This window comes from Sphingobacterium daejeonense (assembly GCF_901472535.1).
GTDB lineage: Bacteria > Bacteroidota > Bacteroidia > Sphingobacteriales > Sphingobacteriaceae > Sphingobacterium > Sphingobacterium daejeonense.
On record NZ_LR590470.1, the window covers coordinates 4,434,740 to 4,550,082 of the forward strand.

A 115,343-nucleotide genomic window follows, 5' to 3' on the forward strand; every position below is an offset into this window, starting at 1 on the left:
ATTCCATTAAACTCTCTCCTTCTTTCCCTGTCTAATGTCTTATGTCTATTGTCTTATGTCTTTTTCACCCTCACATCTGATATCTACTCTCATAATACCTCTGATACTCTCCCGAACTCACCTGTTCCAGCCATTCTTGATTTTGCAAGAACCAATCAATGGTTTTCGACAGACCTTCCTCAAAAGTAACACTTGGCTCCCACCCTAGTTCATTCTTTATTTTTGTAGCATCGATTGCATATCTCAGGTCATGTCCTGGGCGGTCCATTACAAATTGTATCAATTTTTCAGATGTTCCGGCCTGGCGACCTAGTTTATCATCCATTTGCTTGCACAGTTCCTTTACCAAATCAATGTTTTTCCATTCATTGAACCCACCAATATTGTAGGAATCACCGTTTTTCCCTTGATGGAAAACTGTGTCTATAGCTCTCGCATGGTCAATTACAAATAACCAGTCACGTGTATATTTCCCGTCGCCATAAATTGGCAAGGGTCTATTGTTGATTATATTGAGTATACAGAGAGGAATAAGTTTTTCAGGAAAATGATTGGGGCCGTAGTTATTCGAACAGTTTGTAATCACAACGGGCAGACCATAGGTATCATGGTAGGCACGCACAAAATGATCTGAAGCAGCTTTTGAAGCGGAATAAGGCGAATGAGGATCATAACTGGTATCTTCCGTAAAAAACCCACTGTCGCCCAATGCTCCGAATACTTCATCTGTGGAAATATGGTGAAATCTCTTCCCTCCGAAATCGCTGTTCCAAAGTTTCTTTGCAGTATTCAATAGATTGACAGTTCCAATTACATTTGTGTTTACAAATGCCATAGGGTCGGTAATGGATCTGTCCACATGCGATTCTGCAGCAAGATGAATTACGGAGTCGGGTTGAAACTGTGTAAAAACATCTTCCAATGCGCCTTCATCGCGAATATCAGCTTTTACAAATGCATAATTGAGATGTCCTTCAATATCTACAAGATTCTCAAGGTTACCAGCATAGGTCAGTGCATCCAAATTAATAATCTTATAATCCGGATATTTTAGCACAAAATGCCTTACAACATGAGATCCAATAAATCCTGCTCCTCCTGTAATTAGAATTGTCTTATTCATTCCACAAAATAAACAAATAAAACTAGTTACTTAATAAGGTCTTTATTTCTTTAGCTAAAAATGTAGTTTTTACTTTATAGCTTCCCGCAATTCTGGAATATTTAATTTGGAAAAACATTTTGATAGAGCAGTTTTTAGAAATTCACCATGGACAACTTTTTTCTTGATGATTTGGACATTGGATTTTATATCTGCATATACTTGAGCAGTGATTTTTTCGAAAATCTCATCAATTTCAGATAAGCTTTGTATGGTAAAACCAATATTATTCTCTTCCACGAAATTTGCCATTGCCGATTCTTTCCAAACAATAACTGGTAAGCCTTGGGACAGATACATTGACAATTTATGGGGAGTTGAAAATTTTAAATATTGTTCAGCCAATCCGGTACATGTTTCTATACTACTCCCTTCCCAAACCAAACCAAACCAAACGAAAAACCACTGACGTCCATGGCAGGACTGCTTGGATTGAAAAAGCCCAAATATTCCATATTTTCTGGTAATTGCGTTTTGTTTCAAATTGATTCCATAAAGTTTTGCTTTGAAATTAGGCTTCCATTTATAGAGGAATTCTGCTTTTTCCGGGGTTAGGTTTCCTTCGAAAATAATATTCTTTTCAAAAACTTCATTACTAGCCGTGATCACTTGATAATTTGTATCGAGCCGGAAATCGAAAAGGTCTAAATTAACGACCTTAGCAGGATTTATTCGGTTACTTATGAGCCATTTTGACATTTCCGCATTCTGAGAAATCACGATATCTGCAAAGTCCAGATATTTAATTTCATATTCAGGATCGATTTGCCCAATCCTTCGGATCGAATCTAAATCAATGATCATCATGATGATGCGAATCCCTCTTTTGATTTTCGCACTATAAAGACTGTTGTATACAGCTTTAGCTACGTTAAACAAACTTTCAAAGGAATAAAAACCAAAACCACATCATTAGCGTCTAGTTCTGCAATATATTTTTTGAAGGTTAGGTAATTGTAATAATTTGCATATCGCCTGGAAAGGATTCTCCTGATTCTATATTTCGAATCCATTAAATTGACCTTGTAAAAATTATAGGTATTGGAAGTTGGAATATCTGATTTTATGATTTCGTAAACATCATATTTTGCTTTAAAGCCGGCATGGAAATCTTTATAATATAGATCGTTGATAACGTGGAATCTCAAGTTTTATGTGAACTCGCTAATAAAAGGTTACATGTATTTTAATTATGCAAATGTATTTAAAATAAGCTCATAGAACTGCATAATACCTTATTATTCAAAATTTTACACAACAATAAAATTCATTATTTACGAGATAAAATTATAGAAATTTTCGGAAAGCTAGTGGATTCTAAAATTAAAATTTATCTATTTTAGGTATTTTAGGGTCGATAGCCGTTGGTTGCGTTGGTTAACCTGAGTCGAAAGCAGGAACCGAAGAGTTGTCCCTATCCTTCGACTACTCGGGGACCGGGAATCAAAGGTGGTATCTGCCCTTCGAATGCTTAGGGCCCCCCTTCGGTGGTTTCGGCTCCAATAAGCCGCCGAAGGGCAGCAACAGGCGCTAGCCCGACTTATGCTGCGCTTTCTTATATATTATGCCGTTTTTTTTTCGCTTTTTGATTCTATCAATTTGGAGTTTTTGATAGGGCATCCTTTCAATAATTCTTGGACATCATATTTTGAAACCACGGCTTTTAGGGCTTCTAGGTGTCTTGTATGGTGCATATCAGTGCCTACAAAATCGTACATTCCAGCACGGATCAATGTCAAAGCGCATGTTTTAACATTCTCGCCATAGTACTTGCTGATGGACAACAGGTTCAACTGCAGGTAACAGCCGGCACTTTTTATTTCTTCGAAAATCTTGAAGTTGTTATGGTAGTAATTGTATCGTTCTGGGTGGGCTAGGATGGGTTGGTACCCGCGGTCTTGGATGTCTTTAATAATATTGAAAAGAGCTTTCGACTCCGAAAGGTATGACATCTCGATCAACATATATTTATCGTCGATCAAGCATAACTTGTCGGTTTCTATCCATTGGTCGATCTGGTCATCGATCATATACTCAGCACTGTAGTTGAGCTTGAAGTCGATGGCATTTGACTTGAGGTAATCGTTCAGTTTGCCATGAGCCACCTTGATAGTTTCAGGCGTATTGTTGTGTACACCGGCCATAACATGGGGCGTAGAAACACTGTTGTGAATGCCCAGTTCCTTAAGGCCATTGATCAATTTAATGGATTCCTCCACGTCAGGGCTACCGTCATCGATTCCTGGAAGGATATGATTGTGTATATCCCATCCGACCCAATTCAGTCGATTTTTGTACGAAGGTTCTGCCTTCTTGTTGCCCCCAAATAAATTACTCCAAAATCCCATTTTCTCAATTATTTAGTTGTTTGGTAATAGGTAATATCTGTTTTATTAGATGTTCTGTTTGTCAATAAGGTTTAATTAATACGTCAAAAATGAACCTTATGCTACAAAAATTTTAAATCAGCCCCGAATTATCTTTCTCAAGTTGTTCGTAAACGGCCTTAACATCCTGTGCTCTGTTCCTATCCAAAACCAATACCGCATCATCCGTACTCACTAACATACAGTTAGTTAAGCCTACAAATACAGTATGCTTGTTAGTACCTACAACAATATTGCCATTTTCATCTACAGGATGTCCCTTGCCCTTAAAATATTCGAACAACGAGTCAAATGCCCCCATATCTGACCATTCGAATCTCGCCTGAACCACTTTTATCAAGTCACTTCTTTCCATGACCGCATAGTCAATGCTCTTGGAAGGGATCAGCTTAGAATGTTCTTCATCCAATACCAGGTCCTCAGCGTATTCAAATGCTACTTCCGCTGCATTGTACAGCTTGGGTTCGAACCGCATCAATTCTTCCAGGTAAACACCTGCCTTGAAGCAGAAGATCCCGGAATTCCACAGAAAGTTTCCTTTCTTCAGGAAGTCCCGTGCGGTGTCCTCATTGGGTTTCTCACGAAATGAAAGTACGGTATTTCCTTCGTGCTCGATATATCCGTAACCCGTCTCCGGCCTGGTCGGTACGATACCGAAAGTCGCAATGAATCCCTCTTGCGCGTACATGATGCCCTGGTTGATGGCTTCCCTGTAGTTTTTCATGCCTTCGATCAGGTGATCTGAAGGAGTTACGATCAGAATATCGTCCGGATCGGCATGAAATGCCGCAAATGCAATTGCTGCTGCCGTGTTGCGCGGTGCAGCCTCAGCGATAATATCATAGCTCACGGGCTTTAAATATGGCTCTGCGATAGTCTTGTTCTGGGTCGAGCCCACTAGGATCACTTTGGATGCTATCTCTTGGTTTCTGGCAATGGTTAGCTCAAAAAGAGTTTTTCCCTCGAAGATTGGAAGGTATTGCTTTGGCTTGGATTTGCGTGAAAGGGGCCATAAGCGAGAACCCACCCCCCCAGAAAGTATTACATTAATTATTTTTCCCATAATTATCCTAGTTTTTTCATTTCAATGGCATCATCAACTCTTAGGTACAGCTCTGCTGTCGCCCTAGCGTCTGAAAGTGCATCGTGGTGCTTCAGCTCAACGCCCATCAGCTCACAGCAGATACTCAATTTAGTACGCTCAAACCCCAGTGACCTGTAAATCCTGCTCGTACAGTCCCAAATTGTGTCAAGGCCAAGATCCTCGTAGCAAAGGTCGTAGAATTCCATGGTTTCCTTCAGGACCGAACGGTCCAGAAGTTCATCGTGGGCCACCATATGCTTGCAAACCAAAATGTCCCTGATGCTTGGAAACAACTCAATAAATGTCGGTGCCGAAACCGTATGTTTCGGCTTGATGCCATGGACACGTGAAGTTTGCCACATGTATCTGTTCTGGGGCGGTTGCACCAGACTGTAAAATTCATTGACAATGTCCCCATCAACAACCTCGACAATCCCGACAGCGCAAACGCTGCTGTATTTCGCAGTAGCTAATTCAAAGTCTATAGCGGTAAATGTTTTCGACATCTTTATGTTAAAAAAAATTAGACTCAATAACCATACTTACCTTTCCACCTTTCTCGCAGGGAAATCCTAAGCTTGTCTTCCGCCGGGTTCTTGCCCGGCTCATATAACTTCTCAGAGGCCAGTTCTGAGGGCATATACTCCTGTTCAACGAAGTTCCCTGCATAAACATGGGCATACATATATTCCGTGCCATAGTCCAGTTCCTTCATTAATTTTGTCGGCGCATTCCGCAAATGTAACGGAACCGAAAGGTTGCCGGTCCTCTTCACCATGGCCTGAGCTTTGTTGATCGCCTCGTATGAGGCGTTGCTCTTAGCTGAACAAGCCAGATAGACAACTGTTTGCGACAAAATTATGCGCGACTCCGGCCAACCTATGACATTGACTGCCTGAAAGCAATTGTTCGCCAACAGAAGTGCGTTGGGATTTGCATTCCCAACATCCTCCGAAGCGAGGATCAACAGCCTCCGAGCAATAAATTTTGGATCCTCTCCTCCCTCGATCATCCTTGCCAGCCAATAGACCGCAGCATTAGGGTCAGAACCACGAATGGACTTGATAAATGCTGAGATGATATCATAATGATGCTCGCCTGATTTGTCATATCGAATGCGGTTCTGCTGCACATGTTTGGCTACAAACTCATTAGTGATCTCGTGTTTGCCGTGTGAGGCGGCCTGAGTTACCAGTTCCAAGATGTTAAGCAGCTTCCGGGCATCTCCTCCCGAGAGCTGAAGCAGGGCTTCATATTCCTTGACCTGAACGTTCTCTTCCTTCAAGTATTCATCCTGCGTCAAGGCCTGGTCCACAATCTCTACCAGCTCATCCTTGCTCAGTTCTTTCAGAACATACACCTGACAGCGGGAGAGCAGAGCGGATATAACCTCAAAGGAAGGGTTTTCCGTAGTAGCACCGATCAAAGTCACGGTCCCTCTTTCAACCGCACCCAAACAATGAATCCTGTTGGGATTTAGAAAACCTATGGATCTCATCGATAAACAAGATCGGCTGTTTCCTGATTGAACTGCCGCATCTGTTCTGCTTTTTCGATCACCTCACGGACCTCCTTGACCCCGGATTGTATGGCGCTCAAGCTATAATAGGGGCGGTCCAGGGATTTCGCGATCAAGAGCGCCAGTGTAGTCTTACCTACTCCTGGGGGGTCCCCAGAAGATCATGGACGGAACGGACTTCCGTTCTATGGCATTCCACAGCACGGCACCCTCACCGACAATATGCTGTTGACCAAATATATTCTGTAAGATTATTGGGACGCATCCGCTCAGCCAAAGGTATTTGTGTTGCCATAATTCACAAAGCTATCGAATTTTCATAGTAAAGGCAACGTAAAAAGTATATAGTAATATGAATGTGGCAATATGTCTATGAGCCTTAATAGTTGTTTCTTGTTTCCCCTTACTTATAACTTCCTGCCTATGGCTAACTGTGAAAAAAATCTTTCCTTAGCCACTCCACTAACAGTACGTTAGTACCTTCCACCACCTTTTCAGCATCCTGCAGGATATAAGCAAAAGTGGCGCCAGAAGCCGATCCCAGAGCTCTCCTGGGTTGTCTCAAAGGGTGCCAGAAAAGTATTTCTACTAACAGCGACGGCACTTTTTAACAATGTAGAAAAAAGAAGACCCGGTACTTTCCCTGCACCGGGTCTGAAATAAACTAAATAAATAAAACACTTTCCCGTGCGAGACAATTCCCACCAGATCACCCACCTCATAAATAACAAATATATTCAATGGTATTTCGGTCCCACGGGCAACAATATAGCAATTTTTTGAAGATCCTAAAAAAATGTGGAGATCTCCATGAGATCGGCATCAAAACCAACTCAACTAATTCCTTACCAAACATTACTCCACGGGCAAAAATTTTAAAAGCAACATCTGTATCTAGTGATTCCCTGGCCTGAGGATGTCCCGAATGCACCGAACAATAGGATAAAATCACCCCTACACTCCCTACAGCGAAAGGAAGGTGAACGACCAATCTGGGCAAAGTCTGTCAGGATGACTCCATGCCTGCGCCAAATCTACCAATCAATTGGCTGAAAATCCATTTGAGGAACCGCTCGCCTTTTTGCACACATAAAGTTTGCTTGGTGATTGACACAATAATAACTGCTTAAACCAACAAAAGGAAACATTCAGCCACAAATTATACAGTAGCCATTCACCGCAAAGAGCCAAAGCGAGAACAGGACAGGGCAAGAGCGGCGGGGTTTCGCAGGCCGCAAATGAGCGGAGGGATTGCAGGATTTACATTAATGTCACTTGTGTCTCTCATGTTTCAATTCCTTTAAAACAACAAGAATTTTAATTCTCTTTGGTTGCGAAATAGGAACTGCTTTTCTTGGTCTGTAAATATGTGTTTTACTATTGAAACTGTAACGTGGATTATAAAAAATCGAGGTTATGTTAGCCTATAAACAACTATAGTATTCTATTACTTTATTTGCATTAGGCACTCAAAATATCACAAACAGGGCTTTAATAACAAGTATGCCGTTAATTCACTGGTAATTGATGGGTTGAAATAATCTAAAAGAGACAGCCTGATTTCATTACGCACTATTTTGAAATTAAATACGCCACTTTCGTAATTGCCATTATCCTTGTTGATGTGATTGTGATATAATAGTTTGCTATTGTCATGAAATGCTCCGAACATTTCACCATCCTTAACGTATTTATTTGAATATTAGCAAAAAATCAGGTTTTCTTGTTGGTCTAACACAAACTTTGTTCCAATGGGGAATAACGGATTTTTTTCCGAAGGTGCATCTATAACAAAACATTTGCCGTCGATTCCGAGTTGTGAACTAGTCCCATTACCCATCAGAAATTTGGCCATTCTATAATATGTAAGCAGTTGACCGTTCTATACAGGAATGCTATCAATCTTAAAGGTAAGATAACTTAGGCCCTCGTAAAAACGTTTTGCAAAAAGTGAGGAATGTAGTTCAATGAAAGAGTGTTTATTTCGAACGGCGATACCTTCCAGTTTTTCCATGAGCAATCTGACGTATCCCTTGACCTGGCAGGACGGTTCTACAAACAATCGCTTGACATGCCGCAATTAAAGTTGCCGTCCCAACTATCTTCCCTTCTTCCCTGAGTACTATAATTGGGTGGTCCTTGCTTTCTTGGAGAATATCCTTTTTGCCGAGATAAGAAAGGAAAAAGTCGATGGCCTCCCGTGCATATATACCTTTTATAGCTATGTTCTACAGTGGCACCAATAAATAAATGAAGCTCATTCAGGTCAAGTTCTGAAAAGAACGATAGTTCAATATTTGCATTCGTCATATCTATTTCAATTTATTGTTATTAAGAGATGCTACTTAAATAAACTCCCTTGGAATTGCTTTTTTGCGTTATGCAACGCTTTAAAGAAAATGAATCCATAAACTTTGATGTTCATTCCTACCGCATATCTACATTGGATCTGTTTCGCCCGCTCTTACAAAACCGAACCTTTTTTGTAATAGTCTAATGCTTTTCCATCTGAATTATCGTTCGTTTTTCTAAAATTTCCGGGGTGGAGGGAATAGAAGTCGGCAAACTCATCTTCATCGATCCGGTACAGGGTATTGAGGAAATGGCCATCCGAGGGTCCCTTCCGCCAGAACAGCGGCCTGCCGATATCACATCGGTGCACTTTGCCAGAACTTGGACTGGTACTGAAACAGGACACCTCTTTCATTTTCTTGTCTATTGGTAAACATACAAATATACCCATTTGGGCTTGGCGAAACGAAAAGTATAGACGCACAAGGTATTGAAGAATTTCGGCCAAATAGCGGCCATTTTAATATTTCGAACCAAATCATATTTGCTTCCCATGCCTTTAGTCCAAGATTGTTGGATTAACTCTTTATCTACCAAATCGCTAAGTTCTCAGGTCGCCAGGGTCTTGCCGATATTATTGATATACTGATAAGATGCGTTGGATATTTTTCCATGTTCCTTTATGTGTATATAGCCTTTACCTGTCTTTCATTGATTTCCAACTTATGCAGATATTCTTCCGTATAGATATCTTTAAGGAAAACGACACTAAGTCCCCCTTGATTTTCCTCGATTGCGGGTTCAGGTAGCCCCGCTTCTTTACACCTTTGATAATATCATTGGTACCACGTCCCCAGGCCTCTACATACCCGGCCTTGAAAACACTCAGGCAATATTCCTGTTCAATGATAAAAGGAGTGTTTCTGCTTCAATTCTTCCACGGTCAGTTCTTCCGGAAAGGTCACCGGGTTCCACAAGTGCAGGCGGTCATCATAGACACACAGAAATATCCATGTACTTGAATAATCCTTATGGACAATGGCGTTCACAACTGCCTCACATAGTGCTGGTTCGGGATATCCCAACGGTTCCATACGTTCGAGACCTTTCATACGAGATCGGACGGATAAGATAGCGGTCTTTGAGTTTATCCATCATTTTCGACCATCGTCAATAGGTTGGTCTCGATAATATCCTGAAAAAGAAGGTGGCTCGAGCTCTTGCCAAACCGCCCTACCTTCAAGCTAGTTGTCGGTGAAAGTGCATAGGACTGTTTACCAAAAAGCAATAGGCCGGCATTAGCTCAGTTCGCCGTCTTTGGTAAGCAGGTTCAGTCGTTTCATCAGCAACAGGGTGACTCCTCCTTGGCGGCAGGTGCCGGGATACGGTCCTTTACTGATAGCCTTTTTTAAAAACGACCGTACTGTTTCTGCATCCAGATCATTAGCCGCGGCACCGGGAACGGAGATAGCTTCCCAACTCTTGCCTCTCCTATATTTATTTGTATAATATAATCTAAGTGAAGAAGAGCGAGAGCAGATTTTGCTTTAAATAGCCTTATGGTATATTCAAGAAAAGAGACTGCCTCCTCTTCTTTAAACTTTTTAGAATCTGAACAGAATGCAAGGAATTTGCTCCATTATTATGAGTCTTATAGCCAGTATATCCAATCTGGAAAAAAGATGAAGAAAGGTTTTTCACTTACCTAAACCATATAAGATGAAGGTATTAGTAAGCAGACAGTAGGAATTGATGTTGCACAAAATGAATTAGTTGTATCGCTTGGTAGAATGGATGAACAGATCAGCATAGAAGTCTATGCCTACAAAGTATTTCCCAATACTAAAAAAGGGTTTTCAAGTCTTGTCGCGTGGGTAAATAAACAGACATCAAGTAGACAGAAGTACGGTATGTAATGGAAGCAACAAGGAGTTTACCATGAATCCTTAGCCTACTATCTTTACAGTATTCGAAAACATGTCAGCATCGTTTTGCCAAACAAGATCAGTAATTATGCAAAAACACTTGACATAAAAACCATTACTGATAAGAGCGCTTCACAAGCGATTGCTAGATTTGGTTTGGAAAGGCATTGGAAGTGTGGCAACCTCCTTTAAAATATTTAATGATTTGAGACAGCTTTGTCGGGAACGTGAGCAGCTTGTACATGAGCGTACAATGTTGAAAAATCAACTGCACGCAGAAGGTACTTCTGCAACTTCAAGTGAAAACTCAGTTAATCGAACTAAAAAAGAATAGCTCTTATTGATTTGCAGGAAAAGGAGATTAGATACGAAATTGCTATCCTCATCAAAGGAGATAAAACTCTAGTAGAAAAGATGAAAATAGTATCTTCAATTCCGGGAATAGGAAATCTGACTTCTGTAACAATTATCGCCGAAACTAACGGATTCGAGTTAATAAAGAATAAAAAGACAGTTGGTTAGTTATGCAGGATTAGATGTAAGAGAAAAGACTTCTGGAACTTCAGTGAAATCCAAACCCCGAATATCCAAGCGTGGTAATCGGAATTTAAGGAAAGTAATGCACTTTCCTTCACTGGCTGCAATAAGAACCGATGAAAGGTTTAGAGATATTTTCTTAAGAATAGTTTCAAGGCATGGAATTAAAATGAAAGCTATAGTTGCCATCCAAAGAAAACTGCTGGAACTGACTTTTATCTTATGGAAAAATAATTCCTATTATTAATTCAGAGCACGAGTTTCAAATTATTCCATTTCAGGAAGTATCATTTATAAAAAAGGGGAAGTTTATAAGTCACTCCCCCTGTAATCTGTTTTAAGAGGTTTAGCTTTTAGCTCAAGCCCTGAACTCTTTTTACATTTTATTTATTTGTAATATTTCTTTTTAAGCCACAAGCTTATCTTTACTAATAATATCAGAACGGGAACTTCTACCAATGGTCCAATTACGCCTACAAATGCCTGAGGTGAATGGATTCCGAATACAGCTATGGACACTGGCAATAGCTAGTTCAAAATTGTTTCCTGTGGCGGTGAATGCAATTGCTGCATTTTTGTCGTACGGAACATTCAAAGATTTATTGATAAAGAAGCTTACGAAAAACATTAGTACAAAATAGATGACTAACGGTATAGCGATCGTAATGACATCCATTGGCAACTCTATTATTTTATCACCTTTAAGACTGAACATTAATACTATGGTAAACAATAATGCGTATAATGTAATCGGCGATATTTTGGGTACAAATTTACGGTTATACCATTCTATGCCTTTGGATTTAACAAGTAAGTAACGGCTAAGAAAACAGTCAAGAAAGGGATCCCTAAATAAATCATTACACTTTCAGTCACGTCTTTTATAGATACGCTTACATTGAAACTTGCCAAGCCTAATCTGTTTGGCAGTACATTGATAAACAGCCAAACTAACAAACTATAAGAAAATACCTGAAAGATGCTGTTTAATGCAATTAATAAGGCTGCATATTCTCTGTTACCTTTTGCAAGGTCATTCCATACTATGACCATTGCAATACATCTTGCCAAGCCTATCAATATCAAGCCAATCATATAATCAGGCTCATTTCTTAGAAAAAGAATGGCTAATCCGAACATTAAAATAGGCCCGACAATCCAGTTCAATAATAAAGAAATACTAACAACTTTTTTATCCTTCAATACTATAGGCAGCAATGAATAATCCACCTTTGCCAGTGGCGGGTACATCATCAATATCAAACCTATTGCCAACGGAATATTTGTAGTGCCGACAGATAGTGTATTTGTAACATTTGAAATACCCGGAAAGAAATATCCTAAGCCTAGGCCAAGAGCCATAGCTAGAAATATCCATAAAGTTAGATATCTGTCTAAGAATTTTAGTTTTGGTTGCATCGGCTATTTAGTAATTTTTGAAAAAACATAAAACATTTCCGATGCTATCTGTAAGCTTCTTTCTGAATATATCTTTGTCTGTTCGGAAGTGTTGTCTGAAATTTTAGGATCTCCAAATGTGATGGGAATTCTTTTTTCCGCACCAGCAATAAATGGACATCCACCATCAGCTTGTGAACATGTCATTATAGCTACAAAAGCAGATACTGGATTAAAAGGATTGTCATATTTTTTAGAAAACCCAATTATAGGTTGGGAATTATCACTATATTTTATCGCATAAACAGGATTAGAGCCATCATTTATTTTGAAAATATTAAGTCCCTGATCGGCTAATGTTTCTGCTACTTTTGGAAATAATGCGGTTTCTTCAGTACCTCCTGAATAGCAAATCACATTCTCAATACCGAAATAAGAGGCTGCTACTTGTGCCCAAACCTGTGATAAATGGCTCCTGCGCGAATTATGGGTACAAATGAAATTTATATTTATTTGCTGCTTGCTATTTATTTTCAATTGAATAAAATCAATCAACGGCTGTAAGGTACTTTTACGCTCATCGATATTGATTTTCTCCCATTCTAACTGTTGAATTGTCTCTGATAATATTGGATACATGGATGTTCGATTTAGGGTTTAGCAGCATCCTGAATTTGGAGTGCATGAATTGGATTGATTTGCTGTTAATTTGTAAAGGCTTTTGTTTTGTTTTTCAGAAGGAATTCCACAAACATCCTGAGCCAAGCAAGCAGTCGCTTTATTTTTCAGTACAAATGTATTTCATTGAATCCAAATCGTATTTACCAATAGTATCACTTTGATATTCCACTTCTATCTCCGCATCTTCAATTCCTAATTTATTTTCTGAAAGTTTAATTATACTTAATAGTTTTCCTGGGTTTCAACCTGTGCTCATAATCATTGGCATTCCACAATTGAAAGTTGACTACTTTTTCCTTACGGATTACTCCGCCACAATCAATAAAATTTTTGATTATTTGCCCCACTTCAGTAACGTGAAAGTGTTCAGGAACAAATGTTCCATTTTCTAATTGAAATTCAACATTTTCTAATGCTGATAAAATTTCTTTGATTTCAGATAACTTCATAATACTAACTTTTAAAATGATAAAATAAATAATTAAATAACGCTATATAGCAATATAACGATGTTAAAATGTAAAAAAATTGCCTTAACAGCAATGCTTTACGTTTACATCCTGATTGAAAAAGCCATTAAATTCCTCTTGAAATTGCTTCCATACCTTTTCGTCAATACAATAGCAAACTGATTTTCCTTCAATTGAGCCTTGAATAATTCCTATGGTTTTTAATTCTTTTAAATGTTGTGAAATAGTTGCCTGTGCTAAACCTAATTCCTCAACCAGATCATTACAAATACATGCTTTTTGGTTGATAATATATTGCAGGATTGCTATCCTGGCTGGATGTGCTAAAACTTTAAGAAGCGATGCAAGTTTATTTTGCTCGTCTTTATATATTTCCGTTTTTGTAACTCCCATTTCTAAATTTATTTACATCGCAATATTACGATATTAAATTTAGATACAAAAGATTTTTATTTTTTATTTTGAAAGCTCACTTTTAGACCCTTCAAAATCAACTAAAAAAAGAATACAAAAACTTGGATCATAACACAGAATCTTTTCTTTAGCAACCAGTTATGAAGGGCTGTTCCCTTTAGCTCTTGCTTGGTGCTGCCGTTCGGGTAATGGCATATCCCATGATAGGAAATAGGCACGGTAATCTGGGGTAACGGGATCTCTATATAGTACCTGTTCTCTTTTTCATGCAGGTCGATAACCACCACTAGTCCCAGCAGCTGGAAAATCAACCTGATGTCAGCTTCTCGGTCCATTTCTCGGCACGCCCGGCCAGCAGATCCGGATTGACGATTAGCTTTTACGGACAATTTATTTTGAAACGAAGGTACTGAAAAAACAATTGGGAAACTTATCTGTCTTATGCTCAACGATACTGAACTCTGGTGCTTGGTTCCAAGGACCCACGGGCATCCTTCTTCAGTATTTCAAACATATAACATATCGTATATGGAAACGGAATTTCCCCTAAAGGACCTTATTTTGTACAGGATATCGCAGAACAGGTCCCTGCTTGAGCTCGAGATATTCGGGAATTTCGAAGAGGAGCTACAAAAACTACTCCGCTCCGGAATGATCCAACAAAAACAGCAATGCAAAGATCCCGCCCTTTATCCCTATGAATTCGTTTTGACCGTACGGGGGTCACAGCACCTGTACCGTTAACCGCAAACTATCGACTGAAAAACTTTTGGAGTGGATTTTCATCTAATGCATAGCAACAGTTTATAAGCTGAATTTAACTCAAAAGCGGCTAACTCACGCAGGAACAGGAATCGGAGGGCGATCGGAATATTTACCTTCCGGGCACTCTCCGGGAAAGATAGTCATACAATCCGAAGAAAAGCGATCGTTGGTCTTGGGATTCAACGACAAATATACTTTGATCTTTTCTGAGAATTCCCGGCCTGCGGCATGGCGCCCAAAACCCCTAGATGGCATATCGGTAGGGAATACATGCTCACCAAGTTAAGGTTCCAGGGAGGCCGAAGAAAAAAACAATCTTCACATTATCTTATCAACACTTCGTCCTGTCAGACTGTGCCGATGGGAGCCCTACATCTATCTTGCATAACAGGAGCCAAATTATCCGTCCGCAACATGCTCGGGTTCCCGGGAACACATCCCTAAAGAGGACACTTTCGAGAAGCAATCGAGAAGATTTCCCCAAAATTTTTCCTTTATATTAAATAGAACAAACTGGGGATGCTCCCATTCTTATCCGTAACCAAATCCCGGATTGGGTCATTCCTTGAATGTAATCAATGAAACACTTGCGCATCTCGAACCAAACAAACACCCATACAGTTCTCCCTAATAATTCTCCGGAGACAATAAAATGGACACAGACCAGTTTTCTTTGGGAGCCTCGCTTCGTTTCCTCAACTAATTGGTGTAAAGGACACAATTAATGAAAATTATTTCTTCTGACCGACTACAATTCAAACTAAATAGAGTTTTTTACTGGCTACATATCCATCCAATTATGTAGACAAATAATTTCCATCTTCCACCATTTAAATCATTCTGGAATAACAGAAAAAAACAATGTACACCGTGATTTCCAGCCGTCAAGGCACACGCTAGATAAACAGCCCCGTTCCCCTGGATGGTTTTGACAGAGATCTCTGTAATCCAAGCACCTCCCAAGTGCAAACACTCCCCCATTGAGGCTTCCTATTGTCCCCAAGCGGAACAAGACCGATGACCTGTGGAACTGGTTCAAATAATCCTTGGAAAACCGATTGAATTACCCGACCGCACTTCCATTTCTATTTCATATGCGTCTTGGCGGTTGCTTTTGCATTAAAAACCCTTAATTATCCACTGGGAGTTGATCCTTTAAAATTCTAACTTATTGTCCATTAAAATTTTACGCTACCCATTTGTGCTGTATTTTTTTGCTGGAAAATACCCCCGACAATATATAGCGCGAGATCAACCCTGCGGATTTTACAATCCCCACCTAAGGATTTCCCTACAATATCTGTTAGGTAACTAGGATCGGAAAGAATAACGCTTGCCTGCAGGGTATCTTGATCGCTTTACCAGGGGCTGTTGTAAGAAACCGGGCTCGCTCCCACCACTTTTGGCTTCAATCGGGATATAAATGTCCATACCGTAAGTAATTCCTGTTATGGAGGCCAAGATGGCAAACCTAGCGGGACCGACCACATAACCTTGCCATATTGGCCTCGATGTTCATTAAAGGGAAAATATATTTTTCGGCATTTTCTTAAGAACCTATGCAGTTCTCAAGGCGGTTGAGTTCTATGACCTCTATAAGCTCTGTCGGGCTGCTCCAGGTTGAAAAGGGGCAAAGCCATGACTGCGCTACATGATAAAAATCTCGGCAAGGTTCCATAATGAGCATAGTCCACCATCTTCTGAGCATCTTCTAGCAAATAGGTCAGATTGCCCGAACAGAACCAGAAAACTTGCTGCAGCAAGTAATGTAAACCTGAGTTCCTTAGGATCAGGTATGCAGAATTGCTAACCATAGCATGCCACCGCTAGAGCTCCATCTCCAGAGCTTGTAGCGATCAGCAAACTGGTGTACACATTTCCTGCCATCTGCGAAGCTGCAGGGGTTTATGGTGACCTGAATTTATTGACGGAAGATATCATTTACGAGTTCTTCTAACCTATCCAGATCAAAAGGCTTGCTAAGGTACCCATCAGCAGCAGCCTTTTTTGCCAGTTCTTCTACCTCGCTGTTTGCCGAAACAAGAATGACTGGGATAGACCGAAATCCAGCGTGTCCTTTCAAGAGCTGAGTAGCGGCCACACCACCTATTTCAGGGATCCAATTATCCATTAGTATCAGGTCAGGCTGGTACCTGCCAACTTTTTCCAAAACATCGTGCGAGGTAGTTGAGCGGTTTATTGTATACCCCAAATCCTCCAGGACAATAGAAAAAATTTCCATTACGTGTGGATCGTCGTCAAAGATTAGTATCGTTTTATTTTTCATTCTATTTTTTAAAATTATTAAATCTAAGCTTGCTGAAACATCATTTGCACTTTTGCCAAAGTTTTTCCGGACCTATTCGCTGAAATTGATCGGCAATAGTTGAAAGCACCAAAGTTTCTCTTGGCCCCAGTCCCAGAAAACCGGCATTTTCCAAACTCTCACAGAAGAGTTCCAGTACACGATTCTGCAGGTCCCTATTAAAATATATTAGAACATTCCTGCATAGGATAAGCTGGAAACTGTTGAAGGAGCTGTCAGAAACAAGGTTATGGGTTGAAAAGACCATGCGCGACCGGAGATCGCTGTTGAACTGCACAATGCCGTGGTTGGCAGTATAATGTGCGGACAGACCGACCGTTCCTCCAGATTGAACATAGTTCTGCACAAAATCCCGGACGACTTCCATGGAGAAGACAGCTTTCGAGGCTCGCTCGACCGCGTGGGGATTGAGGTCCGTTGCGTAAATGAGGGAACGTTCCAGAAGACCGCACTCTTTCAGAAGTATCGCCATAGAATAGGCTTCCTCACCCGTAGAACATCCCGCTATCCATACTCTGATGGTGGGGAATGTGGCCAAATAAGGCAGGATCGCCCTCCTCAACTCCAGAAAGTACCCCGGGTCTCGGAACATCGTGGTAAAGGGTACGGTAACCTGCTGTAAGAACGCAGTTACCAAGGAGGGGTCATGTCGAACCCGATCGAATAGATCCCTCAGATCTTGTGCCCTCCAGATCGACAAAATACGCTGTAACCTCCGTTCAAGGGAACCCCTGCTGTAATCCATAAAGTCAAAACCGAATTCCTCGCGGAAACGATGCACAAACCATTCCAATTGACTCACAGGTTCCATATCACTTTCTTGAGATTACGCTCCTGATCTCTTCCAACAGCTCGTCGATGTCAACTGGTTTGGCAACATACCCACTGGCACCGCCCAGAAGGCATCTTTCCCTATCGCCCTTCATAGCTCTTGCAGTAACCGAGATGACCGGAGGATAGACTCTCCCAGAAGGACGATGAAGGCGATCCAAGAACTGGAATCCGTCAAATTCTGGCATCATCATGTCCAGAAGCACCACATCGATTTCCATTTCGGTGTTCAAGAGTTCCAGACCTTCGATTGCACTTTGGCAACCACTTGCTTCTATGCCCCGGCTTTTCAGTGCAGTTCTCAGGGCGAAAATATTTCGGTGGTCGTCGTCAATGATTAGGATTTTCATTTATTAAGTTTGATTAACGTCCAAATAGCCAGACCCTCAACAGGGACACCAATTGGTCTATATCGACAGGTTTAGAAATATAATCGGAAGCTCCTGCTCTCATGCAGCGCTCACGGTCGCCTATCATTGCCTTTGCAGTAACGGCAATAACTGGCAAATCTCGGAATTTTGCCTGGGATCGTATTCTTTCAATTGCCTGGAACCCGTCCATATTGGGCATCATGATATCCATAAGCACAATATCGATACCCGGGGTCTTCTCCAGAATATGACATGCCTCTTGCCCATCCATAGCAGAAACCACCTCAACATTGTATTTTTCCAGAGCTCTGGATATTGAGAAGATGTTCCTGATATCGTCGTCCGCGATCAGAACCTTGCGGTCATGAAGTATTTCGGTGAGTTTTTGGTTGCCTTGAAGGTAAGCTGTTGGAGCATTTTCAGGTTTGCGTTCCACCAAATGCAGGAACAGCTTAACCTCATCAAGGATTCGCTGATAAGAATGCACCGTTTTCACCACGATCGAGTCCGCATATTCTTTTATCCTCATTTCCTCGTGCCCCGAAAGGCTCTTCCCTGTGAACACGATGATGGGAAGTTCCTCCAGCCCACTGTTTCTCTTTATGGTCTCAAGGGTCTCATAGGCTACCTGATCGGGAATTCCCATGTCCAGGATCACGCATTCCACCTTGTCTTCGCTAAGTGCCTTTACGCTCTGTTCCAGAGACCCCTTGATCTCTGTTGAGATATCAAAGCTTTCCAAGAAGTAGGAGAGAGCCTCAGCGTGCTTGGCATTCTCCTCAACAATGAGCACTTTCTTGGGGCCATTCCCCAGTGCCGAATCGATTTTGGAGAAAATGCCCTGAAATCCCTGTTTCTGGAATGGTTTGCGGATGAAATCAATCGCTCCCCGCCTGATGCTCTCATTTTTCTTAGCCTCACCTGCCGACATCATATGCACCGGTATATGTTTTGTGTCGGCATTGGACTTGAGCCCGTCCAAGACTTGCCATCCGTCCATGATCGGCAGTACGATATCCAAAAGAATGGCTTTTGGACCATATTTCCGGGCAGCCCTCAGCACGAGGTCTCCTCTGCCCACAACAATGGCTTTATATCCTGCCTCTCGCGCAAACCCCATCAGGGCAGTGGCAAAGACAGCATCGTCCTCCACGATCAACAGAACCTTGTCCTGAGGTCCAAGATCGCGGCGGTCGTCAGGAACTTCTTCGGGAATGGGGCCTTCAGAGGGCAGTGCGGCATTCCACTCTTCGGGCAACTGGTCTGAATTACTTTCGGCCAGGACCTCCTGGTGATCCCTTTCAAATTCAGGGCCGCCTCCCACGGGCAGCGAGAGTGAAAAGCAGCTGCCCTTTCCCGGTTCGCTCTGTACAGTGATCTCTCCATTTAACAGGCGTGCAATTTCCCGGCTAATGGATAGACCGAGGCCCGTTCCCCCAAAACGGCGACGTGTGGAACCGTCGGCCTGTTGGAACGCCTCGAAAATAAGCTGCAGCTTTTCGTTCGAAATCCCGATCCCGGTATCCCTAACGCTGATCAGGACATTATCTTTCGATCCAACCTGTTTCTCCACTCTCATGGTCACGCTTCCGTTTTCAGTGAATTTAATGGCATTGGAGAGCAAGTTCCTCAGGATCTGCTCCACCCGTAGCCTATCGGTGTTTATGCGAAAGCCGCTGGCCAACAAGTTCTCCACCTGGAAATCGAGCATTTTGTCCTTGGTAATCGGCTTGAACATCTGCCGGAGGTCCTCCAACAGGTCTTCCATGGGAAACTCCTCCCATTCCAGGGTCATCTTTCCTGCCTCTATCTTGGAAAGGTCCAAGATCTCGTCTATCAAATTGAGCAGACCCGTCCCCGAGGACCAGATCACTTGGGCGGATTCTATTTGCTCATCATTGAGATTCCTTTCGTTGTTTTCTGTAAGGACCTTGGAGAGCAAAAGTATAGAATTCAGTGGGGTCCTCAATTCATGCGACATATTAGCCATGAATTCCGATTTATATTTCGTGCTCAGGGCAAGAGCTTCAGCTTTCTCCTGTATTTCCCTGTTTCTGAGGGCGATCATCTTATTTCTTTCTTCCAGGGCCTGCGATCTGTTCTCCAGCTCGCGGTTTGAGATAAGCAGTTCCTCCTGCTGGGACCTGAGCTCCTCTTCGGAAACCCGGAGTTTGTTGGCCTGTGCCTCTAGTTCAGAATTCAGGTTTTCCAGCTCCGCATGCTGCACCTGGAGCTCTTCGGTCTGCGTCTGTGTTTCTTCTAGAAGTTGCTGAACCCTTCCACGGCTTTGGGCAGCGGCAAGCGCTATTCCGATGATCTCACCGAATTCCATCATTACCTGGATCATGTTGTCACTCAGGGCCACTCGAGAGCCGATCTCTATGACACCTAAGCACTGCTTTTGATACAGTACGGGTATAAGGGCAACTTGCTTAATCCGTATCTCTCCTTGTGCAAATGACAAATTGAATTCCTCGGGTAAGATATCGCTCACCACCCTGGGACGCTGGCTCGTGTATACTTCCCCTAGCACCCCCCCGCTTATCGGAAATTCTGAATATGGAAGTTCCTTCAGACCCATGCTGTGGGCAAGCCTGAAAGAATTTCTTTCCACGATATACAAGGCCCCGTTTTCGACCCGCATGTAGTCCACGATGAAATTCAGGCTGAACCGCGAGATATCATCCTGCCCTGGGTTGCCGCTGACTCCAAAATTGAGTTGGGAGAGGCCATTTTTGCGCCAGTCGTTCCACTGGAGAAGTTCGAAGTTTTTCTGGAGCGATTCGGTCATGATCCGCAAGCTTTGGGCGATCGTACCCAGGTCGTCCTTCTGGGAATCGTCGATGGAAACATCATAGTTCCCTTGTGTTACCTGCTGGGCAATACCCCTAATCACGTTCAGGCGTCGTCTCATCTCGTTATCCTTTTCCAGGAGATCGGCCTGCAGCTGCGCCCGACTGTTGTAGTCTGTCCGGAGCTTCCAGAAAAGAACGGAAGTTATAATCAAGGACACAACAGATGCAAATGCTATCAGGACCGTTGTCGTCAATGAGGAGCTCTCAAGCTCTTGGGAGCGCCTTTCGGCCCTGAGTTCCTCTTGCTGCCTTATTGTTCCGATCAGGCTGCGGCAGGAATCCATGATCGACTTTCCCTTTTCCAGAAGATCTGGGCTCAGCGCCGTTGAGCTCCGCTTCTGTTCGATGAGCTCGTCCAATATGTCTAGCCTTTCCGTGGCCAACACTTTAAGTTTTTCCGCGCGTGCATATTGTTCGGCAGTCAGCTCTCCCTTCAGCAGTGCGTCAATTCGCTGAGGGAGCAAGTTGCGGCTCACAGTGTAAGGGGAGAGGAACTTCTCCCTTCCCGTCAGAAGGAATCCTCGCTGCCCTGTCTCAGCATCCTGCAGGTCCATGAGTATCAGCTGGGAATTAATAATATTACCCTGTGCCCTATCCATAAGGGCTTTACTTTCCCGCTGGTCCTTTATGGAAAGGAACATGACCAGGGATGATGCGAACAGGACTGCCATTGAAAAACCGAAACCCAATTGTAGGTTTCTTAGTACTTTTTGTGCCATTATCTATGAATTGGGAGCGTAAAGTAAAAAGTGGACCCCTCTCCTACCTGACTTTTCACACCACATGTCCCACCGTGCTGAACAATAATCTCCTTGCATATGTGCAGCCCGAGGCCCAAGCCCTGGAACCTTGCAGATGCTTCCTGGACGCGATAGAACTTGTCAAAGACGTAGGGGATCTTGTGCTCAGGGATCCCGATCCCATAATCTCGCACTTCTACGGTCAGGAAGTTCTCGCCAAAGCTGGTGTTTATACCGACTAGCTCTGAGTCTGGGGAATATTTAACGGCATTTGAGAGGTAATTGCTCAGCACCTGCTCTATCCTCAGGGGATCCGCCAACACAGGATTGGCTATAGGATCTCCCGTCCTTTCAATTTGCAATCTTCGGTGCGGGTTTGCCATCAGCGTTGACTCCGTGACTTGGTGGATGACATCATCGAGGTCTACTTGCTGCAGGTTTACCTTCAATCCTCCGGTCTCCATTCTGGAAATGTCCAGGAGATCTTGGACCAGAGAGTTTAGTTTTTCGGATTGGTCCTGCACTTTGCGCACATAGCCATATGCCCTGTGGTCGGCAAGGTCTTTCATGGCCCGCAATGCGATCTTCGAGAACGCCATGATGCTCGTCAGGGGAGTCTTGAGCTCATGGCTCGCAACGCTCAGGAATTCATCCTTTTTCTTTTCTAGCTGCTTGCGCTCATCGATATCTGTCATGATTCCCACCCATCTTGTTCCATCGCCTTGCTGGCTTACAGGAACTATCTTTAGGAGATGGTAGCGGTAGCTCTGCGAATTGATCTCCAGGATCCGAACTTCTTTTTCCAAAGGCTGCAGACTTTCCAGGTTTAGTTTCCAGTCCTCGAACACAGCCTGGTCTTTGGGATGGAGGGATGGCCACCTAGATTTATCGGGAGAAAAGCGGAACCACTGTTCGTTGACAAAATCTATATTTCCCTGCGAGTCTGTAGTAAATGCCAACTGAGGCAATGCCTCCAAGGTGACCTTCAATTCCCCAAGTCTGTCAGAGAGCTCATTTTGGGTCCGTTTCCGATATTGGATCTCCTTTCGAAGATCGTCCTGCATTCTTTTAAGTTCCGACGTCTGTTCATATAGTCGATAAAAGGTCTTAACCTTGAGCAGAAGGATGTCCGGGTCAACGGGCTTGGTGATGTAATCTATCCCACCAGACTCATATCCTTTGGTGATGTACTGTTTTTCGCGGTTCACCGCAGAGAGGAAAATAATGGGAATGTCCTTGGTCTTTTTTATCCCCGAAAGGGTTTCTGCAACCTCATACCCATCCATGTCCGGCATCTGTACGTCTAGAATAATCAGCGCATAGTCCATCTTAATGCACTTTTTCAAGGCTTCTTCCCCAGAGAGGGCAGAATCGGTCTGGAAGCCCTTAATTTGCAACGTCCTTTCAAGAGAAAAGATATTCTCCTGCTTGTCGTCAACGATTAGAATCATTTATCAGAAAATTTAATGGGAAGTGGCGGGCACGATAACCCGTTCACCCCCGTAGGTAGATCAATTGGCTAAATTATTAAAAAAAGTTAGAAAAAAAATGCTTTTGGAAGGTTTAAAATAGCAGCAATATAGATTTTGCATCGATGCGAATCTTGCGACCCAATTAATTGGCTTCATTCATTTGGGTGCCCATAAGGTAAGCTCCAGTGGACATTGGAAGTGATTTACGTTTCTTAAGGGCCGGGACAAGACACAAACCCGAACAACTAAATGGGCTGGAACATACCAACTGTTCCTTTTTATACAGGTAAATGAGCCATGAATAGAAGCTGAGGTTTTTGCAAGAAAAAGGGGATAGTTATCTGTGTAAGTGATGGGCCGAAAAGTGGAGGCAATCCATCAAAGGTCAAATATTCCCCGTTGTTTCCTAACTTGGCCGGGGAATATCTAATCAGCCTTCACGGCTTTAAGTCACGGTAGGTTGATAGTTTCTTCTGCAACAATTTCCTTGCCGTATGTATGCGGGTCTTCACTGTGCCCTCTGGAACATTAAAGTGCTCCGCGATTTCATAATACTTATAGCCTTCGAAATGCATGATAAATGCACTTAAGTATTTTTCAGGTATTGTTTTCATCGCAGCATCGAGGTCTTCCATGGCAAACCTGTTTTCCCCCTTGTTCTTTGCTGAGCTCAGGTTTGGGTCGTTTATCGAAAGGGAACTATTCTTATGATTTTCGGCAAGTTTCTTTTTGCGGCAGTCGTTCAAAAAACAGCTTCTCATTATGGTGTATATCCATCCCAAAATATTGGAGCCTTTTGAATAGCTATCCTGATAGCGCAAAACTTTTAACAGCGTGTTCTGCAGAAGATCCTCGGCCTCATTTTCGTCCTTGGTAAACCTGTTGGCATACTTCAATAGAGTATCCGAATGAACCCACACTTCTTTATTTATAAAATCTTTGTCCATTGTTAAACTATTATGTGAAAAACTACGTTTGTGTCCTGCGCAAAGACGGTCCTGATTTAATTAGACTGGTTTAAACCTCGCGTTTCAGAACCAGTCTAATAAATTCTTAATGGTTGTATATCTACAATTAAACAATGAACATGCCAAATCAAGAGAAAGGGTAGGAGCTAAATACTTGTTTGTAAACAATTAATTCCGAGGTTTACCCGTATTATTACGGAACCATATTTCTCCTTTGCCTTATTCTTTATCTTGATCATCGTAAGATGAATCGGGGTTGCAGCTTTCCCGAATTTGTATCCCTAAAGACCTAACAGTCTCAAAACCCCCAAAAAAAAAAAACCACTCATAAACATATTTCAAAGGCATGGTCGTGAAATGGCAGTTAGCCAAAGGAAAGCCGACCCTTCCATTCATCCATGGATACTGATAAATGAAGTTTACTTCTAATTTGTTTTGTCATTGGACCGTGTGCTCAACCATAAAAATCGCTCCGTTCCCGGAATTAATTTAAACCAATTGCACTCAAGGCTCCTCGCAGGAATGGTTATTTATATCTGTAATTCCATGAATCGTAGATTCCTCTCTACAAATTTTGCTCCTATGCCATCATTTTTTAAATTTTCGCACAATTTTTCCTTAATTGGAAATGATTTGCTTTTAGTCGGATTGTTTTTTTCCATTTGCTGGGAGATGAAAGTACCCTGAAATATATCGTTGTGAGTGAATCAGAACTTTCGCCTCTCATTAAAGCCAAACGGAAATTGAAGAAACTTGCCACATTTCTGATTATCAAAGATGAGAGAAATTTTAAATCGTATTAAGTATGCTTGAGCGAAAGACCAAAGAAATTTATGAAGAGGTGATCAATTCTGTTCAAAAATTCTCTAGGATCTACATTCATGAACGTGAAGAGGAAGATTTCTCTGACCCGAACACAATAATAATCTTCGATATAATTAAGATTCTGGCCCCAGTACTTAGCGCATTGCTGGCATGGAATATTTGATGAAAAGTTTAATCTCCACTTTTAAAGAGCTTAAAAGATTGAATTTGTTCCGTATGAATTTTGATAGAACATTCATTGTGAAATGAACACAAGCTATATGTCAAAATTACCAACAATAAATAATAAACCGGGGCAAGTGGGTTCTCCGATCTATTCCCCATGCACTTCACTTCAACAATCACTCACTTTGGTCTGCCATGATTGTAATTGCCCTAAAGGAACTTCCCATCACCTGATCATTCTTTAGGACGATATCGTGCCCGCGGACCTAGCAATGCTATGCACAAATAGAGTCAAAGAAATCAGAAACAGAGTGAACTCAGACCCTGCGAGACAACCTCTATCGAACTCAACAGGAAAATTCCATTAGATAATAGCTAATTGCTATCGTAATTATCCTGCAGCATTAGAAACAGATTGCACTGCAAATTTTACAATAATAGAATTAAAGATCCAAACGCAACATTAACTATTTTAAGGCGATCGAAATTACAGCTCCGAGCTATAAGATATATATTTTGGCCTGTATAGGATCGGTTCACCCATTATTGTCCTCCCTTACCGTTAATCATGTGACCAAATCACTTTTACGTTTTAAGGTGCAGATAAAAAACCCATGGGGGTCTTAAAACATGAATGATTGCAGAAAAAATCGACTACTATGAATCCAGGCTGCTCGGCAGATCAGCGGGCATGCTTATTTGAACGGTGACATCACCTTTCGGGCGGTATTGAGTTCCCTTATAAAAATTACCGCCGAAAAAGAAAGATCAACAATAATGGGCTCTTCCCTATTGGATATGTGACACACACAAGGGCTTATCGAGGGATTTCCAGATCATTGTTTGTGTATACCATTAAAAATAACATCTTGATTTCATCCTGGCCAGATGATCTTCCCTTATTCTAATACAAAAAGAAAGGATTGAATTTGATGCCCTATGCAGTTTCCAGCCCATTTTTATCTCACATGAATACAAAAAAATAAACATTTTCAAAATCATTATTTACACTAAATGTTCAATCACCTATCATTTAAGCGCGATTTAAGCTAAAAACTCTTGCAAATAATTTCTTACACATGTATCAAATTTTAATGAGATGTTAGCAACTGGCAGTAAGAATCGAAAAATAGCATTTCTTTCCGAATTTTATGAAAAAAGATATAGTGAACGAAACTATAAATTTAGAGCAAATGACGTCAGCGCCTCGCTAAGCCCACGTGTTCTGGAAAAGTTATTAATTGAATTGACTTTATACACGAATTTCAGGATCATGAAATTTCAGGAGGGAGACGGTGGTTATTTTATAATTTGCAAAATTTGAGGAAACATCGGCAGTCCCCAATGTTTTTCTTCGGGATTCAATTGCGGTTTGCAGTGAGATCGCGACCTTATTACCGAATAGCTCTCTTTTTCTCTGAAAAAATAACGCATCTGCCCACAATTTCTCATTACACTCCTTGCTCCTGGCAGGGGTCCCTTCAATATCCGATGTTAGCAGAAAGCTTTTCTCAGCTAAGAAGAAAAAGGAGAACCCTTGAAATATTCGTTGGGCACTATAATTGGACTTCAAGAATGGTTATCTTGACCTGTGTTGTGAAAATGTGCCTAAATGTTTTTCCGGTGAATGCAAACCTTTCCGTGCGCGAGCTGTTCTTTTGACAGAATTTTATTCACACAGCTAAATTCTCAATATAGTATATAGGAAAAAGCCACTAAGAGTGGCTTTTTCCCATAATAGGACGTTTTAGTGGATTAATACGTTCTTTATTGGTCAGTTAAACTATAATTAACCTAAAAATTAAATCGTATTAATCCTTTTTGTATCTAACTTCGCGCCCTCAGGTATTATCAATTTTTCGGCTGAGTAGCCGAATCGAAATACTGTACAAACAAATCGAGCAACGGGTCTACCTGCACCACCATAAGAGAGATCTTTAGAATTTAACATATTTTAATGATTTATAGGTCTCATGAACCTCAATGGACTGCCCAATTTTTGGAAATAATTCGATACTTTTGAAAAAAAATGAATTGCGAATGATTGATAAAGTGCGTGTTGTATTTGCAGTAGCTTTAGTTATTACAACATTTAACATAAGGGCGCAGAACAGTGATAAACCATATGATCCTTCGGGATTTATTACAAAATACGACAGCACTTTCGCAGGGATCGGCCCTAAAGTATATGTACTGCCGGGCACCGAGGACAAAAGAGGAAGAACTGGTAGATTCCTACAAAGAGAAAAAGGATTCTCTGATTCGATTGCCAGAAAGCTGGATTATCAGAATATTATTGAAGACTTTAAGCCTACTTCCAATGCAGGTTATATAAAACAGAATTTCAACCCTTTCCCCAGCAATGAACAGGACTGGAATGCCCTGTTGACTAAGCTCGAACAGAACAGAAATCTTCCGTGGGCCGCTGGATTGGCCAATGAATATGCGCTGCAACTGCTGAAGCTAGGCGAAATCGGCAAGTCTATCGCTATCTTGATTCGCGGTTTGAATTTGGCGAAGTCGGCAAATACGGGCGAGAAATTCGCCTTGGAGCATAACCTCGCGAATGCTTACCTATACAACGGTAACATTTCCGACGCTTCCGCAATGCAGGAAACATTCCTACAGTCCGCCGTCTCTAGCAGAGCGCAAGTAGACCAAGCAAATACATTGGTGAGAATTGCAATGGTACAAGCCTACCAGAAAAATTTCAAAGCAGCTGAAAACACTATCATCAGACGCGCATTCCCCATCTTCAACAAAACAAAAAATCATATTGGCAAGGTTAATGCTCAAATCAGATTGGCGAAAATATACCAATTGCAGAACAAGCATACCGAAGCACAATGGTTCCTTATTCAAGCTAGAGACTTGGCAACTCTAAGAAGAGTAGACAACCAACTCCCCGAAATTGAATATATGCTCGCATTTTCAAAATATGTACAGCAAAACTATTCCGTTGCGCAGCGAGAGTTTGAAAAAGCAAGATCATTGGCAGATGAAGAAAAGAACAAAGTCCTGCAATTGGCAATACACGACAAACTCGGCGACATCTACCTCATGCAAGGAAACTTTGAAGACGCAGAACGAGAACTGTCGGATTATTGGAGACTTAGAAACGAACTTTTCAGATCAAAACAGGTCGATTTATAGAAAATAATAACTCCGCGTTAAGGAAAAGTTAATAAACCCTAAATAAACTGTTTTTTGACAATTTGAAATGAATATTTTACGTTGTCACTCATATATTGATTTAATTTTTAACTAAATTTAGCGGTTAGAAATTTCCCAGCTCTAAATAATGCTGGGGTATACTGATAATAAAACTTAATGAACAATTTCAAGAATTATACTTATATGTTTAAACATCTCATTTTCTGTCTTGCGTTGATCTCAGTTGTTGCTTGTGGAGCTAAACCACGCGTAAACCTGGATCAAGATGGCTTGGAGCTTAAACCAACGACGCAACACGAAATAATCGCAAAAGAAGTTGCCAATTTATTGGAGAACTTCAGTTATAAAAAAGTACCAATGGGAGATTCACTCTCGAATATTGTTTTCAACAATCTTCTTGAAGGTATCGACCAAGGCAAAAACTACATGTTGCAATCCGACATAGACGATTTCCAACAGTTTAAAAACACATTGAGCCAAGACTTCAGGGAAGGTGATCTTTCCAGTGCATTCTATATCTTCAATAAATATACTAACAGATATTTGCAGGCCATGAACTATGCCCTGGAACAAATCGATGCTCCTCATGACTTCAACAAAGACGAAACATACACAAGCTTCCGTGAAAAAGAAAATTGGTTCAAATCAGACGCTGAATTAAAAGATCAATGGAGAAAACGTGTAAAATACGATTTGTTGAATCTTCGCCTTACTGCGGGTGATTCAGCAAAGGTAGATATCGAAAAAAATAAAGAGACATTGCGCAGCAGGTACAACAACTTGATTTCTCAAGCAAAGAAAACCAATTCCAACGATGCCTTTCAAATGATCATGACATCTCTGACAGATGCTGTAGATCCACATACAACTTATTACAACCCATCATTTGCTCAGGCTTTCAATGAAAGCATGTCCAATACCTTAGAGGGTATCGGCGCACAGCTTCAGATGGAAAATGAAATGGTAACCATCAAACAGATCATCGCTGGTGGCCCGGCATTCAAGGACAAAACATTGCATATCAACGACCGCATCGTAGGTGTTGCCCAAGGTGACAACGGTGAATTCGAAGATATCATCGGATGGAGACTGGACGCTGCAGTAGCTAAAATTAAAGGTAAGAAAGGAACGGTCGTAAGATTAAAAATCCTTCCTGCTGGTGCTGAGCTTTCTGCTGCTCCAAAAATCGTAAAACTTACACGCGAGAAAATAATCTTGGCCGAAGAGTCCGCAAAAAGAGAAACTAAGGTGATAAAAGGTGAAGATGGAAAAGAATACAAAATCGGTATTATCAACCTTCCTAAGTTCTACATTGACTTTGAAGCGGTACGCCGTGGCGACAAAGACTATAAGAGTACCACAAGAGACGTGAGGTTATTGTTGGACAGCTTGAAACAAGACGGAGTTGACGCTGTATTGATGGACTTAAGAAACAATGGCGGTGGTTCTCTACAAGAGGCGATCGAATTGACAGGTCTATTTGTAGATCAAGGTCCTGTAGTACAAGTAAGAGATACTAGGAACCGTGTTCAGGTAGACAGCGACCAAGAGGTCGGATTGGTATGGGAAGGACCATTTGGTGTTATCATCAATAGGTTCTCTGCCTCCGCATCTGAAATTTTCGCTGGTGCAATCCAAGACTATGGCCGTGGAATCATATTGGGTTCTACAAGTTATGGTAAAGGAACGGTACAGAACGCCGTTGATATGTCACGCTTTATCAGCGCGACCAACAAACTGTTGATCAAAGCAGCTGGTGAATCAGATCCTGATACTCCAAACGGTGCTCCAGAATTCGGACAGATCAATATTACTATGGGTAAGTTCTACCGTATAAACGGTAGCAGTACCCAACATAAAGGCGTTACTCCTGATGTGACATTCCCAACTCAATACTCAGCAGAAAAATTCGGCGAAAGCTCAGAACCTTCTGCATTGCCTTGGGATCAGATCAAGCCTACAAAATTTGCTAAGATCGGTGACCTTAAGCCTATCAGCACACAGCTTGAAGAAATACACAAAAAACGTATGGAGAAATCTCCTGCTTACACCTTCCTATTGGAGGACATCGCAGAATTCAATAAAAATGAAACAATGCCTTCAATCTCCCTGAACGAAGCAAAATTGAAAGCAGAACGAGAAAAAAGCAGAATTAAACAACGCGAACGCATTAACAAACAATTGGCGTTCCAAGGTGAACCTCTCTGGAAAGAAGGTCAACCACAACCAAAAATCGATTACGACTTTGTCCTTGAAGAAAGCGCAAATGTATTGACCGATTATATTAGGTTGAATAAGAAATAGACAGTAGATATTAGACATTAGACACTAAATAGTTTATTAATATGCAAAAAGGTCTGAAGCGCAAGCTTCAGACCTTTTTGATTTATTATGCTTTAGCTTGCGACCACTGCTAGCGCAAGTCTCTGACTTGTGTTATCAATAACCCACCCCTGATCTTCTAGGCTGGCGTATTGCTGGCCAAGTCGCAGGCTGACCATTGCGGTCTGCTGGAAGCACCCTTTTCTCGCGATCCACCAACTTCGGTTCTTCAGTAGCTTTGTACGTCAATACCGCCGTTAAAATAACGTTCGACAATAGATCGTCGAAAACTAATTTATCATAGGTGTCCAAGTTGGTATGCCAGGTATTGCTGAAATAGCCCCATGACAGGGAGCTCAGCATAAACCCCGGTACACCCGCCGCAACAAATGAGGCATGGTCCGAACCACCACCACCCGGTGAACCCGGAAACTCTGTTTTTAAATCTTTTGTAATTTCATTCGGAACGGCCGCCAACCACCTTCCCATAAAATCATAGGAATGCACAAAGCCCGATCCGTTGATATTGGCTACCCGACCTGTACCGTTATCCAAATTGAAAACCGCTTGCGTTTTTTCGACAATCTCAGGGTTGTCAAGCACAAACGCCCGAGATCCGTTCAGACCTTGCTCCTCACTACCCCAAAGGCCAATGATAATACTGCGCTTAGGATTAGGAAGTACTTTATTGAGTACCCGCGCTACTTCCATCATGGCAATGGTACCAGTACCGTTGTCGGTAGCACCTGAACCCCCTTCCCAGGAATCCAAATGGGCAGACAGGATTACATATTCATCCGGAAACTCCGTCCCTTTGATTTCAGCAATCGTATTGAAAGAAGGGACATTGCCCAAGTGCTTCGATGAAGTTTCCACCTTGATCTTCGGCTTATATCCTTTTTCTGCCAACCGATAAAGAATACCATAGTCTTCCAGGGATATATCCAATGACGGCGCTTTATACGATCTTGCCCCAAATATCTTGTTGGCACCGAACTCGCCTGACCAGTAGCTGCTCAAGATGCCCACCGCTCCTGCATCCTCCAATACGGTAGGAATTGAATATGGTGCTAGCCCGGTTACTTTAATCCTATTGTTCCAGGCAGCAGAGAGGGAATCTCTGTTTTTGTTCATCTTTTCGATGGACTCAGGGGTGCCATATTCCTTCCAATTGGCATCTGGTCGACCTGTTGGTTGCGGCATCGAAATCATCACGTACTTGCCTTTTACCTGTGGCAACCATGCTCTGAATGCCAGCGAATCCTTCACGTCAGCCAAAGGTATGACCTCGGCTTCAATAGCTTTCCCATTTGTGGTAGGACTCCATGCCAATTGCGTACCGGCCAATGACTTCTGGCGTGGGTAGGTCATATCGATATGCGAAATCCCGCGTTCCAACCGTGCCACTCACCGAACTGCTGATTCTTGGCAGGTATCCCCCATTTCTCAAAAGTCTGCAGTGCCCACTCGTTTGCTTTTGTCATCTGCGGTGTGCCGACCAAGCGCGGACCAACAACATCCAACAACTCAAAAGCAAGTCGCTCCAATTCAGAATTGTCCTTTGCTTCCTTTACGATCTGTTCAACGATGGGATCCAACTTTTGGGCTGCCCGACCGGGAAAACGCTGCGCCTGCAAATCAGTGCTAAAACCGCATGCAAGCACTAAAATTGCCATTCTACCGAAATAAGTAATACTTAGATTATTGAATTTCATGTGTATTTTTTGGGTTAAATATTAGGTATTACCCTAAGGTCGACAATTTTTGGGAATTATAAAAAGAGAAATAGCCTTTACGGGTAATCTCATCGTCGAAAAACCAACACATAAATCTAAGCCTTTAGATATGATGAATGGTGAGATACAACCAAACTAGCATCTTCAGCTGAGCTAGCTCAAGTCTTGCGCGTTTGCTAGGGCAATGGCCTGACTTGGGCTAATAACACAAATTCTTTACCATTTCATGGCATGGGATGTTACTTTTGAAGCGCAAAAGTAAACAAAACGCTCGCTCATTTAAGGTGGCTTGTCGCGCAAATCCCTCGCTCATGAATAAAATGCTTATTGCCGAGGATGCCGTTCTAATCAATTATCTCTTTTTTGGAGATAATTGATTGAAAGCATCCAAGGTCAATCCCAACGCACAATGGCCGCGGCATTTTATCCATTCTTCCGCCACTGAAAATGAGCGAGGCTTCGTCTACTGACTTGCACTGAAAACATGACTATGTCATTTAACCCAAACCAAACCTATAGGAGTGCTCCGCCGTGGCGGGTGTCCCCACCTGCCATTTAAAACATATCACGCCATACAACCCCAGAGGGCAATGTCATTAAGTTAAGAAAAAAAGAAGGCCATAAATCACGTAAATGTTTAATTTTGAATTCACTACTAAACAAATCTAAACAACCGCGTTTATGGCCGATGTAAAAATAGCACTTAAAATCGTCTCAGACCTAAAAAATTTTATTTCTATCTGTTTAACAGATCCTCTGCTGCTCAATCTTTTCAGGAATTCCAAAACCCATTTCACCCGGGACCGGAAGCTCAATTTCGAGAGATTGGTCCTGCTGATCGCCAAGATGTGCAAGCGGACCCTCTCTGTCGAACTGGAAGGTTTCTTTGGTGAGCTGGGCAAGAAGATCAGTTGCTCGGTGAGTGCCTTTTCCCAGCAGAGGAGCAAGCTGAGCCCCCTTTTCTTCCTGGTCTGGAACCGGGTGCTCTGCGAGAGCTTCCTGCGCCATGCACCGGGGGATACCAGGAGATGGATGGGCTATCGCCTGATCGCAGTTGACGGCTCCAACCTTGCCCTGGTGAACACACCTTCCCTGCAGGCCAACTTTGGCGGCCAGAGCAACCAGAACTCGAGCTTCGTGCAGGCAAAGACCTTCTATCACTACGATGTGCTGAACGACCTGGTGACCCATGCCTGCATAGCCCCATACCGGACCAGCGAGCTGACCCTGGCCTCCCATTGGATCGAGGAACTGCCCGTGGACTCCATTGCCATCTATGACAGGTACTATTCAACGTTCAAGATGTTCGCGCTCCATAGCTGGCAGGAGAGCGAGCGCAAGTTCGTGATCAGGGCGAAGGATTCGCTAGAGTTTGTCAAGAGGTTCCTGAAGACGGGAAAGGTTTCCCAGGTCATCGAGCTTGCCCCAACCCAGGCCTCCATCAGCGGCCTGCGCCAGAGCGGGTTCGCCACGGACAGCTCAACAAGGATCCGCATACGCTTGGTCAGGGTAGAACTGCAGTCGACCACGGAGGTGATCGCGACCAACCTATGGCAGGAAGAGGGGTTTGAAAACGATATGTTCGGGGACCTGTACTTCAGGCGCTGGGGAGTGGAGACGAACATCTCCAAACTGAAGAATACCATGCAGATGGAATCCTTCAGCGGGCTGACGGTGGAATCCGTCGAGCAGGATTTCTATGCAACGGTGATGATGTCAAACCTGCATTCGATACTGATCAGGGATGCCCAGGTCCAGCTCGACCGCGATACATCCACGAAAAAGTACCCCCAAAAGGTCAACGGGAACAAATCCTTCGGAAAATTAAAGGAAAACCTGATAGCCATCTTTTTCAAAAACAGGGAAAGGGAAATCCTCAGGGAGCTCACGGCCTATTTCCTCAAGGACACATTGCCCATTCGAAAGGGAAGATCGTTCCCAAGGCAGCTTAAGACCTCGAATAAAAAGTGCAAGCACAGGACCTACACAAACTACAAACCGGCATGATAAAATCCTTAACTTAATGACATTGCCCAGAGGGGTGAAACTATTATAGAATTGATTACGTGTTGCTACACAACCCTGTAGGGGTGTAACTATCAATTGCTGATTGAAACCAAACGTTCAAAACGACAAAGCCGTGGTCGGTGAGGAAACCGACCACGGCTTCGATACTCGGTTCCTACACAGCTAGCGCAAGTCTTGCGCGTTGGATTTGCGTGCAGGCCTGACTTACGTTTATCTCCAATCTTTATACTGGTTGATCAAGCCATTTGTAGATGAATCATGAGATTCGACCGGCGCATTATTCTCCAACTCCGGCAATATCTTGTTTGCCAATTGCTTTCCTAACTCAACGCCCCATTGGTCGAAGCTGAAGATATTCCATATAATTCCTTGAACAAAGATCTTGTGCTCATAGATAGCAATTAGGGATCCCAAGGTCTTTGGAGTAATTTCTTTGATCAGAAATGAATTTGTCGGTCTATTTCCTTCAAAAACTTTAAATGGCGCAAGCTCCTTGATCTCTGATTCTGACTTTCCTGCTTTTTTAAGTTCCGCAACCACTTCTTCCTCAGATTTCCCATTCATTAACGCTTCTGTCTGTGCAAAGAAGTTCGAAAGCAACATCTGGTGATGCCTACCTAATGGATTATGGGAAATTGCTGGAGCAATAAAATCACAAGGAATCAATTTCGTGCCTTGGTGAATCAATTGATAAAAGGCATGCTGACCATTTGTTCCCGGTTCGCCCCAGATAATAGGTCCGGTTTCATACTCCACACGCTTGCCGTTTCTATCAATATACTTTCCATTGCTCTCCATATCTCCTTGTTGGAAGTACGCAGCAAAACGATGTAAATATTGATCATAAGGCAATATGGCGTTGCTTTCAGCTTCAAAGAAGTTATTGTACCAAATACCTAAAAGTGCTAGGATAACAGGGATATTTTCTTCAAACTCCGTATTTCTGAAATGCTCATCAGCTTCATAAGCACCTGTCAACAACTGCTTGAAGTTATCAAAACCTACTGCTAGGCAGATCGACAGACCGATTGCAGACCATAATGAATATCTTCCCCCTACCCAATCCCAAAACTCAAACATATTCTTGGTATCGATTCCAAATGCTGACACTCCAGACTCATTGGTACTCAATGCAGCAAAGTGTTTCGCAACATCTGCCTCTTTTGCACCGGCCTTCAAGAACCATTCCTTTGCTGAATTGGCATTGGCCATCGTCTCTTGGGTGGTAAATGTTTTGGAAGCTATCAGGAACAGCGTGGTTTCAGGATCTAAATCCTTCAGCGTCTCTGCAATTTGTGTTGCGTCTACATTGGAAACAAAATGCATGTTCAGTCGCGTTTTATAGGACTTTAATGCTTCGGTGACCATCACTGGCCCTAAATCAGAACCACCAATACCGATATTCACAACATCGGTGATCTCTTTTCCAGTATATCCTTTCCATGCTCCGGAGATAACACGATCAGAAAAGTCTTTCATTCTTTCCAATACCGCATTAATCTCTGGCATAACATCTTTACCATCCGTCAACACCGGATTACCCGACTGATTCCTCAGGGCGGTATGCAGTACTGCACGGCCTTCGGTTTCATTAATTTTTTCGCCATTGAACATGGCCTCAATTGCATCTTTCAACTGACACTCACGTGCAAGCTGAATCAATAAAGCCATTGTTTCTTCGTTGATCCTGTTCTTGGAGTAATCCAAGAGGATATCGCATAGATAGACTGAAAATTTACCGAACCTCTCCGGATCAGCAGCAAAAAGCTCCTTGATGGTAGATTCATTTATGGTAATGAAATGATCGGCTAAATATTTGAATGCTTGGGTTGTTGTAAAATCAATTTTTGGTAACATAAATTATTGCTTTTGCTCAAATATAAGGATTACAGCCTAATCAATCCTCAATTTTATGTTATCTTTGTTTTTATGACCAAAGAACAAATTCAAGACTTGAGGGATAGAGTAACATCCCTGAGGAGGCATCTTTGACATTGATGTCAAAAAAGAAGAAATAAAGCGCGAAACCCAGATTACTCTACAGCCAGATTTTTGGGATGACCCCAAAGCTGCAGAAAAGGTATTACATTCCATCAAGAACCATAAGGTATGGACCGATCAGTTTGATGAGGTGGACGCTTCTGTTGAAGACACTGGCATTATTTTCGAATTCTATCAAGCAGGTGATGCCAGCGAAAAGGAGCTCGAAGAACAATATCAAACCGCTCTTGCAGAAATTGAAGAGTTGGAATTCAAGAATATGCTCAGCGCGGAGGAAGACCAACTGGATGCGATCCTACAGATTACTGCAGGTGCTGGAGGAACGGAGTCCTGTGATTGGGCGGCCATGTTGATGCGTATGTATATTATGTGGGGTGAAAAACACGGCTGTAAAGTTACAGAGCAAGATTATCAGGAAGGAGATGTAGCCGGAATCAAAACCGTAACCCTGCAATTTTCCGGAAACTTCTCTTACGGTTACCTAAAAGGTGAAAATGGTGTACATCGTTTGGTTAGGATCTCACCGTTCGACTCCAATGCTAAAAGACATACTTCCTTTGCATCCGTTTATGTTTACCCATTAGTGGACGACAATATCGAGATTGAAGTTAAAGATTCTGAAATTGAGTGGGATACTTTCCGTTCAGGTGGTGCTGGTGGACAGAACGTGAATAAAGTTGAAACGGCGGTTAGATTGCACCATAAACCTACCGGTATTATCATCAAGAACCAGGAGTCTAGGTCACAGCTGCAGAACAAAGAGAATGCCTTGCGTTTACTGAAATCTCAACTTTACGAAATCGAAATGCGCAAGCGCCAAGAAGCAACCGCAGCCATCGAAGGTTCCAAAAAGAAAATTGAGTGGGGATCCCAAATCAGAAACTACGTCCTACACCCTTATAAACTAATCAAAGACCTCCGCACAAACACGGAAACATCAAATACACAAGCCGTCCTCGATGGTGACCTCGATGAATTCCTGAAATCTTACTTGATGGAGTTTGGGGGCTAAGGGATAGACATAAGACAATAGACATAAGACAATAGACTCGGTATGGCTTACCAAACGTCTTAATACTTGGAAGGTTTTTTACCATAATCAAGAATAAAAAAAACCGATAAACTATATCGGTTCTTATGTCTATTGTCTAAAACGCATTTTTCCACATCATACTTTCTACGGGGCGGATTGTTTTGTTATTATATTTTGCGTTTCCTTTGCTGTTGTACATGGTTTCGATATCACCTTCAACTACGAAGTAGATCAATTGACCTATTGGCATACCTGCGTATACACGAACTGGTTGCGCTACGGAGATTTCTAGTGTCCAGGTATTGCAGAAACCGACATCACCTTTTCCTGCTGTGGCGTGGATATCGATCCCTAAGCGGCCGGTGCTTGACTTTCCTTCCAAGAAAGGAACATGACCATGGCTCTCTGTATATTCCAGGGTAACCCCTAGGTAAAGCGTTCCGGGCTGAAGGATATAACCTTCGGCAGGTATTTCAAAATGTTGGATCTCATTGTGCTTCTTGGCATCTAGCACCTCATCTTTATAAGTGGCCAAGTATTTACCTAAATGTACATCGTAGGAATTTGTACCTAAGCATTTCCTGTCGAAAGGTTCAATAACGATCATCCCCTTGTCGATTTCCTCTAAAATTCTCTTGTCTGATAATATCATATTCTGGAGCTAAACATCTGCGAGTTAGCAGGATTCAAAAATACATAAAATTAATGGATAGACAACCTGGAATTAAACATCTCATTTTTCACCCAATACCACCTCCATTTCACCCTTTCTATCTCACATCTCATATCTCATGTCCCAAATCCATTTCACCCTACCTGTCTTATGTCTTATGTGTTATGTCTAAACCTATTCATCTCAAATCTCATATCCCACATCCCAAATCTAATCCCTACCTTTGTCTATGTCACTAGCCTATCTCAAAGAATTAGACGCTCACAGTCGTATTGCATTATGGAAAATTGAAGAGTCGGAGGACGAATTGATTTCTATGTTGCAGCTTGATGAAGCAGAACTTGCGAAACTCAGCAGTTTGGCAAAAGGGAAAAGAACGTTGCATTGGCTTGCAACAAGAGTACTACTACGATACTTGCTGCAGACACCTGAATTTATCAGCTGCCCTTCAGATTCAAACGGCAAGCCATATCTTCCTGATTTTCCTTATGAAATTTCATTGACGCATTCTTATGATTATGCAGGTGTGATGTTGAGTTCGGCTGGGGTTTGTGGCATTGACCTGGAGATTGTCAAGGAGAAGGTGGTACGAATTAAAGATAAGTTTTTGAAGCCTGAGGAAATAGGTTTTATCGAAGAGGACCAGTTTGTAGATCAGCTGTATGCCTGTTGGTGCGCTAAGGAAGCTGTCTATAAGCTCCAGGGCAATAAGGGGGTATCTTTTTATCAAGACATGACGATTGAACCTTTCAGGTATACGCCTCAAGGCGTAATGACCGTTAACCTCAACAAGAATAATGAGGTTAGGAAGTTTAATGTGTTTTATGAGAGGTTTAATGAGTATATGTTGGGATATGTGGTGGGTTGAAACACCAATGTTGGCTCAACCGACACCATGATTGGTGGCCACATCATCGCCATAGTTAGTGTCCCCAACAACCATCAATTAATTCAATGCCAGCGGCATTATACGCCGTAGGCGTTATATGTTTCTTAAATGCCAGCGGCATGCCATATCTATAGAAAATGCATAGCAAACAATAATTAACGCCATAGGCGTGACATGATTGATAATACGCCAAAACGACCGCCATGGTTGGTGTCCTCACCAACCATCTAATGGCTAAGCTAATTCAAGTCTTGCGTGTTTGACCGTGCAAGGCCATGCTTTAACAACCGTCCTGTTTTAGCGAAAGCCGCTTATTAGACTTATAGATCCTGACCGCAATCAAGAAATACGCCAGCAGAAGAGGTCCGTACACTAAGCCGATCAAGCCAAATAATGGAATACCAATGATAACCCCAACAACCGTAATAATGGGATGTATATCCCCCAACTTTTTGGCGATCACCAAACGCAGAACGTTGTCGATATTGATCACCAACCCAAATCCCCAAACCAAAAGACCAACACCCTGCCAGGTCATCCCATCTGCCAACAGGATCACCGCCGCGGGAACAAATATCAATGGTGGACCCAATAATGGTATAAAGGACAAAATAGCACAAATGACCCCCCAAAAGAGCGGATCCTTGGCTCCAAAGATCCAAAACCCGACAGCCAAAAATGCACCTTGGATAATGGCGATTACGGTCTGGCCAATTATATTGGAATAGGTTATATTTTTTAGTTCCTCGCCAAATGCAACGGCGTTTTCATCATCGAATGGAAGATAGTGAATCAGGCTTCCTTCAAACCCTCGGTAGTTGACGAAAAGGAAATAAAGCAAGAAATACATAACGGCTACCTCCAGAAACACATTGGCAGCACCGCTGAGTGCAGAAGTCAAGAGACCTCCGAAATAGGAAGAACTCGCTTCCAACTGTTTCTCGATAAGATCCGGCTGACCCAATTTATCGCCGACAAAATGGTTGATGGCATCCATGATCTTGCTGATCCATTGCGGATTCTGCTGGAGTTCGATGGCTTTGCTAAAAAGCATCTTCCCAATCCCAAAGAATGGAAGTACAATAATGAATATCGAAAGAACAATAATAACCACTGCAGAGACCGGTTTTGGCCAATTCCATTTCTCGATCAAAAAGATATTCAGATTCCTGAATAAAGTATACATTACCATGGTCCCCAGGAATGCCCCAAAAATTCCTGAAGTAGCATATAAAATAACCCTCCTAAAATTACAATTATAATCAGGATAATAATATTACGCTCTTTCTGTGAAAAAACATCGTTGTTGCTCATAATTGATTTTAAAATTAGATAACAACTTTTGAGAAATTTGGTTTAGAAAATCAGAAAAAAAGTCGCCAAGGTTGGTGACGGCAAGAACGCCATGGTTGGTGTCTCCACTAACCATCTTCAGCACTGCTAGCGCAAGTCTTGCGCGCTGGCCATGTGCGTAGGCATGACTTGTGTTAAAGCCTTCGCTGGCCAGACTTAGCCTTATTAACACCAATAAATAATGCCATTTCATGGCAGGATGACGTTACTTTTGAAGCGCAAAAGTAACCAAAACGCTTGCTCATTTAAGGCGGGTTGTCACACTAGTCCAACGCACATGGAGAAAATGCCTATAATAGTTGCACCCCTACAGGGTTGAGTGGCGTAGGGATATTTTTAGTGGCAGGTGGGGACACCCGCCACGGCTTGAAGTGGCGGACCCTGTGTTGGTTGAGCGGAGTCGAAAACAGGAGCCGAAGGGCGGTCCCTGAGCGTAGCCGAAGGGCAAGCCCAGCGCGAGCTTCGACTTCAATAAGCTAATTTTAACCTTCCTTTTTTTTTCTTTCTTTTTTTGACAGACGACTAAATAAATTCTAATAGGAAAATATTAACCTTAATATTCTTGTTACAAAGTGTTTATAAGAAAAACAAGCAATTATATTTAGCGAAACTGTATTAACACTCGTTATAACATTCAAATATTTACCTATAATCCATAAAAAAATAACAAAATTAAATATTAACATAAATTTTACATATCATTTTTTAACCAAAAGAAAGACAATTATATATAATTTAATAACTTAGTAACCATTATATAACCATTACTTAACTTTAAAAGTTAACCTTTGTGCCAACACTACAGTAGAACTTATGAAAAACCTATACTTATCAATTCAATTTTATAATATTTTATAACCTATAACACCTTAATTATCCATGAATTTAACTTCGAAAAACACAGCGAGGTCAATCTTTGTATTGCTCATTTGCATGTGCTGTTCTTTCACAGCAATTAGCCAGCAACGAACGGTAAGCGGTAAAGTGCGGACTGCAGACAACGTACCATTATCTAATGTTTCGGTACTTCTTAAGGGAACAAACATTGGTTCTCAAACCAACTCAGGGGGTGAATTTCAAATCAATATTCCACAAGATGGGATTTTGATATTCTCGAGCATTGGATTTATAACTCAGGAAGCGGCTACCAAAGAAAAAAATTTCATTAACATCATCTTAGAAAATGACAAAGAAAATATTGATGAAATCGTTGTAGTAGGTTATTCCCAGGTTGAAAAGCAACACGTGGCGTCTTCTGTAGCGACTCTTGATATGGAACAGACGAAAACAAGGCCGATTTTTAAGATGCAGGAAGCTTTTTCTGGCACAATCCCGGGAGTCACGATGCTCCAAGGATCAAATATCCCAGGTGCAGTACCGGGCACCATTTCTATCCGTGGTATCAGTACCCTCCAAAATGCAGACGCACTGGTTATTGTTGACGGAATGGAGCAGTCCATAACAGACCTGGACCCAAATCAAATCAAAAGTGTGACTGTCCTAAAAGACGCGGCTTCAACATCCATGTATGGATCTCGGGGTGCAAATGGGGTAATTATAGTGGAAACAAATCGCGGTTATACTGGCCAATTCAAGGTAGACCTAAATGCGTGGGGCGCTTTCAGCAAACCTATTGACCTCCCTAACTGGGTCGATGCAGCTCAATACATGAAACTTAACAACGAAACGCGAGCTCATCAAAATCAAACGCTCCTTTTTTCTGATGAAGATATCCGAAGGGCAGAAAGCGGAGAGACCAAAAGTGTGAATTGGTTGGATGAAATAATGACAAGAAATGCTTTCGCGAACAATACAACCGCAAGTATCTCCGGCGGAGGGGGCGTTGGTACATTCAACCTGATGTTGGGCCATATCGGAGAAAAGGGATTGAATGATATAGAAGGAACAGAAAAATTCTCCGCTCGTTTCAATACAAACATTAATATTGCTGACAAATTTGTGCTATTGGCTGATTTCTATGCACATAGACTTCAGGTAGACCGCCTTATGGCCAATGACAATGGCCACGGTCTTTATCAGATAGCCTGGAGAATGAATCCTACTCAACAAATATTCTATGAAGGATCAGATCTTCCCGACCATTACATTCTGCACAATAACATGAACCCTTTGGCATCTATTGCAAAAGGAGGTATTAAAAATTATTTATATGATCGCAGCACAATCAATCTAAGACCTCGATACAACATCAACAAAAATTTGAACATTGAAGGTAATGTGTCTTACATGATCAATAAATCTGCTAATAAAGCCGAGCGAAGAACTTTTAAATTTTTTGATGGCGATGGCGCGCCAGTAACCATCTGGAACAATTCTGTAACGGCTGATCAGGGAGTCAGCTCATCTCAATTGACCGCTCGTGCTATGGCAAATTATACCAAAGATCTACGTGGAGGGAAAGATAAAATTTACTTTACCCTGGGCACAGAAATGATGAGTTTTACCTATACCGACTATAGGGAAGAAAATAAAGCTTCATTCTTTGGTAAATTGAACTATTCATTTGACAACAGATATATTTTGGAGTTAACCGGAAGGTCTGATGGTAGCAGCAAATTTGCTCCGGGAAATAAATGGGGCTTCTTCCCCTCAGCGGCAATTGCATGGAACATTCACAATGAGTCATTTTTCAATTCCCTCCATGAAAGCGGAGCAATTAACAGTTTGAAATTCCGCGCCTCGTATGGTTTGATCGGCAATGAAAATGTCGCTCCTTATCTATGGCAAGAAATTGTGAACAACTGGGGTTGGACCATCCGTGTCCCTAACCCTGACTTTTCATGGGAGAAACAAAAACAGTGGAACATCGGTATGGATTTGACTGCCCTGAACAATAGATTGTCATTCACTGCTGAGGTTTACGATAAATTCTCCTACGACTTAATCTATGACAACTTCCCGGTGCCTCCATTGACTGGATCAAATTCATTAGAATCTGCCGTGAATATCGGTGAAGTTCAAAATAAAGGTTGGGAGCTTTCAGCAAAATGGTCAGATAAAATTGGAAAGGTTTCCTACAACGTGAGCGCCATGTTATTTGATAATGTCAATAAGGTATTGAAAGCTGGTTATAGCAATTCTGATACACTAATATTCAAAGGAGATAGTGACAAAATTTGGTACAATGGAACTTCTATAGACAACTATTATGGATTTGAAAGCAACGGTTACTTCCAGAATGCTGATGAAGTGGAGAATACTGCCGCTAAATTACCTAACACCCTTCCAGGTGATATCAAATATATTGACCAAAATGGTGATGGCATCATCAACGATCAGGACCGTACTTATTTGGGCGACCCCTTTCCTCACATGAATTACTCTATCAACTTAGGCCTGAATTACAAAAACTGGGATTTCTCCGTCATGGGACAAGGTGTAGGGAAAAGAAATGGAAGATTGGTAGGTATGGAAGGGTATCCTGTATTCGTAGACGGTGACAGCAACTCCTTGGGCACACCACGACAGGAATATGCAGACAACCGCTGGACGGAATCTAATCCGAACGCCCGTTTCCCAAGGATTTGGAGCGGAAACAGTTCTAATGCTTATTTGAGTGACGTATGGCTGGGAGATGCTTCTTATTTCAGGATCAAAATGATCCAATTGGGCTATACATTTCCTGGTATAGGAAAGAGCATTAAGAATATCAGGTTATATGTGAATGCACAGGATGCCTTTACCTTTACTAAATGGGAAGGGCTTGAACCCGAACGAGGATTGGACAAGTCCAAAACTGAAAACCAAGGAAATGGAGTTTACCCAAGAATGGCAACTTACAGTTTTGGAGTAAGAGCAACCATATTTTAACCACTTATTTTAACAAAATGAAAAAGACAATATTTGCAATAGCATTAATAACATCCTTAGGAACGACCAGCTGTGAAAAATTCCTTGACAAAAGAGATCCAACAGCTACCAATTTCCAGGAATTTTTCAATACGGAAGAAGATTTGAGGAGGGTTGTTTACAGCAGCTATAGGGATGTATTTACACATCCAACCGAAAGAAGACTTTTATTCTATATGATGGATGGTAGATCGGACAATGGCTATGCCCGAATCGAAACAGACCACCATGGGATCATGGCCAATGGCAACTATAATAGTAATTCCAGAGCGGCGGAGTATTATTGGACTTTGTTCAACAAGCACGTTGGCCGTTTGAATACATTTATTGCAAATGTAGACATCCCTTACGTGGAGGATGAAGCAGTCCGCCAAAAATACAAAGGTGTATTGGAAGCATTAAGGGTTTGGCATTACTTCAGGATTGTCGGTCATTGGGGTGATGTTCCATTTGTGTTGGAGCCGGCAACTTTGGAAACCGCAAAACAACCTGCGACTCCTAAACAAGAGATCCTGGACAAATTATTCCCTATGGCTGAGGAAATCGCTTCCAGACTCCCAGAAACTGAAGGGACGACAAACGCCTATATGTTCAATAGATATTCTTTCAAGGCCATCATAATGCGATACGCCTTATATTACGAAAGATATGATCTAGCTTCTAAATTGGCTAAGGAAATCATGGATTCAGGCAAATTTAAGCTTCACTCTAAATATGGGGATATGTTTGGTTACAAAGCCGATAAAACCAACAAGGAGTTTATCATCAAGTTTGACATGGAGAGTCATGACAACTCAGCTACGGCTTCTTTTGAACATTTGGGCCCACATTACAGAACCGGAAAAGGTCAATCATACCTAGTTCCAACCAAATCTTTAGTGGATAGCTACTGGACTTTGCAAGGAAAACCAATTGACCAATGCCCGTTGCATTCAAAAGAAGAGTATGAGTTGAATCCAAAATTAAATAGGGATCCCCGTTATGCACAGAGTATTTTTGGACATGGCGACAATTTTGCAGGTGAGGTTATCGATATCTATAATCCCAACAGCCCAATGTACTACCAACAATTAAGAGGAAGCAAATCCGGCTATTGGTTCAAGAAATTTGTTGACGAAGCCGATGCCTTCAGGTCAGGTGGGAACATGAATTTTCCATTGATTAGATACGCAGAAGTTCTGTTGACTTATGCTGAAGCGAAAATTATGTCCGGTGAGCCAGATGAACTTGCTAAAGACTGCATCAACAACATCCGTAAAAGAGCTGGCTTGGACATGACCGAAGCAGATGTTAAATTAACAGCCAAATCTAAACAGCAATGGATTGACCTCATCAGAAATGAGAGAAGGATTGAGTTTGCAGGTGAAGGAATTAGGTATGACGATATCATTCGTTGGAAGATTGCAGACAAGGTGTTAAACCAACCTGCCATGGGCCATACGCGCAGGATTAACAATGTACTTCAATCACTTAAAATCGAAGACCGCAGGTTTACCAACAACCAATATAAATGGCCTTTCCATGAAAGTACCCTTAAAGTTGAACCAAACTTGGTTCAGAATGCGGGATATTAAATGATGTTTTAATTGTAGATTCTTAGATTTATAGTAATCCTATCAATAATAAGGAAAACCAGCCCGCAATGGGCTGGTTTTTATTTATACTGAATATCGCAACCCATAATATACATTCACAAAAAAGTTTTGGTAGAAGTCACATCTCCATGGTTGGTGACCCCAAGTCTGTCATGGTTGGTGTCTCCACGAATGCCCTGGTCGGCGACCCTACTACCGCCATGGTTGGTGTCTCCACAATTGCCCTGGTTGGCGACCCTACTACCGCCCTGGTTGGTGTCCCCACCAACCATCAATTAATACAATGCCAGCGGCATTATACGCCGTAGGTGTTATATGTTTCTTAAATGCCAGCGGCATGTCATATCTATAGAAAATGAATAGCAACCAAAAATTAACGCCATAGGTGTGACATGTTTGATAATATGCCTAGGCGATTTACAAGCATCGTTTTGTTACGAAGAGGGCTATTGGTTTTATAAACCAGCATTTTATAGTTCCGCCTCGCTGGGGCGATATGGCGTGATATGTCTTTTCAGTGGCTGGTGGGGACACCAGCCACGGCTTGAAGACTAAAAATTAGCTTTTCTTTTTTCCAAAAATGCGGATACACCTTCTTTAAAATCATCGGAGCCAAAACAAACACCAAAGGCATCTATTTCTTCCTTGAAGCCATCCTTGTTTTTATCAAGACCAGAATTTACAGTCTTTATAGCTGTTGCGACCGCAGTTTTCGAACGTGAGAATATTTTGTTGAGGATATTTTGAGCTGTTTCTTCCAGTTCATACAACTCGACCACCTTATTGACCAATCCCCACTGCAGGGCATCCTGCGCATCGATCATATCGCCGGTCAGGATCATTTCCAAGGCTTTACCTTTTCCAACGAGTCCAGTTAATCTTTGCGTCCCTCCATATCCCGGAATCAGTCCCAACGACACTTCTGGCAGGCCCATTTTGGCACTGTTGGAAGCGACACGAAGATGGCATGCCAGAGCGAGCTCCAATCCGCCGCCCAATGCGAAGCCATTGATCGCTGCAATAACGGGCTTAGAAAGATTTGCTATCCTGTCCATTAGCTCATGCCCGAATTCCGAAAGGGCCATAGCTTCCTCTTTGCTCTTTCCCAAAAACTCCTGTATATCCGCACCCGCAACAAAGGCTTTCTGTCCCGAACCGGTAATAATCAAACCCCGTACAGATCCATCATTTTCAGCTTCCTCAACTGCAGATTTCAACTCACCGATGGTTTCCTTGTTCAGGGCATTTAACTTGCTCTCCCGATCAATGGTAATCCATGCAGTTTTATCTTTTATTTCAAGTTTTATGTTTTGGTAACTCATATTAGAAATTGATATTTATTGAAACTCTAAATCGGTCATTGTTAACATTTGGAAGGACGTTAAAGGAAAGTCGCTTTACATATTCTACCTTTAAAACATTCAGAATATTATCGATCCCAACAATTCCTTTCCCAATAAGGTTCACTGTTTGGAACGTGAGTCAATGTCAGCCCCTCCTTATTGGTATCAAACTCAACAACATTATTACTAATATACGGGTTATTCCTGTCACTTAACTGACCATAGAACATCTGTGCTCCCCACACTTCCCTAAGGTTCAATTTCTTGATTAGCGGAATTTTGTTGAACAGGAACCCTTGCATTTGGTGGTAAAACTTAACCTTTAAATACTTGTCGGCCACAAATTCCATAGGGTTCATCATATCGAAATCAACGGTATGGCGGTCTTCCTTTTGTTTAACATTCGGAAGTTCCAACATGGTGTAAGGTAGGGTTCCCCATATCTTACCACCGGTTACCTTTAGGTCAGCGAACCCCAATTGATTCAGGAAAAAACGCTTGGATGCAGAAGCCGTCAGCTTATCGTACTTATACGTGGTGTTCCAAAAACCATCCAAACTATGGGTATACATAATATTGAAAACCGGATGTTTTTCAATAATAGTTTTGCGGGTCAAGTTTCTGTAGTAGAATTTTTCGAATGGTGCCCATCTAAAATCAATGTGAGCTTCATTGCTCTGTATATGGGTCAGCAACAGATCTGGGTTGCCAGAGTTGATTAGCCTAAGATCACCTACTGTATTTTGGTTTCTATGGGTAAATCCAGTGCTGATGCTAAAGTGATTGCCAAATTCAAAGACATGCTGCAATTGATAAGCGCGGGTATCAAACCATTTAGTCGGACGGTTTCTTCGTATAGAACGGAAGAAACTATCTCCTTTTAGAAATCCTATCTGTTGTCCAGGCTCCATGATGTCATTTTGAATAGACCCTTCGATATAATGTGCCGGAAAGGTAACTATCGACTTACCATTCAGGGATACTGCTGTCCGAAGAAAGTATTTCAATCTTGCATCATCTTGCCCATATGCAATATAACCTTCAAAAAATGCTTTATCCGTCAATGCTTGAGTGGTACGGCCACCGATTCTAAATCTGTTTCCTTCAATATTGTTTTGGCTATATACATATTCCAGAGGCCCGAGTTCAAACAACCCCAGATTATAGTAACCTTGAGAAAGCAGGTAACCAACTGCCATCAGGGTTTTGAAGCTTTTCTTTTGATTTAGAGTTTCAATGTTTCTATATGTATTTTGTTCAGCTTGATTTAAGGCAATTGGCCGTTCGGGAATAGTTATCCCTGCTTGGGGCAAGATTTCCGTAGGTGGGGCCAGCAAAAACATCGGCAGGAAATTTTTCGCCCAGCTTATAATTATTGTTTACACTAACACGATCAGCAAATATGGACTCGCCTTTTCGAACACCAAAGGTTAGAAATGTACGAGTACTATCGATTAGCATAATTCCAGAGTCATTTTTGAGGTAATGGAAATTGATTTCACCTTCTTTCACCCAATTCAGGTTGGACTCTTTATCGATCTTTAGGTTAGCTTGTTTTACGGCATAAGAACCATCCATGCTCACTTGGAGTACACCTTTAAACAACAGATCGGTCTTATTGCGCGGTTCAAAACGCAACTGTATGAAATAACCTTCATCATTAAAGATGGTGTCGGTGATATAATATTTATAGAATATCTTCCCATTGTCGGCGATAGGACTTAGGAACTGCTTGTTTAGGATATAGATACTTTCATCATATACATCGACCTGTTGAAACATAAAGTTCAGGAACTCCTGTATATTGGGGTTGTTGATATATCGTTTGTCAAACTCTGTCTTTTTCTGGGCGGTAATTACCCTTTTAAATTTTGAGGGGTTCTTTTTGCCAAACACTTTGGCGTTGGTTTCTTCCAGATAGAGTGATAATAATTTCTTTCCGTCATAACTGCTGCTATCGATGTTTCGGAACAGGAAGTTTAATCCTAGCATTCCTTGTTTACCGGATATTTTGGGATCTAGGAGTCCGAATTTAAGTTTATCATATTGGTCAAACTCGAGGCTATCCTTTCCTGAAAGCCTGTTTTTATGTTTGTTTCGGATGACGGAGGTCGATCAATTCGACTGCAGGGTTGTTCTTGTTGCTATATTCCTTTTTATGGCTTATCGATACCGCTTCGATACGGTTGGATTCATCGACCAATTCAAAAACATTGTTTCCAGGTCTGATTGGAAGCGGGACGACAATGGGTTTATAGCCCATTGCCCGGATTTCGATTTGCTTTGCATTTGAGTCCAGTTTGAGGGTAAAGCTTCCGCTTTTATCTGATGAGGTACCTTTTTTGCTGTTGAGGTCAGAAATGGTAGCTCCAGGGATTGCTTGTTTTGTTTCTTTTGATTGTACTTTTCCGGAAACAACGGATTGGGCCAACGATGATTTAGCCGTTAAACAAAAAACAAACACGAATGCACACCACAAATAGAAGGAAGGAACACTTCTCATAATTAAACCTGAACTTTATAAAGATACAATTTGTTGCGAAAGTTCAAATTATTAAACGAAAAAAGGGAAAAAATATGTTTCCCTTTTGTGAATTTTGTATTAAGCCATGCCCTTGAAGGTAACACATTAGCCATTCCTGAAGTCCAATTAGCCGTGGCTGGTGACCCATTGCCATGGCTGGTGTCCCCACCTGCCACTGAAAATATCCTTACGCCATTCAACCCTATAGGGCAATGTCATTAAGTTAAGGATTTTATCATGCCGGTTTGTAGTTTGTGTAGGTCCTGTGCTTGCACTTTTTATTCGAGGTCTTAAGCTGCCTTGGGAACGATCTTCCCTTTTCGGATGGGCAATGTGTCCTTGAGGAAATAGGCCGTGAGCTCCCTGAGGATTTCCCTTTCCCTGTTTTTGAAAAAGATGGCTATCAGGTTTTCCTTTAATTTTCCGAAGGATTTGTTCCCGTTGACCTTTCGGGGGTACTTTTTTCGTGGACGTATCGCGGTCGAGCTGGACCTGGGCATCCCTGATCAGTATCGAATGCAGGTTTGACATCATCACCGTTGCATAGAAATCCTGCTCGACGGATTCCACCGTCAGCCCGCTGAAGGATTCCATCTGCATGGTATTCTTCAGTTTGGAGATGTTCGTCTCCACTCCCCAGCGCCTGAAGTACAGGTCCCCGAACATATCGTTTTCAAACCCCTCTTCCTGCCATAGGTTGGTCGCGATCACCTCCGTGGTCGACTGCAGTTCTACCCTGACCAAGCGTATGCGGATCCTTGTTGAGCTGTCCGTGGCGAACCCGCTCTGGCGCAGGCCGCTGATGGAGGCCTGGGTTGGGGCAAGCTCGATGACCTGGGAAACCTTTCCCGTCTTCAGGAACCTCTTGACGAACTCCAGCGAATCCTTCGCCCTGATCACGAACTTGCGCTCGCTCTCCTGCCAGCTATGGAGCGCGAACATCTTGAACGTCGAATAGTACCTGTCATAGATGGCAATGGAGTCCACGGGCAGTTCCTCGATCCAATGAGAGGCCAGGGTCAGCTCGCTGGTCCGGTATGGGGCTATGCAGGCATGGGTCACCAGGTCGTTCAGCACATCGTAGTGATAGAAGGTCTTTGCCTGCACGAAGCTGGAGTTCTGGTTGCTCTGGCCGCCAAAGTGGGCCTGCAGGGAAGGTGTGTTCACCAGGGCAAGGTTGGAGCCGTCAACTGCGATCAGGCGGTAGCCCATCCATCTCCGGGTATCCCCGAAGCATGGCGCAGGAAGCTCTCGCAGAGCACCCGGTTCCAGACCAGGAAGAAAAGGGGGCTCAGCTTGCTCCCCTGCTGGGAAAAGGCACTCACCGAGCAACTGATCTTCTTGCCCAGCTCACCAAAGAAACCTTCCAGTTCGACAGAGAGGGTCCGCTTGCACATCTTGGCGATCAGCAGGACCAATCTCTCGAAATTGAGCTTGCGGTCCCGGGTGAAATGGGTTTTGGAATTCCTGAAAAGATTGAGCAGCAAAGGATCTGCTAAACAGATAGAAATAAAATTTTTTAGGTCTGATATGATTTTAAGTGCTATTTTTACATCGGCCATAAACACGCTTGTTTAGATTTGTTTAGTAGTGAATTCAAAATTAAACATTTACGTGATTTGTGGCCTTATTTTTTTTCTTAACTTAATGACATTGCCCTATAGGGGTGTAACTATTATAGGCGTTTTTGGTTACTTTTGCGCCTCAAAAGTAACACCAGCTTTGCCATGCAATGGCATTATTCCTATGGATGGTTGGTGCGGACACCAACCATGGCCTGTAAGCGGACAAGTCAAACCTTTCATTCCCCGCACGGGAACTATGTCTTGTTATTTCCGTTTTTCAAATGACCAAAATCATTTTTCCAAACATTGCCATCCAAATGCCTGTTTTTCAATTGTTTGCAACAACTGAAAAACACTGTCCATTTGTAACATATTCAAAAAAGACAAATTTGTCTTTTTTGTTTTCTAATTTTGTAGGAAGTTAAGAATTAAATAGTTGAGAGAATTAAAGATCAAAGTGATGAACGAACAACAAATTGCACTAATTAAAGCTACCGTACCAGTATTAAAAGAAAATGGCATTTTATTGACCAGTTATTTTTATGAGCGTATGTTCAAGCATAATCCTGAGCTTAAGCATGTTTTCAATATGGGTAACCAAAAATCAGGAAAGCAACAAACGGCATTGGCAATGGCAGTGCTGGCATATGCTGAGAATATTGAGAATCCATCTGTATTAATGGGAGTTGTAGACCATATTGGGCATAAACATACTAGTTTAGATATCCGTCCTGAGCATTATCAGATCGTCGGCAACCACCTTATATCATCCATAAAAGAGGTTTTGGGCGAAAGCGCAACGGATGAGCTTCTTGAAGCATGGACCATTGCCTACAATCAGTTGGCCGCGATTATGTCGGGCCATGAAGCTCATATTTTATGATGATAAGGTTAAAAAATCAGGAGGTTGGACTGGCTGGCGACCATTTACAGTAAAAGATAGAGTCAATGAATCGGAGGAAATAACTTCATTCTACCTCTACCCTACCGATGGCGGAAAAATTGCTGAGCATCTTCCGGGACAATATATCTCCGTTCGTTTGTTCCTGCAGAGCTGGACTTGCTACAACCGAGACAATATTCAGTTTCAAACTCTCCCAATGGTGAATATTATAGAATTTCCGTTAAGAAGGAAAAAGGCAGTACCCATCCAGATGGCATGATCAGCAATCGTTTACATGATCATGTGCAAGTTGGAGATACCATTGAATTGTCCTCACCTTCAGGAAATTTTGTATTGCAGAATAAGGAGGAAGGTCAGCCTCAGGTTTTCATCAGCGGTGGAATCGGACAGACCCCATTATTGGCGATGGTGGAAGATTTGATTTTCAACAAAAACACCGATCAGCCCATTGTTTGGGTACATGGTTGTAGAAATGAACGGGTTCATGCCTTTAAAAACAGGTTAAGGGAATTGTCTGCAGCGAATTTAGCATTTCAGAACCACCTGTTCTATGAGCAGCAGGAGGCTGAGAACGGAAATATAAAATGCGGAATAGTAGATCTTCAACAGATCGAAGACAAGATTTTGTTGGATGATGCTAACTATTACCTATGTGGTCCTGCAGGATTTATAAGAAAGCAATATGAATATTTAAAGCAGGCTGGTGTGGATCCGTCATCGATTCACTTTGAGGAATTTGGACCAGCATCATTATCCTTGAATTAGTATTTATACAGTATTAGATAATGGCGCCTTAGGAGGTGCCAATATTTCAATTAATAAAATAACCATGGAACCAAAACCACTTAAAAGACACAAGGCTCTTCAACCTCTCAGCAAGGAGCATCATTTTGCATTGCTTTTATGCTGGAAGATAAGGCGTGGATTAGAATTAGAGATTGACCCAGAAAGGATTGGCCGATATTTGGAGAAAATGTGGAGCCATCAATTGGACTTGCATTTCAACATTGAGGAGGAATTTGTATTCCCTATACTTGATAATGACAATAAATTGGTGCATGATGCCATTTCAGATCACCGAGCAATAAAGCGACTGATACTAAACGAACCTTTCACCGAGAAATCACTGAACCGTATTGAGGAAAAGCTAGAGGCACATATCAGGATGGAGGAACGTCAGTTATTTCCATTGGTTCAATCCTTGGCCTCGGAAGAGCAGATGGCGTATATCAATTCAAAGCATGACCATCCGATCACGGAGTTGCTGTGGGAGGATGAGTTTTGGGTGTTAGGAGACATTAGACATAAGACATAGACATAGAATTGGCTGCACTTCTTTTGGCAGCGGCATGGGTTGGTGGCCCCACCAACAATATTACTCTGTAACTATTATAGCTCCAAAATAGTTTCCTGAGCTAAAGCTCAGGAATGACAGACGCCATTTTTTAAAAGGGCCTTCAAGCTCTCAAACTGGCTTGCATTCTTCAGCCCGCTCATTTTCAGTGGCGGAAGGATGGATAAAATGCGGCGGCCAATGTGCGTCGGGATTGACCTTGGATGCTTTCAAGCAATTATCTCCTCCAAAGAGATAATTGATTAGAACGGCATCCTCGGCAAAAAGGCATTTTGTCCATGTGGGTTAAACTTGTGCGACAAGCCACCTTAAATGAGCAAGCGTTTTGGTTACTTTTGCGCCTCAAAAGTAACATTCCATGCCATGAAATGGTATTGTCCTATGGATGGTTGGTGGGGACACCAACCATAGTGTCCTAAAACAATCCCCTTTCCTTATCTGTTCTTTAAACAATGGATAACAAACAAAAATCACACAGATGGAAAATCTGGGTAGGCATCCTTGCTGCCTTGATTTTATTGATATTAGGGGGGCTATATTTTGTTTCTTATAAATTGGAACCCATGTTGGACAATAAGCTGAAGGAAGGAATCACCAACTCCTCCGAAGGACTTTACAGCATTGAGTACAGTGACCTGGACTTAGATATCGCGGGTGGAAATCTTACGCTAAAGGACATTCTTCTCAAAAATGACAGTGCTGCCTATATAAAGTTGGATAGTGCCAAAAAAGCACCCAATACAAGGTTTGAGGCTAGGGCGGACCATTTAGCGATTAGTGGTGTCAGTGTATGGGGGATATTAGTCAATAAGAAGATCGATATTGGAACCATTGCTCTAGATTCCTTGAAAGCGAAGGTCTTACTCCGGGATAGGCCTTATAATAAAGATAAAAAGGAAGAAAAAGGCCCTTATGCTATGATCAAGAATCGTTTTAAGTCATTGGGAGTAGATGAGTTTCGGGCGAAGGGCATTGATTTGGAACTTGCGGACCTAAACAAGGAAGGCACAAAACCAAAAAAGGTGAATGGAGTTGACTTAGCCGTTGACAATTTTCTGATTGATGAACATTCGGGCTCTGACAGCACGAGGTTTCTGTATTCCAAGAATATCTCCTTGCACATTCCGGGGTTCAAGACCAATTTGGAGGGAGCGCCATATACGTTTAGCTTCAAAGACCTAAAGTTCAGCTCAAAAAATCGGGATGCTCAGATTTCCAAGTTGAGCTTGCAGCCTACATTGAGCTTAGAGGCTTTTGCAAAACAGGACAAACTGAACAAACCAAGGATAGAACTGGACCTGGATTCAACATGGATTACAGGTATAAATATGGACAAACTATTGGCAGAAAAATTATTTGAGGCCGATAGAGCTCATGTTGTCGGTGGAGTTTTTGATCTTTCCAAGGACAAACGCTATCAATTGGAGAACGTCTCCAAAGTGGGCCAATCGCCAGCCCAACAGCTGATGAAGGTAGGCTTGCCATTTTCTATAAAAGCAGTAAAAGTAAGTGGCATAGACCTCAGTTATGCTCAGATCAGCGATAAGTACTTTAGGGAAGGAAAAATAGAGTTCAAAAACATCATGGGGACATTGAAAAATGTAAGCAACGATACAACTGTTTTGCGCAGAAACAAGAATATGACGGCAGACTTGGTGGGCAATATTTATGGGGAAGGTCGTCTGAGTGCGTTTTTCACCTTTGACATGCTCAGCAAGGCTGGCAATCACTCTTATAAAGGGAGATTGACGGCTATGAAAGTAGGGGCGTACAACCGGATTTTGGAACCACTATTGAATATTAGATTGGCTGAAGGAAATATTGAAAAGATTACTTTTGATATGCATGGCAATGATGTGAAGAATTGGGGGAAGTTCACATTTGACTACAACCACCTGAAGGTTGATGTATTGAAGCATCCGGAAAAGGGACCAGGCAAGAAAGGGATTCTTTCTTTTATAGCAAACAAATTCTTTATCAATGACAGCAATCCCGATGCAAATGGGAAGTATCATGTTGCTCAGGTAGATTATGAACGAAATCCAAATCACCCTTTTTTCAAGGTGGTATGGCAGAGTTTGTTGCAAGGGATTATTGAATGTACAGGGACGGATCCTAAATATTTGCCTTTGTAATTGCTTCAAAAAATAGTGGTCGGCGAAGACACCGACCACGGCTTCTTGACCGTGCTTCAGATCTTGCTTTTATAAGAAATGCTGGCGCAAGTCTCTGCGATGGCCTTTGCGCCGGACGGACTTGTGCTTCAGCATGCTGCCTCAAATCTCAGCCATGGCTTTTGCACCAGCATTGGCTTTGCTAAAATCGTTGATGTTACTAGTATTTCTAAAGTAACTTAAAAGTTATAAATATTTAATACAAACTTAAATTTTTTAATATCAAATAGTGTTATATTAAATACTCATAAATGACTTAATCATGAGTACTAGATATAAAATTTTTGATAATAGCCTTAAATATTTTGTGACTCTAACGGTTGTTGGTTGGATTGATGTATTTAGCAATAAATTATATAGAGACATTATTATAAAAAGTCTAGAACATTGCATAGTCCATAAAGGATTGAAAGTACATACTTGGGTTATCATGACCAATCATATGCATATGATTATTAGTTGCAAAAAGGGATATTTCTTATCAAATATTTTAAGAGACTTTAAAAAGTTTACATCTCAGGAGATATTGACAATAATTAATAATAATCACGAAAGCAGAAAAGAATGGATGGTTCAATTTTTCAAAAATGCAGGTCGAAAAAATTCAAATAATGTAAATTATCAGTTTTGGATTCAAGATAATCATCCTATCTATATTGATAATTCTACATTTATATATAATCAAAAGTTGCAATACATACATAATAACCCAGTTAAAAGTGGAATTGTAGAAAATGCAGAAGAGTATCTCTATAGTAGTGCTAGAGATTATTACGGACTAAAAGGACTATTAAAAAAATTGAAATGAGTTATTGAACAAATTTTCAACTATTGGTTTTCAATAGGGAAAGCTAGCACAAGGTCTTAACGGGCATAAGGGCACAAGTTAGCCCTGAGCATTGGCCAGCACTGAGACTTGCGCCAGCGGAGCCGAACGGTGGCTATTGCTACCGCAGCACCAATAGAAAGTCCGGATAAACTCCCAGCACAATCGTCAATATCACAGCGATCACAAAGACCACCTGGAAATTCACAGGTGTAGCTACTGTATGATCTTCTTTAGAATTCATGAAATACATATGGACAACCACGCGCAGATAATAATAAACCCCAACTGCTGCATTGATTGCTGCCAGGATTAACAGCACGGTATGGTAGTCGTTCATAACATTTGAAAACATCATGAACTTTCCTATAAATCCTGCTGTCAAAGGAATACCCGCTAGGGAAAGCATCGCGACGGTAACAGCAAATGCCAACCAAGGGTTTCTTTTGCCCAGTCCATTGAAAGATTCGAAATGGTCAGAGCCTATTTGTCGTTTCACTAAGATCAATGCTCCGAAAGCAACAATGGATGCCAAACCGTATGCAGCTGAATAAGTCAATATTCCCGATGCTGAATTTGGCCCTATTGATAGGATTGCAAACAACATATAACCGGCATGTGAAATACTCGAGTAAGCCAACATCCGTTTAAAGCTTGTTTGCATCAGTGCAGTCACATTTCCGATAAATAGCGTAATAATAACTACTGTCAGTAATACTGGAGTCCAGAATTCGTTCAAAGGCACCAAAACTGTACTGAACAATTTTAGGAAACCTGCAAATGAAGCAATCTTTACGACCGTACTCATAAAAGTTGTTACCAGAATTGGTGACCCATCATATACATCTGGAGTCCAGAAGTGGAAAGGTGCAGCACCAACCTTGAAACATAGACCTACCAATAACAATAAGATCCCACCATAGAACATCGGTGATATTCCGGTAGGGTTATCAATGATATATTGTTTGATGGCAGCCAGGTCAAATGAACCTGTGGAGCCATATAGCAATGTTATTCCGAACAATAAGAACCCTGTTGAAAAGGCTCCCATCAAGAAATATTTCAGGGAGGCTTCATTTGAAGCTTTATCATTTCGACGGATACCGGCGAGGATATAAAGTGCTACTGACATAATTTCCAGACCAATAAACAACATCGCAAAATTATGGTATGAACATACCAATAATGCTCCGGTCAAAGAGAATAATATCAAGGTGTAATATTCAGCGATATTGTCGGAGATTGCCTTAAAGTATTCTTTCGACAATAATAAAATCAAAATGGTCAATGCCAGGCATAGGATAGAAAATGAAAGGGAGAAATGGTCAAAGATTACCATCCCTTTATAGAGAGGCACTGCTTCCATATTCCAATAATAAACTTCATAACCCAAGGCAAATAACAAGCCTAATATGCTAACAGGTAATAATGCATTTTTAGCTTTATAGAGCCCTAAATACAAAATAAGTATACCTAACAAAGAAAGCGTAATAATCGCACCCATAATATCTATAAACTTGTTCTATTTAATCTTTTGTAATAATTGTGAAACTGATGCTTCAGAAAGGTGCAATAGACCATTAGGCAATACACCGATCAAGATGATCAGGATAACTATAATTGAAAGGACTACTACCTCATAGCCTTTGATATCAGCAACATGAACATGGCTATCATTGATTTGTCCCAACATTGTTTTTTGAAAGAGGCGAAGCATATAAACTGCACCCAATATTAAGGTAGTACCACCTACCACGGCATACCACACCCCATTACCGGATCCTGAGAAGATACCTTTCAACAATAAGAATTCTCCAATAAAACCATTGGTCAACGGAAGTCCTACAGCACCCATAATGATGATCAGGAAAGTAATGGCCAAGATAGGCATATTACTTGCCAAGCCACCCAGCTCATCTAGGTTTCGAGTTCCCGTTCTTTGTTGGATAATATCAATTGCGAAGAACAGCCCTACTACAGAAATACCGTGGTTTATCATTTGCTGGATTGCCCCTTGGATCCCTTCTTGTGTCAAGGAGAAGATGCCGGCAGCAATAAGGCCAACGTGAGCAATAGAAGAATAGGCGATCAATCTCTTGGCGTCTTTCATATTAAACGCGATGATAGATCCATAGACCACGCCGATCAAGCCCATTATCAAAGCAATATGACCATAACGCAATACGGATTCAGGAGTTAATGGCAGCAACCAGCGCAATAAACCAAAAAGTCCCATCTTTAGCATAATACCTGACAGCAGCATAGTTCCTGTTGATGGTGCATGTGTATAGGTATCAGGTTGCCATGAATGCAATGGAAAAAGAGGGATTTTTATTGCAAAGGCAATAAAGAAAGCCCAGAACACCCAGTTTTGGGCACCGTCTGTCAAATCCAGTTTGGTCAATGTTGCCCATGACATATCTCGGCCACCAGTTTGTTGATAGAGATAGACAATAGCGATCAACATCAATAAACTACCGAAGAATGTATATACAAAAAAACTTAAGGTTAATACTGATTCGGTTGCCGTCTCCCCAAAGGGCACAGATAAAATAAATCGGAATTAATGCTGCTTCCCATCCCATATAGAATGAAAAAGCGTCCAATGAGATAAAGACCAAGACAAGGCCGGCTTGCATAAAAGACACAAGGCCATAGAAACCACCCTTTTGTTGATGGCCAAAGCTTGCAAGTATGATTAATGGGATAAGTCCATTTGTCAAGATCAGCATCGGTAGGCTGATACCATCGAGACCAATTTGAAATTGAATCCCTAAACTGGAGATCCAGTTCCAGGATTGTGAAAATTGGATACTGGCGTCTGGCACAAAATTACAGATGAAAGGAAGGGTTAGACCCAATTGAATAAGTGACAATACCAAAGCAGCCCATTTTGCAGAGCTCGTTTTGATAAAGGCTAAGATGATAGCACTTATTGCAGGTAATATTAGCAGTATAAAAAGGTTGTCCATTGATTCCTAAATTCTGATCTAGATTGTAAATAATCCATAAAGCATGAAGGCAATAACACCAATTACCATCATAAAAATATAAAATCCAACATTTCCGCTCTGTAATTGGCGAATTCCTTTTCCCGAAGAAACAAAGAGATCCCCAATGCCATTGATAAGCCCATCTATTCCTGCTTTCTCAACTACGGAGTGCAAGAATTTGGAAAGGCTGTTCAAAGGGCGTACAAATAGCGTATCATATAATTCATCGATATATAATTTATTATATGACAATTTATAAAGTCCGCTTTCTTCTGATGCTCCATCACCCTGAGGGATTTCAGATTTCTTCACGTATTTATTATAAGCTATAAAGGCCATGATAATTGCTCCTAATGCAGAAGCCCCCATTAGCACGTATTCTGTGCTGTGCGATAGATGGAAAGGCTCCACCACTTGGTTGGTCTGTGCAAAGACAGGGCTCAGGAAGTTTGCCAGCCAAGTGCCACCATGCAATGCTTCAGGTAAATTGATTACTCCTCCAACAACAGATAAAACCGCCAGTACAATCAGAGGAATAGTCATTTGAACAGGAGATTCATGTAGGTGATGCTTTTGGTTTTCGGTACCACGAAATTCTCCGAAAAAAGTCATATATAACAACCTAAACATATAAAATGCTGTACACAACGCTCCTAAGAATCCCAATACCCAGAATACAGGGCTTGAAACAAAAGCATGAGCCAAGATTTCATCCTTAGAGAAAAACCCTGACAATGGTGGAATACCCGCAATAGCAATGGTTCCCACTAACATCGTTGCGTAAGTAATTGGCAGATATTTCTTGAGACCACCCATCGAACGCATATCTTGTTCATCGCTCATGGCATGGATAACCGATCCGGCACCCAGGAACAATAAAGCCTTAAAGAATGCATGTGTCAATACATGGAAGAAAGCACCAGTAAAGGCACCTACTCCCAATCCCAGGAACATATATCCTAATTGCGATACGGTAGAGTATGCCAGGACTTTTTTTGATGTCGTTTTGAGTAATTGCAATAAATGCTGCGATTAAAGCAGTTGCCACACCTATGATTGCAATAATTTGCATAGTTACAGGAGACAATGAGAACATGATATTAGAGCGAGCGATCATATAGATCCCTGCTGTAACCATCGTTGCTGCGTGGATCAATGCCGATACAGGTGTTGGGCCTGCCATGGCATCTGGAAGCCAAGTGAACAACGGAATCTGTGCTGACTTACCTGTTGCAGCCACAAATAACAATAAGGTTATGATCAATAATGTGGTATCACCCATTGCCAATTGTCCGGCACCGGCAAAAACCGTATTGAATTCCAAGGATCCAAAATTTGCCAATATAAAGAACATCGCGATCAAGAATCCCAGATCACCGATTCTGTTCATGACAAATGCTTTCTTAGCAGCCTTGCCATAGTTGCTGTTCTTGAACCAAAATCCAATCAGCAAATACGAACATAAACCTACACCTTCCCAGCCGATGAACATCACTAGGTAATTCGAACCTAGCACTAACAAGAGCATAAAGAAAATAAATAGATTGAGATAAGAAAAGTACTTGCCATATCCTTCATCATGTGCCATATACCCTACTGAGTAGAGGTGGATCAAGAATCCCACGCCGGTAATGATCAACAACATGATTGAGCTCAATGGGTCGACCAAGAAACTTATATTGAAGTTAAATGTTCCTACGGTAAACCAATTGAATACCTCTTGATAAATTATACCATCTCCACCGGCTTGGCGTGCATCATATACTTCCTTGAAAATACCGCAGCTTAGTAAAAACGAAATCAGGATTGTACCACATCCGATGATGGAGATCAATGGTTTTGGCGCGCTCTTGCGGAGCAGACCAATTATCAGAAATCCTAACAAAGGAATTAATGGGAGCATCCAAATGAATTCTTTCATATCTAGTTCTCTCTTAAATTCTAATTCTTACCACCTCAGCTTATTCAGGGAATCAATATCCACTGATTTGGTATTTCTATAAACCATAATTATAATGGCGAGTCCGACTGCAACTTCCGCTGCTGCCAGTGCCATAATAAAAAACACAAACACTTGCCCGCTCGGGTCACCTCTATATGCCGAAAACGCTGCCAGCAATAAATTCACAGAATTCAGCATCAGCTCGATCGACATCATGATGATGATGACATTACGGCGAATTAATACTCCGATTACACCAATTACGAAAATGATGCTGCAGAATATCAAATAATGATTCAGGGGAATACCCTGCATATTTTCTATCAGATTACCCATTTTGTTTCGCTCGTGTTTCTTTCTTAGCCAATAAAACTGCTCCTACCATCGCTGTCAACAACAGAATTGAGGACAGTTCGAATGGAAGCAGAAAATCCTTAAACAATACTTTTCCCAGGTTCTTTACCAGACCAAGGTCTTCAGAAGCCTTTACAAACTCATTATTGGTCTCCAATACTCTAAATGCACCCAACAAAGTTGCCAATAGACACATCCCGGCGATCGCACCCATGAATTTTACAAGATGGGATTTCATCGGTTCGGTATCTTTGTTGAGGTTCAAAAGCATCAGCACAAACAGGAATAGAACCATAATGGCCCCCATGTAGACGATAAAATTCACAACCGCCAAAAACTGCGCATTCAGCAGGATATAATGAACCGTAAAGGTGAAAAATGTAATTACGAGGTAGAGTACACTATGCACGGGGTTCTTTGTGAAGATGGTCATCAACGCAAAGAAGATCGATAGAAACGCTACAAAATAAAATATGGTCATAGGTTAAGCTTGCTGATTTTGAGATAATTTCGTGATATCAAACTTTGGTTCCAACAATTTGTCTTTCCCATAAATAAAATCTTTGCGCAAGTAATCTGCGGTAACATGCTTGCCGTCCAAATAGATCGCTTCCTTAGGACAAGCTTCCTCACATAGACCACAGAATATACAACGCAGCATATTGATTTCATAAACTACAGCGTACTTCTCTTCTCTATACAGGTTTTCTTCTCCTTTTTTACGTTCTGCGGCAGTCATGGTAATTGCCTCCGCCGGACAGGACAAAGCACATAGGCCACAAGCTGTACAACGCTCTCTGCCTTGTTCATCACGCTTCAATGAATGTTGACCCCTGAAATTCTTCGAATAAGGCCTGATCTCCTCAGGATATTTCACCGTAGGAATTTTCTTGAAAAAGTGTTTTATAGTGATCGAAAGACCTTTGGCAATGGCAGGTAAATAAATACGCTCCCAAAAGCTCATCGGTTTCTGTTCTAATACTTTTTTTCTATTTGATAACGACTGCATTTCCCTCCCTATTAAAAGTAAGTATCTTTAACTATGGTAATGATTCCTGTCAATACAATATTTGCAATGGCCAATGGGATCAACATTTTCCAACCTAAGTTCATCAATTGATCATATCTGAACCTTGGCAAGGTCCATCTAACCCACATAAAGAAAAATATAAAAGCAAATATTTTCAGGAAGAACACCAATACTCCAATGATTGTAATCCAATTTTCTGACAGTCCGAGGTCATACATAAATGGAAAATTATATCCTCCAAAGTACAGGGCTGCCATCAAGGATGATGAAACAAACATATTGATATATTCAGAGAACATATAAAGGCCCAATTTCATGGACGAATACTCTGTATGGTAACCACCGACTAGTTCAGTTTCACATTCTGGCAAGTCAAACGGCACGCGGTTACATTCTGCGAATGCACAGGTCATAAAGATCAGGAAGCCCAAAGGCTGAACCCAAATATTCCAATTGACGAAACCAGATTGCTGTGCTACGATCTCACCGATGGAAAGGGTACCTGTAACCATCAACAAAGCAATCAGCGACAATCCCATTGCGATTTCGTAACTGATACTCTGTGATGCTGCACGGATTGCACCCATCAGCGAGAATTTATTGTTGGAAGCCCATCCTCCCAACATGATTCCATATACCCCAAGGGCGATGACCCCAAAAATATAGAGAACACCAATATTGACATCGGCAACCTGCAATTTGATCGCTTGGTCACCTATTGTCAGGGTCTGACCCCAAGGAATAACAGCCGAACTGATACAAGCTGTTATGATTGCGATCGTAGGACCTAATATAAACAAGGTTTTATGTGCCCCGGCAGGAATAATCTCTTCCTTAAAGAAGAATTTTCCACCATCACACAGGGGTTGTAATATTCCGAAAAGACCGGCACGGTCAGGACCATAACGGTCCTGCATAAACCCTGCAATCTTTCTTTCTGCCAAAGTAGAATACATCGCTATGACCAAGGTGATCACAAAAATGATTACTACTAAGATTAATTTCTCTAAAATAAAGGCCGTTTCCATCTTCCCTATTTCTATTTTAATTTTTCAGATCTTGCTAACTGTTCCACATTCGCCTCCTTTAAAACAGGATTGTCCTTAATTACGCTTGGCGGATCGAAACGCAGGTAATGATTCGATGAAATCACGGATTGATCGCTGATTTTGTAGGTTCTTCTAAGTTCCAATCGTCAGTTCGTTTGGTTTCAAACCTACAAGTATCACAGATAAAATCTTCGACTTCATTGTGTTCATCCTTGCGTCCTGTTACACGGATTACATCTGGCCCTTTATACCATAATGTCACTTTCCCTGAACATTTAGGACAGTCACGGTGAGCATTCACTGGTTTGGTAAACCAAACCCTGTTTTTGAACCTAAAAGTTTTGTCTGTCAATGCTCCTACCGGGCATACATCAATGACGTTCCCAATAAAATCATGATCCAAAGCTTCATGTATGTACGTTGAAATCTCAGCATGATCTCCGCGGAATAGAACGCCATGCTCTCTTTTGTTGGTCAGCTGATTAGCAACATATACACAGCGGTAGCAAAGGATACAACGGTTCATATGCAGTTGGATCTTTTCGCCGATGTCTATTCTTTCGAAGGTACGTCTTTCGAATTCATATCTTGTTTTGTCTGCTCCGTGTTCATAGCTCAGGTCCTGAAGTTTACATTCTCCGGCTTGGTCACACACAGGGCAATCCAAGGGGTGGTTGATCAACAACATTTCCACTACTGCCTTTCTGGCGTCTACCACCTCTGGCGAGGTGATGTTGAGCACTTCCATTCCATCCATGGACGGTTGTTCTGCAGGATGCTACCAACTTGGGCATCGGCCTAGGGTCTTTTTCTGATCCTTTGCTCACTTTTACCAAGCAGGTTCTACACTTTCCACCAGTTCCTTCCAGCTTGGAGTAATAGCACATTGCCGGTGGCACAATATCACCACCTATCTGCCTTGCAGCGTTTAATATCGTAGTACCCGGAGCAACTTCAACCGTTATTCCGTCTATTGTAACTTTAAAATTTTGAACTTCTTCTGCCATTGTCGCTCTTTCTAAATAAATCCTTTATTCCGTTACTGGAACTAGGGGATCTTCATAATGTGCTAAACCGTAGTTTCTTTGCATTGCTTCTTGAGGATTTAGGATATGCCATTCAAACTCATCCCTGAAATGGCGGATTGCTGCCGCCACGGGCCATGCTGCCGCATCACCCAAAGGACAGATCGTATTTCCTTCAATCTTCTGTTGAACCTGCCATAATAAGTCAATGTCCGACATATCACCCCTGCCATACTCAATCTTTTCTAGGATCTTTTCCATCCATCCTGTTCCTTCGCGACATGGTGAACATTGTCCACAACTCTCATGTCTATAAAAACGGGTATAATTCAAGGTATTCCGTACAATACATTGGTCTTCATCAAATACGATGAAACCACCTGATCCCATAGCGGTACCACTTACAAATCCACCGTCTGCCAAGGACTCATAGGTCATTAGGCGTGGGTTTCCTTGCATGGTCTTAACAATCAGGTTTGCAGGCAAAATAGGAACGGATGACCCGCCGGCCACCACAGCCTTCAGACGCTTTCCATTCGCCATGCCACCACAATATTCTTCTGAGAAGATAAATTCCTCAACGGGAAGGCCCATTTCGATCTCATAAACTCCAGGTTTTGCTATGTTCCCTGATGCGGAGATCAACTTTGTCCCTGTACTTCTTTCGATACCGATTTTCGCATACTCCTCACCGCCATCATTGACGATAGGTACTGTTGCGGCAATCGACTCTACGTTATTTACAACCGTCGGACAGCCATACAATCCTGCTACAGCAGGGAATGGCGGTTTTATCCTTGGGTTTCCTCTTTTTCCTTCCAATGATTCCAATAAGGCGGTCTCTTCACCACAGATGTAAGCTCCACCACCCGGCTGAACGAAAATCTCTAGGTCATAACCTGTCCCTAAGATGTTCTTGCCAGGAATCCGGCAGCTTTAGCCTCTTCGATGGCCTTTTCCATAATCCGAATCTGAGGCATCATCTCGCCACGGATATAGATATAGGAGGTATGTGCTCCAAGTGCATAGCTGGAAACAATCATTCCTTCAATCAATGCATGCGGAATATAAGTCATCAGATAACGGTCCTTGAAGGTACCAGGCTCTGACTCATCTCCATTGCACACCAAATAGCGAGGGACACCCTCAGGCTTAGCCAAGAAACTCCATTTCATCCCTGTTGGGAATCCTGCTCCACCACGACCTCTCAAACCCGATTTCTTAACCTCCTCGACTACGTCTTCCGGAGACATGGTCTTCAAGGCCTTTTCAACTGACCGATAGCCACCCTTCTCACGATAGACAGCGAAGGTATTGATGCCTGGCACATCTATATGTTCTAATAATAACTTACGTCCCATATTACTAAGCCTCGCTTTTTGATTTTTCCTTTAAATCACTGATTAATGTGTCCACACTCTCTGGAGTAAGATTCTCATAGAATGTATAACTTGGACCGATCTGTAAAACAGGTCCGTATCCACATGCTGCCAAACATTCTACACCACGCCAAGAAAACAGACCATCCGCCGTCGCCTCACCTTCCTTAACGCCTAATCTATCTTCCAGATGTGCCATGATCTTCTCCGCTCCTACCAGGCAACATGGTCCTGTACGGCAAACCTCAAGTACATACTTCGCTTGTGGCTGCAAAAAATACATGGTATAAAAAGTCGCTACTTCAAATACTTCGATAGGCTCAATGCTCAGAAAGGATGCAACCTTTTCCATAGCATCGACGCTCAACCAGCCATATTCTGCCTGAACCAAATGTAGAATCGGCAATAATGCTGACTTCTGCTTGCCCTCAGGATAACGACTTACTACTTCGGAGAATTTCCCCAAAAGATCTGCCGAGAAATCGACAATCATATTTTCTTTAACACTAAGCATCTAATTCACCTGCTATTACGTTTAAACTACTCATATTGATGATGGCATCCGAGATCAACATACCGCTGCTCATCGGTGCAAACATCTGATAATTGATGAATGATGGCCTTCTGAAATGCAAGCGGTAAGGGCTTCTGCCCCCATCGTTGATCAGGTAGAAACCTAATTCACCATTTGCTCCCTCAACCGAAGCATATACTTCTTCCTTAGGGGCATCCCACTCGCCCATCACGATCTTAAAGTGATAGATCAATGCTTCCATATTGGTATATACCTGTTCTTTTGGAGGCAGGTAATATTCTGGAACATCGCGTGGAACACACCTTTAGGTTCTTTTTCTATTTTTTCAAGCGCCTGTTCGATGATGCGCAGGGATTGCCACATCTCCTCATTTCTCACCATAAATCGATCATACACATCCCCATTGGTACCAACCGGAACATCAAAATCAAATTCCTCGTATGAGCAGTAAGGATTGTGCGCCCTCACATCATAGTCAACACCTGTTGCGCGCAAAATCGGACCTGACCAGCTATAGCTCAGAGCTTCCTCTGCTGTTACTGCCGCCACATTCGAAGTACGCTCGATAAAGATTCTGTTACGGTCAAATAACTCTTGGAACTCCTTTAATACCGGTGGGAATCTTACCAAGAACTCACGGATCTTTGCAAAGGCAATATCATTGAAATCACGCTCAAAACCACCAATTCTACCGATATTGGTTGTCAGACGTGCACCACAGATCTCTTCATATATTTCATAGATAAACTCACGCTCCTGCATCACATAAAGGAATCCCGAGAACGCTCCTGTATCTACCCCAAGGATACCATTACAGATAATATGGTCGGCTATCCTTGCCAGCTCCATAACAATAACGCGCATATATTGTACACGTTTTGGAATCTCGATATCCAACAGTTTCTCAACCGTCAGGTACCAACCGATATGTGTTGATCGGTGATGAACAGTAGTTCAAACGATCCGTCAGGGCGTAATTTGATAGAAGGGTCTATGTTCTGCGATTTTTTCAAATGCACGGTGGATATAGCCAATGGTAGAGACACCACTGACGATACGTTCACCGTCAATTTGGACTACATTTTGGAATACACCGTGGGTAGCAGGGTGTGTAGGTCCAATATTGAGAGTTATCAACTCATCCTGAGGGTCATTGTCCTCAAAGACAGGTGCATTATGTGATATTTTCGAAATAGATTTGCTCATGATTGTCCTATCTTATCGGCCAAAATAAAAGTCTTTCTTATCCACACGGTTAGGATCTTCCCAATGGGTATTCTTTACGCATTGGGAATACGCCAAGATCATCCATGTTGAGGATTCTTCTCAGATCAGGATGGCCTTCGAAATTGATTCCAAAGAAATCGTAGGTTTCGCGTTCCATCCAGTTTGCTCCGTTCCATAGCACTGTTGCTGTAGGAATAGATGGGTTTCCTTTTCCAAGAACACCTTGATACGTATACGGACATTATGGACCAAGCTATGTACATGATAAACTACCGCAAAAGGTTTTTCCCTTTCCGGGTAGTGTACCGCTGTAATATCTGTCAAATAGATAAATTGCATGGATTCATCTGTTTTGATGCTTGACAGCAGATCAATAATATTTTCCGTATCTGTTTCGACTGTAAGCAGTCCTTTAGGTTCTGATATATGGGTTACTTTATGCCGAATTCTGTTCTCAGCTTTTCGATAACCGCTTGATTAGTCAACTTATCCATTATCTGTTAAGATTCCGTACTTTTCCAATAACGCTTTATATTCTGGCGTATTTCTTCTGTTCAATGATTCGTTTTTCACGATGTCCTGGAGTCTGAGCACACCGTCCAGAATTGCTTCTGGTCGTGGCGGGCAGCCAGGGACATACACATCTACAGGTATGATTTCATCGATTCCTTGTAACACGGAATAGGTATCGAAAATACCGCCACTGGAGGCGCATGCACCTACGGCAATTACCCAGCGTGGTTCTGCCATCTGTATGTATACCTGTTTCAATACAGGTGCCATTTTCTTTGCAATCGTTCCCATTACAAGCAACATATCAGCTTGTCTTGGGGAGAAACTAGGCCTCTCAGCTCCGAACCTTGCCAAATCATACGTCGACCCCATGGTCGCCATAAACTCAATTCCACAGCAGGATGTTGCAAACGGTAGAGGCCATAGCGAATTAGCGCGTGCTAATCCGATGGCTTTATCCAATGTTGTTGCAAAGAATCCCGCTCCCTCTACACCTGGAGGCGCATCTGATAAGGTAATATTGCTCATCTCTAAATTATTTGCGCGATCAAACCGGCAAAAACCAAAAGGTTAATCCCAGTCTAATGCTTTCTTTTTAATGATATAAATAAACCCTAAAAGCAATAACCCCATGAAGACGAACATCTCAATCAGCCCCTGCATTCCGAATTCCCTGAAATTCACGGCCCACGGATACATAAAGATGACCTCAATATCGAAGATCACGAAACAAGATAGCAACCAAGAAATATTTGATTGAAAAGGGCTGTCTAGCGTTTCCGACAACTTCAACTCCGGACTCAAAAGCCCCCAGTTTGTTCTCTGTACGCACTTTGGACCAATAAGGTGGGTTCCAATAATCGTGGTAACACCAAATCCCACGGCCACAGCCAATTGAATTAATATAGGAATATAATCTATGGGCGCACTTTGCCCAGCTAATCCATCCATATCTTTAGTTTATTGCTATTAGTAGTCTAACAAAAATAACAAAATATGTCAATAAAAAAAGAGAGCTGGATTACTATAAGGTTGGTATTTGTTATTTTGAATCATTATAAATAGATGTGATGTAGGGTAGACATAAGGCAAAAGAGAAAAACAAGGGCAAGGTAGATGTGGGATGTGAGATTTGAGATAGAAAGGTGAAATTTTACTAGGTCCGTAGAAACGCGAGCTTCGGCTCCGCTATTAGCCACCGGAAACGGCCCCTGAGTATTGCCAGCAATGCCGAAGCCAGAGAGTATAGGTTTGTCCATGAGCAAATCACCAAGCCGCGGTCCGTTTCCTCACCAGCCACTAACTATAATTAAACGCCTTGTTCTGACTGGTGGGGACACTGCAATGCCAATGTCGTTCGTTAAATTGGCAAAATATTATCCATATATAAAAACAAAAGGTCTGAAGCTTGGCTTCAGACCTTTTGTTTTTATATAGACTATTCAGATTCTAATGTCTATTGTCTACTGTCTTATTTAACTGCCTCCACCATTTGAGTAGCGAAAGGATCTTCTGGTTTCAATTTCAAAGTTTCAGCGAATTCAGCTTTAGCTTTAGCGTTGTCACCTTTTAGGTAAGCGAAGTAACCGATGTAGTTATGTGCATCTGCAGCATAAGTTTTGTTAGCTTCTTCTTCTGCTTTACCTGAAGCTGAGATTGCAGCCAATAACTTAGTGAATGAATCTACGAAGATACCTTTAGCATTTTCTGGATCGTACATTACGTTGTCCAATGCTAATTCTGTCAATCCTTTGTAGTACAATGCAGGGATTTTGTATTTGTCAACCACTTCTTTTTTAGTTGCGTCACCTACGATACCCAATGATTTCACTGCAGCCTCCAAGTGTGGTTTTGCTTCAGTCCATCTTTGCAGCTACTTCTTCAGGAGTCAATTCAGTTCCTTCAGGAACAGTTACTAATTTCGAACCGATACCATACTCTATCTGTCCTAAGTAGAAGTTTGAGTCATAGAAATAGTCAGAGCTGTCATTGCTAGCAGGGATCGTAAAGATCTTAGCAGCGATTTCGTTCTCACCATTCTTGAAGTATTCGAAAGCTGTTTCTGAGATTTCCTCATCGTAGTTCTCGTCTTCAGTTTGTTTTGTTTCTGCAACTTTCAGGTACTCAGCTCCTTTAGCAGCGTCACCAGCGATGATATTTGCTAGACCAGCGTACAAGTAGTCACGACCGATCAATCGTGCAGTGTCAACTTTGCTGAACAAGGTAGTCATATACTCCAATGATTTTGCGTAGTCTTTATCTTGCAAGAAAGAGATATAACCTAAGTAGCGGTATACTTTGGCGTCTACACCTTCTACAGTGGATAATTCTTGAGCAACGGTTTTCAATTCGTCATAGTTACCAGAATATACCAAGAAGTCAGCGTAACGTACTTTAGCGTCAGTTGAAGCATCACCAGTCAGTGACAAGTATTTTTTATAGTTGTCAACTGCTTTTTGGTTGATTTCACGGTATTGTTCTTCTGGAGCTTTGATAGAAGACAAGTAGTATGTCTCTGCCAACTCACGGTAGATTGGTCCGTACTCAGGGTTTTCACCTGCCAATGTTGTTAATTGTTCCAATACGACATCATAAGCTTGTGCTCTTCTTGAAATAATAGCTTGTCCGATTTTTGGAGCCAATAATTTTTCATCTAGTGCCAAAGCATCACGGTATGCTACGTATGCAGGGCTACTTTCACGCAACCCAGCATAAGCATCACCTAATGCTGTAGGGATCATAGGATCTTTAGCATTCAGTTCTTTAGCTTTCGTTAAATATTCAACTGCTTTTTTATAGTCAGGTTTTGGAGCATCGATGTATCCTCTACCGATATAATAAGGTACTTCATATTCTTTTTTGCCCACACCTTGCGCTGCTGTAGCGAATTTTGTCTCTGCTGCAGCTACATCGCCTTTTTCTAGGTCAACGATACCAAGACCTACAGTATTCAATTTTTCTTTAGGAGCATTTGTTACACCTTCTTGGAAAACGATTTGAGCAGAGTCGATTTTATCGTTGATCAAGTGGATTCTTCCTAGATAAAAATAATTCTCACCATCTTTTGCCTTCTTCTGAACTAAATTCTGCAACATAGCTTTAGCTTTGTCATATTGTTCAGCTTGAATTGCAGCCTTAGCATCCTTTAAACTTTGAGCTTGAGCTGTTCCTGTAGCAACAGCCCCTGCAACTAAAAGGCTTAAAAATAATTTGCTGTTTGTCATAATCTGTTATTTACTCTTTGTTATAAACTAATTTATGTTGTCTTCTCTAATTATAATTTCTCGTCCGGGCATGGTCACGGGCAACAGTCCATATTTCAGAACAATTCTCTGCCCGCGGTCTCCTGTCATAAATGCAGAAAATCCAATTCCCAATCCCAAATTCGGTTGATAATTTAGCACTTGAAATTCATTCTTCAATGCGTATTCATCGGTAGCAAAAGTGGTTTGAGAGGGCTTAAAATATCCTATGCTTTTTCCGTCCTTCAAAGTCTGAAGGCTTAAGATACGAATTTTATTTTCTTCTCCAAACTGTCTTACGCAATCTAAATATTGACCGTAGGACATCACCCCGATACTATTTACACCTTTCAATACTTCCTCTATCACTTCCTTTGACGTTTTCATTGCTTTGACCGGACTGCCCCGATACCTTTTTTCCAATTTTGTCAATTCCTTCACTGTACGGAAGGTGCTAGAGTTCACGTTGTCGAAAACTAACTTCTTCCCGTCTTTAGATTCTCCCTTTAACATTGATGTTAACGCATTAATGTCAATTGAAGTATCTGTTGCCGAAATATTATTTACAAAAACCACACCATCATAGAATGCTGGGAAGGTTCTTGGTGAAATTCCTCTGCTTTTGAAGCCTGCATTTTCTTCATTAGTGAGCAGGCGTGCAAGAATTGCGATGTCTGCTTGTCCTTGCATCAAGGCATTGATAGCTTCTCTTTCCGGCAGAGGGATCAACTTAATATTGGAATTGACGTACGAAGACTTGAATACATCCACTTGCTGTAGCATCAGCGGAAGTGCTGCTTCGTCCACAATAACCGAGAGTTCACCCGTCAGAATATCATCTTTTCGCCGCATTAGCGCTTACTTTTGTCGTATCAGTGGTTTCCTGTCCTTTATTTTTGTTCTGCGAACAAGAAACTACGAGGGCCAAAAGTATCATCATCGCTAATGAACACCATATAGAACGCTTCATATTACTTAGAATACTTAAATACCGAAAAGGATTAATTTAGTTCCGAAAATTATTTTGCCATAGTCTAGCAAATCGCATAAAAGAATATACGATCAGGAGTATTCCGAAGATCTTTTTGTAGGTAGGGTCAATCTCTATTGGAAAAGCCGTTCCAGAAGATAATCAGGATCCCCAGTACAAAATAAAAGAGGAACATGAATAGTCCTAAAATGGACAGAAATCGCTGTGTGGGCGATTTCTGTCTAAAATTATTTCTTGTTGAATGATTCGACATATCGAATTACATGTTTGACAAGTCTAAGCGGATAGGCAATGAATAGCGAACTGGAACCGGGCGACCATTTTGGATTGCTGGTGACCATTTCTTTGATTTCTTCAATGCTGTGATTGCTGCTTGTCCTGTTCCGTAAGAAAGGTCTTTAGTCACTTTGATATCAGAAAGCGCACCGTTTTTGTCAATTACGAATGACAATTCGATTGTTCCTTTTACACCAGCATCGATTGCTGCTTGTGGATATTGCAGTGTTGTAGACACGAATTGACGGAAGGCGTTGATACCACCTGGGTAAGATGCAGGCACCTCTACCGCTTCAAAGTCATAGACTTTGTTAGGATCTCCATCTGGCGTACCTTTGGTACTACCTGTGATGGCACCTTCTACTTTCTTAGGTCCGAACTCTCCGGTTGGTACACCTGATGCACCTGGCGTTCCTTTAAGGGTAATACGCGCTGGAGTAGCATTTTTCTCTTTGATTTCTTCTTGAGAAACGACCTCTTCTTTTACTTGTCTTGCATCAACAACCTTAGGTTCTGGGAAACGGATTAGGTCTTCCGCAGGTGGTTCTTCTGCAATACGTTGAGGAGGTTCTTCCTCTTGAGGTAGTGGTTCTTCTTCTTCAGGTGGTTCAGGGATCTCAAGATCCTCTAAAGTAACTGGAGTAACTTCTACTACTTCCTCAACAGGCTTCTCAGGAAAAAGCTTTATATCGAAGGCTTTGATAGCCACGAAAGCCAAGACTACTGCCGATACTGAGAACAGAGCGATATTGGTAGCAATCGGTGCGTATTTACGCAATGCATATGCTCCATAGTCTTTATTTCTATTCTCAAAAACGACATCTAGCCATTCTTTCTTAAATAAATCTAATTTTGAACCGATCATTTTTTTCCTTTTTATCTGATGGATTATTCGTTATAGATTCCGTTTGTTTTCAAAACCTCAACTTCTTCAGGTTTGATCTTGGAAATCATAAAGCGTTTCACATCAGTGATTTTCATTTCATCTAGTATGTCAACGAGGTTACGTTGTACAGACCTATCACTTGGACGGATTACGACGATAAGGTCTTTACCACCTGACACCTGAGGAACCTGCGCTTTTTTCTCCAAAACGATTTTTCTGATTCCTTCTTTGCTGTAGTCAACTACTGCTGGTGCAGAGATAGGATTTGCCAATTGTCCGTAATACCAAGCAATTTTATCATCTGATCCTAACAATAAAGTGATTGAACGGTTGTCTGCGATTTCGATCTCAGGGTTCAGTTCGTTTTTGTCTTTATTTTTGTCAGGCATGTTAACATCCATTGCTTGAGGCTTGTTCAAGGAAGTTGTAAGCATGAAGAATGTGATCAGAAGGAATGCTAGATCCACCATCGCGGTTAAGTCTACGCGTCCCCCGTTTTTCTTCGACCTTACTTTGCCACCTTTTTTGCCACCACCGGAGTCTTGATTTAATTCTGCCATTTTTTATCTTGTTATTGTTCCTGGCGCAAACCTGTAACAAAACTGAATTTGTTTTGTTTTTGGTTTCTCAGGGTTTCGATAATCAAATTCATTACTGAGTACTTCTCTTCAGCATCTGCTTTGATCGCTACTTTCATTGCTCCTGGATCTACCCAGTTTTTCACCTTGCCTTCTTGGTCACGGTTGAATTCAACTGTTGCCAAGCGAGCTTGCTGTGTCCAATGATAAAGTTCGTTTGAAAGTTCTTCTGTACTATCCACTGGGATACCTGGTTGAACTTCTAAAGTACGTTTGTCATTTTCCAATGAAAGCAGTGCACGCAATTGCTTGAATGGTACTCCAAACTCATCTAGTGCTTTGAACTTCTCGTACTCTTCTTCTGTAAAGCCAACTTTATACTTCGCAGACATATTCTTTAGGGTCAATTTACGAACCTCAGGGTTCTTAACGCTAAAAAACACTTTTCCACCATTACCTACTGTGATAACAGAAAGGTTATCATCTGGTAATTTATCCAACGTTGTGGATGCTGGCGTATCTACGGGCATTACTTCTGGCTGACGTGCTGTTGCTGTCAAGACGAAGAATGTAAGAAGCAAGAAAGACACGTCACACATCGCCGTCATGTCGATCGTTGTGCTGGCTCTTTTTACTTTTGCTTTTCCCATTTCTTTACTTCTTTAATGTGAACACTCTATTTCTTTTTTAATAATGATGCGAAAGGGTTGAACATTGCATAAAAATTGTTCAACTTTTTTTCGGATCTTCTTATTTGTGGTTTGCAGCGTATGTTTGTACGATTGAGAAACCAGCCTCGTCAATAGAGTACGTTAATGTATCGATCTTAGAAGTTAAGATGTTGTAGAAAATAATCGCGATTGTAGAAGTACCGATACCTGTTGCCGTGTTGATCAAGGCCTCAGAAATACCGTTTGCTAATTTTGCTGAATCCGGTGCACCACCTGTTGCTAAAGCCGAGAACGCTTTAATCATACCTGTTACTGTACCTAATAGACCAGTCAATGTACCGATAGAAACTAATGTAGCGATAACTGTCAAGTTTTTCTCTAACATTGGCATCTCTAATGTAGTAGCTTCTTCGATTTCTTTTTGGATAGCCAATACAGATTTTTCTGTATCTAATCCTGGATGTGCTTCAACATCTTTATATTTTAAAAGACCAGCTTTGATTACGTTTGCAACAGAACCTTTTTGTTTGTCACACTCTTGAATAGCGCTATCAATGTTTCCTGATCTCAATAAACCTTGTACTTTTCTTACAAAGTTACCTACGTTTCCAGTTCCAGACGCTTTACCGATAACGATAAGACGCTCGATTGAAAATACCCATACCATTAAGAATAGACCAAGTAATACTGGTACTACGTATCCTGCGTGGTAAACCATTCCGTAGTAGTTTCCTGGTTTTGGTTGGTTCTCCGGATTGTTGTCGATAAAGTTGGAAGGATCACCCATCACAAACTTATAAACTAAGAAACCAATTACTAGACAAATGATAATTGCTAAACTTGCAAATAGGTTACCCGCGTTGCCACTCTCTTGTTTAGCAGGGGTTGTAGTTTTTGGTGCGTTTGCCATTTTTTACTAATTTTTAGATTTTTTACTGTTGTTTAATTATTAAGTTAAATTCAATTTAATGCAAGCTAAATGCCGTTATTTTACATTAATTCAAAACAAATATAGCATTTTCTGTTAAAAACAAAATTAATTTGAAGATATCTGATTATTTAACTTTTAGGCTGTGTTACCTACTCATTGACGTTCTTCAGCAGCTCTCAAATCAATGCTTTCTTTGTCGTATCACATAACGGTTGAATATTCCATATTTTTTACAATGAAAACCATTTTTTTTTTGAATTGCAAATTAACAAATCATTAAATGTTAAAAATAAGTGAGTATTTACTTACAATCCCCACCGTTCCGCAAGAACCAAAACAGGAACGAAATACCACTATTTCTTTGTTTTTTAAACGTTTACACGACAATTCCATCTTTAGCCCCCAAAGGATTTAACTTGGAACTTCTCCGAAGTTAAATATTGGATAATCTTTTCTTTAAAATCACCTTGTATCAAATTTCACCATCCTTTGCACTGCCCCCAACCCCACATTTCTGCTTTAATTTCCGCGCTAAATCTTCTAAGCCAGCATCCGTTCCTACAAATCCAGTAACGATTGTCACAACTTTTCCCTTGCGCTGTTTCTTGTCCAATCCAACTTTTAAGACGTTGCTTATCGTTGGGCAAGGTCTCCTGCTCCTCTCCTCCTTCTGCCTCGTTGTACTCAAAATCGTCCGATGTAGAATATACTATACCTTCAAAACGTTGTTTTTTTCTGTTTTGCCATATTTTATCAACAAATTATTTTCAGTGCATTGCTTTGCACTTTGATATCTATTTTATCGCCCAGGTCCATGGGTTCACCGTCCAAATGCACCGGAGCTTTGCCTTCCTGCTCGATACAGATCTCTTTCCCGGGGATGATTTCCACATATTCCGACTGATCTGCAGTCTTGTTAAAAAGATGAAAGATCATCATCGGTAATATATATAACGGAAATTTATGCACAATACATACATCGAGCAGCCCATCATTTATAGAAGCATTTGGCGCGATGTAGGCATTATTGCCATATTGAGGTGAATTTGCTACCGATACCATGAACGCCTCCCGTTCATAGACCTTGCCATCGATCTTTAGCGAATACTTTCGAGGTTTATATTTGCTCAATACGTTGATTGCTGTTCGTAGGTATCCTACCGGCCCCCGGAATGTTTCCGATGCAAATTTATCGCTGACCGATGCATCGAAGCCTATTCCGGCCATATTGAAGAAATAACGGTCACCTACCTTTCCGCAGTCAATTTCCACGCTGTCGAACCTGTTGATGCGCCTCAGGGCAGCCGATTCATTCATAGGAATCCCCAGATAATAGGCCAGTCCATTTCCGGATCCTTCGGGAATAATTCCCAAGGGGACTTCACTTCCTGCAAGAGCGGAACCGATTTCGTTGATTGTACCATCTCCCCCGACCGCTATAACGGCATCATATTGCTCTTCGATGGCAGATTTTGCGAGTTCATAGGCGTGATTAGCGTGATCGGTCACTTTAAAGGTCGGATCAAACCTGTTTAAATCGAGTACTTCGAGTACTTGTTTATTAAACGCTGTTTTCTTCTTCCCACCTGATACTGGATTGATAACAAACAGTATGCGCTTCTTTCTCATTTACGTCATTTAATTCCGCTAAAGATAATAATTTGGTTGAAATACTTTTTAAATATTGCAAAGTATCGTAGCTTTGTGCCACACAAAATGTGGACTGATTTGCATTTAGCATTATCATAATGTAAATGGGAGATTGCAACCACAGTAAAAAAGTGCTAAAACCATTCGGGACAAATGATTTTTCACCTACTGTCTGCTATTCCCTTCAAACGTTTATAAATTTTATGGCATATTTATTTACCTCCGAATCTGTTTCTGAAGGACATCCAGACAAAGTCGCAGACCAAATTTCGGACGCTTTAATCGACAACTTCCTCGCATGGGATGAAGATGCCCGCGTAGCTATTGAAACCTTAGTTACTACTGGACAGGTGGTTTTAGCAGGTGAAGTGAAGTCCAAAATCTATCTGGACGTTCAGAAGATCACTCGCCAGGTTATTGAGAAAATCGGATATACTAAATCCGAGTATATGTTCGAAGCCAACTCCTGTGGCGTACTTTCGGCAATACACGAACAATCAGCGGACATCAACCAAGGTGTTGACCGCATCACAAAACAAGAACAAGGCGCTGGTGACCAAGGGATCATGTTTGGCTACGCTAACAATGAAACCGACAACTACATGCCTCTGGCATTGGATCTATCGCATAGACTATTATACGAACTTGCTGCACTGAGACGCGAAAACGATGAAATCAATTACTTGCGCCCAGACGCCAAGTCACAAGTGACATTGGAATACGACGACAATCATAAACCGGTTAGGATCGATACCATCGTGATCTCTACACAGCACGATGATTTTGCTTCTGAAAAAGAAATGCAAGAGAAGATCCAAGCTGATATCATCAATATCTTGGTTCCTCGCGTAAAGGCACAGCTCAAACCAGAGCTACAGGCTTTATTTACCGACCAGATCAAATACCATATCAACCCTACTGGAAAATTCGTTATCGGTGGCCCTCATGGCGACACTGGTTTGACAGGTAGAAAGATTATCGTTGATACCTACGGTGGTAAAGGCGCGCATGGTGGTGGTGCTTTCTCGGGTAAAGATCCTTCAAAAGTAGACCGTTCTGCAGCTTATGCTACCCGCCATATCGCCAAAAACCTCGTTGCTGCAGGTGTGGCTGACGAAATTCTCGTTCAGATCTCTTACGCTATCGGCGTTAAAGATCCTATGGGAATCTATGTAAACACATTCGGCACTAGCAAAGTCAACAAAACGGATGGCGAGATTGCAGCAATTATCGGTGATCTATTTGATATGACTCCTTACGGTATTGAAACACGCCTAGGCCTTCGTAACCCGATCTATGCTGAAACTGCAGCTTACGGACACATGGGCAGAACCCCAAAAACAGTGACCAAAACTTTCGAAAACTCTAACGGCGAAACAAAAACCGTAGAAGTTGACCTGTTCACATGGGAAAAATTGGACTATGTGGATGAGGTGAAGAAGGTGTTTGGGTTGTAGTCTTAAACATTAGACATAAGACATTAGACTTGAGATGGCGAGATAATCTTAGGTTTGATCTCTTTAGATTAGATAACAAAAAAATAGAGGGCAGGAGAAATTTCTCCTGACCTTTTTTTATGCGGGGATTTTTCTTTTTATAGGGTCTTATTCCACTCTTGTTCCACTCTCCTTCCACTCTAAGTATTCTTTCGTTCGGACCTTGTTCGGCGCAAAACAAATGCGGAAGTCAAGCTGGCGAAAGGATTAGTCGAATGGCGGTCTCTGGGCGGAGTCGAAGGGAAAAGTTTAGAACGCAAGTGACCCTGTGCGTAGGCCACCGCTCAACACTTCCGCTAGCTCTGCTGAAGATGGTTGGTGGGCAAGACGAGTAAAAAAAGCCCCGAGAATAATCCCAGGGCAAAAATTGTATTAGTAAACTATACAGTCTCTAATGTCTAAGTATTATCCTTCCAGTACTGCTGATGATGTTGGGATTTGGCGATTTACTTTTTTCACCAATCCTTGCAGGACAGTTCCAGGGCCAACTTCTACGAAGCTTTCGGCGCCATCTGCCAACATCGTTTCTACAGACTGTGTCCAACGTACTGCGCCAGTTAACTGGGCAATAAGGTTGTCTTTGATCGCTGTTGGGTCCTGATAAGGAAGGGCATCATAGTTTTGGTAGATCGGACAAACCGGGATCTGGATTTCAACGTCCATAATAGCAGCTTCCAATTCTTGTTTTGCAGCTTCCATCAAAGGGGAGTGGAATGCTCCACCTACATTTAATTTCAGCGCGCGCTTAGCACCGGCTTCCAATAATTTTTCACAGGCTTTGTCAACTCCGGATACGGTTCCTGAGATTACCAATTGACCTGGGCAGTTGTAGTTTGCTGCTACAACGATATCATCGACCTGTTCACATGCCTCTTCGACGATTACATCGTCAAGACCTAGGATTGCAGCCATTGTTCCCGGCTCTAGTTCTGTTGCTTTCTGCATGGCGTTAGCACGTTTGGCAACTAACCTTAAGCCATCTTCGAATGATAGGGCACCAGCAGACACCAAAGCAGAGAATTCTCCTAGGGAGTGACCTGCTACCATGGCTGGTTGAAACTTGTCGCCTAAGGCTTTTGCTAGGATAACTGAATGCAAGAAGATTGCTGGTTGGGTAACTTTAGTCTGTTTCAGTTCATCTTCGGTACCATTGAACATAATATCAGTGATGCGGAATGCCAAGATTTCGTTTGCTTTTTCAAATAATGCCTTGGTTTCTTCATTTAGATCGTATAGGTCCTTGCCCATGCCCACAAATTGTGCACCTTGGCCTGGAAAAATATAAGCTGTTTTCATATGCTATAGTTTAATTCAACAAAAATATACTTAATCTTCGGGTAGAAAAGAAAGTGAAGAAAGATTTTCTCTACTAAAAATGTCATTGGATAGTTCTAGGATCTCCTTTGCGGTCACTTTATCGATTTTTCCGAATACTTCATCCAATCCTACCACGCGGTCATAGTCCAAGATATTCTTAGCTTCAGCGATAATAAGGCTCATCCTGTTTTCTTCTGCCAGGGCAATTTGTCCTTTGAATTTGTTCTTTGCGCGTTCGAGCATCTGTGGGCTCAGCTGACTTTCTTTGAGCTTATCCAGTTCTTTATGAATGAGCTTTATGGTTTTTTCGACTTTCTCGTCATCGGTTCCGAAGTAAATACTGAAGAGTCCGGTGTCGGAATAGAGGCTATAATTGGATTCTATGGTATAGGCGATACCGTATTTCTCTCGGATATTGAGGTTAAGGATATTGGACATGCCATATCCTCCAAGCAGGTTGTTCAATAGCAGGAGTCCGGTTTTTCGGTGGTCATGGATTCCATAAGCAGAACCTCCGATCACGACGTGAGCCTGATTGATTGGTCTTTCCTGTTTTGCCTGCAGCACGGGTCTTTTAACCATATCTTCAGCGGCGTGCACCCAACTATGAGCGTTTGCATTACCAAAGCTCTTGTTGGCTATCGCTTTGACCTTCTTCTCTGTGTAATTCCCTGAGATAGCAATTACGATCTTTGAGCTATCATAATGCTGCTCAATAAACCTTTTGATATCTGATTGCTGTATAGATTTGAGATCCTCTTCCAAGCCCAGGATATTATGCCCCAAACCTGTGTTTGAAAACACCTGATCTTCGAAATCATCCATAATGGATTCTTCGGGACTATCCAGATAAGATGCCATTTCATCGAGGATTACTTCTTTCTCTTTCAGCATTTCATCTTCAGGAAAGACAGAATGGAACAGGATATCCTCGAACAGGTCGATTGCCCTATCCAGGTATGGATTTAAGAAGGAAGCATGGATACATGTATATTCTTTGGTTGTGTAGGCGTTAAGGTCACCACCGACAGATTCCAATCTATTTAAAATTTGATTTGTACTTCTGCGCTCGGTCCGCTTGAACAGCAGATGTTCAATAAAATGGGCAGTACCGAACTTTCCCATTTCTTCATGCCTTGAACCTGCATCTACTATCAAGCAAATATGAGTAATGGAAGAAGAATGTGGCTGAAACAAAACCCGCAACCCGTTGTCAAGCTGGAATATTTTATGATCCATATTGATTTTTTGAATGACAAAGGTAGTGAATAGATGTGAGATATGAGATGTGGGATGTAAGACAGTGAGCTCGAATCACAGTGTCAGAGTTGACTTGTACCTCACCCCCATACAGTTTATCCCTCCAACTAGTTTATACCCACAGCCGGTCTATCCCGCTTTCTATCTCATATCTCATATCGCATATCTCATATCTCCCAACCTACATCCTCGGCATTCTCATTCCTGGAGGCATTCCGTTGTCTATGTTTGGTGCCATTCCGGAGAATTTTTGAAGTTTGAAGGTGAACGTCAGCATAAAGTATCTGCCAAGGCGGTTTGTTCTGGTGTCAGAGATTAGGTTGTCTTGGAAACTTCTGTTCAGGTTCAATTGTTCGTTCAGCAAATCGAATGCTTGGAAGCGAATTGTTCCGCGTTGATCCTTTAATACCTTTTGTTCAATGTAAGAGTTGATGATAAAAGGGTTGGCATCGCTTAGGCTACCGTATCCTTTATTGAAGGTTTTTGAGACATCCACTCCGAAAATTGTTGTTGGAGTGATGTTCACCGAACCGATAAATGTCGGCGTTAAGCCTGATACTGCAGTGTTGTTCTCTGTCAAGGAATTTCTAACCATATTGTAGGAATACCTGATTCCTGGGTTTAATTCTAGATTTTCAGAAGGGTTATAGCGGAACATCAATCCTTGCATAAATCTCCAAGTATTGGCAATATTTTTCATTCCTTCTACTGCGTCTGGGTCAGTTGAAGTATAGGCGACGTTCTTGCTGTAGTTGATTCCTCCCATCAGCATCAAGTTATAGGTTTTCTCTTTCATTGATTTACCAAAGTGGTAGAAAGAGTTCACCGCATACACAGGCTCCTCGGTTTCGTTCAGATAACGAGTCTCAGAAAGCATACCTCTTCCAGTTCCTGGGATACGCTTTACATATGAGACGATTTTATCATTTGTAAGGTTACCATTAACGAATGCAAAGAAGGTATTCCCTTTTTGGAAATCTCCAGCACGGAAACGCATCATCATCTGGTGCCTGAATTCAGGATTTAGATTAGGGTTACCGATGGTCTTATTTGTTTCGTTCAAGCTAACTTCATAAGGAAGGATTTGATCCACTGAAGGTTCCGTTGCTTGTCCTGAATAGTTTATGCTAAGGTTCTTCTGGCGTGAAAACTTATATTCAAACCTGGCAATAGGCATTATGTTAAAGTTTTTTCTATTGATCTGCGTGGTCAGGTCGTCACTAGAAGCGTACCCATCCAAAAGAGAAGGTTGTACTGCTGCACCGATCGAATATTTTACCTTATCGTTCTCGAATGCATAGTTCGCTCCTATCCTATGCGTAGTAAAGCTATAATCCTGATCATAATGGAAATTGATGATTGTACTGTCATTGTTTAAGAATGGCGTACCATCTTCATTGAATGCATCCTGATATCTTCTATTGTCGTAATTGTTTTTGTTGAAATCATAGGTGAATTCCAGTTTTCCATGTTCTGACAAAGGTTCGATATAGGAAAGGCTAGCTCCAGCATTCCAGCTTTTGTTTTTGACCTCTTGAAGCGTTCTTTGGTAGATTTCTTCGCTTGTTGCATTAGCATTTTTAGGGTCATTTACCAAACGTTCGAGGATACGGTCGTAGTCACTGTTTGTGGCAGCGTTATCATAGTTGAAGTTAAAGAATAAATTACGGCCATTATCGCTTAGTTTACGGTTGTACAAACCGGAAATGCTATATCTTGGGATATTGGATTCATTAGCTTCCAGTTCATTGTCTGTATTTGTCAGTACACTTTCAAAGAATGATTGGCTCAATGAAGTTGAATTTAACTTATTGTTGTTGAATCCAAATTGAGGTGTCAATTTGATATAATCCTTATCCGTGATATTCCATTCAAGATTTGCTTCCAACCTATGGCTTGCCGTGATATTATTTGCGTCGGATTCGGCCTTGTCTTCTTGGGTTCCTTGCTCGAATGTATATTGGTTGATTCTTTCTGTCAGAGTGGTATTATCGTCACGACCGAAGGAATAGTTACCATAGACTTTTAATTTATCGGAGAAGTCATGGCGTATATTCACACCTATGGAAGCGACATTGGTCAATCCGTCCTGGTTTCCGAACATTCCACCACCTGGTCTACCGCCGCCACCTTGTCTTCTTCTGGCACCACCGCCCATGGTATTGAAGTCAAACAATGGAGCATTGATATTATTGAGGTTTCCTAAGACAGAAACTTGTGTTTTATTGGTCATTCCCATCCACATAGCAGTTGCTTGGTAACGGTCTTCTGTTCCATATCCTGCCCTTAGGGTGGTCATATAACCTTTGTTGTACTTGGGATCGATCTGTATATTGATTATTTTCTCGGAATCACCGGATTTATTACCGGTAATATTTGCCATATCGCCATAGTCATCTACGACTTGGATTTTCTCGATGATATTTGCTGGCAGGTTTTGGGTTGCTGTTTTCACATCTCCGCCGAAGAAATCCTTACCATTGATTCTTACTTTGGTGATGGACTCCCCTTGAGCTGTTACATTTCCGTCTTTATCGACTTCAACGCCCTGCAATTTTTTTAAGGCATCTTCAGCTACGGACCCTTCTCTAAGTTTGAGGTCTTTGGTGGAGTATTCTACGGTATCTCCTTTAACTTGAACGGTCAATACCCCTTGAATTACGACTTCTTCGATTTGGTTCTCGTTTACTGCGAGCTCAAAGCTTGGAATTTGAATTTCCTTTTGCCCTTGAGGCAATTCAACTTCTTTTTCGAAGGTGTCGAAGCCTAGGCTGCTGACCCTGATTTTAAATTTTGTTGCAGTTACATTTTCGAAGGTGTAGAACCCGGCATTTGAGGAACTTGTCGCCATGGTATCTGAGTCTGTAATAAGCCTTACAGATGCTCCGGCGATGGGTCTTGATTCGGTATCACGGAGCATTCCGGAGACCGTACGGCTTGATTGTCCGTACACAGTAATTCCAATAGCCATGAAGCAAAAGCATATCAGGCCTTTCAATAATCTATCCATATATCAATTAAACTAATTCTAGTTCAGGGTGCCGAAGATCCATACATCAGTCTCCATCTTGTAGGGGCTCTTGACCGTCGGAGTATATCGTCCATAGTACGAACCTCTCGGGTCAGGTCTGCTTTTGATAGTTTTTTGTAATATGGAAAACCTGTTGTTGATCATGATTTGGATGGCTACGGGTTTATCTAGGTCCTTGATCCCTATCACTTGAATCGGGATTTTAGATTCGTAAGCCAAAACATCATTATCCAGCAGCTTTGCTACCGCTTGTACGCCATACGTATTGTCGTATGACAACAATCCATCCACTATCCGAGCAAAACCTTTGACACCATATCCCCTGCTTCGCTTGATCAGCTCTTCGCGAACGTTCATATTCGGGAGGTTTTCGTCATTTCTCATAGCCCTAACAGACTCGCTGTCTGGGATCGGAAAGATTAATGTTGCCCCATCTTTCTTTTTCCCATCGGCATTGACATTGATGATGATACCATTTCGAGCAGCTTCCTGTTGCAGGGCAAGATCTTTGATTTTTACCGCCGCATACAGAAATTCACCGTCCTTTGTAACAGCGAAACTCCAGCTGGAGTCCTTGTCCACAAGGGTAAGCTGATCTTCCCATTCTTTCAGGTCTCCATCCAAAGTGACCTGAAAACTCGGTAGAATCGCGTACGGTTCTTTTTTCTTCTGCGCCAACAGGCTCGAACTAGCAAAGATTAAAATGGCAATAATGATATTCCTTTTCATACAATTCTAGGTAATCTACTTTATGACAGCAGTATAAGAAAAAAAATCTTATTCCCGAATACATCACAAAGAAAAGTACAAGAAGTGTAAATAAGTGTAAACGGGGGTTAATCACGGAGATGTTACAGAGGGGACATGAGACTTTAGACATAAGACACAAGACATTCGACATAGAAATGGAATGGTCTACCTAACGTTTTTAATTTTGAAAGGTTTCTCTTTATAATTAAGAATCAAAAAACCGACAAACTGTTCAGATTCTTATGTCTTGTGTGTATTGTCTTGTGTCTAAAGATCCTTATCTTTTACCTCCATGGAATCCTTAACCTTACTTTCATATTTTCAGGATCAATTTATTGAGGCGGGATGTGACGAGGCTGGTCGTGGTTGTTTGGCGGGTCCTGTTTTTGCGGCGGCGGTTATTTTTGCGTCGGATTATTGCAATCCGGTGTTGAATGATTCGAAGAAACTGTCGGAGAAGCAGCGTTTGGAACTGCGTTCTATTATTGAGCAGGAGGCCTTGGATTTTGCTGTAGCGAGTGTTTCTGCGGAGGAAATCGACAAGATCAATATCCACAGAGCTTCTTACCTGGCGATGCACAAAGCTTTGGATATGCTGGGAATGAAACCTGGATTCCTAATTGTTGACGGCAATAAATTTATTCCTTATCAAGAGGTGCCACATGCCTGTGTTATCAAGGGCGATGGAAAATACCTATCGATTGCTGCTGCCTCCATCTTGGCAAAAACCTACCGCGATGAGTACATGGAAAATATCGCCTGCGACTATCCTGATTACGACTGGAGACAGAACAAAGGCTATCCGACAGTCAAGCATAGACAAGCAGTACTGAAGTTGGGCTTTACACCGCATCATAGAAAGACCTTTAGAGTAACAGATCCTCAGCTTACTCTTTTTTAAGAGAGACATTAGACATAAGACATTAGAATTGGTAGGGCGCGTCTATTTCCGCATGATCGGTGAGGACACCGACCATGGCGAGCTTCGCCCATCATAAAAGAAGGCGACCTAAAAAGGTCGCCTTCTTTTATGATATTTATCTATACCTTATTTATTTGCTTTCGCATCAACAGGTTTTTGCTTTTCATTTTTATGTTTGATTGATAGCCAGATTGCGAATGCTAATCCCAACACCAAAACAATTGAAGCGATCAAAGAGATCACATTGCTTACTTTCATTGAATTAGGTGCGAAAACAAATTCTACTTTATGGTTACCGCCCGGTAATGAAAGCCCTCTCAACAGGTAGTTGGTCCTGATGATTGGCACCTCTTCTCCATCGACATAAGCTTTCCAGCCTTTATCATAATAGATTTCTGAGAATACAGCAAATACATTGTTTCCTGCTGAATACTCATATTTCAAGGTGTCTGGATGGTAGGATACCAATTTGATATCTGCGTTATTTGGCTGTCCAATTGATTTGTCTCCCAATTGGCTTTTCAGTCCTTCGTAGATAACAGCTTCTTTGCTTGGGTCAAATGTTCCCAAAGCATCCATTTCAGCTTGGTTGCTGTTGACGAATTTAACATTGTTGACAAACCATGCATTTCCCAATGCTGAACTTCGGCGTTGAATCTTGTCGGAATTGTTGCTTTGATCTTTTGGTGATCAGGTAACGAACATTCATCATATCCAGCACATCCTCATTCAGATCTCCATTGAATTTGTTTTCCAGCAATTCTTGGAAACGCATCAGTTTTGCAGCATGGTAACCACCGAAACTTTTATGGAAATATGATGCGCTAGCGTCATTGAATGGACTTGTTGGTCAGGTCAAATACACGGTAAGAAAGGTCTTTGTCCAAGTGGATCAATTGATCTACTTCACGTTCTGGTATTGGTCGGTCATACGTGCTTTTATCTACAAATGAATCTGAATTAAGATATCTTTTATCCACTGACCATAGGTCAACAAGGGTGATAACTGCAACTGCTGCAATCAAAACTGTAGCAGAAAGTTTCTTTTTGACGAAGAACCATACAAATCCGAATGTCAATGCGACGATAAAGAACGATCGCCATGCATCTTTAGATGCCAAATCAGCACGGTCTTTCAATAATGAATTGACCAATTCATTTGCTAGATTTGGATCTGGAAGCATTTGCTGAACGGATGCTGCGAATTCTTGATGTGTAGATGTTCTTAATGAAAGAATACTAGGCATCACTGCCACCAATAAACAGATTAAAGCTACCGCTCCACCTGAATACAGCACCTTTTTATCAAGATCAACGATTTCATTGCCTCTTGTAATAATTTCATTCAGTCCAATTATCGCCAATAGCGGCATCAGTACGGACGGAATTACCAAGATAGATTCCACTGCCCTGAATTTATTGTACATCGGGAAATAGTCGAAGAACAGATCTGAGATAAATGGCAGGTGTCTACCGAATGCCAAGAAGAAGGTTAGGATCGTTGCAGTAAGAATCCACCATTTCAAGCGGTCTTTTACAACGAACAGGGCAAGCACAAATAGGAATATTACTCCGGCCCCAAAGTACCATGGCCCTGAAGTGAATGTTTTTTCGCCCCAATAGGTAGGGAAGAATCTATTTGCTGACTGCAAGGCTTCGGGAGCAGATGCACCTAATTTTCTGTAGCGTTTTTACCGTATTTGATTTTTCATCAAGGGTACCGCCGGTTCTGCCTCCATACGCGTTTGGAATCAACAGGGTTATGTTCTCACCAATTCCTTGGCTCCATGCATAGGCATATTCCTTATCAAGTCCTGCTGCACTTTTTCCGTCTTCGGTATGCTTCGTGATATTTGCCTTCCCACGGATTGTTTCCTTGCTATATTCATAGGTTGGGAACAATACTGATGCATTGACCAATACCGCAACTGCGACACCTATCAACTGCAGTCCTGTGGCTTGCAAGAATTTATTCAGTTTTTTGTCACGGATAGCGTAATAAAGTTCGAATCCTACCAGTACCAATAGTGCCAAGAACAGGTAATAGGTCATTTGGATATGGTTGGCACGGATTTCTAAGGCCAGGAATAGCGCGAGCAAACTAGGTCCCCAGAATTTACTGCCTCTGTAACAGAGTATGACAGCCCCTATAATAGGCGCCATATAGGCTATTGCATAAGCTTTATTAATATGTCCTGCTTCGACATAGATCATGTTATAGGATGAAAAAGCTATGGCTATAGCTCCGAGGGCTGCGACCCAAGGTCGCATTTTCAGCACTGCAAAGAGAAAGTATCCTCCCAGTAGAAATAGCAAGAGCACATCTGATGGCGGAGGGAATATAGCCCGGATGGCAGGACCAATATGACTGGTAATATTATTTGCATGGTCATACCAAAATCTGGTATGTTGGCATCCCTCCGAACATGGAGTTTGTCCACAAGGGGGTATTTCCGTCTTTTTCCTTATAGTCAAAAATTTCTTTTTGGCTACCACGCGCTTGCATCACATCGCTCTGCAACAAGGTTTTACCTTGCCACACTGGCGTAAAATAAAACACCACTAAAAGCAAGAAGATGCCTATAATGATTAAGTGATTCTGATTTTCCTTAAACCAAGTTTTCATCTAGTAATTGATAGGATTATTAATGATATAGCCCCAAAAATATAGAATAGATGTGAGATATGAGATATGAGATATGAGAAAGTTGAAAAAAGCCTAGCCTTTCTGGATCAGATTTTTGATATTGGACAGTTCTCCGAAAAGGACCAGCAGGTCGTTTTCCATCAGAACGGTATCCGACTTGGCGATACCGGAGGCTTCCTTGCTGAGCTTTGTAGTTCCTTCTTTGGTGGTCTCGTTTTCAACATGAACCGTAGTCAGGACGATTACTTTGTATTTATTGGTGAGGTCAGCTTCCCGCAGGGTCATGCCAACGTATTTGCTTGGCACTTTGGTTTCGATAATGCTATATTTATCAGAGATCTTAAATGAATCGACTATATCGATATTGTCGAGACGCATTGCCAATCGTTCAGCAGCCTCTTCTTCGGGCATAATATATTCATCGATATTCATGGCTTCGAGTACAGTTTTCTGAAGATCAGATACTACCCTTCCAATTATCCGCTTAACCTTGAGCTGTTTTAACAGAGCAACGGTCAACAGGCTTGCTCCCTCCTCCTCTCCAATGGCCACGATCACGGCATTACTTTCCCTTAATGGCAAAGAGCTCACTGCATCTTTGTCAGTTGTATCCATACATACCGTATGGGTAATTCGGTCTTTGGTTTGCTCGACAATGCTCATATTCTTGTCCGCAGCGATAACCTCATGGCCCAATTCGGTCAAATGTATGGCCAATGATCTTCCAAAATGTCCCAATCCTAATACGATGTACTTCATAAGCTCTAAAACAATATCTTTTCAGTTGGATAAATATAACTTTTGTTCTTTGTGTTTTTAATAAATGCCACCAATAATGTCAACATCCCTACCCTACCGACAAACATGGTGAACATCAGAATAATCTTGCTGGTAGCGGACAGTGATGGAGTTATTCCCAATGAAAGCCCACAGGTTGTATATGCTGAAACAGCTTCAAAAAGCAGGGACATCATTTCTTGGTTAGGGTCTGAGAAATTCAGCAGAATAAAGCTCAGGGCAACTGTAAGCACTGAAAGCAAGATGATGGCGAATGCTTTATTGATAGATTCTGATGCTATTTTGCGTTTATATATTTCTATAGATTCCTTTCCTTTAGCCAATGCTACAATATTCATCAGTGCGATTGCTATAGTAGTTACTTTGACGCCACCACCCGTTGAACCTGGTGACACGCCTACCCACATCAATGTCACAAACATGATCAAGGTTGGCACATTGATAAAATTGAGATCTACACTGTTGAAACCTGCAGAACGGGCCGAGTTAGCCATAAAAATCGAGGTAATCCATTCACCAATAGTTGATTTATCAGCCATCAAGCTATGGTTCTGTTCCAATAAAAAGAATGAAACGGTGGCCAATACAATAAACAAGGTATTGCAGACAACAATAAATCTAGAATTGAATGAGAATACCTGTGGTTTATGTCTGTAGGTTTGTTTTCTAATGAGTTGGCAGATTACTGAATTAATCTTTTCTTTTACCCAGGTATAGAAGTTAAAAATAGTTCCGAAACCGAATCCTCCCAGAATGAACATGGAAGATACTGCGAGTTGGAAGTTATAGTTAAATCTATAATTATCGTTCATGACTCCATCTTTGATGATGGTAAATCCGGCGTTACAGAATCCTGAAATAGCGTGGAAACAGGAGAAGAATATCATTTCTCCCATGGATTCGAAGTTTTTAGGATTGAGGGAACTGAATATAAGTATTGCACCAATAAGTTCAAAAAGTAGCGTTATGAAGATGATGGTCAGCAATGTTGATATGACGGAGTTGAGTTTATTTTCCCCTAATATTTCTCCGAACATGAGTTGGTTTTTGAAGGAGAATCCTCCTGAGAAGAAATATCCAAAAAACCCGGTAAAGGTCATGATTCCGAGTCCTCCGATTTGTATGAGTGCCATGATAACGGACTGTCCGAAGAGGGAAAAATTGGTAGATATATCTGTTGTTGAGAGTCCTGTAATGCACACGGCGCTTGTTGCCATAAAAAAAGCGTCGACGAAGCTGAGAGGCGCTTCTGTAGTCGTTCGGGGCAGCATCAATAGAAAGGCGCCCAACACGATAAGTCCGAGGAAACTCACTACGAACAGGATGGTCGGGTTAAAATAGAAATTATCGAAGAAGAGGCTGTTTTTTGACAGTTCAGTAAGGAATATGATTGCTATTCCGAGATATAGCCATTCATCTTTTGCGAATGTTTCGAGGAATCCGCCGCTGAGTCGTGCGATGGTAATAAAGAGGAAATAGGCACTGACCATCACGCCGGTATAATGGGACATATTTATCCTACGGGCGACGAGGATGGAGGAGATGGTCCTGAACAGCTCAAAGATAAAGAGCCCATAATACAGTGCTACTACGATCTTATCACTGATTACTGCCAATTCTGGATCCGTAATGTAGCCGACGTGGATGACCATGGTAACAGCGCTGATCAAGCTGATGTAGAACACAACTTGATCAACGACCTTCTTCTTATATCGGAAAATATACTTTAGAAAGCTATATATTGAATCCATCTATTTACAAACATAGGAATATCTAAATAAAAGATTATAATCAAAAGTTCAGTGGTCGGTGGAAACACCGACCACGGCAAAGCTTTCACGTGAAACTAATTCTTTTTTTCTTCTTCTTTTTCTCCTTTATCTTTCTTTTTGAACAGTCCTTTGATGAAATTCCCGGTTTTTTTGATCACTTCTTTCGTTTCTTCCACAACTTCTTTACCGGTCTCTGCCGCGCCCATCAATTTTGCTTCTCTCTCTTTGCTGATACCTGCACATTGCTTAATACCCTCAAGCATACTTTGCCATAAAGTCTTAAAGAATGTATGTTCTGGCACACGCTTATAATTCACCTTCCCGATATGGTATTTCTCATTTGCATCCGGATTACTGTCATTGATCAGGATATTGTTTACCACAAAAGACAAGACTCCTTTTTTTGTTTTGCTCATCCCAGGATCCACTGCGTTCATCAAGTTGAGCTTCAAATGGTCATAATCAAACCTGAAATCACCCCAATTCCTATAATCATTGGCTTGGTAATTAAAGGATATCCCTCTGATATTGCCGGATTCAATCTGTGCATTCAACAGTGGTGTCAATATTTTATTGAATGCCGGTGCTTGCATTCTGCCCAGCGAACCCTTGTAGGTATGATATCCATCCTTGCTGAGCATATCAAACCCAAACTGTATTTTTAACAGTCCTGCATTCATGATTTTTGCATGCAGATCTGCACGCATAAATTTGTCCTTTGCCAGGACAGTGCTGTCATTGGTAACATTTGTTAAGGTACCACGTGCATTATCGAAAGTTATGACTCCCTCTTTATTGAACTTGGCAGAATATTCACCATAGAGCACATCTACATTTTCCACAAAGACAGTATCAATTCGAATGAGTTGGTTTACTTTCATCAATTGCTGTTGTGGACCTTTTCCAATTTTAGAGCTTGATTTTTTAGGGTATCTCTTGTCATTATATAATGAAACCGAACCATTCTTGATCTGAACCTGTTCCGCCACGGTTTGTTGGTTGTCGATAAGCTCTTTAAAATTGAGTTTTTCAAACCGTAGGGTGTCAAACTTCATGACCGCCATGGTTACATTTTGATTTTTAGCCTTAAAATAAGCAGCTTTGCTTATTTTAGGAGCATATTCAACTTTTGTCAACAGCACATTCTGATCTTGCGTGTTCAACAACAGTCGGTCAAATTTTGCTTTATAGATCCCATTTGAGATGTCGTACTCAAACTTTGGCACTTCCACCTCCACCATCTTGGTATAGAAAAGTCGGGTTGTATCATGAATGGATGCTTGGTCAACCAAAACATCATGAACCTTAATTCCAATGCTATCGAGAACAATATCACTGGTTTTTCCTTCCTCAATCTTGGAGAACTTGAATTTGACATTATCGATATTGATGTCTCTTACATTGATGGAGCTGAATACATCCTTGATATTGTCGTATAATGTTTTTGTCTGTTTTGGCTGGATGGTATCATTATAGGCATGACGCTCAGACATCATATGGATGTCCGGTGATTCAAATATGATGTCTTTGATATAGAGCTTTCTGTTTTTTATAACATCCCATATATTAAATCGGCGGATTTTCAATGCAGCCAACTTGATATGATACCTGCTGTTTGGTGCTTCTTTTGCCAACACCATTCTATTGTAGACTGCAGAATCGGGAGTCAATTCCGCATTTTTCAGCGTAGCATTCCCCAACGTGATATTCAAGTCTAGGTCATCATATTTCAATGTATACAGCCCATTTGTTGATTTACTGACGGTTTCTTTCAGTTTAGTTTCTACAATAGGCTTCCAATTCCGGCTATAGTACCAGCCGACAACAAATACAGCCGCAATCAGTACGACAACAATTCCAATAATCCATTTCCAAATAGGTTTCATAATTTTATATACAACGATTTACCCCACTATATTATAGGATTAACAATAATTTAGCCAAGAATGTTTACTCCTGATGAATTAAAACATTTGTAATCAGAATTACAAATTTTAACAAGCGAAATCTGCTTGGGTACCAGCTTTAGATTTGTTTAAAAACATTTAATATTCTTTCGCATGATTAATTAATATAAAATATTTACTTAATCTTCTGTTAACAAAGCTTATTTAATTTTAGCCTCTGAAAAACAAAAAAGAAAGGAGGGCAAAGAAAATCAATCTAGCCACTAAATCAAAACTAACATTAATAAACATTAACTAGCGCACAGATTTCTCTAAGCAGGAATTAATCAAAGAAATAATCAACCATCATAATTCAATCCTTAGCATTTAAATTTCAGGATTGATAATTTTTTTTACATGTCTACTATCCTAAAAAAAGGCTACTCAAGTTTTAACTTCGTTTTAAGTCTCTGTTTTATATTGCAGTTATTCTGCATCAAGAATTCCATGGGTTCCTCTCACGCTAATAGCGGTTCAGTATACCCCTCGGGCGAATTATTTGTTTACAATATTGGCTTACAGCAGACTGGTCGCGTCTCTGGTAATGTTACCAATAGTAATGGTAATGCGATTTCCGGAGCCACGATAAGTGTACCCGCGTTGGGAATATCCACTTCCTCAAATAGTGCTGGAAGATACAGCCTAGAATTACCTTCAGGGGAACATACCTTGAAAGTAAGTTTTATATCCTTTGCAAGCCAAGAAAGGAAAGTTACGGTTTCGCCCGGTTCAACTCAAGAAGTGAATATTTCGTTATTGGAGAATAGTGACGACATCGATGAAGTTGTGGTTGTGGGTTACGGTACGTCAAAAAAAACTGACGTTACAGGATCGACGAGTACAATTTCTACCAAGCAGTTTGAAAATGCTCCAGCTACAAGAATCGATCAATTACTACAAGGTCAGGCCTCTGGAGTAGATGTAAAATCGACTAATGGCGCTCCCGGTGCTCCTACAACCATTAGGATCAGGGGTTCCCGATCTATTACCGCAACGAATGAACCCATATACGTCATTGACGGAATCGTGGATCCAAGCGGCACTAGTTTAAACTCCATCAACCCAAGTGATATCGAGAGCATCAATATTCTAAAGGATGCTTCGACTACAGCTATTTATGGTTCAAGGGCTTCCAATGGAGTAATTTTGGTCACGACCAAAAAAGGTGTAGCCGGCAGGGATATCGTTAGATTTTCGACAAACCAGGGGTTTTCCCAGTTACCTCGGAAATTGGATTTAATGAATGCTCGTGAATTTGCTGAATTTATCAATGAGGCTTTAGTTTTTGGGAATAAACCACCTTTATATTCCAACATAGATTCATTGATTAATAAGATAGGCGATGGAACGGACTGGATTGATGCTGTTACGGAAACAGCTCCATTTTCCAGTTATGATGCTTCCGCATCTGGTGGTGCAGGAGGAGACCGAGGCTATACCTACTTTATATCTGCAAATCTATTGGACCAAAATGGGATCATCAAAAACACTGGATTCAAAAGATATCAAGGGAGGATCAATTTAAAGAAGAAATTCGGTTCCCGTATAAATATGGGTGTAAGCACAAATATCAGCAGAGAACAGCATAAGATAAGTAGTTTAAATTTTGGAACTAACACCGGTTGGTCATCTTCCTTCATTTTCTTACCTCCGACAATGCCTATTTACAAAGAAGATGGCTCCTATGAAACGTATAATCCGATCTGGTATACAGGTGGCCACATCAACAATCCGGTTGCAGTATTGGACAAGGTGAAAAATGAAAGGGCAATAAATAATATCTTGACCAATGCTTATTTAGAGTTTGAATTGTTGAAGGATCTGAAATTAAAATCCACCTTAGGTATTAATTTCATCAATCAGCGCGGAAATTATTATAGTCCGACCGACATGCCTCAGAATGTTTTCAATAACACTTTGTTTGGTTCTGCCAATTCGGATATCTATAACACCCTTGGTTTAATCAACGAGAACACTCTAAATTTCAAGCGCAGCTTTGGAGAGCATACTCTGGATTTATTGGCGGGTACCAGTTATCAGACTAAGCGTGTGGATCGTTTATATGGAGCCGGCAGTAATTTGACAAATGATATTACGCAATATAATAACTTAGGGTTGACGGAGCTACAATTCCGTGGTCTTGCCTCAGGTCTGGATGAGAATACGATCATTTCATTTTTGGGCAGGGCGAATTACAATTATGGCGGCCGCTATTATCTTACATTGACGGGCCGTGCCGACGGTGCGTCTAATTTTGCTATTGGCAAAAAGTGGGGCATTTTTCCGTCAGGTGCGGCAAAGTGGCGGATTTCGGAAGAATCTTTCTTTAAGGAATCAGAAATAAAGGAAATTATTTCAGAGCTTGCAGTAAGGGCAAGTTATGGTATTTCCGGGAATCAGGGAATAGCCAACTACCAATCTCTGGCTTCCCTGCCTTCCAATCCAAATTCCTATATATTTGGAGGTCAACAGACCCTTGGATATACTCAGGGGAATTTAGCAAACAAAGATTTAAGCTGGGAGACTACGGCACAATTTGATGCTGGCTTAGACATGCATTTTTTCAATGGACGGATTAACTTGACAGCGGATTACTATGACATGAAAAGCCGTGATTTATTGTTGACTGTTCAATTACCCTCACAGACTGGATATACGAGTAGGTTGATCAATCTTGGGAGGTCTCAAACCAAGGGTTTTGATTTTTCATTATCAGGCGAGGTATTGCATAAGGGAGATTTCAGCTGGCAGGCGAACCTGAATGTATCGACAAATAGTCAACAAGTAACCGACATTGGTCCGTTGAGCAAGGTTTTTCTGGATGCAGGAATAGGTTATGGAGTGACGACAAGTTATCTTCAGAAGGGATATCCAATCGGGGGAAATTTCGGGTTGGAGTATGTTGGGACTTGGAAGAACCAACAGGAGATCGATGCGGAACTTGCAAAACCTATTGAAGAGAGGGAGTTTGTTTCACATAATAGCCATTACCTTCCTGGCGGGCAGAAGTATCGGGACTATAGTCCAGATGGTCAGATCAACATCAATGATTATCATTATTTGGGGCAGGCCAATCCCAAGGTTTTTGGCGGAATTGGAAGTTCCTTTAACTATAAAAGGTTGAGCATGGATGTCTTTTTTCAATTTAGCCAAGGTGCCAAAATGTACAATGCTATGGAATTCTTCAACGGTAGTGGATCCTCCCTGACCAACCAGTTTCACTATTTTGTGAACCGGTGGTCCCCTGAGAATCCAACATCAGAAATTCCGAAGGTTGAATCAAGGGACAATATAGCTAGCACGAGATTATTGCAGGACGCATCCTTTATCAGGCTTAAATCTGCTCAGATCCGATATTCCCTTGGCGGATTGATCCTTCCTCATATTATCAAGGATATGGATGTTTTTGCAAGCGGCACAAATTTATTTCTATGGACGAAATACCGTGGGTTTGACCCGGAGGTAAACAGTAGTGGTGGCAGTTCGACCATCATCGCTAATGACAATGGAAATTATCCCAATGGCCGAGTAATCACATTTGGAGTCAACTTAACACTTTAGTAAAATCAATTAACTATGAAAACAACATCTAAACTATATAAAATCGGAGCATTTTTAGCTCTCTTAGTAGGGAGTGCCTATTTAACTAGCTGTGAAAAATCATTGGATGAGGAGGCAAAGACCTTTATCAATCCTGACGATTTCTTCAGCAACGAAACCCAATGTATCCAAGCAGTCAATGGAGTTTATGAAACATTATATGACATCTACAGTTCACCGGATTATTGGCGGATGGTAGATTTAGGTACTGATGTTGCGTACTCGAAGGATGTTAATTCGTCGGTTCAGAATTACGAATACGGATCAGGCAATACAGGCACGGGCAATTTATGGTTGAATGCCTTTGCGGGCATCAAGAATTCCAATTTGGTGATTAGCAGAGTTTCGAAAGCCCCTATTGATGGTGCGATAAAAGATCGAGTTATCGGGGAGGCCAAGTTTTTAAGAGCTTTGTATTATTTCAATTTATCGAATACTTTTGGTGCAGTCCCACTATGGACAGATGAAATCGTTATAGAATCAATCTCATCCTTAGAGCGAAGCAGCTTAGAAGATGTTAGAAAACAGATCGTCAAAGATTTGAGTGAAGCAGAAGGAGTGTTGCCCCTGTCTTATCCGAGCAGCGATGTAGGGCGAGTAACTAAAGGAGCGGCCCAAACCTTATTGGCCAAAGTTTATCTTTACGCTAAGGATTGGAAAAATGCCAAGGCAACAGCCGAGAAAGTAGTGAATTCGGGCACTTATTCACTTATGTCAGATTATTCACAACTATTTGATGTTAACACTGGCTTTAAAAACAATCAAGAGTCTATTTTTGAGGTTCAGTATCTGCGTGAGCCCACTTCAAACAAGAATACCCGCACCCATTCTATGATTTCCTATTATATTCCACAGAGGGATGCTGGCAAAAGCACCTATGCCGGGGTTGATTTCGGGAAATTGGTGGTTGATGGTTGGAGTGTATTTTTTGCCAACAGCCAAATTGGTGACCATGTTTGAGACAGGTGATAAGCGTAAAGACATTGTTTTAGGGTATGGGTTTAAAGATCAAAAATTCACGGCTTTTCCTAAACCAGGTTATCCATGGTTTGGCAGTAAATTCTGGGATTTGAACGCAAGAGGGCAAGCTTCGGGCAAGGACCTATATGTCCTTCGTTATGCAGATGTATTACTTATGCTTTCAGAAGCAGAAAATGAATTGGGCAATATCAGTGGAAGTGTTAGATGGATGAACATGATAAGGGAAAGAGCAGGACTTCCAGCCTTGGCAACTAGTACAACAAAAGCGGAAATCACCGAAAAGATATTCAGCGAAAGAGCCATTGAGTTTGTTGGCGAATTTCAACGGAGGTTTGACCTCAACCGTTGGGGCAAGTTGGTAGAAGCGGCAAAATCAGTGGCTGTCGACAATCCGATTGGAGCTGCGAAGGTCAGACCATATCATCAATATTATCCTATTTCTCAAGACGAGATAATTAAAAATCCAAATCTTAAACAGAATGAGGGGTATTAATACCAGGTCTACGATCAAGAATATTTCATAACCCTTAGATTCCCCAGCATGTTTGTTGGGGACTTTTTTTTGAATTATTAATTCCTATTATTCTCATTATTGTAGATGCTGAGGTAGCTATCATATCTAGACGGTTCTATTTCTCCTTTTTCGAGTGCTTCGAGGACTGCGCAGCCGGGTTCATTGATATGCCTGCAATTATGGAATTTGCATTGGTTGAGGAGCATTCTCATTTCGGGGAAGAAGTGTGAGAGCTCTTGGGGTTCTATATCTACGATTCCGAGTTCTCGGATTCCGGGCGTATCGATGAGTTTCCCTCCAAATGGAAGGTCTATCATTTCGGCAAAAGTGGTGGTATGCTTTCCTTTATCGGACCAATCGGATATATTGCCGGTCTTGAGCTCCAATCCCGGGGTCAAGGCATTGATCAATGTTGATTTTCCTACTCCGGAGTGGCCTGACACCAAGGTGATTTTATCTTTTAACACCTGTTTGAGATCTTCGATATTCTGTTTTTCTAGGGCGGATACGGTATAGCATGGATAGCCTAGGGACTCATATATATCGACATATTCGGCCAATATTTCCAGACCTTCATCTGAGAAGAGGTCTAATTTATTGAATACTATTCCGGCGGGGATGGAGTATGCTTCCGCAGTTACGAGGAATCGGTCGATAAAGCCTGTTGAAGTTGGTGGGGATGCCAATGTAACGACCAATAACGCAAGATCTAGATTAGCGCCGATGATTTGAGTTTGTTTTGAAAGATTTACAGAGCGGCGTATGATATAGTTTTTGCGGGGTTCCAGCTTGGTGATTACAGCACTCTGCTGTCCTAGTTCCACTTCAAACTCGACCCAGTCGCCCACAGCGATTGGATTTGTAGTTTTTGATACCGTGGGTTCTGAACTTACCTTTGATCCTACATTCATACCTATTCCCCTTTTCATCCAAAACCTGGTACCAGCTACCTGTTGATTTAGTTACTATTCCGCGCATATCTGTTTTCCATATTTTTTAAAAATACAAGCTCCTGACACAAAAATGGAAAAAAATAATTAATCTTTAGGTCTATTTGATTTTGTTAACTTTGTTATACAGCTAAAAAACTGAGAATTTGAAAAAGTTATTTCTTTTAGACGGGATGGCACTGATTTATCGTGCCTATTTTGCATTGAGCAAGACTCCACGTATTACTTCATACGGACTGAACACAGGTGCTATTATGGGTTTTACCAATACGCTACTTGAAGTTTTGAACAATCAAAAGCCTACACATATAGCTGTTGTATTTGATACGGCAGCACCTACCAATCGACATTTAGAATTTGAGGCCTATAAAGCCCAGCGTCAGCAGATGCCGGAGGACCTGGCAGCTTCCATTCCTTATATATTCAGGCTTATCGAAGGGTTTAATATCCCAATAATCACGAAGGATGGTTACGAAGCTGATGATATTATTGGGACTTTGGCAAAAAAAGGCGAGAAACTGGATTATACTGTTTATTGTATGACACCAGACAAGGATTTTGGCCAATTGGTTTCAGAAAATATCTTTATTTATAAACCTGCCCGTATGGGTAATGGTGCGGAAACATTGGGTGTTACCGAGATATTGGATAAATGGGAAATCAACCATGTCCATGAGGTGATTGACATATTGGGTTTATGGGGTGATGCCGTCGACAATATCCCAGGGATACCGGGTATTGGTGAAAAAACCGCAAAAAAGTTGATTCAGGAATTTGGGTCGATAGAAAACCTGATCCAGAACACCGACAAGCTCAAGGGCAAGTTGAAGGAAAATGTCGAGAACCATGCAGAACAAGGTTTGATTTCAAAGAAGCTGGCGACGATCTTATTGGATGTTCCGGTGGATTTCGATGAGCAATCCTTGGAGCTAGAGAAGCCAAACAAAGATGTTTTGGAGCCTCTTTTTGTCGAACTGGAGTTTCGGACTTTAGGGAAGCGAGTTTTTGGAGATGACTTCAGCATGCTGGAACATGCCAATCCAAAAGCAGGACAGATGGATCTATTTGCCGTCCATGAGGATGGCAACCTTGCTGGTGCAACTTCTTCCCAGACTACTGCAAGCACAGAACCGGTAGCATTTACAAATATCCACAATACCAACCATGAATATATTCTGTTGGATACCGAGGAGAAACAAAGGGAATTTGCAGAACGGTTGAGTAAAGAAAAATCATTCAGCTTTGATACGGAAACCACGGGTTTAGACGCTTTACAGGCAGAATTGGTTGGTTTTTCTTTTAGTATCAAGCCACAGGAAGCTTATTATGTCCCGGTTTCTGCAGATCCGGTGGAGGCTCAGAGGACTGCCGATATTTTCAAGGGGGTTTTGGAAAATGAGGAGATTGAAAAGGTAGGTCAGAATTTAAAATACGATATACTATTGTTGTCAAGGTATGGCATCGATGTTCGAGGCGACTTTTTTGATACGATGCTTGCCCATTACCTGATTGATCCCGACACTAGGCATAATATGGATTTTCTTTCGGAGACCTATTTGAATTATACACCGGTTTCTATTACAGAATTAATCGGCGGAAAGGGCAAGAATCAAGGCAATATGAGAGATGTGGAGATTGAATTGGTGAAGGAGTATGCATCTGAGGATGCTGATATTACCTTACAGCTTCGCAACAAGTTTGCTCCTCTTTTAGAGGACAGTTTTACCCATGATTTGGCGAAAAAGGTAGAATTTCCATTATTGAAGGTTTTGTCTACGATTGAACGTAATGGTGTAAAGATCGATGTTGACACTTTGCAATTGTTTTCGAAGGAGATTGAAAAAGAGGTAAAGCAGTTGGAGCAGCAGATTTATGAGAAGGCTGGTGTTTCCTTTAACATTGCATCACCGAAGCAGTTGGGCGAAGTTTTGTTTGACAAATTGCAATTGGACCCGAAAGCGAAGAAAACTAAAACAGGTCAATACAAAACTGGTGAGGATGTATTATTGGCTTTGGCCAACAAGTCTGATATTGTACAGGACATCTTGGATTTCAGGCAATTGCAGAAGTTGAAATCGACGTATGTTGACTCCTTGCCTAATTTGATCAATCCACATACGGGGTTGATTCACACATCTTATAACCAAGCGGTTGCTGCGACAGGGAGATTAAGTTCTACGAATCCAAATCTACAGAATATCCCTATCCGTACTGCTCGGGGTCGGGAGGTCAGGAAGGCATTTATCAGTAGGGATGAAAACTGGACTTTGTTATCTGCGGATTATTCTCAGATCGAGTTGAGGTTGATGGCAGAACTTAGCCAGGATGTGAATATGTTGGAGGCGTTTAAGCAGGGACTAGATATTCATAAAGCCACTGCGGCCAGGGTTTATGGCGTAGCGCTGGAGGAAGTCAGTTCTGATATGCGTAGAAACGCGAAGGCAGTAAACTTCGGGATTATATACGGTCAGTCAGCATTTGGTTTGTCCCAGAACTTGGGCATCAGCCGTAAGGAAGCTGCCGAGATCATAGAACAATACTTCAGTCAATATACGGGCATCCGGAAATACATGGGTGAGGTAATTGAGTTTGCGAAGGAGAACGGCTATGTTGAAACTATATTGAAGCGAAGACGTTATTTAAGGGATATCAACTCTGCGAACATGACGGTTCGGGGATTTGCGGAGCGCAATGCGATCAATGCTCCGATTCAAGGTTCTGCAGCAGATTTAATAAAAATCGCGATGATCAATATTCAGAAAGATATTGAGGATAGAGGCCTTGAAGGGAAAATGATTATGCAGGTTCATGATGAGCTTGTGTTTGATGTTCCGAACCATGAGATTTCCGTTTTCAAGGAGATTATTGAGGATCGGATGAAAAATGCGATTGAACTTCAGGTACCGATAGAAGTAGAGATTGGCGAGGGCAAAAATTGGCTGGAAGCACATTAATGAAAAAGGCAATTGTACTTATTGGATTTATCATTATGTTCCTGTGTGTTTATTCTCAGGAGCAAAAGCAGGTTTTTTTTGAATCCGCAGGCGATAAATTGGTAAGGTTTTATTTTGATGAAAATTATTACCTAGTTGACAAGAACTGTGAATTCAAAAGTATAGAACGATTAGCTGCCTTTGATGGTTCAACTAATAAATACATAGGTTCGTTTACGGATTTTGACCTTAATGGCCGGCCCATTCTTGAGGGAAACTATGTAAATGGAGAACGGTCGGGTTTATTCAAGGCTTATCATCCCAATGGCTCCATAAAATGGGAGTGTAATTTTTCGAACAACTTGCCTTCTGGCGAATGGCGATATTATTATCCGGACAGCAAGTTGATGATGGTCGTATTGTTTTTTCCGGAAACGGCTAGGATAATGGAGTTTTACGATACTCGAGGTAGAGCGGTTGTGCATCAGGGGAACGGTCGTTTTGAGTTCAGGGTTCCTGTGCAGGGATATAATCCTTATGGTTATCCATTTGTAAAGCAGAAAGGCAAGCTCAAGGAAGGTGTTCCTGACGGTTATTGGCAGATTTATTACGAGGCAGATAAGATTTCGGATTTGATCGCTGAAGAAATGTATTCTAAAGGGGTTTTTAAATCTGGGGTTGACCTGATCAACGAAAGGGAGTATGAGTCTCCGACTTTCAGTCTGTTGCCGGTGGAGAAATTCTTCAGGGCGGAGCGCTTTATCTCCAAGAGCTGCAATTATGATGAGATTGCGGGGTATATAGATTATTTGATGGATCAGCTTTCCGAGCCATTCATAACGTATGAACCGAAGGGGACAATCGATGATGAATTTGAATATATAGTTCAGGTAAGCAAAGAAGGTTCTCCATCAAAACTGGAGATCATTGATGACGTCCCTAAAGAAATAAGTAGGCCATTTAAATATATATTGACAACTATTGAACGTTACATTCCTTCCTTTGTAAATGGTGAATATATTGAAGATGAACTCCATATCAAGGGTAAGGTGGCTATTAATGCTGCGGGGAAGATTTATTTTCACAGCATTTCTATCCAAAGGAAGAATGAACAATAGGACATTTATATAGAATATTTATATTTGCACAAATTATAATTCATGAAATTTCACAAAGAAGGCTATACCAGTTTAGCAATAGTAGTATTATTTATTTTTATAATAAATGCCATTGCTCATTATTATGATGCAGGGGATACTGTGAAATGGTTAGTTTATATTGTTTCTGGTTTTTTACTGCTTACGATTTTACAATTCTTCAGGAGTCCAATAAAAAAGATTACCATTGATGAGTCAACGGTTTTATGTCCTGCAGATGGCAAGGTCGTGGTAATTGAGGAAACGGAGGAGACGGAATATTTGAAAGATCGTCGGATTCAAGTTTCTATTTTCATGTCGCCTATCAATGTTCATGTGAACAGAAATCCTATTTCAGGGGTTATTTCCTTTTTCAAATATCATCCAGGCAAATTCCTTGTTGCTTGGCACCCCAAAATCATCGACAGACAATGAGCGCACGACGGTTGTTGTGAAGAACAGTTCTGGTGTTGAGGTTTTATTTCGTCAGATAGCAGGAGCTATGGCAAGGAGGATTGTATGGTATGTGAAAGAAGGCCAAGAAGTTCAACAAGGGCAAGAGTTCGGTTTTATAAAATTCGGTTCACGTGTGGATTTGTTTCTGCCTCTAGATTCCAAGATCAATGTTAATATCGGGGATAAAGTGACCGGTGGTAAGACGATTATCGCTGAATTCAATAAATAAACATAGGCAATCCCTAAAAATGGGTAAAACCATGAATTTCCGTACACTCATCTTAGTCATAAGTTTTGTATTCTCGCTGCTCTTGTCAGGGATGAACTATTATTATGAGCGGGATTTCCCTACCTTTTCCTTTATTCTGATCTTAAGTTTTGTCCTTTCCTTCAGTTTATTGAATTATGTTTTCCAGAAGTTTGTTTATGAACGGATTAAGTCTGTTTATAAGTTGATTCATAATCTAAAGTTGGGCAAGGAGTTGAAAGATGCTTTGGGTGACCATAAGTCTGAGAATCCTATCGGCGATGCTGAGAAGGAAGTTCGGGATTGGGCGAAGCAAAAAACGATCGAGATCAACCAATTAAAAGCTCAGGAAAAAATTCAGGAAGGAATTTCTCTCCAATATTTCCCATGAATTCAAGACTCCCTTATTTGCTATCCAGGGTTATATTGAGACTTTGCAGGATGGGATGCTGGAGGACAACCCAGATATGGCGGTAAATTTTCTGAACAAGGCTTCCCGCAATTTGGACAGATTGAGCTATTTGATCCATGACCTGGATGAAATCGCGAAATTGGAGTCTGGCGAGGTGTCTATTGTCAAGGAAAAATTCGATCTGGTTGCCCTGATCAAGGAAACGATCGATGATTTGGAATATAAGGCCAAGGAGAACAAAATCAGCTTGAATTTCAACCCCAAGGGAAATCAAGCTATTCAGGTAAAAGGTGATCGAAAAAAAATCCAGCAAGTTTTGATCAACTTGATTGACAACTCCATAAAATACGGGAACAAAGGGGGGCAAACAAATATCAAGGTTCATTTATTAATAGATCAGGTTCTGATCGAAATAACAGATAATGGACAGGGGATCGAGGAAAAAAATCTCCCACGCGTTTTTGAGCGCTTTTTCAGGACAGATAAGAGCAGGTCGCGGGATATTGGAGGATCAGGATTAGGACTAGCTATTGTAAAACATATTATAGAGGCCCATCAACAGAATGTACATGTTCGTAGTACCGAAGGGATTGGAACTACCTTTTCCTTTACCTTGGAAAAGGCATAAAACTGGTCTTTTATAAAAACTTAACATTAACTTAACATTAAGTGCATAATTTTGCGCTACTTAAAACACATGTTATGTCTTTGAACAGCATTTTTCAATACTTTGTCCCAAAGGACAAGAAATTTTTCCCATTATTTGAACAAGCCGGCTCTAATTTAATTGAAATGGCCAAGCTTTTAAAAGAGAGTGTTCACACGACCGATCTTCAATTAAGAACCGACAATTCCAAGTTGTTGGAGGATCTAGAACATAAGGGGGACAACCTAACCCATCAGATTCATTTAGAATTAGGCAAGAACTTTATTACACCCTTTGACCGTGAGGATATCCATGCCTTGGCGAGTTCATTGGACGATGTTGCAGATTTTATCCATGGTGCATCCAACCGTATGGAATTATATAAGGTAACTGAAACGAGCGATGCGATGAAAGAGATTTCAAGTTTGATCTTGGAGGCTACGGAGCATGTTGCCAAGGCACTGTTTGAATTGAAGGATTTAAAGAACATCAGAAACATCACCGATTCTTGTGTACGCATCAACAGCGTTGAGAACAAGGCTGACTATATTTTTGACAAGGCTGTTGCAGAATTGTTCGAGTACGAGAAGGACGCGATCAACTTGATCAAGAACAAGGAAGTATTATCTGCTATGGAGGACGCGACCGACAAATGTGAGGATGTAGCCAATGTACTTGAGAGTATTTTAGTGAAGAACGCGTAATATTTACAAAGGAATTCACAATTATATTATATTATGGGTATAACCACATTATTAATTGTCGTTGTCGTTTTGGCGATTGCATTTGATTACATCAATGGATTTCACGATGCAGCCAATTCCATTGCGACTATCGTTTCGACCAAGGTACTGACACCATTTATGGCGGTATTATGGGCGGCACTATTCAATTTCGTTGCATATTTTGTTTTTACGGATCATAAGGTAGCCAACACGATTGCCAAGACGGTGATAGAGGAATATATTACGCTCGAGGTAATTTTTGCAGGTTTGGTTGCGGCGATTGCCTGGAACCTATTTACTTGGTATTATGGCATTCCATCGAGTTCGAGTCATACCTTGATTGGCGGTTTTGCTGGATCGGGGATGGCCTATGCGCTTTTCGTTGGGGCGAATCCTATTGATGCGATCAACTTGAGTGCAACTTTAAAGATTGTATCATTTATAGTCTTGGCTCCATTGGTGGGTATGATTATATCGATCATCATTACATTGATTATTATCAATATCTGTAAGAAAGCGAGGCCTGCTGTTGCAGAGAAATGGTTTAAGATCTTGCAATTGGTATCTTCGGGTGCGTTGAGCTTCGCGCACGGAGGTAACGACGCTCAAAAAGTTATGGGTATTATTGCTACGGCTTTGATAGCTCAGGGTGTGATAGGCAGTTTTGAGGAGATGCCGGAATGGGTTCCATTGACCTGTTATGCCGCTATTGCTGCCGGTACGATGAGTGGCGGATGGAAGATCGTGAAGACCATGGGTACGAAGATCACGAAGGTTACGCCATTGGAGGGTGTTAGTGCGGAGACTGCTGGAGCGATCACGTTGGGTATTACGGAGCATTTTGGTATTCCAGTATCGACGACTCATACGATTACGGGATCTATTATAGGAGTTGGTTTGGTTAAGCGTGTTTCGGCAGTGAGGTGGGGTGTGACGATCAGTTTATTATGGGCTTGGATCTTGACGATACCTGTCAGCGCCTTGTTGGGAGGGTTAACTTTGGCTATAATTCATTATATTCTGTAGTAAAAATCATACAGGGAGCTGTATTATTGCTATATTTATTGAATGATAATAAAGTTTTGACAAAAAATTTGTGTTATTTAATGTTAATAAGTATTTTTACGCGGCAAAAGCGTGTTAAATAAACATAATTATGAGCTTTTCTGGATTTAACATTTTTTGGCATCGTTATTGTTAAGTTATGTTAAATTGATTTTGAACAACTAGAAACAATTAAAAATTTTAATAACCTTAAAAAAAAGAGTATGAACTATTCTACAATTAAAAAAACAGCTGTTGCAGCTTCATTAGTAGCCGCTTTAGGTTTCGCAGAAACTGCACAAGCACAAACCCCAACTGTATTTGGTGGTAGATCACAATACAGAACTTGGTCAATCGGTGTTCAAGGTGGTATTACTACTCCTAACACTATCTTAGGTGGCCAAAACGGTTTCGGTCAAAAAGTTGGTTATTTCCAAAACAAAGTAGGTGAGTATTATGGATTAACTATCCGTAAACAATTCTCTCACTTATTCGGTTTAGAATTGGAAGGTAACCGTGGTCGTATCAAAACTTACAACCATGACTTAGTAACTGCTCCTGAGACTGCAAACGGTGCAAGATCTGCTGAGACTTCAGTTAACTGGGCAGCTAGCTTAAATGGTGTATTCCAATTGGGTACTATCGACTTCATGAGAAGAGAAAACGCTGTTAACTTCTACGCTAAAGTTGGTTTAGGTGTTATGGCTCACAACCCAGTACAATTCGCTAACAACGATTTCACTGGTAACGAAGTTTACAACAATGCAGGTAACTGGGGAGAAGAAATCTTCGGTGACCGTGAAAAAACTGGTGACAAAGACAACCGTTTAACAGGATTTATCCCAGTTGGTGTTGGTGTTAAATTCAAATTATCAGAAGTTGTTGCCTTGAACTTAGGTTACACAATGAACTTCACTGATGACAACTTGTTATACGGACCAGTTCGTTACGACGGAAAACAAAAATTCTCTAACGTATACGGTGGTTTAGAGTTCACTTTAGGTTCACGTGATAAAGAAAGCTTAACATTCACTAACCCAGTTGCTACATTATATGATGAGTTGAAAGACCCTTCATTACGTAACGAGGTTGAAGCATTGAAACAACGCGTATCTACATTAGAAGGTACTGTTGATCAATTAAGCAAAGATTCAGACGGTGACGGTGTATCTGATAAATTCGATAAATGTCCAGGTACTCCTGCTGGTACAGTAGTTGATGGTTCTGGATGTCCTATCAAATTCCCAGAAGCTCAGCAATTGACTGAAGGTTCTGCAGGATACTTCGCTCCAATTCAATTCGAATTCGATAGCTCAGTATTGAAAACTGAATCTTACTCTACTTTAGACAAATTGGCTAAAGAATTGAAAGACAACAACGCTACAGTTACTTTAGATGGTTATGCATCTGCTGAAGGTACTGAAGCTTACAACATGAACTTGTCAACTGACCGTGCTAACGCAGTAAAACAATACCTAGTTAACGCTGGTGTATCTGCATCAAGCATCACAGCTACAGGTTACGGTGAAGCTAACCCAGTTGCTTCTAACGACACTGAAGAAGGTCGCGTTCAAAACCGTCGTGTTGAGATCAAAAAATAATTGTTAGAAATTAACAATTTGAAATACAAAGAGCCAGCTGTTTCAGCTGGCTTTTTTTATGGTTAACAACCAAGTATTTACAATGTAATTACTTTTTAAACTTTACATTTGCAGAATCATGGAGTCTATAAATGTGAATATGTTGAAAACAATTGCATATTAAGATGTTCAAAAAATAGTATTTTCATTAAGGAATTGGAGAGTACGATAAAAATTTAAAAGAGGAGTATAATGGAAGAAGATTTTGAATTTGGGTCCCCTGAAGAACAAAAGATATCAGTGGATCGCTATGAGGAAATGCTTCGGAATGAAGATCAATACTTTTTTGATGCAAAAGCCTTTGAAAGCATAATAGACTATTATATTTCTAAGAACGATCCAATCAAAGGTCTACAGGTTATAGAATTTGCGTCTGCACAGCACCCTTTCGAGACCATGTTCTTGATCAAGAAGGCACAATTGCTGGCAAGCACGCTTCAATATGAACCTGCACTTGACGCTCTGAACAAAGCAGAACTACTGGAACCATCGGAAGGAGATATTTACCTGATCAAAGGTACCATTCTCTCTTCCCTACAGGAACATGCCCTTGCTGAGGAGAATTTCTTCAAAGCATTGGAGCTCAGTGATGCCAAGGATGAGGTCTATTACCAAATCGCTGGACTTTACCAGATGCAAGGGTCATATCAAAAGGCTATTACCTATCTCAAGAAATGCCTGAAGGTCAACATGGACAACCAGGAGGCTCTTTATGAGATAGCTTTTTGCTATGATGTCCTGGAACAGCAGCAAGAAAGTATTCAGTTTTACTTACAATATATCGATACGGACCCTTATTCTTATGCCGCATGGTATAATTTAGGGAATGCTTACCATAAATTGGGTGATTTCAACGCGGCGATCGATGCATATGACTATGCTATTTTGATCAATGAGAGTTTTTCATCCGCCTATTTTAACAAGGGCAATGCTTTGGTAAACTTGGATCGATATGCTGAGGCCATCGATGTTTATAAACAGACATTCGAGCATGAAACTCCAAATGCCGACACCTATTGTGCGATTGGAGAATGCTATGAGAAGTTGGAGCTGATGGACCAGGCAAGACAATTTTACAAAAAAGCGGTAAAACTGGACAGCAACCAAAGTGATGCCTGGTTTGGGATTGGCGTAACCTTGGATTTCGAGGAACGTTATTTTGAATCCTTGCATTTCTATAAAAAAGCATTGGAAATAGACGATGAGAATCCGGACTATTGGTTTGCCATTGCAGATGCTCGTTATAAGCTGAAGCAGTTTGAACAATCCATCGAGGCCTATTCTAAAGTTGTGGAATTAAATCCTACGGATGCGGAAGCATGGTTGGACTATTCATCGCTATTGTTTGAACAGAGCAGGTTGGATGAAGCCATTGAAGTGATTTCAGAAGCTATTAAATGTAATCTTGATGAGGCAACCCTTTATTATAGGATGGTTGCTTACATGTTTGCAGCAGGGAAATACACAGAAGCTTTGAGTTTCTTGGAGTTGGCTCTGAATGTTGAACCAGAGAAGCATTATATATTATTTGAATATTTACCTCAGCTACAGGGAAATCAAATAATCGTAGATATTATCAAGAAATATACAGAAGGAAGATGAAGCAATTAGGATTGATTGGCTATCCATTGGGCCACTCCTTCTCAAAAAAATATTATCAAGAGAAATTCAAGAACGAGGGTATAGACCATATTGATTATGATCTATACCCTATTTCTTCAATTACTGACTTCCCATCCCTGTATTTGAACAATTCGGATTTTTATGGTGTCAATGTGACTATTCCTTATAAAAAGGATGTCATGGCCTATTTAAATGAACTTTCAGAGGAAGCAGAGGAAATTGGGGCAGTAAATTGTATACAGATCAAGCATATTGATCAGGGAGTGTATCTGAAGGGCTTCAACACCGATGCTTATGGCTTTGAGATGTCCCTACGTCCACTGTTAAAACCACATCATCAGAAAGCGTTGGTTTTTGGAAACGGCGGGGCTACTAAAGCTGTTGTTTATTCCCTGAACCGCTTAGGGATAGCTTATCAAATCGTGAGCCGTACCAAAACTTCCGACAATCTTTCCTATTCAGATCTGAGTCCTGAAATTATCAAGGATCATTTGTTGTTGATCAACTGCACTCCTTTAGGTACATTTCCAAATATTGAAGAGCATCCTGACCTACCCTATGAAGCTATAGGTGCTGACCACCTTTTATATGATCTGATCTATAACCCTGAAGAGACCAGCTTTTTGAAAAAAGGAAAAGAAAAAGGTGCCATGATCAAAAATGGTTATGAGATGTTGGTCCTGCAGGCTGAAAAAAACTGGGAGATCTGGAATCAATAGATTCGGCCAATTGCTTAGAAATATTTCCTATTTTTGGATATGCTACATATCAAGACATTTGTATTCAACCCTTATCAGGAAAACACCTATTTAATTTATGATGATGCAAAAAACTGTATTGTCATTGATCCTGGAATGCACAATTATCAAGAAGAGAATCAGCTAAAAGATTATATAGACTCGAATGGTCTCAAACCTGTTCATTTGATCAATACACATGGCCATATTGACCATGTTTTGGGGAATAAATTTGTTGCAGAAAACCTATGGGTTGACCCCACAATTTCATGAAGGTGAATTGCCTTTGGTGATCCAGGTGCAGAATTATGCCCCCCAGATGGGCATACGATACGAGCCTTCACCGATTCCCGAGACTTTTTTGGACGAATCCGACATTATCCAACTTGGAGATGAGCAACTGTCCTTCATCTTGGCTCCGGGTCACTCCCCTGCTCACCTTTGTATTCACAGTTCAAAACACAACTTTTTGATTGGTGGTGATGTGCTTTTCAAGAACAGCATCGGTAGAACGGATCTTCCTGGCGGCAATCATCAGCAATTATTGAATAGCATTGCTACAAAGATCTACACATTGCCTGAAGAAACGGTTGTCTATCCGGGACATGGCCCTAGTACCACTGTTGGAGAAGAAAAAAGAACAAATCCATTTATACGAGCGTAAATCATGAAGCTCCCTTTATTTTTTGCGAAGCGATATCTCTTTTCGAAGAAGTCCGTCAATGCTATCAATATTATCTCATCGATCAGTATGATTGGAGTCTTGGTGAGCACGATGGCCTTGGTCATTGTACTTTCTTTTTACAATGGCTTGGAGAATTTTATCCTTTCGCAATACAGCACCTTTTCTCCAGAATTCCGGATCGAGCCGTCATCTGGCAAGGTGTTTTCTACACAGAGCGAATCTTTCAAAAAGATTAGATCATTACCGGAGATTTCATCTTACAGTGAAGTCCTTGAGGACAAGATATTGGCGGAGCACAACCAGCAACAGTTTATCGGTCGATTAAAAGGTGTAGAGCCCAAGAGCCTGCACCATGTAGCAAATGAACAGATGTTACTGGAAGGGAATTTGGAAGTAGAAATTGACAGTACAGCTTATGCTATTCTAGGGACTACGGTCCAAGCTAACCTGCAGGTACCCCTTCAGGGCAACGACAACCAAATCTTGCTTCATATACCTGACAAGAAAGCTTCTCCAAACAATATCAATCCGCTTGAGGATATTCGGTCACGTGTAATCCGGCCTAGTGCTATTCTAGGTTACCAACCGGGCTTTGAAGACCTGATCATTGTACCGATTGATTTCGCCAAGGATTTACTCAATGAACATGACAATATCTCTGCGATTGAGCTATATGGTCAGAACAACAATTCTTCTGCTCTACAAAAAGAAATACAGGATCTATTGGGCTCTGATTACATCGTCAAGAACCGGGAGCAGCAAAATCCTACTCTTTATAAAACCGTGAGGTCAGAGAAATGGATAGTATTCTTTATCGTAACGATTATAGGAATTATCGCCATCTTCAATATTATCGGTTCCTTGACGATGCTTGTTATTGATAAAAAGCAGGATATGGTGGTATTGAACAGTTTAGGAGCGAACAACAACCTTATCCAGAATATCTTTTTTTATCAGGGAATCTTGATTGCGCTTATTGGTTCGGTCATCGGTGCGTTTTTGGGTTTGGTATTCTGCTTGCTGCAGGAACAATTCGGATTTGTAACGACTAGCGAAGGGTCTTTATTTGATGCTTATCCTGTTGATATCAGGTATATGGATTTGGTATTGATTTTTGTGACGGTTATGGTCGTATCGACATTGGTATCATATATGGCTTCCAGGCTTAATATCCGTGGAATAAATAGGCGTGGTGCTTTGGAGTCGAATTAATACTTTAACCGTTCTCTACTGAAATCTCCCCTTTTGATCTGATTGATCAATTGTCCCCATGCAAAAGGATTTAACAGTGGATTTGCCATATTTTGGTTGATCGCTTTGTTTGACATATTGATATGTCTCTGAAAGGTATTGAAAGTTTGTATTTCTTCGGCGCTTCTAGGAACGATCTTCGAAAGGGATGCCAATGCTTGGGGAGACAAATTCCTTTTAGCGGTCATGACATCATCGCCACCAATATTGAGTGCAAGGAACTCCATATTGAATTCTTCGATACTTGCCCATGGCAATGGCGGCCCAACTGTTACGACTGGCAGTTCCTCAATGGTGGGCATCATTTCAATTCGGGTTGTAAATTTATCGGAGTCTACATTTGGAATGCTGATTCGCACTGATCTATATCCGATAGAAGAAAATACGATTTCATCGCCGACATGGGCTACAAAAGAGAAGAATCCTTCATGGTTGGCGGCAAAGGTTTCATTGCCATAGCTTTCATTCCTGATTGACACATACGGCACTGCTATTTCGGTCCCTTCTGCGATAATATACCCAGAAACTTGCACGACTTTTTTGTCCTGAGCATTCGTGCAAAGGGCAACTGTCAATAGAACAGCAAGAATGATATATTTTTGTAGGAATTTCATTTAGCAACAAAACTATGGAAAATCATACTTAAGATGCTGTTAAATAGTGTTAACTGCATCTAAAATTTTTATTACAATTGATTGGGGTTGATCGCATTTGGATCATTCATATCTGTTAGATTGATGGCTTCCACTGCGACGATCTCTGGTACAGCTTTTTTAATTGCTTGTTCCAGCCCAGCCTTAAAAGTCATAATGCTCATAGAGCAGTTGGCACAGGTTCCCAACAATCTAAGTTTCACAACATTGTCAGGTGTAATTTCTTCGATAGAAACGTTACCACCATCAGTCTGTAAATAAGGTCTGATAGAATCCAATGCTTGCTCTACTCTCTCTAATAAGGTCATTATAAATTCAGATAAAATATTTAAACGTAAATATAGGTAATATTTTATTTATATGAGGAATTGGCACTTGGAATTCAACATTCTGCTGACTTTTAGGGGATGTAAATAAATGCTGTTAAAATCTTGATTTGAGTTGGATTAGGGCTTTTAAGTTAAAGATTGTTAAAAGGGTCGTTGGGCAAAGCTGTTAATTATCGAAATGAAGTATTTTCGCGTATTATTAAATAATTGAAAATTAGTATTAATTCACGTATCTTTGTGGGATGTTTTTAAAGAATCATGTATTTAGCCTAATTGTCGGCTTGTTTCTTTTATTAGGCTTGGGTAGTTGCAAGAGTAAATTTGAAAAACTACGCGCAAGCAATAATGTACAAATGAAGTATCAGGAGGCTGTAAAGTACTACGAAAAGGAAAAGTACTCCAAGGCATTGACCTTATTTCAAGATTTATTAGCGAAGTATCGAGGCACCGCAGATGCGGAGGACCTCAATTATTATACTGCATTTTCGGCCTACAGGCTAAAGGATTATATTGCGGCGAGGTTTCACTTCAAGAACTTTGCGGACAATTATCCGAACAGTCCTAGAGCTGAGGAATGTAGATTTATGTCGGCATATTGCTATTATTTGGATTCACCGAGGTCTAATTTAGATCAGGACAATACGCGTAAGGCCATTGATCAGCTGCAATTGTTCGTGAATTTATATCCAGAATCGGAGCGTGCGAAGGAAGCTGGGGATTTGATCCAGAACCTGCGCGACAAATTGGAGAAAAAAGCATTTGACAATGCGAAGTTGTACTATAACATGGGCTTGCCTGATGATTATCGTGCGGCGGTAATTGCATTGGAGAATGTTTTGAAAGTATATCCAGATACAAGACATGCTGAAGACATTGAATATTTATTAGTGAAGTCGCAGTATTTATTTGCTGACAACTCCTACCCTCACCGTCAAGAAGAAAGGTTCAACCAGATGATTGACTATTATGAAAGTTTCACTGAACATTATCCGGAGAGTAAGTACGGCAATGAATTAAAT

General features: G+C 41.3%; 99 protein-coding genes and 9 pseudogenes (1 of these 108 cut by a window edge). 36 read left to right on the top strand and 72 right to left on the bottom strand.

Going from position 1 to position 115,343, the window contains the following annotated elements; all coding sequences use genetic code 11:
- Window positions 1–70: 70 nt before the first annotated feature.
- The 10 genes from rfbB to FGL31_RS27025 form a co-directional block, all read right to left on the bottom strand.
- Window positions 71–1,123 carry a dTDP-glucose 4,6-dehydratase gene (gene rfbB, locus FGL31_RS21135; RefSeq protein ID WP_138094284.1) on the bottom strand — a complete coding sequence of 351 codons (1,053 nt, stop codon included), beginning with the start codon at window positions 1,121–1,123 and terminating at the stop codon, window positions 71–73.
- 69 nt (window positions 1,124–1,192) lie between these two features.
- Complete coding sequence (locus FGL31_RS21140; RefSeq protein ID WP_138094286.1) at window positions 1,193–2,041, bottom strand: glycosyltransferase; 849 nt, start codon at window positions 2,039–2,041, stop codon at window positions 1,193–1,195.
- A complete protein-coding gene (locus FGL31_RS21145) occupies window positions 2,029–2,310 on the bottom strand; it encodes a hypothetical protein (protein ID WP_138094288.1) in 282 nt (93 codons plus the stop codon). The genes FGL31_RS21140 and FGL31_RS21145 overlap by 13 nt, the downstream gene beginning before the upstream one ends.
- 414 nt (window positions 2,311–2,724) lie before the next feature.
- Entirely contained in the window at window positions 2,725–3,510 is a 786-nt protein-coding gene (locus tag FGL31_RS21150; RefSeq protein WP_138094290.1) for a tyrosine-protein phosphatase, read from the bottom strand.
- Between the two features lie 112 nt (window positions 3,511–3,622).
- Window positions 3,623–4,612 carry a mannose-1-phosphate guanylyltransferase gene (locus tag FGL31_RS21155; RefSeq protein ID WP_138094292.1) on the bottom strand — a complete coding sequence of 330 codons (990 nt, stop codon included), beginning with the start codon at window positions 4,610–4,612 and terminating at the stop codon, window positions 3,623–3,625.
- Between the two features lie 2 nt (window positions 4,613–4,614).
- Window positions 4,615–5,139: an exonuclease domain-containing protein gene (locus FGL31_RS21160; RefSeq protein ID WP_138094294.1), complete on the bottom strand. Its 525-nt coding sequence runs from the start codon at window positions 5,137–5,139 to the stop codon at window positions 4,615–4,617.
- A gap of 23 nt (window positions 5,140–5,162) precedes the next feature.
- The gene (locus FGL31_RS21165; RefSeq protein WP_232047060.1) at window positions 5,163–6,089 is read right to left on the bottom strand and encodes a replication-associated recombination protein A; all 927 of its coding nucleotides are present in this window, start codon (window positions 6,087–6,089) and stop codon (window positions 5,163–5,165) included.
- A 38-nt stretch (window positions 6,090–6,127) separates the two neighbouring features.
- Complete coding sequence (locus FGL31_RS27020; protein ID WP_232047061.1) at window positions 6,128–6,268, bottom strand: hypothetical protein; 141 nt, start codon at window positions 6,266–6,268, stop codon at window positions 6,128–6,130.
- 1,766 nt (window positions 6,269–8,034) lie between these two features.
- Window positions 8,035–8,232 carry a GNAT family N-acetyltransferase gene (locus tag FGL31_RS30190; protein WP_138094296.1) on the bottom strand — a complete coding sequence of 66 codons (198 nt, stop codon included), beginning with the start codon at window positions 8,230–8,232 and terminating at the stop codon, window positions 8,035–8,037.
- A 384-nt stretch (window positions 8,233–8,616) separates the two neighbouring features.
- Complete coding sequence (locus FGL31_RS27025; protein WP_138094298.1) at window positions 8,617–8,895, bottom strand: hypothetical protein; 279 nt, start codon at window positions 8,893–8,895, stop codon at window positions 8,617–8,619.
- A gap of 1,679 nt (window positions 8,896–10,574) precedes the next feature.
- On the opposite strand from FGL31_RS27025, the gene FGL31_RS28510 reads away from it, so the two are divergent.
- The 3 genes from FGL31_RS28510 (at window position 10,575) to FGL31_RS24005 (ending at window position 11,153) form a co-directional block, all read left to right on the top strand.
- Complete coding sequence (locus tag FGL31_RS28510; protein WP_262709201.1) at window positions 10,575–10,703, top strand: hypothetical protein; 129 nt, start codon at window positions 10,575–10,577, stop codon at window positions 10,701–10,703.
- Window positions 10,704–10,783: 80 nt separating this feature from the next.
- Complete coding sequence (locus FGL31_RS29410) at window positions 10,784–10,891, top strand: transposase (RefSeq protein ID WP_317131160.1); 108 nt, start codon at window positions 10,784–10,786, stop codon at window positions 10,889–10,891.
- Window positions 10,884–11,153, top strand: a complete 270-nt coding sequence (locus FGL31_RS24005) for a transposase (RefSeq protein ID WP_197734357.1) — start codon at window positions 10,884–10,886, stop codon at window positions 11,151–11,153. The genes FGL31_RS29410 and FGL31_RS24005 overlap by 8 nt, the downstream gene beginning before the upstream one ends.
- A gap of 140 nt (window positions 11,154–11,293) precedes the next feature.
- On the opposite strand, the pseudogene arsB reads toward FGL31_RS24005, so the two are convergent.
- The 10 genes and pseudogenes from arsB to FGL31_RS21230 all read right to left on the bottom strand — a co-directional run bounded on the left by arsB (window position 11,294) and on the right by FGL31_RS21230 (window position 24,176).
- Window positions 11,294–12,325 (bottom strand): annotated as a pseudogene (gene arsB, locus FGL31_RS21185) (ACR3 family arsenite efflux transporter).
- Between the two features lie 3 nt (window positions 12,326–12,328).
- On the bottom strand, window positions 12,329–12,943 hold the full coding sequence (locus tag FGL31_RS21190) for an arsenate-mycothiol transferase ArsC (protein WP_138094299.1): 615 nt from the start codon (window positions 12,941–12,943) through the stop codon (window positions 12,329–12,331).
- 18 nt (window positions 12,944–12,961) lie between these two features.
- A pseudogene (locus tag FGL31_RS21195) lies at window positions 12,962–13,434 on the bottom strand (DUF6428 family protein).
- A gap of 84 nt (window positions 13,435–13,518) precedes the next feature.
- Window positions 13,519–13,848 (bottom strand): ArsR/SmtB family transcription factor, encoded by a 330-nt coding sequence (locus FGL31_RS21200; RefSeq protein WP_138094301.1) that lies wholly within the window; start codon window positions 13,846–13,848, stop codon window positions 13,519–13,521.
- Window positions 13,849–16,555: 2,707 nt separating this feature from the next.
- Window positions 16,556–16,921, bottom strand: coding sequence for a response regulator (locus tag FGL31_RS21205; protein ID WP_138094303.1), 366 nt, complete (start codon window positions 16,919–16,921; stop codon window positions 16,556–16,558).
- 40 nt (window positions 16,922–16,961) lie between these two features.
- On the bottom strand, window positions 16,962–17,771 hold the full coding sequence (locus FGL31_RS21210) for a CheR family methyltransferase (protein WP_138094305.1): 810 nt from the start codon (window positions 17,769–17,771) through the stop codon (window positions 16,962–16,964).
- Window position 17,772: 1 nt separating this feature from the next.
- Complete coding sequence (locus FGL31_RS21215) at window positions 17,773–18,141, bottom strand: response regulator (RefSeq protein ID WP_138094307.1); 369 nt, start codon at window positions 18,139–18,141, stop codon at window positions 17,773–17,775.
- Window positions 18,142–18,154: 13 nt separating this feature from the next.
- A complete protein-coding gene (locus FGL31_RS21220; protein WP_138094309.1) occupies window positions 18,155–21,736 on the bottom strand; it encodes a response regulator in 3,582 nt (1,193 codons plus the stop codon).
- On the bottom strand, window positions 21,736–23,208 hold the full coding sequence (locus tag FGL31_RS21225; protein WP_138094311.1) for an ATP-binding response regulator: 1,473 nt from the start codon (window positions 23,206–23,208) through the stop codon (window positions 21,736–21,738). The genes FGL31_RS21220 and FGL31_RS21225 overlap by 1 nt, the downstream gene beginning before the upstream one ends.
- A 458-nt stretch (window positions 23,209–23,666) precedes the next feature.
- Window positions 23,667–24,176 (bottom strand): RNA polymerase sigma factor, encoded by a 510-nt coding sequence (locus FGL31_RS21230; protein WP_138094313.1) that lies wholly within the window; start codon window positions 24,174–24,176, stop codon window positions 23,667–23,669.
- Window positions 24,177–25,002: 826 nt separating this feature from the next.
- On the opposite strand from FGL31_RS21230, the gene FGL31_RS21235 reads away from it, so the two are divergent.
- From FGL31_RS21235 to FGL31_RS21245, 3 genes are all read left to right on the top strand, one after another.
- Entirely contained in the window at window positions 25,003–25,185 is a 183-nt protein-coding gene (locus tag FGL31_RS21235) for a hypothetical protein (RefSeq protein WP_138094315.1), read from the top strand.
- Between the two features lie 2,042 nt (window positions 25,186–27,227).
- On the top strand, window positions 27,228–28,340 hold the full coding sequence (locus tag FGL31_RS21240; RefSeq protein WP_138094317.1) for a tetratricopeptide repeat protein: 1,113 nt from the start codon (window positions 27,228–27,230) through the stop codon (window positions 28,338–28,340).
- 204 nt (window positions 28,341–28,544) lie between these two features.
- Entirely contained in the window at window positions 28,545–30,665 is a 2,121-nt protein-coding gene (locus FGL31_RS21245; RefSeq protein WP_138094830.1) for a carboxy terminal-processing peptidase, read from the top strand.
- A gap of 135 nt (window positions 30,666–30,800) precedes the next feature.
- Here the strand turns inward: FGL31_RS21245 and FGL31_RS21250 are convergent, their stop codons facing one another.
- Window positions 30,801–32,081, bottom strand: coding sequence for a M20/M25/M40 family metallo-hydrolase (locus tag FGL31_RS21250; RefSeq protein ID WP_232047062.1), 1,281 nt, complete (start codon window positions 32,079–32,081; stop codon window positions 30,801–30,803).
- The gene (locus FGL31_RS27030; RefSeq protein ID WP_232047063.1) at window positions 32,051–32,398 is read right to left on the bottom strand and encodes a hypothetical protein; all 348 of its coding nucleotides are present in this window, start codon (window positions 32,396–32,398) and stop codon (window positions 32,051–32,053) included. Before FGL31_RS27030 ends, FGL31_RS21250 begins: the two co-directional genes overlap by 31 nt.
- Before the next feature lie 702 nt (window positions 32,399–33,100).
- On the opposite strand from FGL31_RS27030, the gene FGL31_RS21255 reads away from it, so the two are divergent.
- Window positions 33,101–34,426, top strand: coding sequence for an IS4 family transposase (locus FGL31_RS21255; protein ID WP_138092895.1), 1,326 nt, complete (start codon window positions 33,101–33,103; stop codon window positions 34,424–34,426).
- A gap of 231 nt (window positions 34,427–34,657) precedes the next feature.
- Here FGL31_RS21255 and pgi read toward each other — a convergent pair whose 3' ends face one another.
- Window positions 34,658–36,304, bottom strand: coding sequence for a glucose-6-phosphate isomerase (pgi, locus tag FGL31_RS21260; RefSeq protein ID WP_138094319.1), 1,647 nt, complete (start codon window positions 36,302–36,304; stop codon window positions 34,658–34,660).
- Between the two features lie 72 nt (window positions 36,305–36,376).
- Between pgi and prfB the strand changes: the two genes are divergently transcribed.
- A protein-coding gene (prfB, locus tag FGL31_RS21265) for a peptide chain release factor 2 (RefSeq protein WP_138094321.1) occupies window positions 36,377–37,460 on the top strand; the annotation gives its coding sequence in 2 pieces (ribosomal slippage) (window positions 36,377–36,436 and window positions 36,438–37,460; 1,083 coding nt in all).
- Window positions 37,461–37,596: 136 nt separating this feature from the next.
- On the opposite strand, the gene dcd is transcribed toward prfB, so the two are convergent.
- Window positions 37,597–38,133, bottom strand: coding sequence for a dCTP deaminase (gene dcd, locus FGL31_RS21270; protein ID WP_099370254.1), 537 nt, complete (start codon window positions 38,131–38,133; stop codon window positions 37,597–37,599).
- Window positions 38,134–38,383: 250 nt separating this feature from the next.
- Between dcd and FGL31_RS21275 the strand changes: the two genes are divergently transcribed.
- Window positions 38,384–39,022, top strand: coding sequence for a 4'-phosphopantetheinyl transferase family protein (locus FGL31_RS21275; RefSeq protein WP_099370253.1), 639 nt, complete (start codon window positions 38,384–38,386; stop codon window positions 39,020–39,022).
- Window positions 39,023–39,323: 301 nt separating this feature from the next.
- Here the strand turns inward: FGL31_RS21275 and FGL31_RS21280 are convergent, their stop codons facing one another.
- Together FGL31_RS21280 and FGL31_RS21285 are read right to left on the bottom strand one after the other, a co-directional pair.
- On the bottom strand, window positions 39,324–40,229 hold the full coding sequence (locus tag FGL31_RS21280; protein WP_232047064.1) for an AI-2E family transporter: 906 nt from the start codon (window positions 40,227–40,229) through the stop codon (window positions 39,324–39,326).
- A 90-nt stretch (window positions 40,230–40,319) separates the two neighbouring features.
- Window positions 40,320–40,589, bottom strand: coding sequence for a hypothetical protein (locus FGL31_RS21285; protein WP_138094326.1), 270 nt, complete (start codon window positions 40,587–40,589; stop codon window positions 40,320–40,322).
- Window positions 40,590–41,275: 686 nt separating this feature from the next.
- On the opposite strand from FGL31_RS21285, the gene FGL31_RS21290 reads away from it, so the two are divergent.
- On the top strand, window positions 41,276–44,227 hold the full coding sequence (locus tag FGL31_RS21290; protein WP_138094327.1) for a SusC/RagA family TonB-linked outer membrane protein: 2,952 nt from the start codon (window positions 41,276–41,278) through the stop codon (window positions 44,225–44,227).
- Window positions 44,228–44,244: 17 nt separating this feature from the next.
- A complete protein-coding gene (locus FGL31_RS21295) occupies window positions 44,245–45,840 on the top strand; it encodes a RagB/SusD family nutrient uptake outer membrane protein (protein ID WP_138094329.1) in 1,596 nt (531 codons plus the stop codon).
- Window positions 45,841–46,412: 572 nt separating this feature from the next.
- Here the strand turns inward: FGL31_RS21295 and FGL31_RS21300 are convergent.
- The 6 genes from FGL31_RS21300 to FGL31_RS21325 all read right to left on the bottom strand — a co-directional run bounded on the left by FGL31_RS21300 (window position 46,413) and on the right by FGL31_RS21325 (window position 51,290).
- Window positions 46,413–47,183 (bottom strand): enoyl-CoA hydratase/isomerase family protein, encoded by a 771-nt coding sequence (locus FGL31_RS21300; protein ID WP_138094331.1) that lies wholly within the window; start codon window positions 47,181–47,183, stop codon window positions 46,413–46,415.
- Window positions 47,184–47,290: 107 nt separating this feature from the next.
- Window positions 47,291–48,547: a DUF5686 family C-terminal domain-containing protein gene (locus FGL31_RS21305; protein ID WP_171017757.1), complete on the bottom strand. Its 1,257-nt coding sequence runs from the start codon at window positions 48,545–48,547 to the stop codon at window positions 47,291–47,293.
- Window positions 48,462–49,196 carry a DUF5686 family protein gene (locus FGL31_RS28515; protein WP_138094335.1) on the bottom strand — a complete coding sequence of 245 codons (735 nt, stop codon included), beginning with the start codon at window positions 49,194–49,196 and terminating at the stop codon, window positions 48,462–48,464. The genes FGL31_RS21305 and FGL31_RS28515 overlap by 86 nt, the downstream gene beginning before the upstream one ends.
- A 94-nt stretch (window positions 49,197–49,290) precedes the next feature.
- Window positions 49,291–49,707: a carboxypeptidase-like regulatory domain-containing protein gene (locus FGL31_RS21315; protein WP_138094337.1), complete on the bottom strand. Its 417-nt coding sequence runs from the start codon at window positions 49,705–49,707 to the stop codon at window positions 49,291–49,293.
- A gap of 147 nt (window positions 49,708–49,854) precedes the next feature.
- Window positions 49,855–50,940, bottom strand: a complete 1,086-nt coding sequence (locus FGL31_RS21320) for an IS4 family transposase (RefSeq protein WP_138094339.1) — start codon at window positions 50,938–50,940, stop codon at window positions 49,855–49,857.
- Entirely contained in the window at window positions 50,925–51,290 is a 366-nt protein-coding gene (locus tag FGL31_RS21325; protein WP_138094341.1) for a hypothetical protein, read from the bottom strand. The genes FGL31_RS21320 and FGL31_RS21325 overlap by 16 nt, the downstream gene beginning before the upstream one ends.
- A gap of 439 nt (window positions 51,291–51,729) precedes the next feature.
- Here FGL31_RS21325 and FGL31_RS24010 point away from each other — a divergent pair, with 439 nt between their 5' ends.
- The 6 genes from FGL31_RS24010 to FGL31_RS21345 all read left to right on the top strand — a co-directional run bounded on the left by FGL31_RS24010 (window position 51,730) and on the right by FGL31_RS21345 (window position 56,533).
- Window positions 51,730–52,176, top strand: coding sequence for a globin domain-containing protein (locus FGL31_RS24010; protein WP_197734358.1), 447 nt, complete (start codon window positions 51,730–51,732; stop codon window positions 52,174–52,176).
- A complete protein-coding gene (locus tag FGL31_RS24015) occupies window positions 52,157–52,456 on the top strand; it encodes a hypothetical protein (RefSeq protein WP_197734359.1) in 300 nt (99 codons plus the stop codon). Before FGL31_RS24010 ends, FGL31_RS24015 begins: the two co-directional genes overlap by 20 nt.
- Window positions 52,453–52,962, top strand: a complete 510-nt coding sequence (locus tag FGL31_RS24020) for a ferredoxin reductase domain-containing protein (protein WP_232047065.1) — start codon at window positions 52,453–52,455, stop codon at window positions 52,960–52,962. Before FGL31_RS24015 ends, FGL31_RS24020 begins: the two co-directional genes overlap by 4 nt.
- Window positions 52,963–53,026: 64 nt before the next feature.
- Complete coding sequence (locus tag FGL31_RS21335) at window positions 53,027–53,512, top strand: hemerythrin domain-containing protein (RefSeq protein WP_197734361.1); 486 nt, start codon at window positions 53,027–53,029, stop codon at window positions 53,510–53,512.
- Between the two features lie 491 nt (window positions 53,513–54,003).
- The gene (locus FGL31_RS21340; RefSeq protein ID WP_138094343.1) at window positions 54,004–55,686 is read left to right on the top strand and encodes a hypothetical protein; all 1,683 of its coding nucleotides are present in this window, start codon (window positions 54,004–54,006) and stop codon (window positions 55,684–55,686) included.
- A 301-nt stretch (window positions 55,687–55,987) separates the two neighbouring features.
- Window positions 55,988–56,533 carry an REP-associated tyrosine transposase gene (locus tag FGL31_RS21345; RefSeq protein ID WP_138094345.1) on the top strand — a complete coding sequence of 182 codons (546 nt, stop codon included), beginning with the start codon at window positions 55,988–55,990 and terminating at the stop codon, window positions 56,531–56,533.
- 139 nt (window positions 56,534–56,672) lie between these two features.
- Here the strand turns inward: FGL31_RS21345 and FGL31_RS21350 are convergent, their stop codons facing one another.
- From FGL31_RS21350 to FGL31_RS21460, 25 genes and pseudogenes are all read right to left on the bottom strand, one after another.
- The gene (locus FGL31_RS21350) at window positions 56,673–58,055 is read right to left on the bottom strand and encodes an NADH-quinone oxidoreductase subunit N (RefSeq protein ID WP_138094347.1); all 1,383 of its coding nucleotides are present in this window, start codon (window positions 58,053–58,055) and stop codon (window positions 56,673–56,675) included.
- 18 nt (window positions 58,056–58,073) lie between these two features.
- Window positions 58,074–59,018, bottom strand: a complete 945-nt coding sequence (locus FGL31_RS21355; RefSeq protein ID WP_317131105.1) for a complex I subunit 4 family protein — start codon at window positions 59,016–59,018, stop codon at window positions 58,074–58,076.
- A 7-nt stretch (window positions 59,019–59,025) separates the two neighbouring features.
- Window positions 59,026–59,523, bottom strand: coding sequence for a hypothetical protein (locus FGL31_RS29415; RefSeq protein WP_317131106.1), 498 nt, complete (start codon window positions 59,521–59,523; stop codon window positions 59,026–59,028).
- A gap of 18 nt (window positions 59,524–59,541) precedes the next feature.
- Complete coding sequence (locus tag FGL31_RS29420) at window positions 59,542–60,498, bottom strand: proton-conducting transporter transmembrane domain-containing protein (protein WP_317131107.1); 957 nt, start codon at window positions 60,496–60,498, stop codon at window positions 59,542–59,544.
- Complete coding sequence (locus FGL31_RS29425) at window positions 60,428–61,447, bottom strand: NADH-quinone oxidoreductase subunit L (RefSeq protein WP_317131108.1); 1,020 nt, start codon at window positions 61,445–61,447, stop codon at window positions 60,428–60,430. Before FGL31_RS29425 ends, FGL31_RS29420 begins: the two co-directional genes overlap by 71 nt.
- A gap of 45 nt (window positions 61,448–61,492) precedes the next feature.
- Window positions 61,493–61,822, bottom strand: a complete 330-nt coding sequence (gene nuoK / locus FGL31_RS21365; RefSeq protein ID WP_099370476.1) for an NADH-quinone oxidoreductase subunit NuoK — start codon at window positions 61,820–61,822, stop codon at window positions 61,493–61,495.
- The gene (locus FGL31_RS21370) at window positions 61,815–62,321 is read right to left on the bottom strand and encodes an NADH-quinone oxidoreductase subunit J family protein (protein WP_099370477.1); all 507 of its coding nucleotides are present in this window, start codon (window positions 62,319–62,321) and stop codon (window positions 61,815–61,817) included. The genes nuoK and FGL31_RS21370 overlap by 8 nt, the downstream gene beginning before the upstream one ends.
- A 3-nt stretch (window positions 62,322–62,324) precedes the next feature.
- Window positions 62,325–62,849, bottom strand: a complete 525-nt coding sequence (locus FGL31_RS21375) for a NuoI/complex I 23 kDa subunit family protein (RefSeq protein WP_099370478.1) — start codon at window positions 62,847–62,849, stop codon at window positions 62,325–62,327.
- An 11-nt stretch (window positions 62,850–62,860) separates the two neighbouring features.
- Entirely contained in the window at window positions 62,861–63,898 is a 1,038-nt protein-coding gene (gene nuoH / locus FGL31_RS21380) for an NADH-quinone oxidoreductase subunit NuoH (protein WP_099370479.1), read from the bottom strand.
- 11 nt (window positions 63,899–63,909) lie between these two features.
- Window positions 63,910–64,926: pseudogene (locus FGL31_RS21385) on the bottom strand (NADH-quinone oxidoreductase subunit G).
- 24 nt (window positions 64,927–64,950) lie between these two features.
- Window positions 64,951–66,305 (bottom strand): annotated as a pseudogene (gene nuoF / locus FGL31_RS21390) (NADH-quinone oxidoreductase subunit NuoF).
- A gap of 4 nt (window positions 66,306–66,309) precedes the next feature.
- Window positions 66,310–66,837, bottom strand: a complete 528-nt coding sequence (locus tag FGL31_RS21395) for an NADH-quinone oxidoreductase subunit NuoE family protein (protein ID WP_099370482.1) — start codon at window positions 66,835–66,837, stop codon at window positions 66,310–66,312.
- Window positions 66,830–68,064 (bottom strand): annotated as a pseudogene (locus FGL31_RS21400) (NADH-quinone oxidoreductase subunit D). The gene FGL31_RS21395 and the pseudogene FGL31_RS21400 overlap by 8 nt, the downstream one beginning before the upstream one ends.
- A gap of 12 nt (window positions 68,065–68,076) precedes the next feature.
- A pseudogene (locus FGL31_RS21405) lies at window positions 68,077–68,579 on the bottom strand (NADH-quinone oxidoreductase subunit C).
- Complete coding sequence (locus tag FGL31_RS21410; RefSeq protein WP_138094348.1) at window positions 68,572–69,126, bottom strand: NADH-quinone oxidoreductase subunit B; 555 nt, start codon at window positions 69,124–69,126, stop codon at window positions 68,572–68,574. The pseudogene FGL31_RS21405 and the gene FGL31_RS21410 overlap by 8 nt, the downstream one beginning before the upstream one ends.
- 42 nt (window positions 69,127–69,168) lie before the next feature.
- Window positions 69,169–69,549 (bottom strand): annotated as a pseudogene (locus FGL31_RS30195) (NADH-quinone oxidoreductase subunit A).
- Window positions 69,550–70,069: 520 nt separating this feature from the next.
- Window positions 70,070–70,441, bottom strand: coding sequence for a hypothetical protein (locus tag FGL31_RS27035; RefSeq protein ID WP_232047066.1), 372 nt, complete (start codon window positions 70,439–70,441; stop codon window positions 70,070–70,072).
- A gap of 13 nt (window positions 70,442–70,454) precedes the next feature.
- Complete coding sequence (locus FGL31_RS21420; RefSeq protein WP_232047067.1) at window positions 70,455–71,822, bottom strand: tetratricopeptide repeat protein; 1,368 nt, start codon at window positions 71,820–71,822, stop codon at window positions 70,455–70,457.
- A gap of 27 nt (window positions 71,823–71,849) precedes the next feature.
- Entirely contained in the window at window positions 71,850–72,692 is an 843-nt protein-coding gene (locus FGL31_RS21425; protein WP_138094350.1) for a PstS family phosphate ABC transporter substrate-binding protein, read from the bottom strand.
- A gap of 398 nt (window positions 72,693–73,090) precedes the next feature.
- Window positions 73,091–73,972, bottom strand: coding sequence for an energy transducer TonB (locus tag FGL31_RS21435; protein ID WP_099370492.1), 882 nt, complete (start codon window positions 73,970–73,972; stop codon window positions 73,091–73,093).
- A 23-nt stretch (window positions 73,973–73,995) separates the two neighbouring features.
- Window positions 73,996–74,553, bottom strand: coding sequence for an ExbD/TolR family protein (locus tag FGL31_RS21440; protein WP_099370493.1), 558 nt, complete (start codon window positions 74,551–74,553; stop codon window positions 73,996–73,998).
- 11 nt (window positions 74,554–74,564) lie between these two features.
- Window positions 74,565–75,221 carry an ExbD/TolR family protein gene (locus FGL31_RS21445; protein WP_138094352.1) on the bottom strand — a complete coding sequence of 219 codons (657 nt, stop codon included), beginning with the start codon at window positions 75,219–75,221 and terminating at the stop codon, window positions 74,565–74,567.
- Window positions 75,222–75,321: 100 nt separating this feature from the next.
- Window positions 75,322–76,152, bottom strand: a complete 831-nt coding sequence (locus FGL31_RS21450) for a MotA/TolQ/ExbB proton channel family protein (RefSeq protein WP_099370495.1) — start codon at window positions 76,150–76,152, stop codon at window positions 75,322–75,324.
- Window positions 76,153–76,645: 493 nt separating this feature from the next.
- Window positions 76,646–76,861: a translation initiation factor gene (locus FGL31_RS29430; RefSeq protein ID WP_317131109.1), complete on the bottom strand. Its 216-nt coding sequence runs from the start codon at window positions 76,859–76,861 to the stop codon at window positions 76,646–76,648.
- A gap of 65 nt (window positions 76,862–76,926) precedes the next feature.
- The gene (locus tag FGL31_RS21460) at window positions 76,927–77,802 is read right to left on the bottom strand and encodes a diacylglycerol/lipid kinase family protein (RefSeq protein ID WP_099370497.1); all 876 of its coding nucleotides are present in this window, start codon (window positions 77,800–77,802) and stop codon (window positions 76,927–76,929) included.
- Window positions 77,803–78,026: 224 nt separating this feature from the next.
- Here FGL31_RS21460 and metK point away from each other — a divergent pair, with 224 nt between their 5' ends.
- On the top strand, window positions 78,027–79,280 hold the full coding sequence (gene metK / locus FGL31_RS21465) for a methionine adenosyltransferase (protein WP_099370532.1): 1,254 nt from the start codon (window positions 78,027–78,029) through the stop codon (window positions 79,278–79,280).
- Window positions 79,281–79,724: 444 nt separating this feature from the next.
- On the opposite strand, the gene fabD is transcribed toward metK, so the two are convergent.
- The 4 genes from fabD to FGL31_RS21485 form a co-directional block, all read right to left on the bottom strand.
- Window positions 79,725–80,615 carry an ACP S-malonyltransferase gene (gene fabD, locus FGL31_RS21470; RefSeq protein ID WP_138094354.1) on the bottom strand — a complete coding sequence of 297 codons (891 nt, stop codon included), beginning with the start codon at window positions 80,613–80,615 and terminating at the stop codon, window positions 79,725–79,727.
- A gap of 30 nt (window positions 80,616–80,645) precedes the next feature.
- Complete coding sequence (locus FGL31_RS21475; RefSeq protein ID WP_138094356.1) at window positions 80,646–81,875, bottom strand: M16 family metallopeptidase; 1,230 nt, start codon at window positions 81,873–81,875, stop codon at window positions 80,646–80,648.
- A gap of 202 nt (window positions 81,876–82,077) precedes the next feature.
- The gene (locus FGL31_RS21480) at window positions 82,078–84,867 is read right to left on the bottom strand and encodes a TonB-dependent receptor (RefSeq protein ID WP_171017758.1); all 2,790 of its coding nucleotides are present in this window, start codon (window positions 84,865–84,867) and stop codon (window positions 82,078–82,080) included.
- A 57-nt stretch (window positions 84,868–84,924) separates the two neighbouring features.
- Window positions 84,925–85,656, bottom strand: a complete 732-nt coding sequence (locus FGL31_RS21485; protein WP_138094360.1) for a hypothetical protein — start codon at window positions 85,654–85,656, stop codon at window positions 84,925–84,927.
- A gap of 313 nt (window positions 85,657–85,969) precedes the next feature.
- Here FGL31_RS21485 and rnhB point away from each other — a divergent pair, with 313 nt between their 5' ends.
- Window positions 85,970–86,578, top strand: a complete 609-nt coding sequence (gene rnhB / locus FGL31_RS21490) for a ribonuclease HII (protein WP_099370502.1) — start codon at window positions 85,970–85,972, stop codon at window positions 86,576–86,578.
- A 147-nt stretch (window positions 86,579–86,725) separates the two neighbouring features.
- Here the strand turns inward: rnhB and FGL31_RS27040 are convergent, their stop codons facing one another.
- The 8 genes from FGL31_RS27040 to FGL31_RS21510 all read right to left on the bottom strand — a co-directional run bounded on the left by FGL31_RS27040 (window position 86,726) and on the right by FGL31_RS21510 (window position 93,702).
- Window positions 86,726–87,235, bottom strand: coding sequence for a YfhO family protein (locus FGL31_RS27040; RefSeq protein WP_232047068.1), 510 nt, complete (start codon window positions 87,233–87,235; stop codon window positions 86,726–86,728).
- A complete protein-coding gene (locus FGL31_RS27045; protein WP_232047069.1) occupies window positions 87,204–87,374 on the bottom strand; it encodes a hypothetical protein in 171 nt (56 codons plus the stop codon). The genes FGL31_RS27040 and FGL31_RS27045 overlap by 32 nt, the downstream gene beginning before the upstream one ends.
- Before the next feature lie 55 nt (window positions 87,375–87,429).
- On the bottom strand, window positions 87,430–88,251 hold the full coding sequence (locus FGL31_RS27050; protein WP_232047070.1) for a hypothetical protein: 822 nt from the start codon (window positions 88,249–88,251) through the stop codon (window positions 87,430–87,432).
- A complete protein-coding gene (locus FGL31_RS27055) occupies window positions 88,235–88,915 on the bottom strand; it encodes a putative glycosyltransferase family protein (protein WP_232047071.1) in 681 nt (226 codons plus the stop codon). Before FGL31_RS27055 ends, FGL31_RS27050 begins: the two co-directional genes overlap by 17 nt.
- Window positions 88,916–88,988: 73 nt before the next feature.
- Complete coding sequence (locus FGL31_RS27060; protein ID WP_232047072.1) at window positions 88,989–89,225, bottom strand: hypothetical protein; 237 nt, start codon at window positions 89,223–89,225, stop codon at window positions 88,989–88,991.
- A 93-nt stretch (window positions 89,226–89,318) separates the two neighbouring features.
- A complete protein-coding gene (locus tag FGL31_RS21500; protein ID WP_099370504.1) occupies window positions 89,319–90,005 on the bottom strand; it encodes a potassium channel family protein in 687 nt (228 codons plus the stop codon).
- 5 nt (window positions 90,006–90,010) lie between these two features.
- The gene (locus FGL31_RS21505; RefSeq protein ID WP_232047073.1) at window positions 90,011–91,795 is read right to left on the bottom strand and encodes a TrkH family potassium uptake protein; all 1,785 of its coding nucleotides are present in this window, start codon (window positions 91,793–91,795) and stop codon (window positions 90,011–90,013) included.
- 95 nt (window positions 91,796–91,890) lie between these two features.
- Window positions 91,891–93,702, bottom strand: coding sequence for an AsmA family protein (locus FGL31_RS21510; RefSeq protein WP_138094362.1), 1,812 nt, complete (start codon window positions 93,700–93,702; stop codon window positions 91,891–91,893).
- Between the two features lie 507 nt (window positions 93,703–94,209).
- On the opposite strand from FGL31_RS21510, the gene FGL31_RS21515 reads away from it, so the two are divergent.
- Genes FGL31_RS21515 through FGL31_RS21525 form a run of 3 tightly spaced genes read left to right on the top strand, consistent with a single transcriptional unit; the run spans window position 94,210 to window position 98,836 of the window.
- Window positions 94,210–97,323: a SusC/RagA family TonB-linked outer membrane protein gene (locus tag FGL31_RS21515; protein WP_171017759.1), complete on the top strand. Its 3,114-nt coding sequence runs from the start codon at window positions 94,210–94,212 to the stop codon at window positions 97,321–97,323.
- Between the two features lie 15 nt (window positions 97,324–97,338).
- Entirely contained in the window at window positions 97,339–98,322 is a 984-nt protein-coding gene (locus FGL31_RS21520; protein ID WP_138094366.1) for a RagB/SusD family nutrient uptake outer membrane protein, read from the top strand.
- Window positions 98,315–98,836 (top strand): RagB/SusD family nutrient uptake outer membrane protein, encoded by a 522-nt coding sequence (locus tag FGL31_RS21525; RefSeq protein WP_171017760.1) that lies wholly within the window; start codon window positions 98,315–98,317, stop codon window positions 98,834–98,836. Before FGL31_RS21520 ends, FGL31_RS21525 begins: the two co-directional genes overlap by 8 nt.
- Window positions 98,837–98,913: 77 nt before the next feature.
- Here FGL31_RS21525 and rsgA read toward each other — a convergent pair.
- Window positions 98,914–99,835: pseudogene (gene rsgA, locus FGL31_RS21530) on the bottom strand (ribosome small subunit-dependent GTPase A).
- 118 nt (window positions 99,836–99,953) lie between these two features.
- Here rsgA and polA point away from each other — a divergent pair.
- The 13 genes and pseudogenes from polA to FGL31_RS21585 all read left to right on the top strand — a co-directional run bounded on the left by polA (window position 99,954) and on the right by FGL31_RS21585 (window position 113,303).
- A complete protein-coding gene (polA, locus tag FGL31_RS21535) occupies window positions 99,954–102,761 on the top strand; it encodes a DNA polymerase I (protein WP_138094370.1) in 2,808 nt (935 codons plus the stop codon).
- Complete coding sequence (locus tag FGL31_RS21540) at window positions 102,761–103,858, top strand: toxin-antitoxin system YwqK family antitoxin (protein WP_138094371.1); 1,098 nt, start codon at window positions 102,761–102,763, stop codon at window positions 103,856–103,858. Before polA ends, FGL31_RS21540 begins: the two co-directional genes overlap by 1 nt.
- A gap of 42 nt (window positions 103,859–103,900) precedes the next feature.
- A pseudogene (locus tag FGL31_RS21545) lies at window positions 103,901–104,561 on the top strand (phosphatidylserine decarboxylase family protein).
- 31 nt (window positions 104,562–104,592) lie between these two features.
- Window positions 104,593–104,970, top strand: a complete 378-nt coding sequence (locus FGL31_RS29435) for a hypothetical protein (RefSeq protein WP_317131110.1) — start codon at window positions 104,593–104,595, stop codon at window positions 104,968–104,970.
- A 22-nt stretch (window positions 104,971–104,992) separates the two neighbouring features.
- The gene (locus tag FGL31_RS29440) at window positions 104,993–105,619 is read left to right on the top strand and encodes a sensor histidine kinase (RefSeq protein WP_317131161.1); all 627 of its coding nucleotides are present in this window, start codon (window positions 104,993–104,995) and stop codon (window positions 105,617–105,619) included.
- Between the two features lie 74 nt (window positions 105,620–105,693).
- Complete coding sequence (locus FGL31_RS21555; protein WP_138094373.1) at window positions 105,694–106,341, top strand: DUF47 domain-containing protein; 648 nt, start codon at window positions 105,694–105,696, stop codon at window positions 106,339–106,341.
- A gap of 33 nt (window positions 106,342–106,374) precedes the next feature.
- Window positions 106,375–107,388, top strand: coding sequence for an inorganic phosphate transporter (locus FGL31_RS21560; protein WP_099370514.1), 1,014 nt, complete (start codon window positions 106,375–106,377; stop codon window positions 107,386–107,388).
- Between the two features lie 242 nt (window positions 107,389–107,630).
- The gene (locus FGL31_RS21565; protein WP_138094375.1) at window positions 107,631–109,007 is read left to right on the top strand and encodes an OmpA family protein; all 1,377 of its coding nucleotides are present in this window, start codon (window positions 107,631–107,633) and stop codon (window positions 109,005–109,007) included.
- 231 nt (window positions 109,008–109,238) lie between these two features.
- Window positions 109,239–110,648, top strand: a complete 1,410-nt coding sequence (locus FGL31_RS21570) for a tetratricopeptide repeat protein (protein ID WP_138094377.1) — start codon at window positions 109,239–109,241, stop codon at window positions 110,646–110,648.
- Window positions 110,645–111,388 carry a shikimate dehydrogenase family protein gene (locus tag FGL31_RS21575; RefSeq protein WP_138094379.1) on the top strand — a complete coding sequence of 248 codons (744 nt, stop codon included), beginning with the start codon at window positions 110,645–110,647 and terminating at the stop codon, window positions 111,386–111,388. Before FGL31_RS21570 ends, FGL31_RS21575 begins: the two co-directional genes overlap by 4 nt.
- Window positions 111,389–111,427: 39 nt before the next feature.
- Window positions 111,428–111,679: an MBL fold metallo-hydrolase gene (locus FGL31_RS29445; protein ID WP_317131111.1), complete on the top strand. Its 252-nt coding sequence runs from the start codon at window positions 111,428–111,430 to the stop codon at window positions 111,677–111,679.
- Window positions 111,660–112,070 (top strand): MBL fold metallo-hydrolase, encoded by a 411-nt coding sequence (locus tag FGL31_RS29450; protein ID WP_317131112.1) that lies wholly within the window; start codon window positions 111,660–111,662, stop codon window positions 112,068–112,070. The genes FGL31_RS29445 and FGL31_RS29450 overlap by 20 nt, the downstream gene beginning before the upstream one ends.
- Before the next feature lie 3 nt (window positions 112,071–112,073).
- The gene (locus FGL31_RS21585; protein WP_138094381.1) at window positions 112,074–113,303 is read left to right on the top strand and encodes an ABC transporter permease; all 1,230 of its coding nucleotides are present in this window, start codon (window positions 112,074–112,076) and stop codon (window positions 113,301–113,303) included.
- Here the strand turns inward: FGL31_RS21585 and FGL31_RS21590 are convergent.
- Both FGL31_RS21590 and FGL31_RS21595 read right to left on the bottom strand, forming a co-directional pair.
- Window positions 113,300–113,956, bottom strand: a complete 657-nt coding sequence (locus tag FGL31_RS21590; RefSeq protein WP_138094383.1) for a peptidase associated/transthyretin-like domain-containing protein — start codon at window positions 113,954–113,956, stop codon at window positions 113,300–113,302. The two genes, FGL31_RS21585 and FGL31_RS21590, sit on opposite strands and share 4 nt — an antisense overlap.
- 71 nt (window positions 113,957–114,027) lie before the next feature.
- On the bottom strand, window positions 114,028–114,303 hold the full coding sequence (locus tag FGL31_RS21595) for a NifU family protein (RefSeq protein WP_138094385.1): 276 nt from the start codon (window positions 114,301–114,303) through the stop codon (window positions 114,028–114,030).
- A gap of 263 nt (window positions 114,304–114,566) precedes the next feature.
- Between FGL31_RS21595 and FGL31_RS21600 the strand changes: the two genes are divergently transcribed.
- Window positions 114,567–115,343, top strand: the 5' portion of a protein-coding gene (locus FGL31_RS21600) for an outer membrane protein assembly factor BamD (RefSeq protein ID WP_099370522.1). It continues 153 nt past the right edge of the window; 777 of the gene's 930 nt are visible here — the first part of the coding sequence; it begins with the start codon at window positions 114,567–114,569; its stop codon lies beyond the right edge, outside the window.

Coding starts and splice junctions, on each gene's coding strand:
- rfbB (WP_138094284.1), bottom strand. CDS start 1,123: ATGAATAAGACAATTCTAATTACAGGAGGAGCAGGATTTATTGGATCT.
- FGL31_RS21150 (WP_138094290.1), bottom strand. CDS start 3,510: ATGGGATTTTGGAGTAATTTATTTGGGGGCAACAAGAAGGCAGAACCT.
- FGL31_RS21155 (WP_138094292.1), bottom strand. CDS start 4,612: ATGGGAAAAATAATTAATGTAATACTTTCTGGGGGGGTGGGTTCTCGC.
- FGL31_RS21160 (WP_138094294.1), bottom strand. CDS start 5,139: ATGTCGAAAACATTTACCGCTATAGACTTTGAATTAGCTACTGCGAAA.
- FGL31_RS27025 (WP_138094298.1), bottom strand. CDS start 8,895: ATGGGTATATTTGTATGTTTACCAATAGACAAGAAAATGAAAGAGGTG.
- FGL31_RS29410 (WP_317131160.1), top strand. CDS start 10,784: ATGAAAATAGTATCTTCAATTCCGGGAATAGGAAATCTGACTTCTGTA.
- FGL31_RS21190 (WP_138094299.1), bottom strand. CDS start 12,943: ATGTATCCAATATTATCAGAGACAATTCAACAGTTAGAATGGGAGAAA.
- FGL31_RS21200 (WP_138094301.1), bottom strand. CDS start 13,848: ATGGGAGTTACAAAAACGGAAATATATAAAGACGAGCAAAATAAACTT.
- FGL31_RS21205 (WP_138094303.1), bottom strand. CDS start 16,921: ATGAAAAATAAAACGATACTAATCTTTGACGACGATCCACACGTAATG.
- FGL31_RS21210 (WP_138094305.1), bottom strand. CDS start 17,771: ATGGAACCTGTGAGTCAATTGGAATGGTTTGTGCATCGTTTCCGCGAG.
- FGL31_RS21215 (WP_138094307.1), bottom strand. CDS start 18,141: ATGAAAATCCTAATCATTGACGACGACCACCGAAATATTTTCGCCCTG.
- FGL31_RS21220 (WP_138094309.1), bottom strand. CDS start 21,736: ATGGCACAAAAAGTACTAAGAAACCTACAATTGGGTTTCGGTTTTTCA.
- FGL31_RS21225 (WP_138094311.1), bottom strand. CDS start 23,208: ATGATTCTAATCGTTGACGACAAGCAGGAGAATATCTTTTCTCTTGAA.
- FGL31_RS21230 (WP_138094313.1), bottom strand. CDS start 24,176: ATGGACAAAGATTTTATAAATAAAGAAGTGTGGGTTCATTCGGATACT.
- FGL31_RS21235 (WP_138094315.1), top strand. CDS start 25,003: ATGCTTGAGCGAAAGACCAAAGAAATTTATGAAGAGGTGATCAATTCT.
- FGL31_RS21240 (WP_138094317.1), top strand. CDS start 27,228: ATGATTGATAAAGTGCGTGTTGTATTTGCAGTAGCTTTAGTTATTACA.
- FGL31_RS21245 (WP_138094830.1), top strand. CDS start 28,545: ATGTTTAAACATCTCATTTTCTGTCTTGCGTTGATCTCAGTTGTTGCT.
- FGL31_RS27030 (WP_232047063.1), bottom strand. CDS start 32,398: ATGAAATTCAATAATCTAAGTATTACTTATTTCGGTAGAATGGCAATT.
- FGL31_RS21255 (WP_138092895.1), top strand. CDS start 33,101: ATGGCCGATGTAAAAATAGCACTTAAAATCGTCTCAGACCTAAAAAAT.
- pgi (WP_138094319.1), bottom strand. CDS start 36,304: ATGTTACCAAAAATTGATTTTACAACAACCCAAGCATTCAAATATTTA.
- dcd (WP_099370254.1), bottom strand. CDS start 38,133: ATGATATTATCAGACAAGAGAATTTTAGAGGAAATCGACAAGGGGATG.
- FGL31_RS21275 (WP_099370253.1), top strand. CDS start 38,384: ATGTCACTAGCCTATCTCAAAGAATTAGACGCTCACAGTCGTATTGCA.
- FGL31_RS21280 (WP_232047064.1), bottom strand. CDS start 40,229: ATGTATACTTTATTCAGGAATCTGAATATCTTTTTGATCGAGAAATGG.
- FGL31_RS21285 (WP_138094326.1), bottom strand. CDS start 40,589: ATGAAATGGCATTATTTATTGGTGTTAATAAGGCTAAGTCTGGCCAGC.
- FGL31_RS21290 (WP_138094327.1), top strand. CDS start 41,276: ATGAATTTAACTTCGAAAAACACAGCGAGGTCAATCTTTGTATTGCTC.
- FGL31_RS21295 (WP_138094329.1), top strand. CDS start 44,245: ATGAAAAAGACAATATTTGCAATAGCATTAATAACATCCTTAGGAACG.
- FGL31_RS21300 (WP_138094331.1), bottom strand. CDS start 47,183: ATGAGTTACCAAAACATAAAACTTGAAATAAAAGATAAAACTGCATGG.
- FGL31_RS21305 (WP_171017757.1), bottom strand. CDS start 48,547: ATGTTTTTGCTGGCCCCACCTACGGAAATCTTGCCCCAAGCAGGGATA.
- FGL31_RS28515 (WP_138094335.1), bottom strand. CDS start 49,196: ATGCTAGGATTAAACTTCCTGTTCCGAAACATCGATAGCAGCAGTTAT.
- FGL31_RS21315 (WP_138094337.1), bottom strand. CDS start 49,707: ATGAGAAGTGTTCCTTCCTTCTATTTGTGGTGTGCATTCGTGTTTGTT.
- FGL31_RS21320 (WP_138094339.1), bottom strand. CDS start 50,940: ATGGGCTACCGCCTGATCGCAGTTGACGGCTCCAACCTTGCCCTGGTG.
- FGL31_RS21325 (WP_138094341.1), bottom strand. CDS start 51,290: ATGGCCGATGTAAAAATAGCACTTAAAATCATATCAGACCTAAAAAAT.
- FGL31_RS24015 (WP_197734359.1), top strand. CDS start 52,157: ATGAAGCTCATATTTTATGATGATAAGGTTAAAAAATCAGGAGGTTGG.
- FGL31_RS24020 (WP_232047065.1), top strand. CDS start 52,453: ATGATCAGCAATCGTTTACATGATCATGTGCAAGTTGGAGATACCATT.
- FGL31_RS21335 (WP_197734361.1), top strand. CDS start 53,027: ATGGAACCAAAACCACTTAAAAGACACAAGGCTCTTCAACCTCTCAGC.
- FGL31_RS21340 (WP_138094343.1), top strand. CDS start 54,004: ATGGATAACAAACAAAAATCACACAGATGGAAAATCTGGGTAGGCATC.
- FGL31_RS21345 (WP_138094345.1), top strand. CDS start 55,988: ATGAGTACTAGATATAAAATTTTTGATAATAGCCTTAAATATTTTGTG.
- FGL31_RS21350 (WP_138094347.1), bottom strand. CDS start 58,055: ATGGGTGCGATTATTACGCTTTCTTTGTTAGGTATACTTATTTTGTAT.
- FGL31_RS21355 (WP_317131105.1), bottom strand. CDS start 59,018: ATGTTGATCGCTATTGTCTATCTCTATCAACAAACTGGTGGCCGAGAT.
- FGL31_RS29415 (WP_317131106.1), bottom strand. CDS start 59,523: ATGGACAACCTTTTTATACTGCTAATATTACCTGCAATAAGTGCTATC.
- FGL31_RS29420 (WP_317131107.1), bottom strand. CDS start 60,498: ATGTTCCTGGGATTGGGAGTAGGTGCCTTTACTGGTGCTTTCTTCCAT.
- FGL31_RS29425 (WP_317131108.1), bottom strand. CDS start 61,447: ATGCTCCCATTAATTCCTTTGTTAGGATTTCTGATAATTGGTCTGCTC.
- nuoK (WP_099370476.1), bottom strand. CDS start 61,822: ATGGGTAATCTGATAGAAAATATGCAGGGTATTCCCCTGAATCATTAT.
- FGL31_RS21370 (WP_099370477.1), bottom strand. CDS start 62,321: ATGACCATATTTTATTTTGTAGCGTTTCTATCGATCTTCTTTGCGTTG.
- FGL31_RS21375 (WP_099370478.1), bottom strand. CDS start 62,849: ATGCAGTCGTTATCAAATAGAAAAAAAGTATTAGAACAGAAACCGATG.
- nuoH (WP_099370479.1), bottom strand. CDS start 63,898: ATGGAAACGGCCTTTATTTTAGAGAAATTAATCTTAGTAGTAATCATT.
- FGL31_RS21395 (WP_099370482.1), bottom strand. CDS start 66,837: ATGCTTAGTGTTAAAGAAAATATGATTGTCGATTTCTCGGCAGATCTT.
- FGL31_RS21410 (WP_138094348.1), bottom strand. CDS start 69,126: ATGAGCAATATTACCTTATCAGATGCGCCTCCAGGTGTAGAGGGAGCG.
- FGL31_RS21420 (WP_232047067.1), bottom strand. CDS start 71,822: ATGACAAACAGCAAATTATTTTTAAGCCTTTTAGTTGCAGGGGCTGTT.
- FGL31_RS21425 (WP_138094350.1), bottom strand. CDS start 72,692: ATGCGGCGAAAAGATGATATTCTGACGGGTGAACTCTCGGTTATTGTG.
- FGL31_RS21435 (WP_099370492.1), bottom strand. CDS start 73,972: ATGATCGGTTCAAAATTAGATTTATTTAAGAAAGAATGGCTAGATGTC.
- FGL31_RS21440 (WP_099370493.1), bottom strand. CDS start 74,553: ATGGCAGAATTAAATCAAGACTCCGGTGGTGGCAAAAAAGGTGGCAAA.
- FGL31_RS21445 (WP_138094352.1), bottom strand. CDS start 75,221: ATGGGAAAAGCAAAAGTAAAAAGAGCCAGCACAACGATCGACATGACG.
- FGL31_RS21450 (WP_099370495.1), bottom strand. CDS start 76,152: ATGGCAAACGCACCAAAAACTACAACCCCTGCTAAACAAGAGAGTGGC.
- FGL31_RS21460 (WP_099370497.1), bottom strand. CDS start 77,802: ATGAGAAAGAAGCGCATACTGTTTGTTATCAATCCAGTATCAGGTGGG.
- metK (WP_099370532.1), top strand. CDS start 78,027: ATGGCATATTTATTTACCTCCGAATCTGTTTCTGAAGGACATCCAGAC.
- fabD (WP_138094354.1), bottom strand. CDS start 80,615: ATGAAAACAGCTTATATTTTTCCAGGCCAAGGTGCACAATTTGTGGGC.
- FGL31_RS21475 (WP_138094356.1), bottom strand. CDS start 81,875: ATGGATCATAAAATATTCCAGCTTGACAACGGGTTGCGGGTTTTGTTT.
- FGL31_RS21480 (WP_171017758.1), bottom strand. CDS start 84,867: ATGGCTATTGGAATTACTGTGTACGGACAATCAAGCCGTACGGTCTCC.
- FGL31_RS21485 (WP_138094360.1), bottom strand. CDS start 85,656: ATGAAAAGGAATATCATTATTGCCATTTTAATCTTTGCTAGTTCGAGC.
- rnhB (WP_099370502.1), top strand. CDS start 85,970: ATGGAATCCTTAACCTTACTTTCATATTTTCAGGATCAATTTATTGAG.
- FGL31_RS27045 (WP_232047069.1), bottom strand. CDS start 87,374: ATGCGTTTCCAAGAATTGCTGGAAAACAAATTCAATGGAGATCTGAAT.
- FGL31_RS27060 (WP_232047072.1), bottom strand. CDS start 89,225: ATGAAAACTTGGTTTAAGGAAAATCAGAATCACTTAATCATTATAGGC.
- FGL31_RS21500 (WP_099370504.1), bottom strand. CDS start 90,005: ATGAAGTACATCGTATTAGGATTGGGACATTTTGGAAGATCATTGGCC.
- FGL31_RS21505 (WP_232047073.1), bottom strand. CDS start 91,795: ATGGATTCAATATATAGCTTTCTAAAGTATATTTTCCGATATAAGAAG.
- FGL31_RS21510 (WP_138094362.1), bottom strand. CDS start 93,702: ATGAAACCTATTTGGAAATGGATTATTGGAATTGTTGTCGTACTGATT.
- FGL31_RS21515 (WP_171017759.1), top strand. CDS start 94,210: ATGGGTTCCTCTCACGCTAATAGCGGTTCAGTATACCCCTCGGGCGAA.
- FGL31_RS21520 (WP_138094366.1), top strand. CDS start 97,339: ATGAAAACAACATCTAAACTATATAAAATCGGAGCATTTTTAGCTCTC.
- FGL31_RS21525 (WP_171017760.1), top strand. CDS start 98,315: ATGTTTGAGACAGGTGATAAGCGTAAAGACATTGTTTTAGGGTATGGG.
- FGL31_RS21540 (WP_138094371.1), top strand. CDS start 102,761: ATGAAAAAGGCAATTGTACTTATTGGATTTATCATTATGTTCCTGTGT.
- FGL31_RS29435 (WP_317131110.1), top strand. CDS start 104,593: ATGAATTTCCGTACACTCATCTTAGTCATAAGTTTTGTATTCTCGCTG.
- FGL31_RS21555 (WP_138094373.1), top strand. CDS start 105,694: ATGTCTTTGAACAGCATTTTTCAATACTTTGTCCCAAAGGACAAGAAA.
- FGL31_RS21560 (WP_099370514.1), top strand. CDS start 106,375: ATGGGTATAACCACATTATTAATTGTCGTTGTCGTTTTGGCGATTGCA.
- FGL31_RS21565 (WP_138094375.1), top strand. CDS start 107,631: ATGAACTATTCTACAATTAAAAAAACAGCTGTTGCAGCTTCATTAGTA.
- FGL31_RS21570 (WP_138094377.1), top strand. CDS start 109,239: ATGGAAGAAGATTTTGAATTTGGGTCCCCTGAAGAACAAAAGATATCA.
- FGL31_RS21575 (WP_138094379.1), top strand. CDS start 110,645: ATGAAGCAATTAGGATTGATTGGCTATCCATTGGGCCACTCCTTCTCA.
- FGL31_RS29445 (WP_317131111.1), top strand. CDS start 111,428: ATGCTACATATCAAGACATTTGTATTCAACCCTTATCAGGAAAACACC.
- FGL31_RS21585 (WP_138094381.1), top strand. CDS start 112,074: ATGAAGCTCCCTTTATTTTTTGCGAAGCGATATCTCTTTTCGAAGAAG.
- FGL31_RS21590 (WP_138094383.1), bottom strand. CDS start 113,956: ATGAAATTCCTACAAAAATATATCATTCTTGCTGTTCTATTGACAGTT.
- FGL31_RS21595 (WP_138094385.1), bottom strand. CDS start 114,303: ATGACCTTATTAGAGAGAGTAGAGCAAGCATTGGATTCTATCAGACCT.